110 protein-coding genes and 1 riboswitch (1 of these 111 cut by a window edge) are annotated in these 113,181 nt (G+C 59.9%); of the genes, 60 read left to right on the plus strand and 50 right to left on the minus strand.

Translation table 11 applies throughout. The features are described from left to right. Positions 1–31 precede the first annotated feature (31 nt). Positions 32–1,279, minus strand: coding sequence for a ribonucleotide-diphosphate reductase subunit beta (locus ACP7B0_RS08195; RefSeq protein ID WP_426140679.1), 1,248 nt, complete (start codon positions 1,277–1,279; stop codon positions 32–34). Positions 1,280–2,063: 784 nt separating this feature from the next. Beyond that, the gene (locus tag ACP7B0_RS08200; RefSeq protein ID WP_426140680.1) at positions 2,064–2,669 is read right to left on the minus strand and encodes an NAD(P)H-dependent oxidoreductase; all 606 of its coding nucleotides are present in this window, start codon (positions 2,667–2,669) and stop codon (positions 2,064–2,066) included. A 91-nt stretch (positions 2,670–2,760) separates the two neighbouring features. On the opposite strand from ACP7B0_RS08200, the gene ACP7B0_RS08205 reads away from it, so the two are divergent. Next, positions 2,761–3,411, plus strand: coding sequence for a TetR/AcrR family transcriptional regulator (locus ACP7B0_RS08205; RefSeq protein WP_426140681.1), 651 nt, complete (start codon positions 2,761–2,763; stop codon positions 3,409–3,411). Positions 3,412–3,834: 423 nt separating this feature from the next. Here the strand turns inward: ACP7B0_RS08205 and ACP7B0_RS08210 are convergent, their stop codons facing one another. Continuing rightward, complete coding sequence (locus ACP7B0_RS08210) at positions 3,835–6,747, minus strand: ribonucleoside-diphosphate reductase subunit alpha (protein ID WP_426140682.1); 2,913 nt, start codon at positions 6,745–6,747, stop codon at positions 3,835–3,837. A 723-nt stretch (positions 6,748–7,470) separates the two neighbouring features. Here ACP7B0_RS08210 and ACP7B0_RS08215 point away from each other — a divergent pair. The 3 genes from ACP7B0_RS08215 (at position 7,471) to fhuF (ending at position 10,635) form a co-directional block, all read left to right on the plus strand. Next, positions 7,471–8,196 (plus strand): response regulator, encoded by a 726-nt coding sequence (locus ACP7B0_RS08215; RefSeq protein WP_426140683.1) that lies wholly within the window; start codon positions 7,471–7,473, stop codon positions 8,194–8,196. A gap of 160 nt (positions 8,197–8,356) precedes the next feature. Then, positions 8,357–9,967 (plus strand): ATP-binding protein, encoded by a 1,611-nt coding sequence (locus ACP7B0_RS08220; RefSeq protein ID WP_426140684.1) that lies wholly within the window; start codon positions 8,357–8,359, stop codon positions 9,965–9,967. Next, positions 9,925–10,635 carry a siderophore-iron reductase FhuF gene (gene fhuF, locus ACP7B0_RS08225; protein ID WP_426140685.1) on the plus strand — a complete coding sequence of 237 codons (711 nt, stop codon included), beginning with the start codon at positions 9,925–9,927 and terminating at the stop codon, positions 10,633–10,635. The genes ACP7B0_RS08220 and fhuF overlap by 43 nt, the downstream gene beginning before the upstream one ends. 60 nt (positions 10,636–10,695) lie before the next feature. Here the strand turns inward: fhuF and ACP7B0_RS08230 are convergent, their stop codons facing one another. Next, entirely contained in the window at positions 10,696–11,421 is a 726-nt protein-coding gene (locus tag ACP7B0_RS08230) for a 4'-phosphopantetheinyl transferase family protein (RefSeq protein WP_426140686.1), read from the minus strand. A gap of 144 nt (positions 11,422–11,565) precedes the next feature. Beyond that, positions 11,566–12,360, minus strand: a complete 795-nt coding sequence (locus tag ACP7B0_RS08235) for a dienelactone hydrolase family protein (RefSeq protein ID WP_426140688.1) — start codon at positions 12,358–12,360, stop codon at positions 11,566–11,568. Between the two features lie 194 nt (positions 12,361–12,554). Between ACP7B0_RS08235 and ACP7B0_RS08240 the strand changes: the two genes are divergently transcribed. The 5 genes from ACP7B0_RS08240 to ACP7B0_RS08260 all read left to right on the plus strand — a co-directional run bounded on the left by ACP7B0_RS08240 (position 12,555) and on the right by ACP7B0_RS08260 (position 18,388). Beyond that, positions 12,555–12,989, plus strand: a complete 435-nt coding sequence (locus ACP7B0_RS08240; protein ID WP_426140878.1) for a hypothetical protein — start codon at positions 12,555–12,557, stop codon at positions 12,987–12,989. Positions 12,990–13,158: 169 nt separating this feature from the next. Beyond that, complete coding sequence (locus tag ACP7B0_RS08245) at positions 13,159–13,836, plus strand: response regulator (protein ID WP_426140689.1); 678 nt, start codon at positions 13,159–13,161, stop codon at positions 13,834–13,836. Further along, positions 13,833–15,176 (plus strand): ATP-binding protein, encoded by a 1,344-nt coding sequence (locus ACP7B0_RS08250; protein ID WP_426140690.1) that lies wholly within the window; start codon positions 13,833–13,835, stop codon positions 15,174–15,176. The genes ACP7B0_RS08245 and ACP7B0_RS08250 overlap by 4 nt, the downstream gene beginning before the upstream one ends. Before the next feature lie 529 nt (positions 15,177–15,705). Further along, positions 15,706–17,064, plus strand: coding sequence for a dicarboxylate/amino acid:cation symporter (locus tag ACP7B0_RS08255; protein ID WP_426140691.1), 1,359 nt, complete (start codon positions 15,706–15,708; stop codon positions 17,062–17,064). Positions 17,065–17,209: 145 nt separating this feature from the next. Then, on the plus strand, positions 17,210–18,388 hold the full coding sequence (locus ACP7B0_RS08260; protein ID WP_426140692.1) for a CaiB/BaiF CoA transferase family protein: 1,179 nt from the start codon (positions 17,210–17,212) through the stop codon (positions 18,386–18,388). Positions 18,389–18,403: 15 nt separating this feature from the next. On the opposite strand, the gene ACP7B0_RS08265 is transcribed toward ACP7B0_RS08260, so the two are convergent. Next, entirely contained in the window at positions 18,404–18,898 is a 495-nt protein-coding gene (locus tag ACP7B0_RS08265) for a SprT family zinc-dependent metalloprotease (RefSeq protein ID WP_426140693.1), read from the minus strand. Positions 18,899–19,382: 484 nt separating this feature from the next. Beyond that, positions 19,383–19,982 (minus strand): Yip1 family protein, encoded by a 600-nt coding sequence (locus tag ACP7B0_RS08270; protein ID WP_426140694.1) that lies wholly within the window; start codon positions 19,980–19,982, stop codon positions 19,383–19,385. A gap of 309 nt (positions 19,983–20,291) precedes the next feature. Here ACP7B0_RS08270 and ttcA point away from each other — a divergent pair, with 309 nt between their 5' ends. Continuing rightward, positions 20,292–21,116, plus strand: coding sequence for a tRNA 2-thiocytidine(32) synthetase TtcA (ttcA, locus tag ACP7B0_RS08275; protein ID WP_426140696.1), 825 nt, complete (start codon positions 20,292–20,294; stop codon positions 21,114–21,116). 249 nt (positions 21,117–21,365) lie between these two features. Here ttcA and ACP7B0_RS08280 read toward each other — a convergent pair whose 3' ends face one another. From ACP7B0_RS08280 to arsC, 17 genes are all read right to left on the minus strand, one after another. Continuing rightward, the gene (locus ACP7B0_RS08280; protein ID WP_426140698.1) at positions 21,366–22,283 is read right to left on the minus strand and encodes a dihydrodipicolinate synthase family protein; all 918 of its coding nucleotides are present in this window, start codon (positions 22,281–22,283) and stop codon (positions 21,366–21,368) included. A 146-nt stretch (positions 22,284–22,429) separates the two neighbouring features. Beyond that, positions 22,430–23,467 carry a trans-3-hydroxy-L-proline dehydratase gene (locus tag ACP7B0_RS08285; RefSeq protein ID WP_426140700.1) on the minus strand — a complete coding sequence of 346 codons (1,038 nt, stop codon included), beginning with the start codon at positions 23,465–23,467 and terminating at the stop codon, positions 22,430–22,432. A gap of 12 nt (positions 23,468–23,479) precedes the next feature. After that, complete coding sequence (locus tag ACP7B0_RS08290) at positions 23,480–24,202, minus strand: amino acid ABC transporter ATP-binding protein (RefSeq protein WP_426140702.1); 723 nt, start codon at positions 24,200–24,202, stop codon at positions 23,480–23,482. Then, entirely contained in the window at positions 24,195–24,845 is a 651-nt protein-coding gene (locus ACP7B0_RS08295) for an amino acid ABC transporter permease (RefSeq protein WP_426140704.1), read from the minus strand. The genes ACP7B0_RS08290 and ACP7B0_RS08295 overlap by 8 nt, the downstream gene beginning before the upstream one ends. Before the next feature lie 11 nt (positions 24,846–24,856). Next, the gene (locus tag ACP7B0_RS08300; protein ID WP_426140705.1) at positions 24,857–25,522 is read right to left on the minus strand and encodes an amino acid ABC transporter permease; all 666 of its coding nucleotides are present in this window, start codon (positions 25,520–25,522) and stop codon (positions 24,857–24,859) included. Then, a complete protein-coding gene (locus ACP7B0_RS08305; RefSeq protein ID WP_426140707.1) occupies positions 25,515–27,287 on the minus strand; it encodes an aconitase X in 1,773 nt (590 codons plus the stop codon). Before ACP7B0_RS08305 ends, ACP7B0_RS08300 begins: the two co-directional genes overlap by 8 nt. A 159-nt stretch (positions 27,288–27,446) precedes the next feature. Then, positions 27,447–28,259 carry a transporter substrate-binding domain-containing protein gene (locus ACP7B0_RS08310; protein ID WP_426140708.1) on the minus strand — a complete coding sequence of 271 codons (813 nt, stop codon included), beginning with the start codon at positions 28,257–28,259 and terminating at the stop codon, positions 27,447–27,449. A 200-nt stretch (positions 28,260–28,459) separates the two neighbouring features. Next, positions 28,460–29,212 carry a helix-turn-helix domain-containing protein gene (locus ACP7B0_RS08315; protein ID WP_426140868.1) on the minus strand — a complete coding sequence of 251 codons (753 nt, stop codon included), beginning with the start codon at positions 29,210–29,212 and terminating at the stop codon, positions 28,460–28,462. A 218-nt stretch (positions 29,213–29,430) separates the two neighbouring features. Next, positions 29,431–30,684, minus strand: a complete 1,254-nt coding sequence (locus tag ACP7B0_RS08320; RefSeq protein WP_426140710.1) for an FAD-dependent oxidoreductase — start codon at positions 30,682–30,684, stop codon at positions 29,431–29,433. Next, the gene (locus tag ACP7B0_RS08325) at positions 30,681–30,917 is read right to left on the minus strand and encodes a (2Fe-2S)-binding protein (RefSeq protein ID WP_426140711.1); all 237 of its coding nucleotides are present in this window, start codon (positions 30,915–30,917) and stop codon (positions 30,681–30,683) included. The genes ACP7B0_RS08320 and ACP7B0_RS08325 overlap by 4 nt, the downstream gene beginning before the upstream one ends. After that, positions 30,910–32,031 carry an NAD(P)/FAD-dependent oxidoreductase gene (locus ACP7B0_RS08330; RefSeq protein WP_426140712.1) on the minus strand — a complete coding sequence of 374 codons (1,122 nt, stop codon included), beginning with the start codon at positions 32,029–32,031 and terminating at the stop codon, positions 30,910–30,912. The genes ACP7B0_RS08325 and ACP7B0_RS08330 overlap by 8 nt, the downstream gene beginning before the upstream one ends. After that, complete coding sequence (locus ACP7B0_RS08335; protein WP_426140714.1) at positions 32,028–32,960, minus strand: 4-hydroxyproline epimerase; 933 nt, start codon at positions 32,958–32,960, stop codon at positions 32,028–32,030. Before ACP7B0_RS08335 ends, ACP7B0_RS08330 begins: the two co-directional genes overlap by 4 nt. A gap of 98 nt (positions 32,961–33,058) precedes the next feature. Continuing rightward, a complete protein-coding gene (locus tag ACP7B0_RS08340) occupies positions 33,059–33,730 on the minus strand; it encodes a GntR family transcriptional regulator (RefSeq protein ID WP_426140869.1) in 672 nt (223 codons plus the stop codon). 100 nt (positions 33,731–33,830) lie between these two features. Beyond that, positions 33,831–34,502, minus strand: coding sequence for a DNA-3-methyladenine glycosylase I (locus tag ACP7B0_RS08345; protein WP_426140716.1), 672 nt, complete (start codon positions 34,500–34,502; stop codon positions 33,831–33,833). Positions 34,503–34,533: 31 nt separating this feature from the next. Continuing rightward, positions 34,534–34,950 carry a DUF2069 domain-containing protein gene (locus ACP7B0_RS08350; protein ID WP_426140717.1) on the minus strand — a complete coding sequence of 139 codons (417 nt, stop codon included), beginning with the start codon at positions 34,948–34,950 and terminating at the stop codon, positions 34,534–34,536. Then, positions 34,943–35,548 (minus strand): NAD(P)H:quinone oxidoreductase, encoded by a 606-nt coding sequence (gene wrbA, locus ACP7B0_RS08355; protein WP_426140719.1) that lies wholly within the window; start codon positions 35,546–35,548, stop codon positions 34,943–34,945. The genes ACP7B0_RS08350 and wrbA overlap by 8 nt, the downstream gene beginning before the upstream one ends. Continuing rightward, positions 35,545–35,898, minus strand: a complete 354-nt coding sequence (gene arsC, locus ACP7B0_RS08360; RefSeq protein ID WP_426140721.1) for an arsenate reductase (glutaredoxin) — start codon at positions 35,896–35,898, stop codon at positions 35,545–35,547. The genes wrbA and arsC overlap by 4 nt, the downstream gene beginning before the upstream one ends. Before the next feature lie 119 nt (positions 35,899–36,017). Here arsC and ACP7B0_RS08365 point away from each other — a divergent pair, with 119 nt between their 5' ends. After that, positions 36,018–36,485, plus strand: a complete 468-nt coding sequence (locus tag ACP7B0_RS08365) for a TlpA disulfide reductase family protein (RefSeq protein ID WP_426140723.1) — start codon at positions 36,018–36,020, stop codon at positions 36,483–36,485. Positions 36,486–36,839: 354 nt separating this feature from the next. On the opposite strand, the gene ACP7B0_RS08370 is transcribed toward ACP7B0_RS08365, so the two are convergent. From ACP7B0_RS08370 to ACP7B0_RS08385, 4 genes are all read right to left on the minus strand, one after another. Then, a complete protein-coding gene (locus ACP7B0_RS08370; RefSeq protein ID WP_426140725.1) occupies positions 36,840–37,244 on the minus strand; it encodes an META domain-containing protein in 405 nt (134 codons plus the stop codon). Continuing rightward, a complete protein-coding gene (locus tag ACP7B0_RS08375; protein WP_426140726.1) occupies positions 37,241–37,678 on the minus strand; it encodes a hypothetical protein in 438 nt (145 codons plus the stop codon). The genes ACP7B0_RS08370 and ACP7B0_RS08375 overlap by 4 nt, the downstream gene beginning before the upstream one ends. Before the next feature lie 54 nt (positions 37,679–37,732). After that, the gene (locus ACP7B0_RS08380; RefSeq protein WP_426140727.1) at positions 37,733–38,722 is read right to left on the minus strand and encodes a 2-hydroxyacid dehydrogenase; all 990 of its coding nucleotides are present in this window, start codon (positions 38,720–38,722) and stop codon (positions 37,733–37,735) included. A 160-nt stretch (positions 38,723–38,882) separates the two neighbouring features. After that, positions 38,883–41,636 carry a response regulator gene (locus ACP7B0_RS08385; protein ID WP_426140728.1) on the minus strand — a complete coding sequence of 918 codons (2,754 nt, stop codon included), beginning with the start codon at positions 41,634–41,636 and terminating at the stop codon, positions 38,883–38,885. A 220-nt stretch (positions 41,637–41,856) separates the two neighbouring features. On the opposite strand from ACP7B0_RS08385, the gene ACP7B0_RS08390 reads away from it, so the two are divergent. The 7 genes from ACP7B0_RS08390 to ACP7B0_RS08420 all read left to right on the plus strand — a co-directional run bounded on the left by ACP7B0_RS08390 (position 41,857) and on the right by ACP7B0_RS08420 (position 50,455). Beyond that, entirely contained in the window at positions 41,857–42,588 is a 732-nt protein-coding gene (locus tag ACP7B0_RS08390; protein ID WP_426140729.1) for a response regulator transcription factor, read from the plus strand. Beyond that, positions 42,581–43,945 (plus strand): histidine kinase sensor domain-containing protein, encoded by a 1,365-nt coding sequence (locus ACP7B0_RS08395; RefSeq protein ID WP_426140730.1) that lies wholly within the window; start codon positions 42,581–42,583, stop codon positions 43,943–43,945. Before ACP7B0_RS08390 ends, ACP7B0_RS08395 begins: the two co-directional genes overlap by 8 nt. A gap of 320 nt (positions 43,946–44,265) precedes the next feature. Continuing rightward, entirely contained in the window at positions 44,266–45,168 is a 903-nt protein-coding gene (gene cysM / locus ACP7B0_RS08400) for a cysteine synthase CysM (protein WP_426140731.1), read from the plus strand. After that, the gene (rlmD, locus tag ACP7B0_RS08405; protein ID WP_426140732.1) at positions 45,168–46,523 is read left to right on the plus strand and encodes a 23S rRNA (uracil(1939)-C(5))-methyltransferase RlmD; all 1,356 of its coding nucleotides are present in this window, start codon (positions 45,168–45,170) and stop codon (positions 46,521–46,523) included. Before cysM ends, rlmD begins: the two co-directional genes overlap by 1 nt. Before the next feature lie 158 nt (positions 46,524–46,681). Beyond that, entirely contained in the window at positions 46,682–48,925 is a 2,244-nt protein-coding gene (gene relA, locus ACP7B0_RS08410; protein WP_426140733.1) for a GTP diphosphokinase, read from the plus strand. Between the two features lie 126 nt (positions 48,926–49,051). Then, positions 49,052–49,885 (plus strand): nucleoside triphosphate pyrophosphohydrolase, encoded by an 834-nt coding sequence (gene mazG / locus ACP7B0_RS08415; RefSeq protein WP_426140734.1) that lies wholly within the window; start codon positions 49,052–49,054, stop codon positions 49,883–49,885. Between the two features lie 30 nt (positions 49,886–49,915). Next, a complete protein-coding gene (locus ACP7B0_RS08420; protein WP_426140735.1) occupies positions 49,916–50,455 on the plus strand; it encodes a DUF2058 domain-containing protein in 540 nt (179 codons plus the stop codon). A 65-nt stretch (positions 50,456–50,520) separates the two neighbouring features. Here ACP7B0_RS08420 and ACP7B0_RS08425 read toward each other — a convergent pair whose 3' ends face one another. From ACP7B0_RS08425 to purM, 4 genes are all read right to left on the minus strand, one after another. Next, positions 50,521–50,700: a hypothetical protein gene (locus ACP7B0_RS08425; protein WP_426140736.1), complete on the minus strand. Its 180-nt coding sequence runs from the start codon at positions 50,698–50,700 to the stop codon at positions 50,521–50,523. 368 nt (positions 50,701–51,068) lie between these two features. Beyond that, complete coding sequence (locus ACP7B0_RS08430; RefSeq protein WP_426140737.1) at positions 51,069–51,782, minus strand: DUF3108 domain-containing protein; 714 nt, start codon at positions 51,780–51,782, stop codon at positions 51,069–51,071. 8 nt (positions 51,783–51,790) lie between these two features. Beyond that, positions 51,791–52,441 (minus strand): phosphoribosylglycinamide formyltransferase, encoded by a 651-nt coding sequence (gene purN, locus ACP7B0_RS08435; protein WP_426140738.1) that lies wholly within the window; start codon positions 52,439–52,441, stop codon positions 51,791–51,793. After that, entirely contained in the window at positions 52,441–53,499 is a 1,059-nt protein-coding gene (gene purM / locus ACP7B0_RS08440; RefSeq protein WP_426140739.1) for a phosphoribosylformylglycinamidine cyclo-ligase, read from the minus strand. Before purM ends, purN begins: the two co-directional genes overlap by 1 nt. A gap of 346 nt (positions 53,500–53,845) precedes the next feature. Here purM and ACP7B0_RS08445 point away from each other — a divergent pair, with 346 nt between their 5' ends. The 6 genes from ACP7B0_RS08445 (at position 53,846) to ACP7B0_RS08470 (ending at position 59,122) form a co-directional block, all read left to right on the plus strand. Further along, on the plus strand, positions 53,846–54,913 hold the full coding sequence (locus ACP7B0_RS08445; protein ID WP_426140740.1) for a DUF2066 domain-containing protein: 1,068 nt from the start codon (positions 53,846–53,848) through the stop codon (positions 54,911–54,913). Positions 54,914–54,965: 52 nt separating this feature from the next. Beyond that, positions 54,966–56,039 carry an AI-2E family transporter gene (locus ACP7B0_RS08450; RefSeq protein ID WP_426140741.1) on the plus strand — a complete coding sequence of 358 codons (1,074 nt, stop codon included), beginning with the start codon at positions 54,966–54,968 and terminating at the stop codon, positions 56,037–56,039. Positions 56,040–56,266: 227 nt separating this feature from the next. Then, the gene (gene hda, locus ACP7B0_RS08455; protein ID WP_426140742.1) at positions 56,267–56,971 is read left to right on the plus strand and encodes a DnaA regulatory inactivator Hda; all 705 of its coding nucleotides are present in this window, start codon (positions 56,267–56,269) and stop codon (positions 56,969–56,971) included. Continuing rightward, positions 56,965–57,729 carry an NAD-dependent deacylase gene (locus tag ACP7B0_RS08460; RefSeq protein WP_426140743.1) on the plus strand — a complete coding sequence of 255 codons (765 nt, stop codon included), beginning with the start codon at positions 56,965–56,967 and terminating at the stop codon, positions 57,727–57,729. The genes hda and ACP7B0_RS08460 overlap by 7 nt, the downstream gene beginning before the upstream one ends. Positions 57,730–57,805: 76 nt before the next feature. After that, complete coding sequence (locus ACP7B0_RS08465) at positions 57,806–58,486, plus strand: C40 family peptidase (RefSeq protein ID WP_426140744.1); 681 nt, start codon at positions 57,806–57,808, stop codon at positions 58,484–58,486. Between the two features lie 96 nt (positions 58,487–58,582). Then, positions 58,583–59,122 (plus strand): NlpC/P60 family protein, encoded by a 540-nt coding sequence (locus ACP7B0_RS08470; protein ID WP_426140745.1) that lies wholly within the window; start codon positions 58,583–58,585, stop codon positions 59,120–59,122. 81 nt (positions 59,123–59,203) lie between these two features. Here the strand turns inward: ACP7B0_RS08470 and ACP7B0_RS08475 are convergent, their stop codons facing one another. Beyond that, a complete protein-coding gene (locus ACP7B0_RS08475; RefSeq protein WP_426140746.1) occupies positions 59,204–60,523 on the minus strand; it encodes a PQQ-dependent sugar dehydrogenase in 1,320 nt (439 codons plus the stop codon). A gap of 107 nt (positions 60,524–60,630) precedes the next feature. Further along, positions 60,631–60,850: riboswitch (cobalamin riboswitch) on the plus strand. 105 nt (positions 60,851–60,955) lie between these two features. On the opposite strand from ACP7B0_RS08475, the gene cobO reads away from it, so the two are divergent. The 10 genes from cobO to ACP7B0_RS08525 are packed head-to-tail and all read left to right on the plus strand — an operon-like array spanning position 60,956 to position 69,754. Then, a complete protein-coding gene (cobO, locus tag ACP7B0_RS08480; protein ID WP_426140747.1) occupies positions 60,956–61,567 on the plus strand; it encodes a cob(I)yrinic acid a,c-diamide adenosyltransferase in 612 nt (203 codons plus the stop codon). Then, the gene (locus ACP7B0_RS08485) at positions 61,564–62,859 is read left to right on the plus strand and encodes a cobyrinate a,c-diamide synthase (RefSeq protein WP_426140748.1); all 1,296 of its coding nucleotides are present in this window, start codon (positions 61,564–61,566) and stop codon (positions 62,857–62,859) included. Before cobO ends, ACP7B0_RS08485 begins: the two co-directional genes overlap by 4 nt. Beyond that, complete coding sequence (gene bluB, locus ACP7B0_RS08490; protein WP_426140750.1) at positions 62,856–63,506, plus strand: 5,6-dimethylbenzimidazole synthase; 651 nt, start codon at positions 62,856–62,858, stop codon at positions 63,504–63,506. Before ACP7B0_RS08485 ends, bluB begins: the two co-directional genes overlap by 4 nt. After that, a complete protein-coding gene (gene cbiB / locus ACP7B0_RS08495) occupies positions 63,503–64,411 on the plus strand; it encodes an adenosylcobinamide-phosphate synthase CbiB (RefSeq protein ID WP_426140752.1) in 909 nt (302 codons plus the stop codon). Before bluB ends, cbiB begins: the two co-directional genes overlap by 4 nt. Next, on the plus strand, positions 64,404–65,408 hold the full coding sequence (gene cobD, locus ACP7B0_RS08500) for a threonine-phosphate decarboxylase CobD (RefSeq protein ID WP_426140754.1): 1,005 nt from the start codon (positions 64,404–64,406) through the stop codon (positions 65,406–65,408). The genes cbiB and cobD overlap by 8 nt, the downstream gene beginning before the upstream one ends. Then, positions 65,405–66,880 (plus strand): cobyric acid synthase, encoded by a 1,476-nt coding sequence (locus tag ACP7B0_RS08505; protein WP_426140755.1) that lies wholly within the window; start codon positions 65,405–65,407, stop codon positions 66,878–66,880. The genes cobD and ACP7B0_RS08505 overlap by 4 nt, the downstream gene beginning before the upstream one ends. A gap of 1 nt (position 66,881) precedes the next feature. Then, complete coding sequence (gene cobU / locus ACP7B0_RS08510; RefSeq protein ID WP_426140756.1) at positions 66,882–67,403, plus strand: bifunctional adenosylcobinamide kinase/adenosylcobinamide-phosphate guanylyltransferase; 522 nt, start codon at positions 66,882–66,884, stop codon at positions 67,401–67,403. Continuing rightward, positions 67,400–68,452, plus strand: coding sequence for a nicotinate-nucleotide--dimethylbenzimidazole phosphoribosyltransferase (gene cobT, locus ACP7B0_RS08515; RefSeq protein WP_426140757.1), 1,053 nt, complete (start codon positions 67,400–67,402; stop codon positions 68,450–68,452). The genes cobU and cobT overlap by 4 nt, the downstream gene beginning before the upstream one ends. Continuing rightward, a complete protein-coding gene (gene cobC, locus ACP7B0_RS08520; RefSeq protein WP_426140758.1) occupies positions 68,449–69,021 on the plus strand; it encodes an alpha-ribazole phosphatase family protein in 573 nt (190 codons plus the stop codon). The genes cobT and cobC overlap by 4 nt, the downstream gene beginning before the upstream one ends. A gap of 1 nt (position 69,022) precedes the next feature. Continuing rightward, positions 69,023–69,754, plus strand: a complete 732-nt coding sequence (locus tag ACP7B0_RS08525; protein WP_426140760.1) for an adenosylcobinamide-GDP ribazoletransferase — start codon at positions 69,023–69,025, stop codon at positions 69,752–69,754. A 261-nt stretch (positions 69,755–70,015) separates the two neighbouring features. Here the strand turns inward: ACP7B0_RS08525 and ACP7B0_RS08530 are convergent, their stop codons facing one another. Then, positions 70,016–70,273, minus strand: a complete 258-nt coding sequence (locus tag ACP7B0_RS08530) for a metallothionein (RefSeq protein ID WP_426140761.1) — start codon at positions 70,271–70,273, stop codon at positions 70,016–70,018. Positions 70,274–70,618: 345 nt separating this feature from the next. On the opposite strand from ACP7B0_RS08530, the gene ACP7B0_RS08535 reads away from it, so the two are divergent. Then, positions 70,619–70,867: a DUF2934 domain-containing protein gene (locus ACP7B0_RS08535; protein ID WP_426140763.1), complete on the plus strand. Its 249-nt coding sequence runs from the start codon at positions 70,619–70,621 to the stop codon at positions 70,865–70,867. Between the two features lie 77 nt (positions 70,868–70,944). Here ACP7B0_RS08535 and galE read toward each other — a convergent pair whose 3' ends face one another. After that, complete coding sequence (galE, locus tag ACP7B0_RS08540; RefSeq protein ID WP_426140764.1) at positions 70,945–71,967, minus strand: UDP-glucose 4-epimerase GalE; 1,023 nt, start codon at positions 71,965–71,967, stop codon at positions 70,945–70,947. Positions 71,968–72,302: 335 nt separating this feature from the next. Between galE and ACP7B0_RS08545 the strand changes: the two genes are divergently transcribed. The 4 genes from ACP7B0_RS08545 to ACP7B0_RS08560 all read left to right on the plus strand — a co-directional run bounded on the left by ACP7B0_RS08545 (position 72,303) and on the right by ACP7B0_RS08560 (position 76,515). Further along, on the plus strand, positions 72,303–73,472 hold the full coding sequence (locus ACP7B0_RS08545) for a glycosyltransferase family 1 protein (protein ID WP_426140765.1): 1,170 nt from the start codon (positions 72,303–72,305) through the stop codon (positions 73,470–73,472). Beyond that, positions 73,460–74,653 (plus strand): UDP-galactopyranose mutase, encoded by a 1,194-nt coding sequence (gene glf / locus ACP7B0_RS08550; protein ID WP_426140766.1) that lies wholly within the window; start codon positions 73,460–73,462, stop codon positions 74,651–74,653. Before ACP7B0_RS08545 ends, glf begins: the two co-directional genes overlap by 13 nt. Positions 74,654–74,723: 70 nt before the next feature. Further along, positions 74,724–75,818, plus strand: a complete 1,095-nt coding sequence (locus ACP7B0_RS08555) for a beta-glucosidase (protein ID WP_426140870.1) — start codon at positions 74,724–74,726, stop codon at positions 75,816–75,818. Between the two features lie 145 nt (positions 75,819–75,963). Beyond that, positions 75,964–76,515: a glutathione peroxidase gene (locus tag ACP7B0_RS08560; protein WP_426140767.1), complete on the plus strand. Its 552-nt coding sequence runs from the start codon at positions 75,964–75,966 to the stop codon at positions 76,513–76,515. A gap of 87 nt (positions 76,516–76,602) precedes the next feature. Here the strand turns inward: ACP7B0_RS08560 and ACP7B0_RS08565 are convergent, their stop codons facing one another. From ACP7B0_RS08565 to ACP7B0_RS08580, 4 genes are all read right to left on the minus strand, one after another. Continuing rightward, on the minus strand, positions 76,603–77,877 hold the full coding sequence (locus tag ACP7B0_RS08565) for an OmpP1/FadL family transporter (RefSeq protein ID WP_426140768.1): 1,275 nt from the start codon (positions 77,875–77,877) through the stop codon (positions 76,603–76,605). Positions 77,878–78,028: 151 nt separating this feature from the next. Next, positions 78,029–78,508 (minus strand): hypothetical protein, encoded by a 480-nt coding sequence (locus ACP7B0_RS08570; RefSeq protein WP_426140769.1) that lies wholly within the window; start codon positions 78,506–78,508, stop codon positions 78,029–78,031. Between the two features lie 293 nt (positions 78,509–78,801). After that, positions 78,802–79,026 (minus strand): hypothetical protein, encoded by a 225-nt coding sequence (locus tag ACP7B0_RS08575; protein WP_426140770.1) that lies wholly within the window; start codon positions 79,024–79,026, stop codon positions 78,802–78,804. A gap of 479 nt (positions 79,027–79,505) precedes the next feature. Next, the gene (locus tag ACP7B0_RS08580; protein WP_426140771.1) at positions 79,506–79,814 is read right to left on the minus strand and encodes a hypothetical protein; all 309 of its coding nucleotides are present in this window, start codon (positions 79,812–79,814) and stop codon (positions 79,506–79,508) included. Positions 79,815–80,341: 527 nt separating this feature from the next. Here ACP7B0_RS08580 and ACP7B0_RS08585 point away from each other — a divergent pair. From ACP7B0_RS08585 to ACP7B0_RS08600, 4 genes are all read left to right on the plus strand, one after another. After that, positions 80,342–80,764, plus strand: a complete 423-nt coding sequence (locus ACP7B0_RS08585) for a tetratricopeptide repeat protein (RefSeq protein ID WP_426140772.1) — start codon at positions 80,342–80,344, stop codon at positions 80,762–80,764. A gap of 221 nt (positions 80,765–80,985) precedes the next feature. Next, positions 80,986–82,350 carry a DNA recombination protein RmuC gene (gene rmuC, locus ACP7B0_RS08590; RefSeq protein WP_426140871.1) on the plus strand — a complete coding sequence of 455 codons (1,365 nt, stop codon included), beginning with the start codon at positions 80,986–80,988 and terminating at the stop codon, positions 82,348–82,350. 50 nt (positions 82,351–82,400) lie between these two features. Then, a complete protein-coding gene (locus ACP7B0_RS08595; protein ID WP_426140773.1) occupies positions 82,401–83,327 on the plus strand; it encodes a DMT family transporter in 927 nt (308 codons plus the stop codon). Positions 83,328–83,530: 203 nt separating this feature from the next. Then, complete coding sequence (locus ACP7B0_RS08600) at positions 83,531–83,653, plus strand: PA1414 family protein (RefSeq protein WP_426140774.1); 123 nt, start codon at positions 83,531–83,533, stop codon at positions 83,651–83,653. Between the two features lie 84 nt (positions 83,654–83,737). Here ACP7B0_RS08600 and ACP7B0_RS08605 read toward each other — a convergent pair whose 3' ends face one another. The 3 genes from ACP7B0_RS08605 to ACP7B0_RS08615 form a co-directional block, all read right to left on the minus strand. Then, on the minus strand, positions 83,738–84,040 hold the full coding sequence (locus ACP7B0_RS08605; RefSeq protein WP_426140775.1) for a hypothetical protein: 303 nt from the start codon (positions 84,038–84,040) through the stop codon (positions 83,738–83,740). Positions 84,041–84,307: 267 nt separating this feature from the next. Further along, positions 84,308–85,258, minus strand: a complete 951-nt coding sequence (gene speB, locus ACP7B0_RS08610) for an agmatinase (protein WP_426140776.1) — start codon at positions 85,256–85,258, stop codon at positions 84,308–84,310. 12 nt (positions 85,259–85,270) lie between these two features. Continuing rightward, positions 85,271–85,447 (minus strand): hypothetical protein, encoded by a 177-nt coding sequence (locus tag ACP7B0_RS08615; RefSeq protein ID WP_426140777.1) that lies wholly within the window; start codon positions 85,445–85,447, stop codon positions 85,271–85,273. On the opposite strand from ACP7B0_RS08615, the gene ACP7B0_RS08620 reads away from it, so the two are divergent. Together ACP7B0_RS08620 and ACP7B0_RS08625 are read left to right on the plus strand one after the other, a co-directional pair. Further along, the gene (locus tag ACP7B0_RS08620) at positions 85,446–86,339 is read left to right on the plus strand and encodes a LysR family transcriptional regulator (RefSeq protein ID WP_426140778.1); all 894 of its coding nucleotides are present in this window, start codon (positions 85,446–85,448) and stop codon (positions 86,337–86,339) included. The two genes, ACP7B0_RS08615 and ACP7B0_RS08620, sit on opposite strands and share 2 nt — an antisense overlap. 10 nt (positions 86,340–86,349) lie before the next feature. Next, entirely contained in the window at positions 86,350–86,940 is a 591-nt protein-coding gene (locus ACP7B0_RS08625) for a tRNA-uridine aminocarboxypropyltransferase (RefSeq protein ID WP_426140780.1), read from the plus strand. Positions 86,941–86,943: 3 nt separating this feature from the next. On the opposite strand, the gene ACP7B0_RS08630 is transcribed toward ACP7B0_RS08625, so the two are convergent. Further along, on the minus strand, positions 86,944–87,156 hold the full coding sequence (locus ACP7B0_RS08630; RefSeq protein WP_426140781.1) for a DUF6316 family protein: 213 nt from the start codon (positions 87,154–87,156) through the stop codon (positions 86,944–86,946). Between the two features lie 179 nt (positions 87,157–87,335). Here ACP7B0_RS08630 and ACP7B0_RS08635 point away from each other — a divergent pair, with 179 nt between their 5' ends. Then, positions 87,336–88,298, plus strand: coding sequence for a DMT family transporter (locus ACP7B0_RS08635; RefSeq protein ID WP_426140782.1), 963 nt, complete (start codon positions 87,336–87,338; stop codon positions 88,296–88,298). A 12-nt stretch (positions 88,299–88,310) separates the two neighbouring features. Here the strand turns inward: ACP7B0_RS08635 and ACP7B0_RS08640 are convergent, their stop codons facing one another. Both ACP7B0_RS08640 and ACP7B0_RS08645 read right to left on the minus strand, forming a co-directional pair. Next, positions 88,311–88,925, minus strand: a complete 615-nt coding sequence (locus ACP7B0_RS08640; protein WP_426140784.1) for an NAD(P)H-dependent oxidoreductase — start codon at positions 88,923–88,925, stop codon at positions 88,311–88,313. Next, positions 88,918–90,312 (minus strand): class II fumarate hydratase, encoded by a 1,395-nt coding sequence (locus tag ACP7B0_RS08645; protein ID WP_426140785.1) that lies wholly within the window; start codon positions 90,310–90,312, stop codon positions 88,918–88,920. Before ACP7B0_RS08645 ends, ACP7B0_RS08640 begins: the two co-directional genes overlap by 8 nt. Before the next feature lie 186 nt (positions 90,313–90,498). Between ACP7B0_RS08645 and ACP7B0_RS08650 the strand changes: the two genes are divergently transcribed. The 7 genes from ACP7B0_RS08650 to ACP7B0_RS08680 all read left to right on the plus strand — a co-directional run bounded on the left by ACP7B0_RS08650 (position 90,499) and on the right by ACP7B0_RS08680 (position 98,428). Then, a complete protein-coding gene (locus ACP7B0_RS08650; protein WP_426140786.1) occupies positions 90,499–91,023 on the plus strand; it encodes a DUF2059 domain-containing protein in 525 nt (174 codons plus the stop codon). Positions 91,024–91,047: 24 nt separating this feature from the next. Beyond that, positions 91,048–91,341 (plus strand): BolA family protein, encoded by a 294-nt coding sequence (locus ACP7B0_RS08655; RefSeq protein WP_426140787.1) that lies wholly within the window; start codon positions 91,048–91,050, stop codon positions 91,339–91,341. A gap of 166 nt (positions 91,342–91,507) precedes the next feature. Next, positions 91,508–92,461, plus strand: coding sequence for a rhodanese-related sulfurtransferase (locus tag ACP7B0_RS08660; RefSeq protein WP_426140789.1), 954 nt, complete (start codon positions 91,508–91,510; stop codon positions 92,459–92,461). Between the two features lie 36 nt (positions 92,462–92,497). Then, positions 92,498–93,100 (plus strand): DsbA family protein, encoded by a 603-nt coding sequence (locus tag ACP7B0_RS08665; RefSeq protein WP_426140872.1) that lies wholly within the window; start codon positions 92,498–92,500, stop codon positions 93,098–93,100. A gap of 13 nt (positions 93,101–93,113) precedes the next feature. Further along, entirely contained in the window at positions 93,114–94,913 is a 1,800-nt protein-coding gene (locus ACP7B0_RS08670) for an ABC transporter ATP-binding protein (protein ID WP_426140873.1), read from the plus strand. Positions 94,914–95,139: 226 nt separating this feature from the next. Next, positions 95,140–97,602, plus strand: coding sequence for an EAL domain-containing protein (locus tag ACP7B0_RS08675; RefSeq protein ID WP_426140790.1), 2,463 nt, complete (start codon positions 95,140–95,142; stop codon positions 97,600–97,602). A 70-nt stretch (positions 97,603–97,672) separates the two neighbouring features. Beyond that, positions 97,673–98,428 carry a TenA family transcriptional regulator gene (locus tag ACP7B0_RS08680; RefSeq protein WP_426140874.1) on the plus strand — a complete coding sequence of 252 codons (756 nt, stop codon included), beginning with the start codon at positions 97,673–97,675 and terminating at the stop codon, positions 98,426–98,428. 3 nt (positions 98,429–98,431) lie between these two features. Here the strand turns inward: ACP7B0_RS08680 and ACP7B0_RS08685 are convergent, their stop codons facing one another. The 5 genes from ACP7B0_RS08685 to ACP7B0_RS08705 form a co-directional block, all read right to left on the minus strand. Beyond that, positions 98,432–99,373, minus strand: a complete 942-nt coding sequence (locus ACP7B0_RS08685) for a GGDEF domain-containing protein (protein WP_426140791.1) — start codon at positions 99,371–99,373, stop codon at positions 98,432–98,434. Positions 99,374–99,603: 230 nt separating this feature from the next. After that, positions 99,604–100,344 (minus strand): YciK family oxidoreductase, encoded by a 741-nt coding sequence (locus tag ACP7B0_RS08690; RefSeq protein WP_426140793.1) that lies wholly within the window; start codon positions 100,342–100,344, stop codon positions 99,604–99,606. 46 nt (positions 100,345–100,390) lie between these two features. Beyond that, positions 100,391–101,062 carry an N-acetylmuramic acid 6-phosphate phosphatase MupP gene (mupP, locus tag ACP7B0_RS08695; RefSeq protein ID WP_426140794.1) on the minus strand — a complete coding sequence of 224 codons (672 nt, stop codon included), beginning with the start codon at positions 101,060–101,062 and terminating at the stop codon, positions 100,391–100,393. A gap of 3 nt (positions 101,063–101,065) precedes the next feature. Continuing rightward, on the minus strand, positions 101,066–101,764 hold the full coding sequence (gene ubiG, locus ACP7B0_RS08700; RefSeq protein ID WP_426140795.1) for a bifunctional 2-polyprenyl-6-hydroxyphenol methylase/3-demethylubiquinol 3-O-methyltransferase UbiG: 699 nt from the start codon (positions 101,762–101,764) through the stop codon (positions 101,066–101,068). A gap of 65 nt (positions 101,765–101,829) precedes the next feature. Further along, complete coding sequence (locus tag ACP7B0_RS08705; protein ID WP_426140796.1) at positions 101,830–103,161, minus strand: TRZ/ATZ family hydrolase; 1,332 nt, start codon at positions 103,159–103,161, stop codon at positions 101,830–101,832. A gap of 119 nt (positions 103,162–103,280) precedes the next feature. Here ACP7B0_RS08705 and mtnA point away from each other — a divergent pair, with 119 nt between their 5' ends. The 7 genes from mtnA to cmk all read left to right on the plus strand — a co-directional run. After that, positions 103,281–104,357, plus strand: coding sequence for an S-methyl-5-thioribose-1-phosphate isomerase (gene mtnA / locus ACP7B0_RS08710; RefSeq protein WP_426140797.1), 1,077 nt, complete (start codon positions 103,281–103,283; stop codon positions 104,355–104,357). 305 nt (positions 104,358–104,662) lie between these two features. Then, positions 104,663–107,467: a DNA gyrase subunit A gene (gene gyrA, locus ACP7B0_RS08715; protein WP_426140798.1), complete on the plus strand. Its 2,805-nt coding sequence runs from the start codon at positions 104,663–104,665 to the stop codon at positions 107,465–107,467. Positions 107,468–107,611: 144 nt separating this feature from the next. Further along, positions 107,612–108,697: a 3-phosphoserine/phosphohydroxythreonine transaminase gene (serC, locus tag ACP7B0_RS08720; protein WP_426140800.1), complete on the plus strand. Its 1,086-nt coding sequence runs from the start codon at positions 107,612–107,614 to the stop codon at positions 108,695–108,697. After that, positions 108,697–109,791 carry a prephenate dehydratase gene (gene pheA / locus ACP7B0_RS08725; RefSeq protein WP_047572351.1) on the plus strand — a complete coding sequence of 365 codons (1,095 nt, stop codon included), beginning with the start codon at positions 108,697–108,699 and terminating at the stop codon, positions 109,789–109,791. Before serC ends, pheA begins: the two co-directional genes overlap by 1 nt. Before the next feature lie 13 nt (positions 109,792–109,804). Then, a complete protein-coding gene (gene hisC / locus ACP7B0_RS08730) occupies positions 109,805–110,914 on the plus strand; it encodes a histidinol-phosphate transaminase (RefSeq protein WP_426140875.1) in 1,110 nt (369 codons plus the stop codon). A 28-nt stretch (positions 110,915–110,942) separates the two neighbouring features. Beyond that, the gene (locus ACP7B0_RS08735; RefSeq protein WP_426140876.1) at positions 110,943–113,150 is read left to right on the plus strand and encodes a bifunctional prephenate dehydrogenase/3-phosphoshikimate 1-carboxyvinyltransferase; all 2,208 of its coding nucleotides are present in this window, start codon (positions 110,943–110,945) and stop codon (positions 113,148–113,150) included. Continuing rightward, positions 113,147–113,181: the 5' portion of a (d)CMP kinase gene (gene cmk / locus ACP7B0_RS08740; protein ID WP_426140802.1), read on the plus strand. 655 nt of this gene lie beyond the right edge of the window; the window shows 35 of its 690 coding nt (coding positions 1–35); its start codon is at positions 113,147–113,149; its stop codon lies beyond the right edge, outside the window. Before ACP7B0_RS08735 ends, cmk begins: the two co-directional genes overlap by 4 nt.

The raw sequence follows: 113,181 nt of genomic DNA on the forward strand, positions 1-113,181 counted from the left end.
ATTTGGGCTCAGGGCTGAGCAGCCCTGATGATCAATCCCAGCTCAACGCCCCACCCGTTTGATACTCAATCACCCGAGTCTCAAAGAAGTTCTTCTCTTTCTTCAAGTCCATGATTTCGCTCATCCATGGGAATGGATTCGTGGTACCCGGGTATTCTTCTTTCAAACCGATTTGCGAAAGGCGACGGTTGGCGATGAATTTGAGGTAGTCCTCCATCATCGCGGCGTTCATGCCCAGTACGCCGCGGGGCATGGTGTCGCGGGCGTATTCGATTTCTAGCTGGGTGCCTTGCAGAATCATCTGGCTGGCTTCTTCCTTCATCTCGGCGTCCCACAGGTGCGGGTTTTCGATTTTGATCTGGTTGATCACGTCGATGCCGAAGTTCAGGTGCATGGATTCGTCGCGCAGGATGTATTGGAACTGCTCGGCGACGCCGGTCATTTTGTTGCGGCGGCCCATGGAGAGGATCTGGGTGAAGCCGCAATAGAAGAAGATGCCTTCCAGTACGCAGTAGTAAGCGATCAGGTTGCGCAGCAGTTCCTTGTCGGTGTCGACGGTGCCGGTTTCGAACTTCGGATCGGAGATCGAACGGGTGTATTTCAGGCCCCAGGCGGCTTTTTTCGCGACTGACGGGATCTCGTGGTACATGTTGAAGATCTCGCCTTCATCCATGGCCAGCGATTCGATGCAGTACTGGTAAGCGTGGGTGTGGATCGCTTCTTCGAAGGCCTGGCGCAGGATGTACTGGCGGCACTCCGGGTTGGTGATCAGGCGGTACACGGCCAGCACGAGGTTGTTGGCAACCAGGGAGTCGGCGGTGGAGAAGAAGCCCAGGTTGCGCATGACAATGCGGCGCTCGTCGTCGGTCAGGCCTTGCGGGTCTTTCCAGAGGGCGATGTCGGCGGTCATGTTGACTTCTTGCGGCATCCAGTGGTTTGCGCAACCGTCCAGGTACTTCTGCCACGCCCAGTCGTACTTGAAAGGCACGAGCTGGTTCAGGTCGGCGCGGCAGTTGATCATCATTTTTTCGTCAACGGCCACGCGGGCGCTGGCGCCTTCGAGTTCGGCCAGACCTTCAGCGACGTCCAGGGCGTCCAGGGCTTTTTTGGCGCGGATCAGGGCGGCGGAGTCTTTGTCAGTGATGTTGCGTGCTTCAAGGGCCGCGGCGCCACCGGCGCTGTCGAGGCGGTCCATGTTGGCTTCGTTGGCGTGACCGGCGTTGGTCGCTTTGGCGACTACTTCGCCGTCTTCTTTATCGAATTCGTCCCAGCTCAGCATGGTGCAGGCTCCTGAAATTTAAAGGATGCAGTGCCTGCGTCGTGTTGATGACGCGGGCAACGGAATTTTTCGAGTGCTACTCGGGATTGATCATCTGAAGACTCAGATCGATCAGTGGAATTGCGGCCGCGGCGATGAGCCATTCAGGCGAACAAAACGGATCGTTGAGGTTGCTTTCAGGTAAGACTGCATTGCCATTGCAAATGGTCATTTTGAGTACCCTTGAGCGAGCGCGGGATTATACAGATTTTGCCCGCGCCTTGTTCATTCGACTGATTTTGGTGGGGGATTTTTCGCTTTTTATTCCACGTTCTGTGCTGCCATTCTCAACCGGGTGAACGTCAGTGCAAAACGGAGCGAAATCCCTTATATGGTGCTTTTTTACATTTCGAAACGCAGCATATAGTGTGAAGCATGCCACGGCAATCGCTGATGTGTACGTTTTCGGATATGAATTACTGGCTTGATCGGGGTCAATATTTTTCGGCGCCGTGGATAAAGGGCGTGGCAAGGAAGCCTGGATTTCAATGGGCAAATCCAGGCCGAAAATTCAACGTGTCAATCGACGGACGGTTTTCGCTGGAGGTGGAAATACGCGCAGGTGTCAGCGGCTTGACGGCTTGACGGCTTGACGGCTTGACGGCTTGACGGCTTGCCAATGCAGGGCTGTCCATTGCCGATTTGGCCGGACGCTTTAGTGGTGCATCGCGCTTTGGCGAGTGGCCACCTGGCTAGAGGGGCGGCGGCGAGCGGACAGCATGAGGCCCGCGCGCCAAGCGCCGCGTTACGCTGTGGTGGCCGAGGTCTCAAACAGTTTTCGTCCCACGTTTTCTCCCGCCTGCAGGGTAATGGCCGGTTCCGCTGTTTCGGAGTCGAGCAGAAGATGCGAGCTCACGACTTCAGCGCCGCAGTAGTCGAAAATGCCATGGTCAATCTGAGTCTTCATGGCCGCAGAGTAGCCATGGCGGGTATAGGTGTCCGCATCGGCACCGCCAATTCCAACGAGGTGAACGCGTAGGTGCCTTAGCTTTTTTACCAGCGGTGCTTCCGGGCGAAAGTCGAATGCCCAACCATTGGAGAATACCCGGTCGATCCAACCCTTCAGCAATGCCGGCATGGACCACCAGTAAACCGGGAAGACCAGCACCAGAGCATCGGCCCGGTCGATTCTGGCCTGCTCGGCGGCGACATCAGCGGGTGGCACTGATAGACGGTGATGCACCGCCAGGTCTGCTTTGGAAAAACATGGATCGAAGCGCTGCGCGGTGAGGTCGGCAAGCTCAAAGGTGTTTGCAGGATTGGCCGAAACCAGGCCTTCGCCGATGCGTGCGGCGACGGCATGGGTAAGCGAGAGCGGTTCGGGGTGGGCGATAACAATGAGTGCGTGCATGGCAGAGCCTCCCAGGGCGGTTGAGGGTGAGCAGTGACGGCTATATACTTTCAGTAAGTTACCTTTGGTAAGTTACTTTTGGTACATAGCGATGTCAACCCATGAAAACACGCCCCCCACACCTCGCCGTCGACTGACCCGCGGGAACAGGCTGCGCCAACTGTTGGACGCCGCCTGGCAACTGGTGCGCGACGAAGGCACCGAGGCGCTGACCCTTGGCCGGTTGGCCGAACAGTCCGGCGTGACCAAACCGGTGGTTTACGACCATTTCGGTACCCGCTCGGGCCTGCTGGTGGCCCTCTATCAGGATTTCGATGCGCGGCAAACGCAACTCATGGACGCGGCGTTGGAAGCCGGCGAACCGACTTTGCCGGGCAAGGCGCAAGTTATTGCCACCGCTTATGTCGACTGCGTTCTGCTGCAAGGCCGGGAAATACCGGGCGTCATCGCCGCGCTGGCCAGCACCCCTGAACTGGAGCGCACCAAGCGCGAGTACGAAAGCGTATTCCTGAACAAATGCCGACAAGCCTTTGAGCCCTTTGCAGGCACTGCAGGACTGACCTCTGCCGGCTTGCGGGCCATGCTGGGTGCGGCTGAGGCGCTATCGCAGGCGGCCGTCAGTGGAGAGATCAACGCTGATCAGGCCAAGGATGAGCTGGTGAACGTGATAGTCGCCATGGTCGATAGAAGCGCCGGAAAGCCCCCTTTGATTGGCAGAGAATGTTCGCCCTCTGACCTCTGACCTCTGACTGACGCAAGCATTGGCTTTTATCGCGGGGAGACCGCTTTTGGCGATTCACTGCCGGCCATGGGTGTTCAGCCGTTCTTCGCGGGGCGCAGTGTGCGTTTGGCATCGTGTGGCGTTGTATCGAAGCCTTCGAGGCGCAAACGTGCTGCGTGTTTTAGCGCTATAGGTTTTTTTTGCAGCGAGGGAGAGGCGTAAACGACCTCAAGATGGGAAGGCGCTCAGTTTGGCGCGCAGGGGTGGAGTGGTGACAGGCCGGGAGGGTTTGATGCTCCCGGGTTTGCATATTCCTACCGTTAGACCGTGCGGGCCTTATTCGCGGGCAAGCCTCGCTCCAACAAGAGCGAGACAGCCTTGGGCTTTGCCTGTCTTACTGGCAAGCCTCGCTCCAACAGGAGCGAGGCAGCCTTGGGCTTTGCCTTACTGGCAAGCCTCGCAATCCGGCTCGTCGATGGCGCAGGCTTTAGGCACTGGCGCTGGACCGGCCGGGGCGGCTTCGGTTGGGCGGGGGGCGGTGAGTGCCGATTCGTCCGGGCCGAGGCCACCGCTCGATACGGCGTTGAGCTTGCCGGTGTTGACGGTGGATTTTTCGGTGCTGGTCGCGGCCAGGGCACGGAGGTAGTAAGTGGTTTTCAGGCCACGGTACCAGGCCATGCGGTAGGTCACGTCCAGCTTCTTGCCCGAGGCGCCGGCGATGTACAGGTTCAGGGACTGAGCCTGGTCGATCCACTTCTGGCGACGGCTTGCCGCGTCAACGATCCACTTGGTGTCCACTTCGAAGGCGGTCGCGTAAAGCTCTTTGAGCTCCTGCGGGATGCGTTCGATTTGCTGCACGGAACCGTCGTAGTACTTCAGGTCGTTGATCATGACCGAGTCCCACAGGTCGCGGGCCTTGAGGTCGCGAACCAGGTACGGGTTGATCACGGTGAACTCGCCGGAGAGGTTCGATTTCACGTACAGGTTCTGGTAGGTCGGTTCGATCGACTGCGAGACGCCGGTGATGTTGGCGATGGTCGCGGTCGGTGCGATGGCCATGATGTTGGAGTTACGAATGCCTTTCTGCACACGGGCACGTACCGGCGCCCAGTCCAGGGTTTCGTTCAGGTCAACGTCGATGTACTTCTGGCCACGCTGTTCGATCAGGATCTGTTGCGAATCCAGCGGCAGGATGCCTTTGGACCACAGGGAACCCTGGAACGTCTCGTACGCGCCGCGCTCATCGGCCAGGTCGCAGGATGCCTGAATCGCGTAGTAGCTGACGGCTTCCATGGAACGGTCGGCAAATTCCACGGCGGCATCGGAGCCGTAAGGAATGTGCTGCAGGTACAGGGCGTCCTGGAAGCCCATGATGCCCAGGCCAACCGGACGGTGACGGAAGTTGGAGTTCTTGGCCTGAGGCACCGAGTAGTAGTTGATGTCGATCACGTTATCGAGCATGCGTACGGCCACGTCGATGGTGCGCTTGAGCTTCTCGGTGTTCAGTTTGCCGTCGACGATGTGGTTCGGCAGGTTGATCGAGCCCAGGTTGCAGACCGCGATCTCGTCTTTGTTGGTGTTCAGGGTGATCTCGGTGCACAGGTTCGAGCTGTGAACCACGCCCACGTGCTGCTGCGGGCTGCGCAGGTTGCACGGGTCCTTGAAGGTCAACCATGGGTGGCCGGTTTCGAACAGCATCGAGAGCATCTTGCGCCACAGATCCTTGGCCTGGATGGTCTTGAACAGTTTGACCTTGCCTGGGTATTCGGTCAGCGCTTCGTAGTACTCGTAACGCTCCTGGAACGCCTTGCCGGTCAGGTCGTGCAGGTCCGGCACTTCGGATGGCGAGAACAGGGTCCACGGGCCGTCATCGAAGACGCGCTTCATGAACAGGTCAGGGATCCAGTTGGCGGTGTTCATGTCGTGGGTACGACGGCGATCATCACCGGTGTTCTTGCGCAGCTCGATGAACTCTTCAATGTCCATGTGCCAGGTTTCAAGGTACGCACACACGGCACCTTTGCGCTTGCCGCCCTGGTTGACGGCCACGGCGGTGTCGTTGACGACTTTCAGGAACGGTACGACGCCCTGAGACTTGCCGTTGGTGCCCTTGATGTAGGAACCCAGTGCGCGAACCGGCGTCCAGTCGTTGCCCAGGCCGCCTGCGAATTTGGACAGCATGGCGTTGTCGTGGATCGCGTGGTAGATGCCCGACAGGTCATCCGGCACGGTGGTCAGGTAGCAGCTGGACAATTGCGGGCGCAGGGTGCCGGCGTTGAACAGGGTAGGCGTCGAGGCCATGTAGTCGAAGGACGACAACAGGTTGTAGAACTCGATGGCGCGGTCTTCCCTGGCTTTTTCTTCGATTGCCAGGCCCATGGCCACGCGCATGAAGAAGATCTGCGGCAGTTCGAAACGCACGCCATCCTTGTGGATGAAGTAACGGTCGTACAGGGTTTGCAGGCCCAGGTAAGTGAATTGCTGGTCGCGCTCGTGGTTGATCGCCTTGCCCAGTTTTTCCAGGTCAAAGGTGGCCAGGACCGGGTTCAGCAGTTCGTACTGAATGCCTTTGGCGATGTAGGACGGCAGGGCCTTGGCGTACAGGTCGGCCATTTCGTGGTGGGTGGCGCTCTCGGCCACTTCCAGGAAGCTCAGACCTTCGGCACGCAGGGTGTCCATCAGCAGGCGGGCGGTGACGAACGAGTAGTTCGGCTCACGCTCCACCAGGGTACGGGCGGTCATCACCAGTGCGGTGTTGACGTCTTTCATCGCCACGCCGTCGTACAGGTTTTTCAGGGTTTCGCTCTGGATCAGGTTCGCATCGACTTCAGCCAGACCTTCGCAAGCCTCGGTGACGATGGTGTTCAAGCGACCCATGTCCAATGGCGCAACGCTGCCGTCGGCGCGGGTGATGCGGATCGAGGGGTGAGCCTGGACCGGCGCGTCATTGCCACGCACGGCACGCTCCTTGGAGCGCTCGTTGCGATAGATGACGTAGTCGCGCGCCACTTTTTGCTCGCCGGCACGCATCAGGGCCAGTTCGACCTGATCCTGGATTTCTTCGATGTGGATGGTGCCGCCCGAAGGCATGCGACGCTTGAAGGTGGCGCTGACCTGTTCGGTCAGACGGGCAACGGTGTCGTGGATACGCGAAGACGCAGCGGCGGTACCGCCCTCAACTGCGAGAAACGCTTTGGTGATGGCGACGGTGATTTTGTCATCGGTGTAAGGGACGACGGTGCCGTTACGCTTGATCACGCGCAGCTGGCCGGGAGCGGTCGCGGACAGGTCTTGTTGCGATTGGCCTGACTGCGGCGCCGAAGCCGGCGAGTTCTCGCGAGTTGTGTCTGTTTGCATGGGTGTCTCCACGTTCTTTAAGTTTTTTGAGCGCCGAACGGGTCAGCGCCCACTGAAGGCATTCAGTCGCCAAGGGCGGCTGTAATGACGCCAAAGCGGAGAGAGAACGACGGATGCCGCAGTCCCTGGCCTTGAAGTCAAAAAAGGTAACGAATCGTTGCTCGTTACCCTTGGGAAATCTCTGGAAGAGTGCTCGTTTTATATTGCAACAAATGTACTGATCTGCCAGGCCAACGGGACGTGCGGCTCAGGGGTCGACAAGAGGAACTTGGGCCGCCAATCGGGCCTTTGGTTCACCCTTCATCTCCTGAGAAAAAGGCTTGAAATTCCCGTTCGACTTGTGTTGGGTTTTTGTTGCAAAACCCTACATGTAGGGTTGTTGGTGACGCCGGGCTACAAGATAAAGCGTTTTGGACATCAATTGCAACGCACCGGTTGTGGATAAGGCTGTGTGTAAATCCTGTATGAATTGCCCAAACTGCGTGTAGGCCGCGTAACTACGGCGCCTGACCGTTTGTCCTGCGCATTTAGGAATTTTTACAGGTGCCGACGGTTTTTTGCGGGCGCGCACCCTACCATAAAAAATGCATCTCGCAAGCCCGGTCTGGCATGTCGTGTGCTTGGCGCGGGCGGTTGCTACACTCGCTGCCGATGGCGCCCGAAACAGGCTCGATTCGATGGGCAAACGCTCGTTAATAAGAACAACACCCCAAGAGGCCCCCCGTGGAGCGAGAAGCCTGGCAAATACTGATCGTGGAGGATGACCGGCGCCTGGCCGAGCTGACCCGCGATTACCTGGAAAACAACGGTTTGCGGGTGGGTATCGAAGGCGATGGCGCTTTGGCGGCTGCGCGCATCATGGATGAACAGCCTGATCTGGTGATTCTGGACCTCATGCTGCCGGGCGAAGACGGCCTGAGTATCTGCCGCAAGGTGCGCGACCGTTACGACGGCCCGATCCTGATGCTCACGGCGCGGACCGACGACACCGATCAAGTCCAGGGGCTGGACACCGGCGCGGATGATTTTGTGTGCAAGCCGGTGCACCCCCGGGTGTTGCTGGCACGCATTCACGCGTTGCTGCGTCGCACCGAAGCGCCTCAAGCCCAGGCCACCGAACTGCGGCGATTGGTGTTTGGGCCGCTGGTGGTCGATAACGCGCTACGCGAGGCCTGGTTGAGCGACAGCAGCATCGAGCTGACCAGCGCGGAGTTCGATCTGTTGTGGCTGTTGGTGGCCAACGCCGGACGGATTCTGTCCCGGGAAGAGATCTTCACGGCCTTGCGGGGTTTCGGTTACGACGGGCAAGACCGCTCCATAGACGTGCGAATCTCCCGCATTCGCCCCAAAATCGGCGACGATCCCGACCATCCGCGCTTGATCAAGACCGTGCGCAGCAAAGGCTACCTGTTCGTGCCGGAAGCGGCGCAAGCGATGCCACTTTCATGATGCTCGATGCAGGGTTGGAGCGAGGCTTGCCCGCGAAGGGGCCGGTACAGTCGCCGAAATTCTCTGATCAGAAACACCGTCTTCGCGGGCAAGCCTCGCTCCAACAGGTTCTCGGTTTGCCGCCCGGCAGCTCAATGTCAGTGAGACGGCGGACTCCCCTATGAACTCCATCTTTCTGCGCATCTATGGCGGCATGCTGGGCGTACTGGTCTCGGTCGCGCTGTTGGGCGTCTTGAGCCTGCACCTGCTCAATCAGGTTCGCACCGAGCAATACCGGGATCAGTTGGCCCATGGCACGTTTGCGCTGATGGCCGACAACCTGCAATTGATGAACGCCATCGAGCGTCATCGCGCTCTGGCGGTGTGGGAGCGGTTACTCGGCATACCGCTGAGCCTGCAAACCGTGGAGCAGGCGCAATTGGGCAGCGGCACGCGCAATCGCCTGCTGCGTGGTCAAGTGGTGGTGGAGCAGACCGGCCCCCACGCCGCCAAGGTCTATCGGCAAATCAGCACCCGCGAGCCGTTGCTGTTGACGGGCGAAGTGCAGCAGATCACCGAGCAGTTGGCGCGGGCGACCATTTATTTGCTGATTGATGAGTTGGTGCGTTTTCCCGTTGCCGAGCAGCCGGCGCGCCTGGAAGCCCTGCGTCAGAACAAGGGCTTTGGCTTTGATCTGCAACTGATCCCGCTGGACAAGGCCGATGTGGATGACGATCAGCGGCGTCGGGTGTACGAGGGCGATACGGTGATGGCCCTGGGCAAGGGCGGCGATTCGATCCGGGTATTCGCCGGGATTGTGGATACGCCATGGGTGCTGGAGATCGGCCCGTTGTATCAGATGAACCCCTATCCGCCGCAGTTGCTGGTGCTGATCGCTTTCCTGGGGCTGTGTCTGATCGGGGTGGTGGTGTACCAGTTGGTGCGTCGGCTTGAGCGACGCGTACTGGAGCTGGAAGCCGCCGCGACGCTCATCGCCCAGGGCAGCCTTGATACTCGGGTGCCTGACTCCGGTGCCGATTCGGTGGGGCGGCTCGCGGCGGCGTTCAATGGCATGGCCGAGCATTTGCAGCGCTCCCTGACCATCCAGCGCGAATTGGTGCGCGCCGTGTCCCATGAACTGCGCACCCCCGTGGCCCGACTGCGGTTCGGGCTGGAGATGATCGGCGACGCCACCACCCCTGAAGCCCGGCAAAAATACATGATCGGCATGGACAGCGATATTCAGGACCTCGACAAGCTGGTGGACGAAATGCTCACCTACGCGCGCCTGGAGCAGGGCGCGCCGACCCTGAGTTTTCAGAGCATTGACCTGCAGAACCTGATTGATCAGGTCATCGCTGAACTGGCGCCCCTGCGCGCCGATGTGCGGGTCACGCGTGGCGCGACGCCTGCGTTGGTTCATGGCGAACCCGCGTGGGTCGAAGCCGAACCGCGTTATTTGCATCGGGCGCTACAGAATCTGGTGAGCAATGCCATACGCCACGCTGAATCCGAGGTGCGGATCAGCTTCGCGCTGTTACCGGATCGTTGCCGCATCGATATCGAGGATGACGGGCCGGGCATTCCCGAAAGTGCCTGGGAGCGCATTTTTACCCCCTTCATGCGTCTGGATGACAGCCGAACCCGCGCCTCCGGCGGCCATGGTCTGGGGTTGTCGATTGTGCGGCGCATCATCCATTGGCATGGCGGCCGGGCGTTGATCGGGCGCAGCTCCAGCCTGGGCGGCGCGTGTTTCAGTCTGGCCTGGCCGCGCACGCAGGAGCCTCAATGACGTTCAGCGGTGCCCTGGAACCCTTTGGCCGTACGCTGTTGGCTGCCGATGACCCTCGGCCGTTGCATGACATGCAGGCCTTGCTCAGGCCTGAGGTGCTGGATGCGCTGCTGTTAAAGGTCTACGGCCCGACCTTGATGGCCAGCCATTTGCCGGTGCTGGTTTCTCAATGGTCCAAGTATTACTTCATGCAGCTGATTCCCCCGGTCGTCGCTGCGGACTTGCTGGGGGATGGGCAGTGGCCGCTGGCCCTTGATCAAGTGAGTCTGGCACTGGATGAACGCGGCTTACCCGCCGGGATAAGGTTCGGTTCGGGCGTTCGCGCACCCTCCGAGTCGCCTGAGCCATTCGCCGGGTTGCTGGATGACAATTTGCAGCCGTTCATTGATGCGTTGGCCGCTTACGGCGGGGTGGCCCGTCGCGTTTTATGGAGTAATGCCGGGGATTATCTGGAGACCTGCCTGGGCCAGTTGCGCTTGTTGACCGAGGTGCCACTGGATGCCGGGTATGGGCTGCTTGAAGCGGAGCATCGCCCTGACGGACGAGGTAACCCGTTGTTCAAGGCCGTGAGCTATGTCGGCGAACCGCCACGGCGTCAGCGCCGGAATTGTTGCCTGAGTTATCAGGTGGAGTGGGTAGGGCGGTGTGAGCATTGTCCGCTTGCCTAGGCGCTGTACGAAAAGTGGCTGCGCTCGCCGACTTTTCGTACAGCGCCCAGGGCTGTGACGTCAGGCCGGAACACTCACCAGGCTCAACACATGAGCATCCTGCACGCTGAACTGCCCATCCAGCTCCCTGCCGCTGTGCCATTCGCTGGACAGGTCAGTCAGCAGGCGCAGGCGGGCGTGGCCGTCAGCGGACCATTCCAGCAATTGCGCGTGTTCGAAATAAAAACGCTGTTTCACGATGGGGTACAGCGCCTTGAACAGCGCTTCCTTGATGGAAAACGTCAGGGTTACTCGCAACGCCACTTGATCGGCAGGGCCTGCGGCCATTTGGGCCATTTCCTCGGACGTGAGAATTTCCCCGGCCAGTCGGGTGGCGCGCTCGACGCTGAGCATGTTTTCCGTGTCCAGCCCCAGTCCGCGCCATTGCTGCTTGTGCGCCACGATGGCTGCGGCCCAGCCGGTGCTGTGGGTAATCGACCCGCACACGTCGTCAGGCCAGATCGGCGCACGATCCTCGCCGATGTCGAGGGCCAGTCGTCGGCCGTCCAGCCGTTCCATGGCTTGCATCGCACACAGTCGACCCGCAAGGAACTCGGTCTGGCGCTTGGCGACCGAGCGTTGAATGCTGGGAGGTTGGGGGATCAGGCAGCGCTGAAAATCGCCGTCCGCCAGTTTTGCAGGATCGAAACGGCCGCTCACCAATACGACGCCGCTCAAGGCTTGCGGCAGTGGCCAGTGATGGGTCAGTGACGGGCAACAGGCGGGGAGTGTCGAGATCGGATTCATGGGCGGCATTTTGCCGGGGGAACGTGGAAGTGGGAAGGGTGAGATCGGTCGCGCATTGCCCAATGTCGGGCAATGCGCGATTGGGTGCCGAAAACAGCTTTGAATCATGTGTTTATGCAGGTTCTTGTCGAGATGACGGGCCGTTCAAGCCCCGAACACCTGCTTCAAAAACGCCTGCATGTCTGCCCACGAACGTTGATCGGCTTCCTTGTTGTAGCCGATGTCCGGGCCGCCGTGGCCGTCATGGCCCAGGCGGTCGGCGTCGGGGTTGGTGAAGCCGTGTTTCGCGCCTTCAAGGCTGACGAATCTGTAGTGGGCACCGGCCTTGTCCATTTCGGTCTTGAACGCGGTGACGTTTTCCGGGGTGACCATGCTGTCCAAGGCGCCATGCTCCACCAGGATCGGCGCTTTCACACTGCCGGGCGTGGCAGGTGTATCGGTGACCAGCGCACCGTGGAAGCTGACCACGCCGGCCAGGGCTTCGCCTCGACGAGCGGCGTCGAGCACGATCTTGCCGCCAAAGCAGTAGCCAATGGCCGCGACTTTGTTCGGGTCGGTTTGAGGCTGTTTCTTCAGCTGTTCCAGACCGGCGTCGAAGCGCTGGGCGGCAGCCGAGCTGTCCTTGAGCGCCGCTTGCATGAAGGCCATGGCGTCCTTGGGGTGCTCGGTGTTCTTGCCTTCGCCATACATGTCGATGGCCATGGCGCTGTAACCCAGTTCGGCGAGCTGGCGGGCGCGTTGTTTGGCGTAGTCGTTCAGGCCCCACCATTCGTGCACGACGATAACGCCGGGAAGCGGGCCCTTGATGGCATCGTCCCAGGCGTAATACCCCACCAGTTTCGTGCCATCGGCGCTGGCGTAGTCCACTTGCCGGGTTTTAACCTCGGCCTGGCTAAGCCCCGCCAGGCCCATCATCATCAATGCAATCCAGAAACGCATGGTCAGCTCCTTCTTGAAATAAGTGCAATGTCGGTCAGCGAGGGGCAAGCCTAGCCGATTGTAAACGCGCGAGCGGTATCGGATGCGCTACAGAGGTGTTCAGCCACAGTTGAAAGGTGTTCAGGGACGGTTCAGGGCACCGGGACTAGTCTGAAATCGTACTCAGACAGCGCTATGCGCGAGAGGAGGTGACTATGCTGACGATCAACAAGTTTTTCCTGGCCTTGGCTTTTCTGGGCGGCAGTGCCGCTGCGCAGGCTGCTGACGGCGAACGCGAGTTGGCGCGTGTGCTACCGGGCAAGACCAGTGAACGCATGGACCGCACCGAGAGCGAAATCCGCCATGAAGCGAGCGGTGTGTGGAGCCAGGGCTTGAGTCAACAGAATGTCGATCCTCTCCCTGGGAGCCGGCCGTATTACACGCTCAGCTATCAAGACATTACTGGCACGCACAACGGCGTGCCGGTCGCCCGGCAAAATTTGTCGGGGCATTACGATGTTGGCCTGACGCACATCAGCAGTACTCATGTGTTCGACGCTGGCACAATCACCCCAGACGTTTCGCCTCAGGCATCGCTGAGCCTGTCGGGGCATTCGGAAACCTGGTTGCCGGTGCATCACCTGTTGTGACTGGCGCTTTTACCAGCACCGAACCTTGTGGAAACACGCTTGCCTGCGATAGCGTCTTGTCCGTTGATGTATACCTGACCGGACAAGACGATTGGCGGGCAAGCGCCGCTGCACAGACATTGCGGACACGCCGGATGATCAGAAACAAAACCTTGCCCAGGAGAGTGTCATGAAGTTGTTGGTGGTTGAGGATGAGGCTTTGTTACGGCATCACTTGCTGACTCGTCTGACCGAGTCAGGTCACGTGGTCGAAGCGGTGGCCAATGCACAAGAGGCGCTTTACCAGACCGGTCAGTTCCATCACGACCTGGCAGTGATCGACCTTGGCCTGCCGGGCATGGGCGGTCTGGACTTGATTCGTCAGTTGCGAGCCCTGGGCAAGGCATTTCCGATTCTGATCCTGACGGCCCGAGGCAATTGGCAGGACAAGGTCGAGGGTCTGGCGGCGGGCGCGGACGATTACGTGGTCAAGCCGTTTCAGTTTGAAGAGCTGGAAGCACGACTCAACGCGCTGCTGCGTCGTTCCAGCGGTTTTATCCAGTCCACGATCGTGGCCGGGCCGTTGTTGCTCGATCTCAACCGTAAACAGGCGTCCATGGACGAGCAACCGTTGGCGCTCACGGCTTATGAATACCGGATTCTTGAATACCTGATGCGTCATCACCAACAAGTGGTGCCCAAGGAACGCCTGATGGAGCAGTTGTACCCGGACGACGACGAGCGCGATCCCAACGTGATCGAGGTGCTGGTTGGCCGTCTGCGCCGCAAAATCGAAGGCGGCCACGCCTTCAAACCTATCGAGACGGTGCGCGGCCTGGGTTATCTGTTTTCCGAGCGCTGTAATTGATTCGTTCGCTGCACCTGCGACTCCTGATCGGTGCTGCGATCCTTGCAGTGACCTTCATGTTGTTGATGCTGCCTGCGTTGCAAAGCGCCTTCAGCCTCGCCTTGCGCAGTTCCATCGAGCAGCGGCTGGCCTCCGACGTGACCACGCTCATCTCCGCGGCGCGGGTGGAAGACGGGCGCCTGCTGATGCCTTCCGTGTTGCCGGGCGAGCAGTTCAACCTGCCCGCCAGCCGCTTGCTGGGCTACATCTACAACCGTAAAGGCGAACTGGTCTGGCGTTCGCTGGCCACTGAAGACGAGTTCATTGACTATCAGCCGCGTTATGACGGCAAAGGCAGTGAGTTCGCCAAGATCAAAGAGCCCAACGGTGAAGAGTTCTTCGTCTATGACGTGGAGATCAAATTGCTCGGCGGGCGCAGTGCCGCATTCAGCATCGTTGCCTTGCAACCGGTACGCGAGTATCAGGAAACCGTGGCGGGGTTACGCCAGAAACTCTATCTGGGCTTCGGCGCCGCGCTGCTGGTGTTGCTGGCTCTGTTGTGGGGCGGGCTGACCTGGGGGTTGCGGGCGCTGCGCGGGTTGAGTCAGGAACTCGATCAGGTGGAGGCCGGCGTGCGGGACAGCCTGAGCGAAAACCATCCCAGTGAACTGCTGCGCCTTACCGGTTCGTTGAATCGTCTGTTGCTCAGCGAGCGCCAGCAGCGTATTCGCTATCGTGACTCTCTGGATGACCTGGCCCACAGTCTGAAAACGCCGTTGGCGGTGTTGCAGGGCGTCAGCGAAACCATGGCCAAGCGTCCGCAAGACGTCGAGCAGGCGCGCATCCTGCAATCGCAGATCGAGCGCATGAGCCAGCAGATCAGTTATCAGTTGCAACGGGCCAGCCTGCGCAAAAGCGGTCTGGTGCGGCACAACGTAGCGTTGCGGCCGGTGGTCGAAAGCCTGTGTAACACCCTGGAAAAGGTGTATCGCGACAAGAGGGTGAAGGCCACTCTGGACCTGCCCGAGGAATGCGTCGTGCCCATGGAGCAGGCCGCGTTGCTGGAGATGCTCGGTAATCTGCTGGAGAACGCCTATCGGTTGTGCCTGGGCGAAGTGCGGGTCAGCCTGCGCTCCGGCGAAGCGGGCGATGAGCTGTGTGTGGAAGACGACGGCCCGGGCGTACCCGCCAGCCTGCGCGAGCGCATCCTGGAGCGGGGCGAGCGCCTGGACCGCCAGAATCCGGGGCAGGGCATTGGCCTGGCGGTGGTCAAAGACATTATCGAAAGCTACAGCGCCCGCTTGACCCTGGAAGATTCGCCCTTGGGCGGCGCGGCATTCAGGATTCATTTCTCCGGCTGACACACAATCGCAGGAGCGAGCTGGTACATGAGAGGGCCTGCCTGAATGCCCACTGTCCACAGCGGCAATGTCCGCCCTTCACTCCGTGGGACCGGATTTATCCGGAAAGAGGCCAGTACATTCGGTGCATTTTCGTCGTCAGCCTTACCGTCTTCCCGGCTAAAGCCGGTTCCACACAGTGAACTGCCCCCAAAAGTTGGACCTCTATCCAGGCTTTGGCGGTCAGTTCATAGCGACGGCTGCTGGCTGACAGGGCGGATACCCGCCATCTATCGCGGCCATTTCCGGCAAAGCGGCGGAAAACCGCCATCTCGCAACTGTCTTTATCGCCACCTTGCCCCCGCAAATCCTCGCGTCTAATGGTTTCTCTCGATTTTCAACAAACTGGCACGCGCCTTGCGATATGAGCGGTAGAGCTCTGCCTCGGGCAGCTCGCCAAAACAAATCCCTCCAGTTGCAGGAGGGTTAGCTCGTTAGGTGCCGCGTGCGTCAGCTGGATGATGCCGACGTCACTCTTGAGGACTTCAACATGACGACTCGTCAGCCTTTTTATAAATCCCTGTACTTCCAGGTGATCGTAGCCATTGTGATCGGCGTTCTGATCGGTCACTTCTACCCTGATACCGGCAAGGCCCTCAAGCCACTGGGCGACGGGTTCATCAAGCTGATCAAAATGGTCATTGCCCCCATCATCTTCTGTACGGTAGTCAGCGGTATCGCTGGTATGCAGAACATGAAATCGGTCGGCAAGACTGGCGGTTATGCGCTGTTGTACTTCGAGATTGTTTCGACCATCGCTCTGCTGATCGGTCTGGTCGTGGTCAACGTCGTTCAGCCGGGTGCCGGCATGAACATCGACGTCACCACGCTTGATGCGTCCAAAATCGCCGCTTATGTAACCGCGGGCGCTGATCAGAGCATTGTTGGCTTCCTGCTGAACGTGATCCCGAACACCATCGTGGGTGCCTTCGCCAACGGCGACATCCTGCAAGTCCTGATGTTCTCGGTGATCTTCGGCTTTGCACTGCATCGCCTGGGTGCCTATGGCAAGCCGGTCCTGGACTTCATCGATCGCTTTGCACACGTGATGTTCAACATCATCAACATGATCATGAAGCTCGCGCCACTGGGTGCTTTCGGTGCCATGGCGTTCACCATCGGTGCTTACGGTGTGAGTTCGCTGGTGCAACTGGGCCAGTTGATGATCTGCTTCTACATCACGTGCGTGTTGTTCGTGCTGGTGGTGCTGGGCGGTATTGCCCGGGCCCACGGCTTCAGCATCCTCAAGCTGATCCGCTATATCCGTGAAGAGCTGATGATCGTGCTGGGTACTTCTTCTTCGGAATCAGCACTGCCACGCATGCTGATCAAGATGGAGCGTCTGGGTGCACAGAAGTCGGTCGTGGGTCTGGTTATCCCGACCGGTTACTCCTTCAACCTGGACGGTACGTCGATCTACCTGACCATGGCTGCCGTGTTCATTGCCCAGGCAACCAACACGCACATGGACATCACGCATCAGATCACCCTGCTGCTGGTGCTGCTGCTGTCGTCCAAGGGTGCTGCTGGCGTCACCGGTAGCGGCTTCATCGTGCTGGCCGCCACCCTGTCGGCCGTTGGCCACTTGCCGGTTGCCGGTCTGGCGCTGATCCTGGGCATTGACCGCTTCATGTCCGAAGCCCGCGCTCTGACCAACCTGGTGGGTAACGCCGTTGCCACCCTGGTGGTTGCCAAGTGGGTGGGCGAGCTGGACAACACCACACTGCAAAGTGAACTGGCCTCCGGTGGTCGCGGTATCGACAACACCGGTCCGGTAGACGACCTGGGCGTTGCTGAGCTGGCTCCTGAGCCGCTGACTCGCCCGATCCCGACGCGTAAACCGATCTAACCCTCGGCGCTGCAAGAAAACCCATCTCCGGATGGGTTTTTTTATACCTGCGTTTTGGTCATGGCAACGGAGTGATCCGGTCACTGGATGGGCACCTTGCGGGTGTCTACGCTCAAGGCAAATCAAGCTCACCTCAGGAATGCTCATGTACGGTCCGCTGTCATCGCTCAAAGTGCTGGATTTCTCAACCCTGTTGCCGGGCCCGTTCGCGTCGTTGCTGCTGGCGGATATGGGGGCCGAGGTGTTACGCATCGAATCGCCGACCCGGCCGGATCTGCTGCGTCTCCTGCCGCCTCATGATCAGGGCACGTCTGCCAGCCACGCCTACCTGAACCGCAACAAGCGCAGCCTGGCGCTGGACCTGAAACAACCGGCCGCGCAGGAGGTGATCAAGCGTCTGGTGATGGACTACGACATCGTGCTGGAGCAGTTCCGCCCCGGCGTGATGGATCGGTTGGGGATCGGCTACGAAGCACTGAAGGCACTCAACCCTCGGCTGATCTATGTCGCAATCACGGGGTACGGCCAGACCGGCCCTTATCGCCACCGGGCAGGGCATGACATCAATTACCTGGCAGTGGCCGGAGTCGCCAGCTACACCGGGCGGCGTGAAAGTGGGCCGCTGCCGCTGGGCATTCAAGCCGCAGACGTGGCGGGCGGATCCCTGCACGGCGTGATCGGGCTGCTGGCTGCGGTGGTTGCGCGCACACAAACCGGCCAGGGGCAATACGTGGATGTGAGCATGACCGATTGCGCCTTCAGCCTGAACGCCATGGCGGGGGCAGGCTACCTGGCCTGTGGCGTTGAGCCAGAGCGGGAAAATCAGTTGCTCAATGGCGGCAGCTTCTACGATTACTACTGCAGTCGCGATGGGCGCTGGTTTTCCGTGGGCAGCCTGGAACCTGCATTCATGCAGGCGTTGTGCGCCGCCTTGAATCGCCCGGAGCTGGCGTCCCAGGGCTTGTCGTCTTCGCCACATGTACAGGCCACGTTGAAAAACGAGCTGAGAATAGAATTCGAAAAGCGCAGCTTCGCAGACTTACAGGCCTGTTTCGCGCAGATCGATGCGTGTGTCGAGCCTGTGCTGAGCCTGTCCGAAGCGGTGCGGCATCCCCAATTGCAGGCGCGGGAGCTGATTACCCAAGTGCCAAGAGGGGATGGCAGCAGTCAGGCGCAAATCGCCTGTCCCTTGAAGTTCTCGGATGGCCTGGCGGGACCCCGCCATATTGGCGCGCCGTTAGGGGCGCACAGCGAAGAGGTGCTGTTGGCACTGGGGTATTCCCAGGCGCAGATCACGGCCATGCGTGAGGACGGCACGCTGTAGGACGGGATGGCGCCATCACTCCACCCGCGTCTCACCACTGAACACCAGGGTTTCCCGACAACGGCGACACAAATAACGTCGACCCTTGCGCACCAGTTGATGACGCTGGGCGGAGAAGGGGAAGTCGCTGCCCGCGCACGGGCAACGGTAGATATAGCGGGTCGCGCTGCGGCGCTTGATGGCGTAGGTATGGCAGCGGTTGGGCGGCAGTTCGTACACGCCGCGCATGATCAGTTGCCACTCTTCGCCATGGGGTTGAATGCGGTCGCCAAACAGTTGGTGGGCGATCAGGTGCGCAACTTCATGAGGGACGGTCTGGCGCAGAAAGTCTTCGCTGTTCTCGCCGTACAGCTGAGGGTTGAAACGCAGCAGATTTTCGTGCAAATGCGCGACGCCCGCCTTCTGGCCGCGCAGCTTCAGGCTGACTACCGGACGTTTGAAGGGGCGTTTGAAAAAGGCTTCGGCTTGCTGATAACAGACTTCGACACGGGCATTGAGTGGCTCAGACATGCTTTCTCGATCTCCAGAGAAGCGCATTATGCCGCAAAGCCCGGGCGAGCCGAAAACTCGAGCTGCCGAATGGTCAGGGTAGCGGGAAGGTTATTCTGGAAGAGCGGACCCGTTCGCGGCGCGCTCGTCCGGAATCCCTGCCGGTCGCCCCACCCCACGACACCTGCGCTCAGCCTCCCGACGCGCGTTTGGCGGTGTCTGTCAGGAAAAGCCAGGAAGCCGACGCGATTTCCCAGATGGGCCTCGGCTCGTTGGAGCGTGGCTTGCCCGCGAAGAGGCCGGTACGAGCTCCGAAGCATCCAAACCCGAAACGACGCCTTCGCGGGCAAGTCGGAACCCCGCCCGCTCGCTCCAACGAATTGAGCGCTGATCCTAAGCAAATGAACGTACGCAACTCGTCCAGACGACACGATTGCGACCTTTGGCCTGCCGAACGCAGGCACTGTACGTCAGCGTATGTACAGCGCCTGGATCAGCTCAATGGTCAATTGGTATACATCGGCCCCACACCAATGCCCCACAGCACCACGGTGAACGCCATGATCGCCACCAGGACCACCAGCCCCACCGCCAGTACCGAACTTGAAAACATGAAGCCTTCTTCGGACGGGATGCCCATAAAGGTCGGCAGCCCGACGTACAGCAGGTAGACGGTGTAGCAGATGGCCGCTGTGCCCACCAACATGCCCAGCCACATATGAGGGTAGATTGCCGCCAGCCCGCCGATGAACAGCGGCGTTGCGGTGTAGGTTGCAAACGCGATGCAGCGCGCCAGGCTTGGGGTGGCGTCATAGGTGCGGGCCATCCAGTGGATGAAACCGCCCATGACCGCGACACCGGCGAGCATGGCGAGGTACGACATGATCGTCATCCACAGCGCGCTCTCGTGGGTGAGCATTACCGGTGCTCGCTCGCCAATCACCCAGCCTACCTGGGTCGTGCCGATATAAGCCGACACCGCAGGGATCGCGGCAAGGATCAGGGTGTGGGTGAGGTACATGTGGCCGATGCTTTCTTCTTCGCCACGTATCTGTTTCCACTCTTGGTCGGGATGTGTGAACAGCCCCCAGACGTGATTGATCATGCGTGTCACTCCTTCCGCTCGTGTATGCCTTGCCCGAAGAGGGCGCCTGCCCAGGGCGACGCCCCGCAGGTAAAGGCCACAGCCTGAATGGAGGAATGGATGCGACCTCATGACGCAGTATAGAAAGGCCCACACCCTGAAAACCCTGCTGCTTAGAGTGATTGGCAATGTCAGGAGCGCTGCTAATAGCGGATGGTTTCCAAACGCTGCAATCGACGGCCATCGGACGTTAACGCCAGGCAGTCTTTATGCGTAAAATAGCCGCCTTTTCCAGCCATCTCCCCCGTAAAGCAACCGGATATCAGCGCCATGGGCACCCTTTCAGTCAATCAGAACAAACTGCAGAAACGCCTGCGACGCCAGGCCGGTGAAGCCGTGGCCGACTACAACATGATTGAAGAGGGTGACAAGGTGATGGTCTGCCTGTCCGGGGGCAAGGACAGTTACACCCTGCTGGATGTACTGATGCATTTTCAGAAAGTCGCGCCCATCCGGTTCGAGATCGTCGCCGTGAACATGGACCAGAAGCAGCCTGGCTTTCCCGAGGATGTGCTGCCGGCCTATCTGGAATCACTGGGCGTTGAGTACCACATTGTCGAAAAAGACACCTACTCCGTAGTCAAGGAACTGATTCCCGAGGGCAAGACCACCTGTTCGCTATGCTCGCGCCTGCGTCGAGGTACGCTGTACACCTTCGCTGACGAAATCGGCGCGACCAAGATGGCGCTCGGTCATCACCGTGATGACATCGTGGAAACCTTTTTTCTCAACATGTTCTTCAACGGCTCGCTGAAAGCCATGCCTCCCAAACTGCGCGCCGATGACGGCCGCAATGTTGTGATCCGGCCGCTGGCGTACTGCCACGAGAAGGACATCCAGGCCTACTCTGACCTCAAGAACTTTCCCATCATCCCGTGCAACCTCTGCGGCTCCCAGGAAAACCTCCAGCGTCAGGTGGTCAAGGACATGCTTCAGGACTGGGAACGCAAGACCCCCGGCCGCGTCGACAGCATTTTCCGCAGCCTGCAGAACGTCCAGCCCTCCCAACTCGCGGACCGCAACCTGTTCGACTTCGCAAACCTGCGCATCGACGAAACCGCGGCGTCGCGGTTTGTGAATGTGGTGAATGTTTAAGCCTGGCGTACCTACATCACGGCACCGGAACGAAGGAACCCCTGCGAAGCAGGGGCCGGACGTCAGCGCAAACGGTTTTCGTCTATTTTGCCACGACAAAATGGACCTGGCCGTCAGGACGGAACCTCGAGGCGCAGCGCCGCCAATGCCGTTGGCGCCACCCGATCCGAAACGCACCACCAACATCTCGCGGACATACGCGGAGCGCCCCCTATTCCTGACTAACCAGGAACGATGCCTCGTCAGAAATTACAACCCCACCTCCGGCAGCACTGGCATGTTGGACATGGCCGTGGCCATCAAACCCTCGACGTATTGACGGTCGGCGTCCGGCAAGGCCAGGCGAGGCGGGCGGGTCAGGGCGCTACCGCGCTCCATGATAGCTTCGCAAAGCTTGATGCACTGAACCAGATCCGGGCGAGCATCCAGGTGCAGCAGCGGCATGAACCATTCATACAGCGCCATGGCCTCGGCAAAACGGCCCGCCTTGGCCAGGCGAAACAGGGTTTCACCTTCTTTCGGGAAGGCGTTGGACATCCCCGACACCCAGCCCACCGCGCCCACCGCGACGCTTTCCACCAGCACGTCATCCAGCCCTGCGAACAAAATGAAGCGTTCGCCCACTTCGTTGCGCACGTCGATGAAACGGTTTGTGTTGCCGGACGAGTCCTTGAAGCACACGATGGTGTCGCAGTCCGCCAGGGAAATCAGGATGTCGGGCGTAACATCGTTCTTATAGATCGGTGGATTGTTGTACACCATCATCGGCAAATCAGTGGCCGCCGCCACGGTGCGAAAATGCGCGGCGGTTTCGAACGGCTTGGATGAGTACACCAAGGCCGGCATCAGCATGATCCCATCGGCACCGGCGTGTGCCACTTGTTTAGCGACGGCGCTTGCGTTGTAGCTGGTGAATTCGGCGATCCCGGAAATCACTGGCACGCGTCCGGCGGAGGCGTCTTTGGCGACTTCCACCAGACTGATTTTCTCGGCCACGCTCAGCGACGTGTTCTCACCCACCGTGCCGCAGATCACCAGGCCGGATACGCCGTCGCGTACCAGATTGGAGATGACCTTGTGAGTGGCTTGCAGATTGACGGAAAAGTCATCGTTGAATTGAGTGGTGACGGCAGGGAAAACGCCGTTCCAGGCTACGTGTTTGCTCATGAGTGTCTCCGTTTTGATTAATGGTATTTCGTATACGTTTAATGCGGCGCGTAGTAGTGCTTGTAGGGACCCCACTGGTTGGCGAGAGCCCCGACGCGTTATGCCAGGTCAGACGCCTCGCGAATAAATCCGCGCCTACGAGCGCTTCACAGCTTCAACCCCACCGGCCAGGTGTCCGACAACTGATAGCCTTCCGGCCACGGATCGGTAGGGTCCAGCAGGTGTTGATGGGTGCCGGTGATCCACGCCTGGCCGGACAAGGCGGGAACAATGGCCGTGCGACCGGCTACGTCGGTGAGGCTGTCGACGCGGCAGTTGAATTGCGAGCCGATGATCGACCGCCCGATAAAGCGCTCGCCGACCGCCAGTTCACCTTTGGCGTGCAGCACCGCCATGCGTGCCGAACAGCCCGTGCCGCATGGCGAGCGGTCGATCTTGCCGGGGCGGATCACCACGGCATTGGCGGCGGTGGCGACACCCTGCTCGTAATGCAGCGGCGCGGCGATCTGGCAGAAGGAGATGTGGTTCCATTCCGCATTCAGTGGGTGTTCAAACCCCAATTGTTCGTTGGCGGCAAGGGTGATTTTCAGGCCGGTGTCCACCAGATCTTTCGCCTCGTCGGCAGTCAGCGAGAAACCCAGTTTCGTTGAGTCGACAATCGCGAAACTGTCGCCGCCGTAAGCGGTATCCACCTGAATCGAACCGAGGCCGGGTACTTCAATCCAGGCGCCCAGCCGGTCAGCAAACGAGGGCAGGTTGCGCACTTCAACGCTCAGCACCTTGCCGTCCTTACAGTGGGCCACGGCCTCGATCAAGCCACCCGGCGCCTCCAGCACCAATCGGGTTTCGGGCTCGGTCATGGGCAAGATGCCGGTTTCCAGCAGAACAGTCGCGACGCAAAGGGAGTTGGAGCCGGACATGGGCGGCACGTCGGCGGGCTCCATGATGATCCAGCCCATCTGCGCTTGCGGGTTCTTCGGTGGCACCAGCAGGTTCACATGGCGGAATACGCCGCCCCGGGGTTCGTTAAGCATGAAGTTGCGCAGCACGTTGTCCCGCTCGATCCAGCGCGACTGCTCCCAGAGTGTTTCGCCGGGGGGTGGCGCTACGCCGCCGACGATCACATCGCCCACTTCGCCCTCGGCATGGCAACTGACCACATGGATGACTTTCGATGAACGCATCAGGCGGGCCTCTTAGTTGATGGACTTGAGGAAGTCAGCCGTTTCCGGCCGCTGCGGGTTGCCGATGACCTGCTCTGGCGTGCCGATCTCATGCACCAGGCCGTTGCGGAAAAACGCCACGCGGTCTGACACGTCCCGGGCAAAGCGGATTTCGTGGGTCACCAGGATCATGGTCATGCCGTCCTCGGCGAGCATGCGCATGGTGTCCAGCACTTCGCCTACCAACTGTGGATCCAGGGCCGAAGTGGCTTCGTCAAACAGCATGTAATCCGGCGACATCGCCAGGGCGCGGGCAATGGCCATGCGTTGTTGCTGGCCACCGGATAGCTTGCCGGGGAACACCTTGAGCTTGTCCGCTAGGCCCACGTGGGTCAGTTGCTGGACGGCCAACGCCTCGGCTTCGGCCTTGCTTTTGCCCAGCACCGTGCGCGGCGCGAGCATGACGTTTTCCAGCACGGTGAGGTGCGGGAACGCGTTCCACTGCTGAAAAACGATGCCGATTTTCTGCCGCAGCTTGTTGATGTCGGTGCCCTTGGCGTGTACCTCGGTACCATCCACGCGAATGCTGCCGCTCTTGATGGATTCCAGACCGTTGATGCACATCAGCAGCGTGGATTTACCCGAGCCCGAGCCGCCGATGATCGACACCACTTCGCCTTTGTTGACGGTCAGGCTCACGCCCTTGATGACTTCCAGCTCACCGAACGATTTGTGTACGTTGTCGATCTCAATCATTTTCCTGCCACCTTGTTTCCAGTCGGGCACCGAGGCGGGCAGCCACCAGGCTCATGACGTAATAAATCGCGCCGGCGATGCACAGCACCAGCAACGGTTCCTGAATCCGGGTAACGATGGTTTGCGAAGCGCGCAGCAACTCGACGATGCCGATCCACATCACCAGCGACGTGTCTTTCATCACGCCGAGCAGCAGGTTGACCCAGCCGGGAAACGCCACACGGGTCGCCATGGGCAGGACGATCCGGCGCAGGTCCTGCCAGTAGGTCAGCCCCAACGACCGGCTCGCGCGGCGCACGCTCATCGGCACCGACAGCACGCCGCTGCGCACGATCTCCGTGCAATACGCCGTGACGTACAAACCAAGCACCACGCAGGCGACGGCGAAGGCCGTCCAGTTCAGGCCGACGATACTTTTCAAAGCATTGAACAACACGAACTGGATCAGCAGCGGCACGCTGCGAAACACATCCAGCACCCAGGCCAACGGAATCGTCGAGCGGGGCAGCAGGGCGCGCAGGAAGCCGCAAATCACCCCGGCGACGGTGCCAATCGCCATGGAAGCGAGGGTCAACAGGATCGTCACTTTGGCGCCGTCCAGCAGGAACAGCATGTCGTTCCAGGTAAAGCTGCTGTTGAACATTTGATTTCCCCTCAATACCGGAACAGACGCCAGGACAGCAGCCGTGCGAGAAATACGATGGCCTTGGCGATCAGGTAATAAAGCACCGCTGCAAGGGCGAAGAATTCGAAGGTGCGGAAGGTCTTGACGTTGTAGTCCTGGGTCACGCCCGTCAGGTCATCGTTGAGCCCGACGATCACGCCCATGGAGGTCATCAGCACCGCCCAGACCATCTGGTTGGTCAGGGGATAAAAGACAATGCGCAGCAATTGCGGGATCACGATCAGGCGATACGCCTGGGGGGCGCTCATGCCGAGGGAGCGGGCGGCGCGCAATTGTGTGTCAGGCACCGCCTTGAGCCCGCCGCGAAAATTCTCGGCCAGATAACCGGCGTTATTGAGGGTGATCCCCGCCAGCAGCGCCACCCAGGAACTGATGTGCAGCCCGAAGGAACCCAGCCCGAAATACAGGATGTACACCTGAAACAGCGACGGCGTGTTGCGGGCAATGGATATCCAGGTGGCGGAAAAACCCCGCAACAGCCGATTCTTGCCTTGGCGCATGAACGTCAGGCACAGGGCGATCAACACCCCGAGGATCATCGACAGGGCGGCGGTTTCGAAGGTCACCCAGGCACCGCCGAGCATGTCCGGCAGGGCTTTGAAGGCGGCGCGCCAGTGGAAGTTGTAATCAAACATGGGTCGCCTCCACGGGCGTTTCAGGCGCACAGAGCCAAGCGGGCAGTTGGCCGCTGGCCACGCCGCTGCACGCTGTCGCCACGCACTCGGCAAGGCTGGCGAAATGCACGTAACGCCCCACCAGCCCCGGCGCGTAATGGGCGTACTTGCCCGAGTTGGTCATCAAGGTCCGCGCCGTCACCGGCACCACGGGCTCCCCAAGCATGCACCAGCAGGTGTCGGTGACGAACTGCGCGCCGAAGGCTTCCAGCACGGCGATATCCCCTGCCTGCCGTGCTTTCTCCAATACGTCGCGGCCGCAGGTGATCACCAGCGGCACGTCAGGGTGCCGGTGTTTGCCCTCGCAGAGCCTGGCCAGCGCGGCGAACTCGCTGACTGAAAAATGCGGATTGCCCAGTGAAATCAGATCCACTTGCGCGTCCGGCGCGCTGTCGAGTTCGCGCCAGCTGTTCAGCAGGTGCGCGTGGGTGATGCGCAGGGTGCGCGTGGGCGCTTGCCCGCCCAGAGCGTTTTCGGCCGGGGTCGCCTCCGGCGTTACGCCAGCGATGTGGAACATCGGCGCAGCAGACGTGGTGGCGAACGCCGCGCCAAAGGCTTTCAAATCGTCCAGCGTGGGCTGCGCCTGTTCCAGGCCGTACACCAGCGGTATTTCGCTGCAGCACAACAGCCCGACGTGATAGCCCAGCAGCGGATAGAAACTGTCATCCGGATCGGTCAGCGGCGGTAACTCGATGCACACTTGAGCGTGACGTCCCTGCGCCAGATGGCAGCCGGTCAGCGGCGCGCGGCCGGTGAGGGCGATGCAGATGTCGAGGTAATCCGGGTACTTCAAGGTGCAGGCGCCGATCACGCTGTTGGCGTAGACCACCGCGTTGGATTCGGCCCAGACGATTTGTTCGCCCGCCTTGGGCGCGGTGTCCAGCAGGTAGGGCGCACAGGTAAAACTCAAGGTCGCGCCCATGTTCAGGTACGCATCACCCAACTGGCTGGCCGGTTCCCCCAGTGCGCTGTCGATGCCCAGCTCCCGCCAGAGGCGCTTGTCGACGGAAATGGAATTCAACGTAGTGGGCACCCGCACGCTGGCACCCCATTGCACCAGTTGTTGCGCAAAGCGCAGGCTTGCCGGGCCGGTATAAATGCAGCCGTCAATGTGCGCCTGGGTGATGTCCAGCAGTTCGGTGGCACCTTGCAGTTCAGCCATGCGCAGGATGATGCCCATGGCTACCTCGGGCGCCTTGCCATGCCTGCCATCGAGAAAATGCTGATCGTTTTCGCTCAGTCTGAGGCTGGGTTGCCAGGCGAGTCGGGTGATCGTTTCGGTGGTTTTCAGCGGGCTGGCGGGTGGATGGCGAAACCCACTGAGCCGGTCCGCTTCGACGTGCAGCCATGACATTTCCCGCAGCGCTGAAAACCCGTCCCGGCCCACGCTGATGACGGGGATGGAGTGCGCGAACATCTGCTCGGCGATGATCACACCCAGGGTCAGGATGTCGTCCACCTGTTCAAAGACCAGCGCTGCCGGAGCGTGGCCGTTGAGGATCAATTCCAGTAACACGCTGCTGCCCGTGCAGGAGCCTCGACCACTGGGGATCGCCAGCACCTGGCCGCTGATGATCTGCCCGCTCAGCGGGTGATGCCGGTCAATGACCTCACCGCTCAACGGATCAACACCGCCCCAGAAACTCAAGCCGACATCGGCCCAGAGCAGCGGGCCCTGGGCCGAACCGCTGACCAGACAACGACCCTGGAGTAAAACATCCGGCATGGGTGGGCTCCTGAAAAATACACAATTCTGTTGGCGCGAGCTGGCGGCGTTCCGACTTGCCCGCGAAGAGGCCAGTACATCCGAAACCATTTCGGAGTCAGTAATACCGCCTTCGCGGGCAAGCCTCGCTCCAACAGGGGCGTTTAAAGGCTGGGCAAATCAGCGATAAACCCCCGGCACGGTCAGGTCAACCGGTTTGCCGCCGACCCATTTTTCATACAGCTCAGCATAGCGACCGGTGCGCACTTGTTGGTTGACGAACAGGTTCAGGTAGTTGATCAGCCCGTACTCATTGCGCTTGGCGGCCAGCGCCACGTAGTCGATGACATACGGCGCGTTGCCCGCGACTTTCAGGCCTTTGTATTTGCCGGACTTGAGGGTGGCGGCGGCGACGGTGTTGGTCACCACGGAAGCGTCGATGTGACCTTGGGCGACGGCGAGGATCGTGTCGTTCTGGGTCTGGTAGGCGCGGAAACTGCCGCTGCCCCATTTCTTCTGGTCTTTCTCCAGGGCAATGGCTTCAAACGTGCCGCTGGTGTTGCCGACCGGTTTGCCCTTGAGGTCTTCGTAACTGTTGATCGAGGTGTTTTCCCGCGTCAGCACCACCATGGAAAACGCGAAGTAGGGCACGCTCATTGCCACGGTCTTGGCGCGTTCCAGTGTGTCGGAAGTCGAGGCCACGATGATGTCGGCACGGCCCGAAACCAGTGCAGGAATCCGGTCCGGGAAGGGCGTCTCGACAATCTCGGCGGTCACACCCAGCGTTTTCGCCAGATCGTTGCAGTAATCGACGTCGAAGCCGACCGGGACATTTTTCTCGTCACGCATGCCCATGGGCGGGAAGTCCAGCGTCACCGCACAGCGCAGCTTGCCGGAGTCGATGATGTCATCGAGCTTGTCGGCCTGGGCGGTACTGATCAGGGAAACACTCATTGCGGCAAAAAGGGCAGCAGCGACAGCTGGATTTTTCATAGACGCCTCGCGAATGCAGGTGAGCAATATTGGGATAAGGAATTTCGTATACGATATTTTATATGCACAGGTTGTGCCTGTTTTGTCGGGATGGCTCTAAGCAAAGGCTTCAGAGGTTTTGTTGGAGAAATGGGTCGGATGGGCTGTTACATAAGGGAGCAAATGGTGGGCGGGGTGCTTCATTGGTGCACAGGCGATCGTCACGCGTCGCCTTGCGACTGTCGATACTGACTCGGCGAAAATCCGGTAAGCGCGCGAAACTGGCGGCTGAACGCGCTGTGATCGGTATACCCGCAGCGCTGGGCAATTTCGGTGATGGAAATGTCCTGCAGCAACAACCGCGATGCCTCGCCCAGGCGCGCTTTGTGGATCATCTGCCGAGGCGTGAGTTGAAAAATCCGTTTGCACTGCCGCTCCAACTGCGCAATGGACAGGCCGGCGATGGCGGTGAGCTCCGCGAGGCTGACAGGACGAGCGAAGTGCTCGCTAATGTAAGCGTCCACAGCCGCCAGCTTGGGGTAGGCCGGGTGCGTCGATTGTGGCATCTGCAAATCCCGTGACGTACCCGCCAGGCCGATGATTGCTCCGGCATGATTTCGCACCGCCAGTTTATGGGTCAGGCACCAGACGGGTTGATTGCCGTCATAAAGATGCAATTCCAGCTGATCGGTGAGCTGCCTGCCATCCGCCAGCACCCTGCGGTCCTGCTCGGTGTATTGAGGACCAAATCGCGCCGGGAACACCTCTTCAGCGGTGCGCCCGACAAGTTCGCTCTTGTGCTTGAAGCCCAGACGAAACGCCAGGGTTTGATTGACCAACACGTAGCGCGCATGGGTGTCCTTGATGAAAAACACCACGCCCGGAATCGCGTCGAACAGCGGCGCCACCCGTTCCAGGCTGGCGAGCAGTTGTTCAAGATCGCGCGGGGCGGAGGGTTGGGTCAGGTCGAGCATCGCGAGTGTCTGGGAAATGGAGTTGGCTGGATCATGCTGCAAGTGACTTGGGATGCACAGAACTTGTTCTATGTCTGGGGGCAACCGCCAGGCATTCCAGTAGACGCAAATGCATCGGCTGTACGTCCAGATCCGTTGGAGCGAGGCTTGCCCGCGAATTGGACGCCTCGGTGATCCAGATACACCGCGTTATCGTTCTTCGCGAGCAAGCTCGGCTCCTACAAATCCAGTGAATCCAATTCCATCAACGTCCCCACCCGCGCCGGGCTGAAAGGCGGGCGGGCCGCTGGCGGTTCCCAGCCAAACAGGGTGTGTGTGGCCGTCGAACAGGTGCGCCCCTGACAGGCACCCATGCCACAACGGGTCGTCAGCTTGGCGTGCTTCCAGTCGGGATGATGGGCGAGGGCGGCGTAGGACACGTCTTCGCAACGGCACACCAGTGTGTCCGGTTCGGCCAGTTTCTTGACCGCAGGGCCTAGCGCGAAACTGCGCTGCAAGGCATCGGCAAAACCTTGCCAACGCTTCCGCTGAGGCCACAGCGCCTTTGCCTGCGGCTGCAAACCCATGGCCGCATAGCCAGCGATGCGGCCTTCGACCAGTGCCAACTCGCTGCCACCAAACCCGGTGCATTCCCCCGCCGCGTAATGATGCTCAAGGCGGGTCGCCTGCCATTCGTCGACGGTGATGGCGCGATCAAGCACCTGGCAACCCAAGGCCTGGCCCAGTTCGACGTTGGGCACCAGGCCGAACCCGCACGCCAGACGCTCGCAGGGTATTTCTTCGATCTGTTTTCCGGTCTGGATCCGCACGCCTTCCAGACGGTCCGTACCCAGCGCTGCAATGACATGGCTGGCCGTGCGATAGTGCGTATTCAACAAACCCACCGCTTGCCGGGCCTTGTTGGGCCACCGCCACAGTTGCGCGGCGAAACCGCCGACTGCCCGCAGGGAAGCCTGCTCGGCAATGCGCAACACCTGCGCGCCCTTGGCTTTGGCGGTCGCGGCGCTCGCAAGCAACAAGGGGCCGCTGCCCGCGATGACGAGACGCTGGTTCCTGACCGGGAGGCCGCCCTTGATCAAGGCCTGAAGACCGCCCGCTCCGGTGACCCCCGGCAAGGTCCAGCCGGGGAAGGGCAGGAGCACTTCACGAGCGCCGGTACACAGGATCAGTTTCCGGTAGCTGATGAGCCAGCCACGTTCGGCGTCTTCCAGCAGCAATTGCCTTGGGCCGTTGCGGGCGATGACTTTGGTTGCGCTGTACAGGCTGATGTTGGGAAAGCCCTGAAGGTCATCGCGCATGGAGCGAGCCTGTGCCGGAACATCTGCCTGCGGGCCGTCGCGCCAGATTTGCCCGCCGGGTAGCGGGTTGTCATCAACCAAGACAATGCGCGCCCCGCTTGGTGCTGCCGCCAGTGCTGCGGCCATGCCTGCCGGGCCTGCGCCGATGATCAATAAATCGACCGATTCATTCACGGCAGCGTCTCCACGTGCATGCCGTCTTGGCATAGTGTCTGACAGGCCAGTCGACGTTTTCCGTCGATATCCACCCGGCATTCCTGACAAATCCCCATGCCGCACACCGGCGCACGCCGCTGGCCGCTTACCGAGGTGCGGGTGCATCCGTCGCCGATCAGTGCCAGCGCCGCAGCAACCGTGGTGCCGGGAACGACCTCAAGCGCGCGGCCATTGATACTCAATTCAGGCATGGGCAATGGCTCCGATAAAACGTTGCGGCAGATAGGGTTCAACCGGCAGCGGCGAAGGTTGACGCAGCAATTGCGCGGCCAACAGACGCGCCGTGCCGGGCGCCGTGGTAACGCCCAGGCCTTCATGGCCGACGGCCAGCCATAAGCCGGGCTGTCGCGGGTGTTCACCAATCAGCGGCAAGCCGTCCGGGCTGGCGGCGCGAAAGCCGGTCCAGCTGCGAATCGCCGTCATCTGGCTCAACCCCGGCAGGAATTCGCTGGCGCGGCGCAGCATGCGGCCCAGCATCCAGCCTTCCACCTCGGCGTCCTGATTATCGAACTGCCGGGAAGAGCCCACGAAGAGCTGGCCCGTGGGCCGTTGTTGCACGTTGAACGCCACGGACGGGCCTGTCGCGTTGTGAGCGCTGGTGACGTAGCCCAGCTCCACCAGCGTGTGCTGAATCTGGATCGGATAGCGATCAGTGATCAGCAAGTGACCTTTCTTGGCTTGCAGCGGCAGTTCGGGGCACAACTGGCTGGCGTAAATGCCGTTGGCGAGTATCACCGCCGTGGCGCTCAGCCATTGGCCGTCGGCAAGGCGCAGCCGATTGCCTTGAACTTCTGTCACCTGCGCCGTGCGTTGGCGGATACGCGCGCCATGGCGTTGCAACAGCCAGCGGGCGGCGTTGGGGGCGTAGAGAATGCCGTCGCCGCTGACCTTCAGGGCGCCCTGCAAGCCGCTGCGCAAGGCAGGTTCTGCATCGGCCACGGCTTGGGCGTCCAACAGGGCGCACGCCATGCCGTAATCCAGCAAGGTTTTCTGTTTGGCCCGTGCGGCGTCCATCTCTTCGGCATTGCACGCCAGCCACAACGTGCCGTTGGTGCGCATGGCGCAGTCTTGGGGCAGTTGAGGGGCCAGTTCTCGCCACGCCCGGACGGAGTATTCACTGAGGGCCAGTTCATCGGGATTGTCGTCGAGCACCACCAGGTGGCCCATGCCCGCCGCCGTCGCGGCGGGGCGATTGCAGTCGAGTACCAGCACGTCAAGGCCATGACCGGCCAGTTCATCGGCGCAAGCCGCACCGATGATGCCGCCGCCAATGATGATCACATCGGCGGCCTGCTTGGACGTCACGGGCGGATGCCCCAGGCGAACGGGTCATCGCTGGCCAGCAGCAGGGTCGCTTCGGCGCTGATGTGCGCACGGCCGCGAATGGTGGGCACCACGCGCTCGCCTTGCCACTGATAAGAACCTTCGAACTGGCTGCCGATCACACTGGCCTGGCGCCAGATCTGCCCCGGCGCGAGTTTGCCGTCTGCCGCCAGACACGCCAGTTTGGCGCTGGTGCCGGTGCCGCAGGGTGAGCGGTCATACGCCTTGCCGGGGCACAGCACGAAATTGCGACTGTCGGCTTGAGCGTCGTCGGCAAACAACTCGATGTGATCGATTTCCCCGCCGTCTTCGCCCAGGATGCGTTGCGACTCCAGCGCTTGGCGCACCGCCCAGGCGTAGGCAGTGAGCGCTTCAAGGTTGTCGCTGTCGATGCTCAGGCCGTGTTCGGCAATCAGGAAAAACCAGTTGCCGCCCCAGGCGATGTCCCCCGTGACGCGGCCAACCCCGGGCACCTCAACACTCACGGCTTTGCGATACCGCCAGGACGGCACGTTCTGCACGCTGACGGAGCCATCGTCGTGCAGCGTGGCTTCCACCGTACCCACCGGGGTTTCGATGCGGTGCACGCCAGCGCCGATGCGACCCAGATGCGCGAGCGACACTACGAGGCCAATGGTGCCGTGACCGCACATGCCCAGATAGCCGCTGTTATTGAAGAAAATCACCCCCGCACAGGCGCTGGAATCAACCGGTTCGCAGAGCAGCGCGCCCACCAGCACATCGCTGCCACGGGGTTCCAGCACGGTTGCGGCGCGCCAGTCATCGTGCAGGTCAGCGAGGATCTGCCGGCGTTCGGCCATGGTGCCGGTGCCCAGATCGGGGAAACCTTCCAGCACCAGCCGCGTGGGTTCGCCGCCGGTGTGGGAGTCAAGGATGCGGATGCGTTTCATCAGGTCACCTGCCGTTGAAAGACAACTACAGGATGACGCCGGCAAAACGGAAGGTCTTGAAGGATTTCGCCTGTGGCCGTGACGAAATCGGCACAGCCTCAGACTTCGCGGATGGACTCGTTGGGCAAGTGGGCGTACAGCTCGCGACAGACGCCGATGATGTGGTGATCAATCAGCTCGGCGGCTTTTTCCACGTCGCGTTCAGCACAGGCCTTGAGGATTTCCCGGTGCTCCTGATCGGCGCGCAGCTTGCCTTGCTCGAAGCTCATTTGCAGGCGCAGGTAGCGTTCGACCTTGTCGTGGATGGAGCGAATCAGGTTCAGCAGGAACGGCCGCTCGGCGGCTTCGTACAGGCAAGTGTGAAACGCCCAGTTCAGTTCTGCCCAACGGCCTACGTTGTCGTCCGTCATGAACTCATCGCAGATGGCCAGCGCGCGTTTGATGTGATCCTGGGTCATCTTCGGCACCGCCAGACGAATCGCCTGGACCTCCAGCAGCACCCGGACTTCGAAGATCTGCGCCAGCTCCGGCTCGGAAATCCGCGTCACCACGGCACCCTTGTTGCGCTGGAACTGCACCAGCCCTTCGGCTTCCAGGCGTTTCAGGGCTTCGCGCACCGGAATCTTGCTGACGTTGAAGACCTTGGCGATGTCATCCTGACGGATAGGTTCGTCTTCGGCGAAATGCCCGGAAATAATGGCTTCGCGCAAATGTTTGGCAATCACCTCGGACGCGGAAGGGGCGACACCGAGGTTGGGAGCGTCAGGCAGGAGAAGAGGCACGCAGATGACTCATGTAGAGGTGACAGGTGGATAGGGTATACGAAGCGCGTAGCGGTGGGCGCGTCTGGCGATCTCCGTCAGAAAAAAATCAATGGTTGACGGTAAACGCCAGCATGGCCGACAGCTGGCACAACGGCCGGCCGCTTTCGCTTTGCCACTGGTTGAACACCTGCTGGACGATGGCCTGATCGCGCTTGCTGGTCGGCACTTTGTCGACGATTTTCTGCGCATTCAAGGCGGCCACCACGTCCCAGGTCGGGATAAAGGTGTCTTTGCCCACCATCCGCAGGAAGCGCGGCGAGGACAAACCGCCCATCTGGTTGCCGTGTTTGGCCAGGTATTGCCACAGCCCGGTGATGTCATCCACGGGCCATTGGGCGATGAACTGGCCGAAACTGCCGTACTCCTGCTCGATGTCCAGAATCATCTGGGCATTGCGCGGCACGCTCTTGAGCTTGCCCAAGTGGCGAATGATCCGGGCGTCCTGCATCAGGCGCTCCAGATGATCGGCGCCCATCAGCACGACTTTTTCCGGATCAAACCGAAAGAAGACCTCTTCGAACGCTGGCCATTTCGAGTCCACCAGACTGTGCTTCAAACCGGCCCGAAAGACCCGCAGCGCCAGGGTCGACAAGTAGCGATCGGCGCTGATGGCTTGCAGTTGTTTAGCGGTCTTGGGCGTGGGCAGGTGTGCTTCCAGGGCTTTCGCTGAGCCAAAACGGTTCAGGCAATACTCATTCAGCCATTTGTAATCTTGCATTCATGCTCCGTCGCACGGGTCTGGGTACACCTCAGACCGAACCTTCACCCGCAAGTTTGCGGTTGTATTGAAAACGCCAGCGCACGTACAGCAACGCACTGGTGAACACGGCCACGCTGGCGAGCATTTCCAGCACGCCGAATAGCGAGCGATTCGGGTCGTAAGCCGCCAGCGCACCCTTGATGAAGTACAGATTGACCACGAAGCAGGTCCACGAATGGCCCCGCGCACTGCCGGTGAACATGCCCGGCGCGAGCAGGAGCAACGGCACCAGCTCGATGGTCAGAATCACCCAGGGCCTGGCGCCGTGCAGGTCTGCGACGAACAGGTAATAACCGGTCAGCAAGGCGATCAAGCCCAGAAAACAGATCAGGCTGACCACCCGGCTGATGCGCACCCGGGGTGCAAGCCATTCAAGCGGCGGCAGGACTTTGGGCTGTTTAGCCACGGGGCGTCTCCAGCAACCGGGCGGTTTTCGCCAGACGCTGGCCCAGTGCGCGGCACAGCTCGGTTTCATGTTTGTCCAGCGGGCGTTTGCCATCGGCACCGGCGTGATGGCTGGCGCCGTAAGGGGTGCCGCCGCCGCTGGTTTCCACCAGGGCCGATTCGCTGTAGGGCAGGCCGGTGATCAGCATGCCGTGGTGCAACAGAGGCAGCAGCATCGACATCAACGTGGTTTCCTGGCCGCCGTGCAGACTGGCGGTGGAGGTAAAGACACTGGCGGGTTTGCCCACCAGGGCGCCGGTCAGCCAGAGGTTACTGGTGCCGTCCAGGAAATGCTTGAGGGGCGCGGCCATGTTGCCAAAGCGCGTCGGGCTGCCCAGGGCCAGGCCGGAGCAGTTTTTCAGGTCATCCAGGCTGGCATACAACGCGCCGCTTTCCGGGATGCTTGGTGCCACGGCTTCACACTCGGTGGAAATGGCCGGCACCGTGCGCAGACGTGCCTCCATCCCGCCGGCTTCGATGCCTCGCCCGATCTGCCGGGCCATTTCGCTGGTGGAGCCGTTGCGGCTGTAGAACAGGACCAGGATGTAAGGCGTAGTCACGGCAGGATCTCCAGTACGTTTTCCGGTGGACGGCCAATCACGGCCTTGTCGCCCGCCACGAGGATGGGGCGCTCGATCAGTTTGGGGTGGGCGATCATGGCGGCGATCAAGTCGTCATCGCTCAGGCTCTTGTCGGCGAGGTTGAGGGCTTTGTAGTCGTCTTCGCCGGTGCGCAGCAACTGCCGGGCGGTGATGCCCAGCTTGGCCAGCAGCGCACGTAACTGCACGGCATCGGGCGGTGTTTCGAGGTACAGCAGGATGGTCGGGCTCAGGCCGCGGGCTTGCAGCAGTTCCAGCGCGCCGCGGGACTTGGAGCAGCGCGGGTTGTGATAAAGCGTCAGATCGGTCATTTGCAGGTCGCATCTTGCGTAAGGTGGCGGCTATTCTACCCGTGTGATGGCACCGGCTGAACATGGGGTGGTGATCGGTCGCAGGTTTGACATTCCATTTGATGCACTGGGGGAAGTACATGGCAAGGCGATTGGCAGCAATGGTGATGATTGTCGGCAGCGTATTGCTTGGAGGCTGTGGCGCGGATCTGGGCATGGATCAGAACGGCCAGAAAGTCGCGAGCGACCGAATCGACAACCACTGGCTGGTCATCAATTACTGGGCCGAGTGGTGTGGCCCCTGCCGCACGGAAATCCCGGAGTTCAACGCCTTGTCCGATCAGCTCAAGGACCAGCAGGTCAGCGTGCTGGGCGTCAATTTCGACAACCTGCAGGGCGAAGATCTGAAAGCCGCTTCCAACGCGTTGGGCATCAAGTTTACGGTGCTGGCCCAGGACCCCGCCGAGCGTTACGAACTACCGCCCAGCGAGGGATTGCCGGTGACGTACATCATCGATGACAAGGGCAAGATGCGTGAGCAATTGATTGGCGAGCAGACGGCGGCGGGCGTCGTGCAAAAGCTGAAGGCGTTGCGTGGGGAGGGGTAGAGGGTTCGCTTTGGGACGGTGGCAGCCACGGTATTGACGGCGTGACTGCCCCCCCCAAAAAAAGCTGGATGGTGTTTTCAGGCCACTCGCGGCGGGGTTCTGTAGGCGCTCGCACGCTCCTGACACCGTGGGACCGGCTTTAGCCGGGAAGGGGTATTTCAAGCGATGCAGATGCAGCGAACGCCCCGGCCTCTTCCCGACTGAAGCCGGTCCCACGAGGTGAACAACAATTCCCGGCTGAAGCCGACCCCATGGAGGATAGGCTTGCGTTTGAACTGTGCTGAATAGTTGTCCATGAAAAACACCCCAAAGTCTGGATAAGTGTCCAACCTTTGGCGGCAGTTCAGTTTGGACTCAACTTTCTTCCCAAAACCGCAGCGGCTTGCCTTGTGCAGGCCAGAGGCGCAGTTGGTCGATGGGGGAGATGTCCCAGCGCTGGACCTTGTCCAGTGCCTGCAGGAAACGCTGTTCCTGCTCCATCAATGCCGGGGCGCAAAGTTTGCGAGTGCTGCCCACTGGCCCGAATTCGATGCTGTGTGCGTCCAGGGTGTAGGGCGCGAACCAGTGGTTGCAGCCCGCGTTGCCATAGGCGCGACCGTCGGACCCCAGGGTCATGGTCAAATGGCTGCTGTCGATCAGCGGACGCTCACCGATCCATTCCAGCACGTAGCTTTGATCCTGTTTGACAGGCAGCGGTTGGGTCGCGCAGCCGACCAGCAACGCACCGCCCATCAGCCCCAGGAAAGCGAGCTGTTTCATGCGGCTTTCTCCTGACACTTTTTGCACAAATGCTTCTCGCCGACGGTTTTCCAGCCCAGTTCGGCAATGCGGGCGGCGGCGGCAGGTTTTTGCGCCGAGACGCCCAGTTTGGCGTCAACCATGAATTCGAAATCCAACACCGTGGCGCACCCGTCGCAGTTGACTTTCCATTGATGGATGGCCAACTCGTCGAATACCGGCCCGCTGGCCACGGCGATCCACTGCCCCGGCGGATTGATCAAGTGTCGAACCTTCTCGACGATCAACCGCATGTGCAGGGTCTTGCTGCCTTTGAGGGTGACCAGCAAGTGGTCGTTGTCATGAATCGAGCCGCCGTTGCCGGTGACCTGATAACGACCGGGCACCAGAGTGCGGCACTCGGTGAGCGTGTGCTGGGGGTTGAGCATGCTGTAGCGAAAATCGTGTTCGGCCATGGGGTCCTCCAAATGGCGCGCATCCTATCATGGGCTTGAGGCGCGCTGTCCCTGTTAACCGACCACCTGATTCTGTGCCGCGCCACTGGCCCAGGCGGCGATGTTGTCCAGGGTGGTCTGTGCAATTGCGCCCAGTGCTTCCTGCGTCAGGAACGCCTGATGGGCGGTGATGATCACGTTGGGAAAGGTCAGCAGCCGCGCCAGAACGTCGTCTTGCAGGGGCAGGTCCGAGCGATCCTCGAAGAACAGCAGCGCTTCTTCCTCATAGACATCCAGCCCCAGGTAGCCCAGTTGCCCGCTTTTGAGGGAATCGAGCAGCGCCGGTGTATCAACCAGGCCACCGCGCCCGGTATTGATCAGCATGGCACCGCGCTGCATGCTCGCCAGCGACGCCTCATTGATGAGGTGGCGGGTCTGCTCGGTCAGCGGGCAGTGCAGGCTGATGATCTGCGCCTGGGCCAGCAGTTCCGGCAGGCTGAGGTATTGCGCGCCCAGCGCCTGGACCTGTGGGTTCGGGTAAGGATCGTAAGCCAGCAGCTTGCAACCGAAGCCCGACATGATTCTGGCGAAGGTGGCACCGATCTGCCCGGTACCGACAACACCCACGGTCTTGCCCACCAGATCGAAGCCGGTCAGGCCGTGCAGGCTGAAATCCCCTTCACGGGTGCGGTTGTAAGCCCGATGCAGATGGCGATTCAACGCCAGAATCAGCGCGACGGCGTGCTCAGCCACGGCATGAGGCGAGTAGGCCGGGACGCGGACCACGCTGAGGCCCAGTCTTTGCGCAGCGGGCAAATCCACATGGTTGTAGCCCGCCGAGCGCAGGGCGATCAGGCGAGTGCCGCCCGCAGCGAGAATTTCCAGCACCGGGGCACTCAAGTCGTCGTTGATGAACGCACACACCACCGGATGTTTGTCAGCCAGCGGGGCAGTTTCCGTGGTCAGGCGCGCAGGCTGAAAGTGCAGCTTCAGGTCGGCGGGTAGCTGCGCGGCGAGGAAACTTTCGCGGTCGTAAGTCTGGCTGCTGAAGATCAGGGTGTGCATAAAGGAGCGTTCCTTAAGGGCTGTTGGAGCGAGCGGGTTACGTTCCGATTTGCCAGCGAATCAGGCACCGCGGTTGACCCGGTCAGCCGCGTTAACGTTCTTCGCGGGCAAGCCTCGCTCCAACGGGACCCGTGTTTGCCGCGCGACGGGCGATACGTCCTCAAACACTCACCCGGGACTCGATGGTCAGGCGGTTGATCGCTTTTTCCAGGTTGTCGAGGGCTTCATGGACTTGCGGGGCATTTTGTTTGAGCAAGGTTTCGCTGCGTTGGCAGGCGGCGCGCAGTTGCGGAACACCGCAGTATCGGGTTGCCCCGTGCAGGCGGTGCACCCGTTCAATCAGGCCCGTGTGATCACCGGTTTCCCGCGCGGTGCGGATCGCTTCGCGGTCGCTTTCCAGGGAGGCCAGCAGCATGGCAAGCATGTCAGCCGCCAGATCGGGCTTGCCGGCCGCCAGACGCAGGCCTTCCTCATGATCAAGTACATCCAGGTCGGCGCTGGCACGGGCTTTCTCGATGCGCGGCTCCGGCACCTGGCTGCGCAGGGCAAGACCGGTCCATTTGAGCACGACCTGGGCCAGTTGCCGCTCGCTGATGGGCTTGGTCAGGTAATCGTCCATGCCGCTTTGCAACAGCGCGCGTTTTTCGTTGGCCATGGCGTGGGCCGTGAGGGCGACAATCGGCAGCGACGAGCGCTGACGTTCGACTTCCCAGGCACGAATGGCTTCAGTGGCCTGACGGCCGTCCATTCCCGGCATCTGCACGTCCATGAGAACCAGATCAAAAGCGTCGTTCTGTACCGCATGCAGCGCGGCATAACCACTGTCGACGGCCACCACTTCGGCGCCCATGTCTTCGAGCAGCGTCTGGACCAGCAACAGGTTCGCCGGGTTGTCGTCAACGCACAGCAGGCGCGGTGGCCGGCTGGACAGCGGCTCCACGGCATCGTTGCGAACGACCTTGGGCATGATCAGTTCAGACAGGGTGCGCCGCAGTTTGCGCGTGCAGACCGGCTTGGCTTGCAGTTGCGTGTAGATGTCCGGCACGGAGAGCTGAAACAGCGCCTGCTCGGTGGTGGGGCAGAGCACCAGGACTTTGCAGTCGAGGTTTTCCAGGTCCCAGATGTGCTGGCGCAACCGTTCCGGCGGCAGTTCGTGGGCGGTGATGCCCAGCACGGCCAGGCTGATCGCCGCAGGCGTCTGGTGCGCGGCGGTCACGCCATTGAGCAGGTTTTCCAGATTATTGAACACCAGGGTTTCCAGACCGCAGTCTTCAAGTTGGTGCTCCAGGGCCTGACGCGCCAGATCATGGTGTTCGAGGACGGCGACGCGCAAGCCCAGCAGGGGCAGCGCCGGCAGGTCTTCGATGTCGTCCCGCGCCTTGGGCAGGTTCAGGCTGATCCAGAACTCCGAGCCTTCGCCGGGCGTGCTGTCCACGCCGATTTCGCCGCCCATCTGTTCGATCAGACGCTTGGAAATCACCAGCCCCAGACCGGTGCCCCCCGGCTGTCGGGACAGCGAATTGTCCGCCTGGCTGAACGCCTGAAAGAGCGCCCGGACATCCTGGCTGGAGAGGCCGATGCCGGTGTCCTGCACGCTGATGCGCAACTGTGCGCTGTCGTCGTTTTCGTCCTCGACCATGGCCCGCGCAACGATGGTGCCCTCGCGGGTGAACTTGATGGCGTTGCTGATCAGATTGGTCATGATCTGCTTGAGTCGCAGCGGGTCGCCCAGCAACGACAAGGGGGTGTCGCGATACACCAGACTGACCAGCTCAAGCTGCTTGGCGTGGGCGGCAGGGGCGAGGATGGTCAGGGTGTCTTGCAGCAGGTCACGCAGATTGAACGGGACATTGTCCAGCACCAGCTTGCCGGCCTCGATCTTCGAGAAGTCGAGAATCTCGTTGATGATGCTCAACAGGTTGTCGGCGGACTTTTCGATGGTGCTCAGGTAATCGAACTGGCGCGGGGTCAACTCGCTTTTTTGCAGCAGGTGGGTGAAACCCAGGATGCCATTGAGCGGTGTGCGGATTTCATGGCTCATGTTGGCCAGAAACTCGGACTTGATTCGGCTGGCCTCAAGGGCCTCTTTGCGCGCCAGGTCCAGTTCGATGTTCTGGATTTCAATGGTTTCCAGGTTTTGCCGCACATCCTCGGTCGCCTGATCGACGCTGTGTTGCAGTTCTTCCTGGGCGTTCTGCAGGGTGGCGGCCATGCGATTGATGCCCGACGCCAGTTCGTCCAGCTCATGACTGCCCAAGGGCGGCAACCGGGTTTCCAGATTGCCGTCCTTGAGCTGAGCCACCGCCTGCTTGATGCGGCTGATGGGTACGTTGATCGTGCGGCTGATGCGCAGCGCGAGGATGGCGGTCAGGGCCAGGCCCACGGCAATCAGCAGCAGGCTGGCAAACATGCTGCGGTAGCCGCGCAACAGCGTGCCGGTGTGCGACAGCTCCAGCTCCACCCAGCCCAACAGACGATCGGCTTCTTCGGGCATTGGCTCGCCGGTCAGATGACGCTGGCGGCCGAATACCGGCAACAGATAACGCGTGGCGTCGTTGCCGGAACGTTGCAGCAGGTGAGTGCCGCTGCCCAAGGGCGGTTCGTTGATCATGCTTGGCCCGGCGTGAGCCAGCGATTCGCGTTCCGGGCTCAGGAATGTCACCGAGCGCACATCGGCCTGTTCCAGTGCCTGCACTGCCATGCGCTGCAGCAGCACCTTGTCGGCACGTCCCAGTGCAGGCGCGGCCAGGGGCGCCAGATCCTGAGCGATCATCTCGCCGCGTTGCAGCAACTGGTTTTGCAAGTCGTGCAACTGCATCCAGGTGAAATACCCGCCCAGCACCGCCGCCATCAGGCTGGCGGGCAAAATGGTCAGCAGCAGTACGCGGCCTTTGATACCCAACTTGTTCAGCACGCTCTATCTCCAGCAGGCCAGGATCATCCTGATCGTTCGATCGGGTGTTGGTGCACGCCAACACCGGAGCAGTGTAGCGACTTTGCCCGGGGGCTATGGCGGCATCTTAACGTGCCCGGCCGCTGGCATGGCGTTGCCATACGTCAACGAATGTCGCGTGGCTTGCTCATCCCCCTTCGTTCTTGAATAATCGGCGACTGAGAATTAATCGCGAAAGATAATGAATCCCGAATCCATTCAGCGCCCCAACGTTCTGTTCATAGAAGACGACCCCGTGCTCGGTGCTTATGTGCACGAGCAGCTCGGTCGTTGCGGCTTCCAGGTGACCTGGCAGCAAAACGGCAATCAGGGGCTGGTCCTGGCGCAAAGCCAGCCCTTCGATGTGGTGCTCATGGACATCCTGCTGCCCGGCATGAACGGGCTGGAAATACTGACCCATTTGCGTCGCAGCCACAGCCTGCCCGTGATCCTGATGTCCGCGCTGGGGGCGGAAGCCGACCGCATCACCGGGTTTCGCAACGGTGCCGACGATTACCTGCCCAAACCCTTCAGCATGGCGGAGTTGCGGGTGCGCATCGAAGCGATTCTCCGCCGGGTGGCGCTGGAACGCCGTCACGCCGCTGCGCCCATCAAGCTTGAGAGGCATGAGAGTCAGGATCTGCTGTTCGACGAGACACTGTGCGATGTGAGTTTTCAGCAGCGTCGTGGCGACCTGACGCGCAGCGAATACCGCTTGCTGGAAACCCTCTGGCGCAATCCCGAAGAAGTCCTGAGCAAACCCTTCCTTTATCAGCACGTGCTGCAACGCGGCTACGCTCAGCACGACCGCAGCCTGGATATGCACATCAGCCAGATTCGCCGCAAACTCAAAGGCATCGGATATCTGGATCGACAGGTGCAAACGGTGTGGGGCAAAGGTTATGTGCTCACGGCTGCGCCAGCCGATGAGTAAGCTGTTGCGCCGCCTGCCGGGCAGGCACTCGGTGTTCTGGAAACTGGCATTGCTGTTGGTGGGTTTCTGCCTGTTGATGATCTGGCTGAGCTGGACGTGGAGCCGCTATGCCGAGAAGCGAAATGCTTACCTGTCTGACGAAGCACGCTTCACATTGAGCGAGTACGCCGCGCAAGCCGAGCGCGCCTGGGTCGCCGGACAGCAGGCGGGCGTCGATACCTGGCTGCAACAGATCGGTCGCAGCGAAAGCGGCTGGGTCGGGGTGATTGGCGGGGATCTGCAATCGTTAAGCAGTTACCCGTTGAGCGACGTCGAACGCCAGCACATGACGTTTCTACGCGGTCTCGACTGGCCCGTCAGCCGCCGCTCCGTCACCACGCCCTGGCTGAAAGTTCCGTTTCCCACGGACCCCTCTGCGGGCAGCCTGGTGATCGAACTGCCCAAGCGATTCGTCCCCGGTCGTTATCTGCTGGTATGGCGGGTGTTGATCAATGGGGTGATCCCGGGTGCATTTACTCTGCTGCTGTGCGTGGGGCTCTACCGTCTGCTGATCCAGCCGCTCAATCACTTGCGCGCCCAGGCCAATGCCTGGCGTGCCGATCAATTGGGCCATCGCCTGTCCAGCCAGATGATCAATCGTCAGGATGAGTTAGGCGAGCTGGGGCGGGCATTCGATCAAATGGCCGAGCGCCTGCACAGCACGGTCATCGTCCAGCAACAATTGCTGCGCGACATGTCTCATGAGCTGCGCACCCCGTTGAGCCGCTTGCGTGTGGCGTGCGAGATCGAGCAAAGCCTGCCGGCCTTGCGTGGGCGGCTGGGCCGTGAAGTGGACGGTATGCAGCGCCTTGTGGATGACACCTTGCAACTGGCCTGGCTCGACACCGAGCGCCAACAGCTGCCCATGGAAGAGATTCAAGTGCTGACGCTCTGGGAGATGCTTGCCGAGAACGCCTGTTTCGAAAGCGGCTGGCCCGCAGCCCAGTTGCAGTGTGATCTGGACGCTGACTGCTGGGTTCGAGGGCATCTCAATACCTTGGCTCAAGCGCTGGAGAACATTCTGCGCAATGCCATTCGTCACTCCCCGCCACAAGGCATCGTGAGTCTGCACGGCAGGCGGGACGGGGCGTTCTGGCTTATCTGGCTGGATGACCAGGGCGGCGGGGTAGACCCACGTGAACTGGAGCGGATTTTTGCGCCGTTCACCCGACTGGATGGGTCGCGGCCCGGTAACGGCGGTTTTGGCCTTGGCCTGAGCATCGCGCGCAACTCCCTGGCGTTGCAGGGCGGGACGTTATGGGCTGAAAACATCATGGGTGGGTTGCGGTTGAATATGCGGTTATTGGCGAAGCATTGAGGCTGTTGATTCTCCACCACGACACCCCGGCGAAGTTACCGCAGCGAGGCATTGGTCCTACATACGCGGAAATATCGTCTCGCAAATTAGTTGACGCCTTCCTGCGATTCCTGTGGCAGCGGACTCATCCGCGAAATCGTTCAACAACCGAGCTGTAGGGGCTGACCGGGCCCTTTCCCGGATGAATCCGGTTCCGCCGTTTCGATGACACATGAGCGCCGTTATTCCATCCAGCGATAAGCCCCGCACTTTGCGTGATATGGGGTTTTGACGTTTGCCGTTATGATAGGCGCCCCCGCAGTCTGGATTGCGAATACGCCATGACCCTGCAGTACCCAACCATTGCCGATTGCGTCGGCAACACCCCGCTCGTGCGTCTGCAACGTATGGCGGGCGATACCCGTAATACTCTTCTGCTCAAGCTGGAGGGTAATAACCCGGCCGGGTCCGTGAAGGATCGTCCGGCGCTGTCGATGATTACCCGCGCCGAGTTGCGCGGCCAGATTCATCCTGGCGACACCCTGATCGAAGCCACGTCCGGCAACACCGGGATTGCGTTGGCCATGGCCGCAGCGATCAAGGGTTACCGGATGATCCTGATCATGCCCGACAACTCCAGTGCCGAGCGCAAGGCGGCGATGACGGCTTACGGTGCCGAGCTGATCCTGGTCAGCAAGGAAGAGGGCATGGAAGGCGCCCGGGACCTGGCTGAACGCATGCAAAACGAAGGCCGCGGCAAGGTGCTGGACCAGTTCGCCAATGGTGACAATCCTGAGGCGCACTACACCAGCACCGGCCCGGAAATCTGGCAGCAGACCGGTGGCACCATTACCCACTTTGTCAGTTCCATGGGCACCACTGGCACCATCATGGGCGTGTCGCGCTACTTGAAAGAGCAGAATCCAGACGTGCAGATCGTCGGTCTGCAACCCATGGAAGGCGCGGCAATTCCGGGCATCCGGCGGTGGCCTGAAGCCTACCTGCCGAGTATCTATCAGGCTGATCGCGTCGATCGCATCGTCGATATGGCTCAGGATGAAGCCGAAGACACCATGCGCCGTCTGGCCCGGGAAGAAGGCATCTTCTGCGGCGTGTCTTCCGGCGGTGCTGTGGCGGCCATGTTGCGTTTGTCTCGTGAAGTCGAAAATGCGGTCATCGTCGCGATCATCTGTGACCGTGGCGACCGTTACTTGTCGACCGGCGTCTACGACGCGCCCAACTGATGGCCAAACATGAAAGAGGCCTGCGCTTTCAACCAGCAGGCGGTGTCCGGGCGACGCAGATCCCCACCGGCAAAAAACAGCGCCTGACGATTGAGCGTCTGTCCAATGACGGGCGCGGCATCGCGTTTCTCGACGGTCGGACCTGGTTCGTCACCGGCAGTCTGGCGGGTGAAGAAGTCGAAGCACGGGTGCTCAATGCCCACGGCAAAGTCGTCGAAGCGCGCACCGAGCGGGTCTTCCAGGCCAGTTCAATGCGCCGTCCGGCGGCGTGCGTGCATTTTGGTCGTTGCGGCGGCTGTAGCGTGCAGCATGTGCCCCATGACGAACAACTTGCCCTGAAACAGCGCATGCTCGCCGAGCAGTTGCAGCGTGTTGCCGGTGTCGAGCCGCAAGAGTGGGCAGCGCCTTTGACCGGTGCCGAATTTGCCTACCGCAGGCGCGCCCGGATCGCCGTGCGCTGGGATGCCAAGGCCAAACGGCTGGACGTAGGCTTTCGGGCGATGGCCAGTCAGGACATCGTTTCCATCGAACAATGCCCGGTGCTGGTACAGGCCTTGCAACCGATCATGGTGCAGTTGCCGGCAATGCTCCGACGCTTCAGCAAACCGCAAGTGTTGGGGCATGTGGAGCTGTTCAGCGGCTCTTCGACGGCTGTGTTGCTGCGCCATACTGCGCCGCTGGCCGAGGCTGATCTGGCAACCCTTCAGGCGTTTTGCGGGGACCATGATGCGCAACTCTGGTTGCAGGGCGAAGGCGACCCGCAACCGCTCAATGTGTCACAGACTTTGGGCTATCGTCTGGAGCCTTGGGATCTGAACCTGGCTTATCGGCCGGGGGATTTTATTCAGGTCAACGCGGCGATCAACACCGCGATGATCGAGCAGGCCCTGGACTGGCTGGCACCCCGACCCGACGAGCGGGTGCTGGACCTGTTCTGTGGTCTGGGGAATTTTGCGTTGCCCCTGGCGCGTCTTGCCAGGGAAGTGGTTGCCGTTGAAGGCGTGGCGACCATGGTCCAGCGTGCCGCCGACAATGCGGCCCATAACGAGCTGCGCAACGTGCAGTTTTTTCAGGCGGATTTGTCCCAGCCGCTGATACAAGCGGATTGGGCCACGGAGGGCTTTTCTGCGGTACTCTTGGACCCGCCGCGTGACGGTGCTTTCGAGGTGGTACGCACGCTCAAGGGGCTGGGTGCCGAACGGTTGCTTTATGTGTCTTGCAACCCGGCAACTTTGGCGCGCGACACTGTCGAATTGGTCAGTCAGGGCTATCGATTAAAACGTGCCGGAATCCTCGATATGTTTCCACAGACAGCTCATGTCGAGGCGATGGCTTTATTTGAAGCGAGTAGGTGAGCAGCGGCTCAGGGAAATGAGTCAGCGGCTTACAGGGAGTCTCGTTTAATCCGACTGGCCCGCGAATGCCAGTCCTTGCTTGCCCGGCAAGGAGTGTTCGCTCAAGAAGGCCAGGGACTTTAGGCGCTATTCATCGCGCCGTAGGGAAGGTAAGCGACATGGTACAGGTGAGAGCACACCAGCCGATAAACACAGACGGCAGTATCAATCTCGACGCATGGCTGGATCATGTAGTCAGCGTCGACCTGATTCTGGATCGACAGGCCTTGAAAGAGGCCTGTGAATTTGCCCGCAATGCCGAGCAACAGGACAACGCTTCAAAGAATCGCTGGGCGGAAGGAACGTCGAGTTTCCAGACCGGACTGGAAATCGCCGAAATCCTGGCCGACCTCAAACTTGATCAGGACTCGCTGGTTGCGGCGGTGCTTTATCGAGCCGTGCGCGAAGGCAAGATTCCATTGCCCGATGTTGAGCAGCGTTTCGGTGCAACCGTGGCCAAGCTGATCGACGGCGTGCTGCGCATGGCGGCCATCAGTGCCAGCCTCAGTCCGCGCCAGTCGTTGGTGCTGGGCAGTCAGGCCCAGGTGGAAAACCTGCGCAAGATGCTGGTGGCCATGGTGGATGATGTCCGCGTGGCCCTCATCAAACTGGCCGAGCGCACGTGTGCCATCCGTGCCGTGAAAAACACGGATGACGAAAAGCGCAACCGCGTCGCCCGGGAAGTCTTCGATATTTATGCGCCCCTGGCCCATCGGCTGGGCATCGGCCATATCAAATGGGAACTGGAGGATTTGTCCTTCCGTTACCTTGAGCCTGAACAATACAAACAGATCGCCAAGCTGCTTCATGAGCGTCGCCTTGATCGCGAACGCTTTATCAGCGACGTGATGAGCCAGCTGGAAAACGAACTGCTGGCCACCGGCGTCAAGGCCGATATCAGTGGTCGGGCGAAACACATCTATTCCATCTGGCGAAAAATGCAGCGCAAGGGTCTGGAATTCAGCCAGATCTATGACGTGCGGGCTGTGCGCGTACTGGTCCCGGAAATGCGCGACTGCTACACCGCGCTGGGGATCGTGCACACCTTGTGGCGGCACATTCCGAAAGAGTTCGACGACTACATCGCCAACCCCAAGGAAAACGGCTACCGCTCGCTGCACACCGCCGTGATCGGACCTGAAGGCAAGGTGTTGGAGGTGCAGATTCGCACCCACGCCATGCACGAAGAGGCCGAGCTGGGGGTCTGCGCGCACTGGCGTTACAAAGGCACCGACGTCAAATCCGGTTCCAATCATTACGAAGAGAAAATCTCCTGGCTGCGTCAGGTGCTGGAATGGCACGAAGAGCTGGGTGATATCGGCGGCCTGGCTGAACAGCTGCGCGTCGATATTGAACCGGACCGGGTCTACGTGTTTACCCCGGATGGTCATGCCATCGACCTGCCCAAGGGCGCAACGCCGCTGGACTTCGCGTATCGGGTACACACCGAGATCGGCCACAACTGCCGTGGCGCGAAGATCAATGGGCGCATCGTGCCGCTCAACTACAGCCTGCAGACCGGTGAACAGGTCGAGATCATCACCAGCAAGCACGGCACGCCGAGCCGTGACTGGCTGAACTCGAACCTGGGCTACATCACCACGTCCCGGGCTCGGGCCAAGATTGTTCACTGGTTCAAGTTGCAGGCCCGTGATCAGAACGTCGCGGCCGGTAAAACCCTGCTTGAGCGGGAGCTGGCGCGTCTGGCCTTTCCTGCGGTGGACTACGACAGGCTGGCGGAAAAAGCCAACCTCAAGACCGCTGAAGACATGTACGCGGCCTTGGGCGCCGGGGACCTGCGCCTGACGCAACTGGTCAATCTGGCCCAGCAACTGGTCGAGCCTGAACGCGGCAGCGAGCAGGTGGAACTGGTACCGCGCAAGGCCACGGGGTACAAGCCGGGCAAGCGTGGCGATATCCAGATCCAGGGCGTGGGCAACCTGATGACGCAAATGGCCGGCTGCTGCCAGCCGCTGCCCGGGGATCCCATTGTCGGCTATATCACCCAGGGCCGTGGCGTGAGCATCCACCGCCAGGATTGCGCCTCGGTTCTGCAATTGGGCGGACGTGAACCGGAACGGATCATTCAGGTCAGTTGGGGACCGATACCGGTGCTCACGTATCCGGTGGACATCATCATCCGCGCCTACGATCGCTCGGGGTTGCTGCGTGACGTTTCCCAGGTCTTGCTCAATGAGCGGATCAACGTCCTGGCGGTCAATACCCGTTCGAACAAGGAAGACAACACCGCGTTGATGTCCCTGACCATCGAGATTCCGGGGCTGGACGCGTTGGGGCGCTTGTTGGGGCGGATATCGCAGCTACCGAACATCATTGAGACGCGGCGCAACAGAACGCCTTGATGGTCAGCCGGGCTGACGCCTTCGCGGATGAATCCGCTCCCACAGGATTTACGCTAACCCCTGTGGGCGCGAATTTATTCGCGAAGATGTCGGTAAAAACACCGTAATTTCCGAATTGGACCGCTCATGTATTCTCTCCCAGACCTGCTCCACCTCATGGCCCGCCTGCGCGACCCGCAGTTCGGTTGCCCGTGGGATGTGAAGCAGAACTACGCCAGCATTGTGCCGCACACCCTTGAAGAGGCTTATGAGGTGGCCGACGCCATCGAGCGTGGCGACTTTGATGACCTCAAGGGCGAGCTGGGTGATTTGCTGTTCCAGGTGGTGTATTACAGCCAGCTGGCTCGGGAAGAAGGGCGATTCGAGTTCGCGGGCGTGATCGACGGTATCACCCGCAAACTGATCCGCCGCCATCCCCATGTATTCCCCACCGGCGACTTGTACGCGCCACTGGAAACCCCGCGTTTGACGGACGATCAAGTCAAGCAGCGCTGGGAAGAGATCAAGGCCCAGGAGCGCGCTGAAAAGGCTGCGGCCCCGGAGCAACTGTCCCTGCTCGATGACGTGCCTGCGGTTTTACCGGCCTTGTCTCGTGCGGCCAAGCTGCAAAAGCGCGCCGCTCAGGTAGGATTCGACTGGCCCGCAGCCCTGCCGGTGGTCGATAACGTGCGCGAAGAGCTGGATGAAGTGCTCGAAGCCATGGCCAGCAACGACGCCGAAGCCATCACCGAAGAAGTCGGTGACCTGCTGTTTGCCGCGGTCAATCTGGCGCGACATTTGAAAGTCGACCCCGAAAACGCCCTGCGCTCGGCCAATACTAAATTCGAGCGACGCTTCCGATTTATCGAACAGGCATTGCGCCAGACCCATCGTCCCATCGAAGATTGCACCCTCGAAGAAATGGACGCTCTCTGGGGCGAAGCCAAACGTCAGGAAAAGAACGCGCCCAGCTGCGGCTGAGTCCGTTGTATCTGCATAAGTGAGTAGACAATGAGCCTTTCCCTTCGCGACCAGTTGCTCAAGGCAGGTCTGGTGAATCAAAAGCAGGCCAAACAGGTCGGCAAAGACAAGCAGAAAGAACAGCGTCTGGCCCATAAAGGCCAGATCGAGATCGACGATTCGCAAAAGCGTGCCGCCCAGGAAGCCATGGCGGAAAAAGCCAGGCGCGATCAGGAGCTCAATCGCCAGCAACAGGAAAAAGTCGAACAAAAGGCCCGTGCCGCGCAAATCAAGCAGTTGATTGAGGTGTCACGGCTGCCCAAGTTGACCACTGAAGACTATTACAACTTCGTCGATGACAAGAAGGTCAAACGCCTCTCGGTCAACAGCCTGATGCGCAGCAAACTCAGTAATGGTTCGCTGGCCATCGTGCATCACGCCGGCGGTTACGAAGTCATCCCCCGTGAGGCGGCGCTGAAGATTCAGGAGCGCGACCCACGACGCATCGTGTTGCTCAGCGAACCCACGGAAGAAGCCGATGGCGATGATCCCTATGCAGCCTACAAAATCCCTGACGACTTGATGTGGTGAAACCCGCACAAAACAAAACCCGCACTTGGCGGGTTTTGTTTTAAAGCGATTCTGAAATTGCGTGTTTACTGGTTACGTCTGTTTTCCAGTTCTTCGAGCTCAGCCTTGTAGCGCTGGGCGTCGGACTCGACGTGGAACATCCCTACCAGTTGGTCTTGCTGGTGCACGTCCCAGATCTGAATGCCATCAGCGATGTTTTCATGTGAGATATGGGTGTCGTCGCGTTCAGTAACTCGTACGGTCATGATTCAGACTCCTGACTTGATACTGCGGCGATGTGTCGCAGGACTCTTTTATAGGATTTGTTAGGTGGCTAAGTAAATAGTCAGAATGAGCGCGGGGTTGTTGCGGAAACAGCGAAAGTGCCGCAGGCCTTGAATTACCTGGGTTGCAGAGGTATTTCGGCTAAGTGAAGGTTTTTTCATGTGTGATAGCAAAGAGCCAAAATCCGTTGGAGCGAGCGGGCGGCGTTCCGACTTGCCCGCGAATCGGTATTTCATTCGACACGTTCATCGCCCGAGATGACGCCTTCGCGGGCAAGCCTCGCTCCAACGGCGCCCACAAAAAACCCCGCTAAAAAGCGGGGTTTCGACCTTGCGTGGGAGCTGATGGATCAGCTGCCTTTAACCGCTTTGCCATTCACCGTGCCGTCTTGCAGCATGATGTTGTATTCCTTGCCGTCGGTTTCGACCTGTTGCAGGCGAACCAGCAGGTAATCCCAATCCTTGGCGAACCAAAGGACGGTGATGCGTTTGCTTTGTGTGGGGTCGCGCACGCGCTCGACCTTGATGGCGTCGACCTGACCTGCTTTGGTGTCGACTTTTTCCGAACCCAGGACGCGGAAGTCATAGGTGTCGATTTCGTCGCCATCGACCACCTGATAACTCATGCTTTTCTTGCCTTCAGCAACATCATGCTGCAAGGCGAGCTGGTAGGTGGACTTGTCGAGAATGCCGCGGTTGAGTGGCAGCTTGATGGCGTCGCCGCGGTCGGTACCGGTGATGAACTTGGTGGCCCAGTCAAACACCAGATCGACTTTCTTGGACTTGCCAAGACCGCCGCGCTCGAAGTTGTAGGTCTGCGGCAGCAAAACGTCTTTGTCGACCTTCAGGGTGCTGACTTCAGACAGGCTGGCAATCATCATGGAAGCCTTGAAGTTCAAGGTCCAGGTCCCGTTCGGGCCGGCTGCGAGGCTGCGTTCGGCAGTACCGCTCATGGGCAGTTGCTTCCAGTCGGCGGTATAGCTGGCGGAGAACGGTTGCAGGTCTGCAGCGTGAGCGGCAGGCAGTGCGAGCAGAGCGAAAGCGAACAGCAAAGCGCGACGCATAATATCTCCTAGGTTCGTATCAAGTGGCCGTGGGCCGCGAGTAACTGACCGTCCAATAATGCACCTTCTTCACCAAGGCTCAAGCGGCCTTCGGCAAACCAGCGGACGGCCAGCGGATAAATCCTGTGTTCCTGGGCATGAACGCGTTGCGCCAGGCTGTGCGGCGAGTCATCGGACTCTACCGGAATCACAGCCTGTACGACTAGCGGTCCTCCATCGAGTTCCTCGGTGACGAAGTGCACGCTGCAGCCATGCTCGGCGTCGCCAGCCTCCAACACCCGTTGATGGGTGTGCAAGCCTTTATAGAGAGGAAGCAGGGAGGGGTGGATGTTCAGCAAACGACCATGATAGTGGCGGACGAACCCGGCGCTGAGGATGCGCATGAAGCCCGCCAGCACGACCAGTTGAGGCTCAAAGGTGTCGATCAGCTTGATCAGCGCCGCGTCGAAGGCTTCGCGACCGTCATACGCCTTGTGGTCCAGAACGCAGGCTTCGATGCCTGCATCGCGGGCGCGTTGCAGGCCGAACGCATCGGCGCGGTTGGAAATAACCGCGCGAATGCGGACGGGGTGTTCCCCGTCCTTGAAGCTGTCGATCATGGCTTGCAGATTGCCGCCGCTGCCGGAAAGCAGCAGCACTACATCACAGGTTGCAGGCATCAGTGCGCCTTGAGGTTTTTCAGCTCGACTTGTGCAGCGCCTTCGGCCGCGGTAGCGATCTGACCGATGACCCAGGGTTGTTCGCCGGCTTCACGCAGAACGTTCAGTGCGGTCTCGACGTGCTCTTGAGCCACGCAGATGACCATGCCCACGCCGCAGTTCAGTACGCGGTGCATTTCGTTTTCTGCGACGTTGCCTTGTTGCTGCAACCAGTCAAATACCGCCGGACGCTGCCAGCTGGCCACGTCAACCACGGCCTGTGCGCCTTCTGGCAGTACGCGGGGGATGTTGTCCAGCAGGCCGCCGCCGGTGATGTGGGCCATGGCTTTGACAGCGCCAGTGTCCTTGATCAGTTTCAGCAAGGGTTTGACGTAGATACGGGTAGGCGCCATCAGCAGTTCGGTCAGCGGCTTGCCGTCGAGCTGGATGGTTTCGATGTCGGCACCGGCCACTTCGATGATCTTGCGGATCAGCGAGTAACCATTGGAGTGCGGGCCGGAAGACGGCAGGGCGAGCAGGGCATCGCCGGCGGCGACTTTGGAGCCGTCGATGATGTCGGCTTTTTCGACAACGCCGACGCAGAAACCGGCCAGGTCGTAGTCTTCGCCTTCATACATGCCGGGCATTTCAGCGGTTTCGCCACCGACCAGCGAGCAACCCGCCAGTTCACAGCCTGCGCCGATGCCGGTGACGACCTGGGCTGCGGTGTCGACATTGAGCTTGCCGGTGGCGTAGTAGTCGAGGAAGAACAACGGCTCTGCGCCGCAGACCACCAGGTCGTTGACGCACATGGCAACCAGATCGATGCCGATGGTGTCATGTTTGTTCAGGTTCAGCGCCAGGCGCAGCTTGGTACCAACGCCATCGGTGCCGGAAACCAGCACAGGCTGCTTGTAGCCAGCCGGGATTTCGCAGAGGGCGCCGAAGCCACCCAGACCGCCCATGACTTCCGGCCGCTTGGTGCGCTTGGCAACGCTCTTGATGCGTTCGACCAATGCTTCACCGGCGTCGATGTCTACACCGGCGTCTTTGTAGCTCAGGGAGGGTTGCTTGCTCATAATCCAGGCCTTTAGGGGGGATTCGGGTGGGATCGACGGAAAGAGTGGGGCCTCTTGAAACGGCACGTGTTGCGATGCTGTTTTTTCGGGCCGCCATCCTCACCAGTCTGCGAAGGCGCGCGATTTTATCAGGCTTGGGCGGCAGCGGCCATCCTTAGGCCGACGGGCTGGCTTGATCGATACAAAATAAACCGCGGCATGACCGCGCTGACCCGTTTGGCAGGACCTCTATTAGGTGTAGCCTGCATGGCGCGTTTGAATGAATGGCTTTAGTCTGCGGTCTCAGGCTAGTCAGCTCACTTGCTGCGGTTATTTTCTGCCGCTTTTTTCTGTTCGGGAACTGCCCATGGGTCTCTCAAAATTATTCTTTGCAGGCTGCTTGTCCTTTATCTGCCTGCCAGTCTTCGCCGAAACCGTGAATAACCTTTATCAGGTACGTGAACCGGTCAGCGGCCAGACGCCGGATGAACGCGCCCGTGCCACCCAGGCCGCTCTGGATACGCTGGTTCTTCGTTTGACGGGGGATGCCAAGTCGGTGCAGGGGCCGGCATTGGCCGATCTGCGCAAGAATCCGCAACAAATCATCAGTCAGTTTGGCTTTGAGGCCGGGCCACCGGAGTCGCTGCTGGTGGACTTCGATCCTGCCAGCACTGACCGCACATTGCGTCAGGCGGGCTTGCCGATCTGGGGGAGTAATCGTCCGACCATCCTCGGTTGGTGGCTCAATGACGCAACCGAAGGCTCGAATCTGATGGGGGACGGCCAAAGCGCCGCCGAACCGTTGCGGCGTGCGGCGCAGCATCGTGGGTTGCCGCTGCGTCTGCCGCTGGCCGATCTGGGTGAGCAAAGCGTAGGCACGGCTAAAAACCTGGAGAGCACCGATTCTACGCCCCTCAAGGAAGCCTCCGAACGTTATGGCGCCGATGCTTTATTGGCCGTTCATGCTACGGAGGGGGCCGGCCAATGGCAGGCTAAATGGCGTTTGTGGCTGGGTGATCAGCGGGATCAGGGCACCGCCACCGGTGCAACGTCCGAGGCGCTGGCCGATGCTGTGCTGCTGGCCGTGAGCCAGCGCCTTGCTCCGCGTTACGTGGTCAAACCCGGTGTCTCCAGCGGTTTGTCGCTGCAAGTGCAGGGTATGAATCTTGAGCGTTATGCCCAGTTGATGCGATTGCTCGAACCGTTTGGCGCACGACTCAAATCGGTCGATGGCGATCGGATTACCTATGAAGTCAGCGGCAGTGCCGATCAGGTGCGTTCACAATTGGCGCTGGCCAACCTGCAGGAAGTCCCGGCCGATGAAGCGGTGCCTTCCACTGCACCTGGGACGCCGGTCGAGGGTTCAGCGGCAGCGCCGGGCGCCATGCCGATGATCGTGCCTGCCGCAGACCCTCAATTGCGCTTTCGCTGGTAGGTGCCAGTGAAGTTTCGAATGATGCTGGATCTTATGAAGTTGAGGGGTTTTGATGACTGATACACGGCGTTGGTTCTGGATCGGCGGGATTGTTCTGCTGGTCCTGTTCGTTTTCCTGCTACATGCAATCCTGACGCCGTTTCTGGTTGCGCTGCTGCTGGCGTACATGGGCGACCCCCTCGCGGATCGGCTGGAGAAGCTCGGGCTGTCACGCACGTTGAGTGTGGTGGCGGTGTTCACCCTGTTTACCTTGATATTGCTTGCGCTGTTACTGGTGCTGGTGCCCATGCTGGCCAAGCAACTGTTTCGCCTCTATGAGCTTACGCCGCAGATACTCGACTGGTTGCAGCATACGGCGCTGCCGTGGGGGCAGGCCAAGTTTGGACTGGCCGATGGTTTCTGGAAGTTCGACAAGGTCAAGGAAGCGATCTCCGGGCATATGGGGCAGACCGGCGACATCGTCGGCGTGGTCTTGTCCAAGGCCACGGCATCGGGCCTGGCGCTGATAGGCTGGATCACCAATCTGGTCCTGATCCCGGTGGTGTGCTTCTATCTGTTGCGCGACTGGGACCTGATGATGGGCAAGGTGCGCAGCCTGCTGCCGCGTCATCGCGAAGGGCAGATCGTCAAACTGGCGAGTGAATGCCATGAAGTGCTGGGCGCGTTCATACGTGGCCAGTTGCTGGTGATGGTGGCGCTGGGTGTGATCTACGCGGCGGGGCTGATGCTGCTCGGGCTGGAGCTGGGGCTGTTGATCGGTGTTATCGCGGGTCTCGCTGCCATCGTTCCTTATATGGGCTTTGTGATCGGTATCGGCGCTGCCCTGATTGCAGGCTTGTTCCAGTTTGGCGGCGATTTGTACCCCATGATGGGCATCGTGGCGGTGTTTATGGTCGGTCAGGCGCTGGAAGGCATGGTGCTCACGCCGCTGTTGGTGGGGGATCGCATCGGCCTGCATCCGGTCGCGGTGATTTTCGCGATTCTGGCCGGCGGCGAGCTGTTCGGCTTCACCGGTATCCTGCTGGCGCTGCCGGTGGCGGCGGTCATCATGGTCCTGGTGCGTCATGTTCATGACCTTTACAAGGACTCGGGCATTTATAGCGGCATGGAAGACCCCGACTTGTAGAGTTGATTGCCGCTTATTCAACGGGTCGGTAAGGACGTGGCGCACGCAGGTGGCCACGTCTTTTTTAATACCGTATTTGTCCGGGCATTCGCCCGGCAACGCTTCGTGGCGCGCAAACCTTTGATTTTCCTTATGGTCTCGCGCATTGTGTGCCCAGCGTCACGGGTATAAACTTTGCACACTTTACACAGAGGCCCCTAACGGCTCCCATGAGCTGTTCAGCCAGCATGAAACCGATTCAGCTGCCCCTGGGTGTGCGTCTGCGTGATGACGCCACCTTCATCAATTACTATCCCGGCGCCAACGCCGCCGCACTCGGCTACGTGGAGCGGCTGTGCGAAGCCGACGCAGGCTGGACCGAGAGTCTGATTTACCTCTGGGGCAAGGATGGCGTGGGGCGCACGCATCTGTTACAGGCTGCTTGCCTGCGTTTCGAGCAGTTGGGCGAGCGGGCGGTTTACCTGCCATTGGCTGAAGTCATCGATGAAGGTGTCGAACTCTTCGACAGGCTTGAACAGTACGAGCTGGTGTGCCTGGACGATCTGCAAGCGGTGGTGGGCAAGACCGAGTGGGAAGAAGCCTTGTTCCACTTGTTCAATCGTCTGCGCGACAGCGGACGCCGCTTGTTGATCGCCGCGTCTCAGTCGCCCCGTGAATTGCCGGTCAAACTCCCCGATCTCAAGTCTCGCCTGACCATGGCCCTGGTGTTCCAGATGCGTGGCCTGTCAGACGAAGACAAATTGCGCGCCTTGCAGCTTCGCGCTTCACGGCGCGGCCTGCACCTGACCGATGAGGTCGGGCACTTCATCCTCACTCGCGGTACGCGCAGCATGAGCGCGCTGTTCGAACTGCTGGAGCGGCTCGATCAAGCGTCATTGCAGGCGCAGCGCAAGCTGACCATTCCATTCCTCAAAGAGACGCTTGGGTGGTAGACCCCGCTTTGGTATTGCAGGTCGCAGCCGCGTTGCGACATGCCCGGCGGATTCTGATCATCACTGGCGCGGGGCTTTCCGCCGACTCGGGTTTGCCGACGTATCGTGGCGTAGGGGGGCTCTATAACGGCCAGACGCCTGACGGATTACCCATTGAAGTGGCACTGTCGGGCCCGATGCTGCGGCGTGATCCAGGGTTGTGCTGGAAGTACATCGCGCAGTTGGGCAAGGCATGCCTTGGCGCGCAGCCCAACGCTGCCCATTACGCCATCGCGCAATTGCAGCGGCAGAAACCCGAGTGCTGGGTGTTGACGCAGAATATCGATGGCTATCATCGCGCAGCGGGCAGTCCGCCTGAGCGCCTGATCGAGATACACGGTCAACTGGCACCGTTGTATTGCCAGTCATGCGCTGCGCAAGATCCTGAATTGATCGAGCACTTAGACAGACCTTTGCCACCGCTGTGCCGTGAGTGTGGTGGCGTTTTGCGACCGTCCGTCGTTTTGTTTGAGGAGATGCTGCCGGAGCAGGCCCTCGAAACCCTCCATCAGGAGATGGCCAAAGGCTTCGATGCGGTGCTCAGTATTGGTACTACCGCAAGCTTCCCCTACATCCTTGAACCCCTACTCAGAGCAAGGGTTTGCGGCGGTTTTACGGCGGAAATTAATTTGACGCCTACGGACCAGAGCGCTCGCATGGACGTCTTTTTGGCCGGCCGGGCAGCACATGTCATGCAGGAACTGGTAAGTCACATTTAGTTCGATTGAATTTGCAAATGAGGATGATAGCGGGCATAGTCTCGCCACCTTAACAAGTTCAGCCACGGTCGTGCCCATGCTAGCTCGCTTCGCACCCCTCGTGCCTCTCGCACTCGTCTCACTGTTGTTCGGTTGCTCGGCGAATATGCCGGTGTCTCAACAAGACATGCAGCAGCGACAGCAGTACAAGAACCAGATCACGGCTCAGTCCAGCACCCGTTCCGATAGATCGGTGTTGCAGGAAGAGATGGCCACTGAAGCCGAACTGGCCCGGTTCGCCGACAACAAGCCTTATGAATTGCCCGCACTGGCGGACAGCATCCTTGAGCGTGGTAAATCCCTGATCGGTACTCGCTACCGTTTCGGCGGCACATCGACGAAGACAGGTTTCGACTGCAGCGGCTTCATTGGTTATCTGTTTCGTGAAGAAGCGGGCATGAACCTGCCGCGTTCGTCCCGTGAAATGATCAACATCGACGCGCCGCTGGTTAAGCGCAATGATCTTGAGCCGGGCGATCTGCTGTTTTTCAGCACGGCCGGTCGTGGTCGCGTCAGCCATGCAGCGATTTATCTGGGCGACAATCAGTTCATTCACTCCAGCAGCAGTCGCAGTGGCGGCGTTCGCGTAGACAGTCTGGATGACGTGTACTGGAGCCGGACGTTTATCGAAGCCAAACGTGCCCTGGCCATGGAATCGTCTGTAATCGCGCCGCAGACCACTGCCATGACCACGACGACGCTCAAGCGCCACAAGTAATCACTACCGTATCGTGCAAAAACAGGCTATAAGCCTGTTTTGCGCTTTTCGGGCTTCCGGCAAAGCAAGCCGCATCCAGATCAGGTTGTAGTGTCTATGTCGATTACGTCACGCCTAGCGATCATCACATTGGCTGCCTTGCTCGGCGCTTGCGCCAGCGCGCCGCCACCGCCCCAGCCCCGGATTGTTCAGCGTCCGGTGCTTGCTGCTCCCCCTGGCAATTTCTCCCCGGCTATCGAAGACGTCATGTTTCGCGCCCTCGGTCTGGTGGGCACGCCTTATCACTGGGGTGGAAACACGCCAGACTCCGGTTTTGATTGCAGTGGCTTGATCGGTTACGTGTACCGCGACGCCGCAGGCATATTGCTGCCTCGGTCGACCCGGGAAATGATCACCATGCGCGCACCGAATGTGGGCCGCCAGCAATTGCAGACCGGGGACCTGATATTCTTCGCCACTTCCGGTGGGTCACAGGTCAGTCATGCGGGCATTTACGTTGGGGAAGGGCGTTTCGTGCATGCGCCTGCCACGGGCGGCACCGTCAAGCTGGACAGCCTGGACAAACCCTATTGGCAGAAAGCGTACCTGAACGCCAAGCGCGTGATCCTGCCGTCCAGTCTGGCGCGTAATCCGTAGCTGTCATCAGCAAAATCCGATTCGTTGGAGCGAGCGGGCGGCGTTCCGACTTGCCCGCTCCAACGAAACCACTGTCTGCGCCTACTTCGCCGCAGTCACTCGCCAGATCTTGTTCCCCACATCATCGGCCACCAACAACCCACCCTGACGATCATTGACCACGCCTACCGGGCGTCCCTGTGCCTTTTCGTCTGCGTTCAAAAAGCCGGTCAACAGATCAATCGGTGCGCCACTGGGCTTGCCGCCACTGAACGGTACGAACAGTACTTTGTAGCCGCTGTGGGGTTTACGGTTCCAGGAGCCGTGCTGGCCGATAAATGCGCCTTCATTGAACGGCGCCGGCAAGGTCTTGCCATCGGCGAACACCAGTCCAAGAGAGGCCGTGTGCGGGCCGACGGCATAGTCCGGGGCGATAGCCTTGGCGACCAGTTCGGGGTTTTGCGGGGTCACGCGCACATCCACATTCTGGCCGTAGTAGCTATAGGGCCAACCGTAGAAGCCGCCATCCTGCACCGACGTGATGTAGTCCGGCACCAGATCGCTGCCGATTTCGTCACGCTCGTTAACGGCTGTCCACAACTTGCCGGTGGTGGGTTCCCAGTCCATGCCGTTGGGGTTGCGCAAGCCTGAGGCAAAGATGCGATGGGAGCCGGTGGCTGCATCGACTTCCCAAATGGCGGCGCGACCTTCTTCAGCCGCCATACCGTTCTCCGCGACGTTGCTGTTGGAGCCGACCGTCACATACAGCTTGCTGCCGTCCTTGCTGGCTATGACATTCTTGGTCCAGTGGTGATTCAACGTGCCGCCGGGAAGGTCCACGACCTTGGTAGGTTGCGCACTGATGGAAGTCTGGCCGTCCTGATACGGGAAGCTGATCAGTCGATCGGTATCAGCCACATACAGTTTGTCGCCCACCAGCGTCATGCCGAACGGTGAGTTAAGGTTTGCCAGGAACACCGTGCGGGTTTCAGCAACGCCGTCGTGATCCTTGTCGCGCAACAAAGTAATGCGGTTGGGGCTGGGAACTCCGGCACCGGCGCGACCCATGACCTTGCCCATGACCCAACCACGAATGCCTTTGTTGTCGTCAGGCTTGGGCGGTGAGTTGGTTTCAGCCACCAGCACATCGCCATTGGGCAGCACGTAAAGCCAACGCGGGTGGTCCAGATGCTCAGCGAACGCGGCAACCTGAGTGCCTTTGGCGGCGACCGGTTTCGCGTCCTTTTCCCAGCCCACGGCGGGCGCTATGTTGACCGTCGGGATCAGCGTCTTGTTCGGCTCCGGCAGCCTGGGCGACGGTCCGGTGCCGTCGCTGACCTGCAGGGTCGATGACTCACCACAGGCCGCCAGGCCTCCCGCAACCAGTAGCAATAGCGCTAACTGAGGTTTGAGCTTGAACATATTCGATCTCCATAACGGGCAATGGTCCAGTAAGTGATAGAGAGGCCTGAGCTTTGAGGGTTCAACCGGTTGCTGAGTTGATTGACGCTCCCGCCTCAAGCCACTACCCTGCGCCCTTTGTTTCAGGTGCTCAAAATCCCCGGATTGATTGAGTGAAACAGGGAAACCGGTACGGACGCTCAAGGCGACCCATCCCGGTGCTGCCCCCGCAACGGTAGATGAGTGAAGCTGTGCCTGATGCCACTGTGTTCGACAGACATGGGAAGGCGCACAGTCGGGAATTTCCCGCTCATGAGCCCGGAGACCGGCCTGATCCATTCAACAGCATCACGGCGGGCGATGCTCTGGCTCTGGGCATGACGAAAGTCGTGCTGTCAGCCACTGGCTGTTGCCTGCCGTCTGCTTTCGCGTGCCCTCAAGCGGAGAGCTGAGATGAACGAATCCCCCGAACGCGACGAACGCCATCTGGCGCGCATGCTGCGCAAAAAAGCCGTGATGGACGAGCGCATCGCCAGCGCACCCAACGAATGCGGGCTGCTGCTGGTCCTGACCGGTAACGGCAAAGGCAAGAGCAGCTCCGCGTTCGGCATGCTGGCCCGGGCCATGGGGCACGGCATGCAGTGCGGCGTCGTGCAGTTCATCAAGGGCAGCAACAGCACCGGGGAGGAGTTCTTTTTCCGACGCTTTCCCGAGCAGGTTCGCTATCACGTGATGGGCGAGGGCTACACCTGGGAAACCCAGGATCGTCAGCGCGACATCGCCGCGGCCGAGGCCGCCTGGGAAGTTTCCCTGGAAATGCTCCGTGACCCGGCCATCGGCATGGTGGTCCTGGACGAATTGAACATCGCCCTCAAGCATGGCTATCTGGACATTGAGAGAGTGCTCGGCGACCTGCAAGCCCGCCCGCCCATGCAGCATGTGATCGTCACCGGGCGCGGTGCGAAGCCGGAAATGATCGACATGGCGGACACGGTTTCCGAAATCAGCGTCGTTAAACACGCGTTCCAGGCTGGCATTCGTGCGCAGAAAGGCATTGAGCTGTGAGCGAGCCGCGTCACTGTCCGGCCGTCTTGATTGCCGCTCCGGCTTCCGGCCAGGGCAAAACAACGGTCACCGCTGCGCTGGCCAGGTTGCACCGTAATCAAGGCCGCAAGGTTCGTGTGTTCAAGTGCGGGCCTGATTTTCTCGACCCGATGATCCTGGAGCGCGCCAGCGGTGCGCCGGTGTATCAGCTGGATTTGTGGATGGTCGGTGCCGAGGAAAGCCGTCGCCTGTTGTGGCAGGCGGCGGGCGAAGCCGATCTGATCCTGATCGAAGGCGTGATGGGCCTGTTTGACGGCACCCCCTCCAGCGCCGACCTGGCTCGTCATTTTGGCGTGCCGGTGCTGGGCGTCATCGACGGCACGGCCATGGCACAGACCTTCGGCGCGCTGGCGTTGGGGCTGGCGCGTTATCAGCCGGATTTGCCCTTCGCCGGCGTGTTGGCCAACCGGGTCGGCACCGTGCGCCATGCGCAACTGCTCGAAGGCAGCCTGACGGAAGGGCTGCGCTGGTACGGCGCGCTGTCCCGGGAAACCGGTATCGAGTTGCCGAGTCGTCACCTGGGGCTTGTGCAGGCCAGCGAACTCAACGATCTGGACGTGCGTCTGGATGCCGCCGCCGAGGCGCTGGCCAGCACGTGCGAAGTTGCACTGCCGCCTGCGGTGACCTTTGCCGCGCCGGATAGAGTGCCCGCCGAGCCCTTGCTGGAAGGCGTGACCATTGCCGTCGCCCACGACGAAGCCTTTGCGTTCACTTACGGGGCCAGTCTGGATCTGCTGCGGGCCATGGGCGCTGAATTGGTGTTTTTCTCACCGATCCGCGATGCAGCGCTGCCGGATGCCGATAGCCTGTACCTGCCCGGCGGCTACCCTGAGTTGCATCACCTGGCCCTGAGCCAGAACACGACCATGCTGAACGCGATACGCCAGCACCATCAGGCGGGCAAACCCTTGCTGGCCGAGTGCGGCGGCATGTTGTACCTGCTTGATGCCCTGACCGATGTGGACGGCCAGCGTGCCGAACTGGTGGGGTTGTTGGCCGGTGAGGCCGTCATGCAGAAGCGTCTGGCGGCATTGGCGTTGCAAACCGTCGCATTGCCGGAAGGCGAGCTGCGCGGCCATACGTATCACCATTCGTTGACCAGCACCGAATTGCAGCCCATTGCCCGGGGCACCAGCCCCAACGGCGGGCGTGGCGCGGAAGCGGTTTATCGCGACGGGCGCATGACCGCCTCCTACGTACACTTCTATTTCCCTTCCAATCCTCAAGCGGTGGCGGCGCTTTTCAAGCCATGAATGATCAAGCGTTCAGCGCCGACGAGCGTGCGGCGGTGTACCGGGCTATCGCCGAACGGCGCGACATGCGCCATTTCAGCGGCGGCACGGTGGCCCCTGAATTACTGGCCAGACTGCTCGGTGCTGCGCATCAGGCACCCAGTGTGGGGTTGATGCAGCCGTGGCGCTTTATTCGCGTCACCGACCGAGGGTTGCGCGCGCGGATCAAGGCTTTGGTGGAGCAGGAGCGGATTCGCACCGCCCAGGCGTTGGGCGAGCGTGCCGATGACTTTATGAAGCTCAAGGTCGACGGTATCGATGACTGCGCGGAAGTGCTCGTCGCCGCGCTGGCGGATGACCGGGAAAAACACATTTTCGGCCGCCGCACCCTGCCGGAAATGGACTTGGCTTCGTTGTCCTGCGCCATCCAGAACCTGTGGCTGGCGGCGCGGGCTGAAGGGCTGGGGATGGGCTGGGTGTCGTTGTTCGAGCCTCAGGCCCTGGCGGATCTGCTGAACATGCCCGCCGGTGCGAAACCGTTGGCCGTGCTGTGTCTGGGGCCGGTGACGGAGTTTTACCCGGCGCCGATGCTGGTCATGGAAGGCTGGACGCAAGCGCGTGGGCTCAGTGAAATGCTGTACGAGAATCAATGGGGAGTGAGTCAATGAGTGTGGCGCTGATGAGCGTCGCCGGGGTGGCGCTGGATGCGTTGCTGGGCGAGCCGAAGCGGTCGCATCCGCTGGTGGCCTTCGGGCGCTTTGCCGATCGCATCGAACGGCGCTTCAATGCTGGCGGCCGCGGTTGGCGCAGTCATGGCGTCACGGCGTGGTTTCTGGCGGTGATCCCGCTGACATTGCTGGCCACTGTGTTGAGTTGGCTGCCGTATATCGGCTGGCTGGTGGAAATCCTCGCGCTGTATTGCGCCCTCGGCTTGCGCAGTCTTGGCGAGCATGTGGAGCCTGTGGCCCAGGCATTGCGTGCCGACAACCTGGAAGAGGCGCGTCGTCGAGTGGGCTATCTGGTCAGCCGCCAGACCTCGGAACTGGACGCCACGGAAGTGGCCCGGGCGGCAACCGAATCGGTGCTGGAGAACGGCAGTGACGCCGTGTTCGCCGCCTTGTTCTGGTTTGCCATCGCGGGTGCACCGGGCGTTGTGTTGTACCGATTGAGCAATACGCTGGATGCCATGTGGGGTTATCGCAACGAGCGCTTTGAGCGCTTCGGTTGGGCGGCGGCAAAGATCGATGATTTGCTTAACTACATTCCTGCACGTCTGGTGGCGCTGACTTACGCGTTACTGGGCAAGACCCGACTTGCGCTACGCTGCTGGCGCACGCAGGGCCCCACCTGGGACAGCCCCAATGCAGGGCCGGTCATGGCGGCGGGTGCCGGCGCGCTGGGTGTTGAACTGGGCGGCGCGGCGATTTATCACGGCAAGGTTCATCAACGCCCGCAACTGGGCGAGGGCGTGCCCGCCGACGCGCAATCCATTGATCGAGGCTGGCAACTGGTGCAGCGCGGGGTCTGGTTGTGGTTGCTCATTCTGTGTGCGGGAGCGCAATTCTATGCTTGAACACGGTGGGCGCCTGCGTGCTGCGGCGCTGCGTTACGCCATAGCCGAGAACGAATGGCTGGATCTTTCCACGGGCATTGCGCCCCTGGCCTGGCCGATTCCGCCGATCCCGCCGCACGCCTGGGCGCGTCTGCCTGAAACCAATGACGGTCTGGAACAGGCGGCGTGCGCTTTTTACGGCGCCCCCGAGGTCTTGCCGGTGCCGGGTTCCCAGGCGGCGATTCAGGCGTTACCGCGCCTGCGCAGTGCGGGCAAGGTCGGCGTGTTGTCCCCTTGTTACGCCGAACATGCCCAGGCCTGGCGCACTGCCGGTTTTCTGGTTCGGGAAATACTGGAACACGAGGTGGATTATTTTCTGGACAGCCTCGACGTTCTGGTCGTGGTCAACCCGAACAATCCTACCGGCCTGAATCTGCCTCCCGAGCAGTTGCTCACTTGGCATGGGCGGCTGGCAGAGCGGGGCGGCTGGCTGGTGGTGGATGAAGCTTTTATGGACAACACGCCGGGCTTGAGTCTGGCGGCCGAAACCTGGCGCACCGGTTTGATCGTCTTGCGCTCGTTCGGCAAGTTTTTCGGTTTGGCCGGGGTTCGTCTGGGGTTTGTGCTGGCAGAACCGCGCCTGCTCAAATTGCTTGCCCGCGATATCGGCCCCTGGGCTGTCAGTGGGCCAACAAGGGTGTTGGGTCAGGTTTGTCTGAGGGACATTCGGGGCCATCACGAGCAACGACTGCGCACCGAAGAGGCCAGCCAACGTCTGTTGGACTTGCTCACGCGTCACGGTCTGCCCCCGCAAGGTGGCTGTGCGCTGTTTCAGTGGCTCGTCACGCCGTGTGCGGCGGCACTTTACGAGTTCTGCGCTCAGCGCGGCATACTACTGCGCCTGTTCCTCAATGATGGCCCGCACCACAGCAGCCTGCGATTCGGCTTGCCCGGCGACGAGGCGCAATGGCAACGCCTGGACAGCGCCTTGAGCGAATTCAATCGAGAAAATACATGACCACGTTGATGGTGCAAGGCACGACATCCGATGCCGGAAAAAGCACATTGGTGACGGCGTTGTGCCGCTGGCTGACTCGGCAGGGCGTCAGTGTCGTGCCGTTCAAACCGCAGAACATGGCGCTCAACAGTGCAGTGACCGCCGATGGCGGCGAGATCGGTCGCGCCCAGGCGGTGCAGGCCCAGGCGTGCGGTCTGCAACCCCATACCGACATGAATCCCGTGCTGCTCAAGCCCAACAGCGACACGGGCGCGCAGGTCATCATTCATGGCCGCGCCGTCACCACCATGAATGCGGTGGCCTATCACGGTTACAAAGAAATCGCCATGCAGGCGGTCTTGCAATCCCATCAACGCCTGAGCGAAACCTATCCGGTGATCGTCGTCGAAGGCGCGGGTTCACCCGCCGAAATCAACCTGCGGGCCAACGATATCGCCAACATGGGCTTTGCCGAGGCGGTGGATTGCCCGGTGCTGCTGATCGCTGACATCAATCGCGGCGGGGTTTTCGCTCATCTGGTGGGGACGCTGGAGCTGCTGTCGCCCAGCGAGCAGGCACGGATCAAAGGCTTCATCATCAACCGGTTTCGGGGCGACATTGCCTTGCTGCAACCGGGGCTGGACTGGCTCGAAGCACGCACGGGCAAGCCTGTCGTTGGCGTTCTGCCTTACGTGACGGACCTGCATCTGGAGGCTGAAGACGGCCTTGATCAGCGTCAGACCGACAAAGTCGAACAGGTCCTGAACGTGGTCGTGCCGATCCTGCCGCGCATCAGTAATCACACCGACTTCGACCCGCTACGCCTGCATCCCCAAGTCAATTTGCAGTTTATTGGTCCCGGTCAGGCCATTCCTGCGGCCGACCTGATTATTTTGCCCGGCTCAAAAAGCGTGCGCAGTGACCTGACCTATTTGCGTGCCAACGGCTGGGACACCGCCATTGACCGGCATCTGCGTTATGGCGGCAAGCTGCTGGGGATCTGCGGCGGCCTGCAAATGTTGGGCGAGCAGCTGCACGACCCGCTGGGCCTGGAAGGGGCCGCCGGATCCAGCCCCGGCCTGGGTTTGCTGAACATCAGTACCGTGCTGGAAGAGCACAAGCAGCTGCGCAATGTGCGCGGGCGTCTGTTGCTGGAAAATGTCGAAGTCAGCGGTTACGAGATTCATGCGGGGGTGACCACGGGCGCGGCGCTGGACAATCCGGCGGTGCAGCTGGACGACCATCGCTGCGACGGTGCGCAAAGCGCTGACGGGCAAATATTCGGCACCTACTTGCATGGTTTGTTCGAGACCCCGGCGGCGTGCAGCGCGTTATTACGTTGGGCCGGTCTTGAGCACGTGCAGCCAGTGGATTATCACGCCTTGCGCGAGCGGGACATCGAGCGTCTGGCGGATCTGGTGGAGCTTCATCTGGACGGCACCTTGCTGCGTGATCTATGCGGATTGCGTAACACCGCGTCGGAGGATCGCTGACATGTTGCAGTTGATCCTTGGCGGGGCGCGGTCGGGCAAGAGCCGTCTGGCGGAGCGCCTGGCCACTGAATCGGGCCTGGACGTCATTTATATCGCCACCAGCCAGCCAGTGGACGGAGAGCTGAATCAGCGCGTTGCGCTGCATCGCCAGCGTCGCCCGGACAGTTGGGGGCTGATTGAAGAACCTCTGGAACTGGCCCGCGTCCTGCGGGAAAACGCCGCGGTAGATCGTTGCCTGCTGGTGGATTGCCTGACGCTGTGGCTCACCAATCTTTTACTGCTGGATGACCCTGAACGCCTGACCGGCGAGGCCGAGGCCTTGCTCGATTGCCTGAGCCTGTTGCCGGGTGAAATCATTTTTGTCAGCAACGAAACCGGGTTGGGCGTCGTGCCGCTCGGTGAGCTGACCCGCCGTTATGTCGACGAAGCGGGTCTGTTGCATCAAGCCTTGGCCGAACGTTGCCAGCGTGTGGTGTTGACGGTTGCCGGCCTGCCACTGACTTTGAAAGGATCCGCATTATGAGTAATTCCTGGTGGCTCAAGCCTGCTCGGGCGATCAACGTGGCGGCGCGCGAAGACGCGCTGGCGCGTCAGCAGCAATTGACCAAGCCCGCCGGTTCCCTGGGCCAGCTTGAACGTGTCGCGGTGCAACTGGCCGGTTTGCAGGGGCGGGCCAAGCCCAGGACGGACGCTGTCTGGATCGCGATTTTCGCCGGTGATCATGGCGTGGTGGCCGAAGGTGTTTCGGCGTACCCGCAGGAAGTGACCGGGCAGATGCTGCATAACTTCGTCACCGGCGGTGCTGCAATCAGCGTGCTCGCGCAGCACCTTTCTGCGCAACTGGATGTGGTGGATCTGGGCACCGTTGCGCCGCTGGACCTTGAGGGAGTACGCCATTTGCGTATTGGCGCGGGCACCGCCAACTTCGCCAAAGGCCCGGCGATGACGCAAGAGCAGGGTTTGCTAGCCTTGCAGGCCGGGCGCGACAGCGTGCTGCGTGCCAGGGCGGTGGGCACTGAACTGTTCGTCGGCGGCGAAATGGGCATCGGCAATACGGCTTCGGCCAGCGCGGTGGCCTGCTCGGTGCTGGAGTGTGCGGCCCAGTTGCTGGTCGGTCCCGGCACCGGACTGAATGCGGCGGGCATCGCCCATAAAACCCAAGTGATCGAATCGGCGCTGCGGGTGCATGCCGAGCATGCGGGCGATCCCTTGCAAAGCCTGTTCAGCTTGGGCGGATTTGAAGTCGCGGCGTTGGTGGGGGCGTATCTGGCGTGCGCCCAGGAAGGCATTGCGGTCCTGGTGGATGGCTTTATCTGCAGCGTCGCCGCCCTGGTGGCGATACGGTTGAACCCGTCGTGCCGGGAGTGGCTGCTGTTCGGCCACCGTGGCGCGGAGCCGGGGCATCGTCATTTGCTGGAAACCCTGCAAGCCGAACCTTTGCTGGATCTGGGCTTGCGCCTGGGTGAAGGCAGCGGCGCGGCGTTGGCGGTGCCGCTGGTGCGCCTGGCCTGTCAGTTGCACAACGGCATGGCGACCTTCGCCGAAGCGGCCGTGGCGGATCGTCCGGCATGACCTTGCACCTTGACCTGCTGCGCCACGGCGAAACCGAACTGGGCGGCGGTCTGCGCGGCAGCCTCGACGATGCCTTGACCGATACCGGCTGGGCACAGATGCGGTCGGCGGTGGAGCAAGGCGGTCCGTGGGACCGCATCGTGAGTTCCCCCTTGCAGCGCTGCGCTCGCTTTGCTGAAGCGCTGGCCGAGCAATTGGCGCTGCCGTTGAGTTTCGAATCACGCTTACAGGAATTGCACTTCGGTGACTGGGAAGGGCACAGCGCCGCACAGTTGATGCAAACCGATGCCGAAGGACTGGGGTTGTTCTGGGCTGATCCGTACACCTTCACGCCACCCAATGGCGAGCCGGTGATTGAGTTTTCGGCACGTGTCCTGGCCGCCGTGCACGGTTTGCAACAGGCTTATGCCGGGGAGCGGGTTCTGTTGATCAGCCATGGCGGCGTCATGCGTTTACTGCTTGCCCAGGCTCGGGGTTTACCGCGTGAACAGTTGCTGCAGGTTCAGGTCGGCCATGGTGCATTGCTGGCGGTAAACGTCACGGCGGGCGGCCAGTTGGCGGAGGTCTGAGATGTTGCCGTTCTGGATAGCCCTGCAATTTCTCAGCAGCCTGCCTGTACGCCTGCCCGGCATGCCGCAGCCTCAGGAGTTGGGGCGCTCGTTGCTGTTCTACCCCTTGGTGGGCCTGCTCTTCGGCGTTCTGCTGCTGGGCCTGAACGCGCTCCTCGAAGGCACGCCGCTGATGCTGCACGCCGCATTGCTGCTGGCCTTCTGGGTATTGCTCAGTGGCGGCCTGCATCTGGACGGCCTGGCGGATAGCGCCGACGCCTGGCTGGGTGGCTTTGGTGATCGCGAACGCACGTTGAGCATCATGAAGGATCCTCGCAGCGGCCCCATTGCGGTGGTGACGCTGGTGCTGGTGTTGTTGCTCAAGTTCACCGCGCTGCTGGCGTTGATCGAAAGCCACCATCCTCTGGGCTTGTTGCTTGCGCCGTTGATCGGGCGCAGCGCCATGCTCGGGTTGTTTCTCTCAACGCCTTATGTGCGCGCCGGTGGGCTGGGCCAGGCCATGGCCGATCACTTGCCACGCCAGGCCGGGCGTCAGGTTCTGCTGCTGAGCGCCGTGGCATGCCTGGTACTTGCCGGGCTTTTCGGTTTTATCATCCTGCTGGCGTCGGCGGTGGCGTTTTTGTGGCTGCGCCACCTGATGATCCGCCGACTTGGCGGCACCACGGGCGATACCGCCGGCGCGTTGCTGGAATTGTTGGAGATGTTGGTGCTTGTCGTACTGGCGATCGGCTGACCGACGCCGTGTCATTCGGCGCAGTGGTTCCGGCGAGAGCAGCTGATGCACCCCTGGCAAGACCGCGCTACAAGCCGTTATGGCGACTGCACGCGAATAACGATGGCCTCATGTAGGCGCTCACGAGCAGCGCGAGGCAGCGATAGCGGTTTAGCAGACCACCGCTTCGCGGGCTTCGTGACCTCCGTGCGCTACTGCGCAAGCGCCCTTCAGATGACACCGTGGTGCAGCCATCTGCGTGTGACCCTCGGTCACGGTTTATCACGGCGAAATGGGGTCGCTGGCCGGAAATGTCTCATCCAGGGCCTCGTCAAGGTTCGACTCGGTGACATGGCTTTCACCGACACGCACTCCGGATTCGCACTGGCATGACTCCGATGGGCAAGGTGTTCCGTGCGGGTGCAGGTCTGCGCACGCGTCGCTGCAGAAAATCTCACCGTTGCGGTCGATGCCCTGATGCTCGTCTATTACGCAGGTGCAATCTGGACATGCGCATTGCACGGATGGATGGCTAGACATGAAGTTCTGCTCCCCTCAAGCGTGAGCCCGCCGCGAACACGCGTCCGGGTAACATCTTTTTGGAAGCGCCTGGTCAGGGTTGGTTTTATAGGAAAACCCGACGGCCGACCAACGGCTCACCCCATTGCAGTCGGAGTTGAAGGCGACCACCTATCGGGCTGTACGACTTCGAAGGTGTCTATGGGCTTTATTAAGAACTCGGTCGCCCACGCTTGTCCGTCACCGAAGCAGCACGGGGTCAAGGTCTGGATCAGAACAGGCAAGCACTGAGAGGTGAAGCCGGGCGGCTGCCAATCGTCGTCGCGTTGCGGCGCGAACTTACATCCACCTCAAAGGAGTCTCGAAATGATCGATGAAGAAACCATTCGTCAGCGTGCCTATGAACTGTGGCAGAAGAGCGGTGAGGCTGAAGGCTCGCCTGAAGATCACTGGCGTCAGGCTCGCGAGGAACTGGAAGCAGAGCAGGGCGAACACAGCGAGATGAACGGATCGCAGAGCAGCCCCACAAGCGCCTCGGCGATTGGGGCTCAGACCGGCCCCGACCCCGATGCAGAACCCGCAGACTCGGACATTCCCGGCCAGCAAGGCTCGTAACGGACGAAAGGAAGCGTCGAGTGACTTCGACGCTTCCACCGTTCACGGAGCCCATCGGACTTTCCCCGTCGACGCTATCAACCCACCTGGGTGTCAAAGGCGTGGGTCTGGCTGCATTGCCAACGCCAGGCGTCGGCCAGCATTCGCTCCAGCGAGCGATGGGCGCACCAGCCCAGTTCCAGAGATGCCTTGCCGGGGTCCGCCCAGCACCGGGCAATGTCGCCCGGGCGGCGAGGTTCGTAGCTCAGCGGAACGGTAATTCCACACACCCGCTCGAAGGCCTTGACCACGTCAATTACCGAATAACCCTGGCCTGTTCCGAAGTTCCAGATGTGCACCCCGCGCTGGGCACGCAGAGCCTGCAGGGCCTTGAGATGGCCTTCTGCCAGGTCAACTACGTGCACGTAATCGCGGATTCCGGTGCCATCGTGGGTTTCGTAGTCGGTGCCAAATACGTGCAAAGCAGGGCGTTGACCGCTGGCAACCTGAAGCAGATACGGCAGCAGGTTGTTGGGCGTAAGTGTTGGCGCCTCACCCAGCTTGCCTGACTCGTGGGCACCGATCGGATTGAAGTAACGAAGTAAACCTACCGACCAGCGCGGGTCAGACGCCACCATGCTCTTCATCACGTTTTCCGCCATCAGCTTGGACTGGCCATAGGGGTTCGAGGGATTACCGGTCGCGCAGGTCTCGTTGATGGGCATGCGCGCGCAATCGCCATACACCGTGGCCGAGGAGCTGAACACCAGGGTGAAAACCCCTGCATCTTTCATCGCCTGACACAGCGTCACGCTGCCGCCGACGTTGGTGTCGTAATACCGCAGCGGCTCGCGCACGCTTTCGCCTACAGCCTTGAGGCCCGCACAATGAATCACGGCATTGATGCTGTATTCGTGGAACAACGTATCCAGAACGCCACGATTGCGGACGTCGCCCTGCACGAACACGGGTCGTCGGCCGCTGATACTGGCCATCCGCTCCAGCGATGACCGCGAACTGTTACAGAGGTTATCCAGAATCAGCGCATCCTCTCCGTGACTCATCAATTCAAGCACTACATGCGCACCGATATAGCCTGCACCGCCAGTTACCAAGATCATATGTCGTCCTCATTCATCACCTGTGGCGGCGACTACAAACTGCCGGACATCCTTTGATACGTTTCACTGTCAGCGAAGCGCCATCGAAACGTCATGAAGTTATGGGCGTGTGGCCGTGCAGGAGTTCACCGGGTTTTGCTGACCGGTCAGTGCAGTTCATCGGCTTTCCCCTTAGGTGCGTTGAACGGCTCCGAAAAGCGGCAGCTCCTATCTATAGGAGCGCGCAGACCGTGATGCCCTGTCACCAGGCCGCACTTCCTTAAAGCAGACGAGTGCGGTCGAAGCCGGGCGGTATTGCTTCAGTCTCGATTCCGGAATTTAAAAGGGAATTCGATATGAATCTTATTGAGCAACCCGACTATCTCTTGCCGATCCAGATCAGTGCCCAGCCCGCCTCAACCGCGGCGGCCAGGCCAACCTTGCTTTGCCTCTCCCACCTGCGCTGGGGCTTTGTGTATCAGCGTCCCCAGCACGTTATGTCGCGTCTGTCGAAGGACTACGACGTGTTGTTTTTCGAAGAACCGATTTTTACCGACACGCCGCGGCCAACGCTGGAGTCCTCCGTGCCCGTCAGCGGGATCACGGTGCTGCTGCCATGCCTGCCATCGGGCATGGATCCCCAACGGGCGGTAGCCGCTCAGCGCCAGCTGCTCGACGAATACCTGGCCGATCAGGCCGTCGACGAACTGCTGCTCTGGTACCTAACGCCCATGAGCCTGGCGTTTACCGAACATCTGAATCCACGGGTGACCATTTTTGACTGCATGGACGAATTGTCCGCATTCAAAGGTGCGCCACCGGATCTGCTGGATCGCGAGCGCCAACTCATGGCCAGGGCTGACGTTGTTTTCACGGGCGGGCGCAGTCTGTGGGAGGCAAAGCGCAGCCAGCACGGGAATGCCCATGCGGTGCCCAGCAGCGTCGATATCGCTCACTTCGCGATGGCCCGGGACGCCTTGCCTGACCCCGCAGATCAGGCGTCTATCGGCAAACCCCGGCTGGGGTTCTTTGGTGTTATCGACGAACGCTTCGACATCGGACTGGTGGGCGAACTGGCAACGCAACGCCCGGAGTGGCAGATCGTGTTGATCGGGCCGGTCGTGAAGATCGACCCGGCGACCTTGCCGCGCCACGACAACATTCATTACCTGGGACCCAAGGAATACGCACAGCTGCCGGCTTACCTTGCGGGTTGGGACGTAGCGTTGATGCCTTTTGCCATTAATGAATCGACGCGGTTCATCAGCCCCACCAAAACCCCCGAATACCTGGCGGGCGGTTGCCCCGTGGTTTCCACGCCCATTCAGGACGTTATCAGCGGTTACGGCGACAGCGGCGTGGTCACCATTGCATCGACGGCACCTGAGTTCATCGCTGCCGTTAAAGCCGCGTTGGGCACCAAAGCGGGCGGGGCTGTCGCTCATCGGGCGGACCAGGTGTTGGACGGCATGTCATGGGACAAGACCTGCGCGGTGATGAAGGAGCAAATCGAATGCCTGAGGTGAGCCTGGAACGTGCGATCAATGGGCCGTCGCAGCTGACGGAAAAACGCCCCTACGACTATTTGATCGTGGGGGCGGGATTCGCCGGCAGTGTGATTGCCGAACGTCTGGCAGCGGGGTTGGGAAACCATGTCCTGCTGGTCGATCGCCGCGAGCACATTGCCGGCAATGCGTTTGATCATCTGGATGCGGCCGGGGTCATGGTCCATCGCTATGGCCCGCATATCTTTCACACCAACGCCCAGCGCATCGTTGACTACCTCTCGCGCTTCACCGAATGGAGGCCGTATGAGCATCGGGTGCTGGCCCGGGTGGATGAACATCTCGTGCCGATCCCCATCAATCTCACCACGTTGAACACCTTGTACGGGTTGTCCATGACACGTGCTGATGCAGAGATTTTCCTGGCTGAGCGTGCCGAGCCGGTGGCGGCCATCCGGACTTCCGAAGACGTGGTCATCAACCAGATTGGCCGTGAGCTTTACGAGAAGTTCTTCAGGGGGTACACCCGCAAGCAGTGGGGCCTTGATCCGTCGGACCTGGACAAGTCTGTGACTTCTCGGGTTCCGACCCGCACCAACGAAGACGACCGCTATTTCACGGACAGCTTTCAGATGATGCCGCTCAATGGCTATACGCACATGTTCGAGCGAATGCTGGATCACCCCCGCATTGATGTGCTGCTAGGCACTGATTTCGCTGACGTCCGGAATCGGATGGACTATAAGCAGCTGATTTATTGCGGGCCGATCGATGAGTATTTCGATTTCTGTTTTGGCCGATTGCCTTACCGTTCATTGCGATTCCAGCATGAGACCTTGCAGGAGGCGCAGTTCCAGCCGGTGGCGGTGGTCAATTATCCCGTTCAGAGCGTGCCCTATACGCGGATCACCGAATACAAACACCTGACCGGGCAGGAGCACCCGTTGACCAGCATCAGCTACGAATTCCCCTGTGCAGACGGCGATCCCTACTACCCGATCCCGCGTCCCGAAAACGCCGAGTTGTACAAACGCTACAAGGCATTGGCGGATGAAACCCCGGGCGTAATGTTTCTCGGGCGCCTCGGCACTTACAAGTACTACAACATGGATCAAGTGGTAGGGCAGGCGCTCGCGCTTTATCAGCGCATCGCGCAGGAGGCGGGCGTCGAGGTCATGGATCGCGCAGTGGAAACAGAATGACACGCGGGGTGCCAGCGTGGCTGGCCGGAGTTGCGGGGTGAGCTCGTCCTCTTTATTCAGCAGCTTTTTGATGGCGGGCTATGAATGCGCGGCGCACCGCCGACAGGATGGGCAGCGTCTGGACTTGTTGGCCACCACCGGGCATGCCAAATGGGTCGACCCGGATTACCGCGCCCTGGGCGCGATTGGCGTGCGGTGCGCCCGAGATGGTCTGCGCTGGCACCTTATCGAATCGCGCCCGGGACACTATGACTGGAGCAGCGTTTTACCGATGCTGCGCGCGGCACGGGATCACAACATCCAGGTGGTATGGGACCTCTGCCACTACGGTTATCCCGACGGGCTGGATGTCTGGCGCCCCGAGTTCGTCGAACGCTTTGCCCGTTTTGCCGGGGCCGTGGCGCGGCTGATGAAAGATGAAGGCGTGGGCACTCCGTTTTACTCGCCCATCAACGAGATGTCGTTCTGGAGCTGGGCGGGTGGGCAGGTCGGTTATTTCAACCCGTGCGGGCACGGGCGGGGTCAGGAACTCAAACATCAGTTGGTGCGCGCCAGCATCGCCGCGATCGAGGCGGTGCGTGCTCAGGCGCCGGCCGCCCGATTCGTGCAATGCGACCCGTTGATCCATGTCATCGCCGGCTCCCGCCGTGCGGATGAGATCAGTGGCGCCGAGCATTACCGCAATGCGCAGTTCGAAGCCTGGGACATGTTGGCCGGGCGTCAATGGCCAGGGCTGGGGGGGCGCGAGGAATACCTGGATATCATTGGCGTTAATTTCTATCCCCATAACCAGTGGATTTTCAACGGGCCGAAGATTCTACAAGGCGAACGAGGTTATCGCCCGCTGGCCGGTATGTTGATGGAGGTGTATCAGCGCTACCGAAGGCCGTTGCTGATTTCGGAAACCGGTGCCGAAAACGACGAGCGCGTACCCTGGCTCGACTACGTCAGTGAACAGGCGGCACACGCGTTGGCCCGAGGGGTGCCCGTTGAAGCGCTCTGTTGGTATCCCTTTCTGGATTACCCGGGCTGGGACGACGGTCGTTATTGCCCGGCTGGCCTGTTTGGCTTTGCCGACGGGGAAGGGCATCGGGCACCATTTCACCCTTTGCAGGCGCAGATGCAAGCGCTCGAGGCTCGTTTCATGTCCACTACAGCGGGTTAACGTCGTACGGCGAGTGCGTCAGCGACGCCCCGGCAACCGGCGGGTATCCAGAGCGTGCGACGACGCTCGGCTAGGCATTTGCCCCTGCGCGGGGTAATTTGTCACCTACAACAACTTCTGCGCTGCCGCGCGCTCGGGATGCCGTATGACCATTCGCTGGATTGCTCTTCCTGTTCTTTTGATTGCCATGACAGGGCCGGCGCTGGCTGCCGAGTGCCCGTCGTTGTTACAGGGCGAGCTGCCTGAACTGCGCGCCAAGGAAAACATCGATCTCTGCCAGCGATTCGCAGGCAAGCCGATGGTCGTGGTCAATACCGCCAGTTTCTGTGGCTTTGCGCCGCAGTTCAAAGGCCTGGAGGCGTTGAATCAGCGCTTCAAGGGGCAAGGGCTTGAAGTCCTCGGCGTACCGTCCAATGACTTCAAGCAGGAGTCCAAAGATGGGGAGGAGACCGCCAAGGTGTGCTATGTGAATTACGGCGTGACCTTCACCATGACCGAGCCTCAGATTGTCAAAGGCCCCGATGCCACGCACCTGTTCAAGGTGCTGGCCGAGCAAAGCAGTGCGCCGCGCTGGAACTTCTATAAATACGTCGTTGATCGTCAGGGCAAGGTGATCGCCCATTTCTCGAGCCTGACCAAGCCGGATGATCCGGAGTTGATAGCGGCTGTCGAAAAGGCGATTGCTTCCAGGCCCTGATCGCCCGTTCATCCAGCAAAAAGCCCTGCAATGCAGGGCTTTTTGTTAATCGGACAGCAGCTGCGTCAGCCTGCTGCCTTCGCAGCATCAGAAGCGATAGGTGACCGAAGTACCGAGGCCATGAGCGCTGTTCTGGTAGTCAGCGCTGTACACGCCCTTGGTGGAACTGGAATCACGAATCTTGGTTTCTTCTTCGCGCAGGTACGAATACGCCACGTCGATGGTCATGTTGTCGGTCGGGCTCCAGCCGGCGCCGAAGCTGATCACTTTACGATCGCCGGTCGGGATGCGTGGCGAACGGTTAACGTTGTTGGTAGGCGACTGATCCACAGAGAAACCCGTGCGCAAGGTCCACTCTTTATTGACCTTGTAGGAGGCACCGATGGCGTGTGCCCAGGTGTCATGCCAATTCTGCTCTTCGGTGATCGTGCCGATAGCGCCGTTGGAGCCGCCCAGTTGGGCCGGTACGCCGCTGTTGTTCACGGTGATGTCTTTCAGACGGCTCCAGCGTGTCCAGGTGCTGCCTGCATAGACGGTCCAGTTTTCGTCGATCTGTTGGGTGACCGAGAAGTCAACCGACTCTGGCGTGGTCAGGTCCAGCGATGCGTCGTATTTCTGGCCGCTGAACGGCCCGAAGCCCGAGCCTTGAATCTTGGTTTTGCCGTCAAGCTTGAAATCAACTTTGGAGTGGTAGGTCAGGCCCAGACGAGTGGTATCGGTGGCCTGCACCAGGATGCCAGCGTTGAAGCCGAGCGCGGTGTCGTCGCCTTCGATCTTGACCTTGCCGTCATTGCGGCCTGGAGTAGCAGAGTTCAGCGTCGACGATGTCAATTCACCGTCGATGCGGTTGATGGTCGGGCCGAAACCGATGGAAACCTTGTCGTTGAAGGCGTAGCTGACGGTCGGCTGGAACGTGACCACCTGAACGTAACTCTTGTCGCCCCAGTAACGGCCGGCGGAGCCGCTTTCATAGTCGGTGACCAGTCCGAAAGGAACGTAAACACCCACGCCAAATGCCCAATGATCATCGATTGGCTTGACGTAATAACCCATCGGTACGCCGACGACCGGTACCATATCGCCATCATTACTGCCGCCAAAAGTACTCTTGGCGTTGCTGATATCGGTCTTGGCAATGATGGCTGCGGCGCCAACACTGACCTGTTCGCTCTTCAGGCGGGACATACCTGCGGGGTTGCCAAACACCGTGCTGGCGTCATCGGCAGAAGAAGAACGGCCTGCGAAACCAGTACCCATGCCGCTGATGCTCTGCTCGTTGATAGCAAAGCCGGCGGCGAACAGTTGAGTGGATACCAGGCTGACTGCGAGGCTAAGTGTGGTCTTGAGCATTACTTTTTTCATTATTAGAACTCCGTGTTGATCACGGCGCGGAAATTACCAACATTTTTCGTAATGCGCTATAGCCTGTATTACCCGAGTTAGAGCGTTTTTTGTAGGACAATCCTTATAATGTGTCGGGAATGTTCGCTATCGTGATTGAGCGAAAACCCGGTTACGCAGGGTGGGAAAGTGGTGCTACGCAGTTCTGCCAGGCGCTGATGAAGTCCCTTAGCCGTCCTTGCGGGTCGAATATTTCCCGCCAGATTTTTGCCATCAGCAGCGGGTTCTCGTCAGTGGGCAGGTACACGCCGTTGGCCTCGACCATCAACCATGCGATGGCCGTCGAATAGCGCAGGTTCACGGTCAGCTCCAGATGGGGGCCTGTGAGAAAGGCATGCTGACTGGCAAGGCCACGAACCAGGCTGGCCAATTCAGGATCAAGGGCAAGGTAGTTGTCCCAGAGCTGTCGGTGTCGCAGTGCAGGGATGCCATACAGACCGTGGCCGCGACGGCTGTCCAGGGCGGCACCCAGGGCTGACTGGCTGGCCGCGACACCCAGCAGGAAGGATTCGGCGCACGCGCTATGACGATCGAGATAAATCAATGTCGGCCGAATAACGTGTCGAGATAGATCACCGGCTGCAATTCCCATGACACCCTCGGGAGGTAGTGGCCGACGAGCCCTTGCGCATGGCAGCGATAAATCGGGTCAGGCTTGCCGGAAGCGACTTGGGCCGCTCAAGTTGAAGTGTAGTGTCATCTATTGCTTCTAATATGCTGTTTTTAAAATATTTCCTGTCAAACAACTCTTTCTATATATCCCTTTGCGATAGGCCGTTGCGATCGTTAGAGAAAGTACAACAGCAAAAAAAAGGCGAAAAAAAGCCCCGCTTGTTGAGGGCGGGGCTTGTGACTGGCCGAGTTGATCTCGGCATTCAGCCTCTATCAGGCAATCAGCGCCTGACGTGTACGCTCGATCACTGCCTGCAGCGGCTCGGCGCTGGAGTATTGATCGGGGTACAGACGTTCGCTGTGACGAGCGATGCCATGTTCGTTGACGATGGTGAAGCTGAAGCAGCCTTTGCGAGCAGCCATGATCAGGCAGTTCATTGGAGCGAAAGCGTGGGTGAGGGTGCGGATAGCATCCTGAGTCTGGTTATAAGTTGTCATGTTTCTGGTGTTCCTGAACAACACGGAATAGCCGTGCAAAAATTAAACGTCCCAGTAAACGCGGGCCAAAACCTGTATTTTCAGATAGGGCAGGGCGAAGAACCTGACTGGAACAAAGCAGACAATCGAAGCGCGCTGGATAGTATGGCGTTCGGCTGACCGGTAGGTACTTAGGAGGGCAGGCAACACAACAAGAGCAAAGGTTCGACGCTCTGGGTGGAGATCCTGATCAATTTGCAGGCTGGTTCTATCAGGCCATGAAATTTTCTACGCTACAGCTCCCGTTCGGGGTAGTCAGCGCGTAGGGTTCATGTCTGGAAACCATCGAGGTGGTCGATCCCTTGTGGGTGACAACACCTTCGAATGGAAAAGGATGCTTGTCAGGGGACTTGTTCGACCAGAATTGACTTTCAGCTTGGTACTAACGGCGGCAATGCTAACTCAACAATTGCCTCTTGGGAAGGGGCAATTGAAAAAAATCACGGGTGACGGGGAAAGGCGTCGTACAGCAAGACCAGAGTCGAGGCGACCAGGGCGCAGCCCAGCAGATACGCGGACACGGTCAGTCGCACGGATCGTCTTGTTTGGATGGCGTGCATGATCTCGCCGACACCGTTGATTCGGCCTTCGCTCAACTCGATGCAGATGACCAGCGCCAAGGCTATGGCCGGTAACAGTATTGCCAGGGCGAACCACGTGCTATCGGGGGCGGGCAGCGCAAAGGTGACCGCAACGGTCATGGTGCAGACAAACGACAGCAGGGCGAAAAACCTGAAAACTTCACGCAAGGGAAAGGCCGCAGCTTGAAAAATGGCCGCCTATAGTCGCTCGGCGCGCCGGAATTGGAAAGTTGAATGCCGGATTAACCCGTTTTCAGCGCCTGGAAAACGATCATCGATGCGATAAAAAATGGCTTGCAGACGCTGTTCTGACTGAGATTGCCTCTCGATTCATGACCATTTGCGATGATCGGCAGCGGGTCTGATAGCCATCGGAAATGGAGTTGTGCACATTGCGCAAGCTTGCTGCCACATCACTGTCACAACCGCTCGTAAGAGCTTGATTTAGCGTGGTGAATTATTAAGTCAATGAAAAACATCGTTTTTTTTAACTGGTGAAAAAATCGTCAGTTTGAGCGCAGGCCCCATTCTGTCTGCCTTTGCGAGAGTTAAAGTACGGTTGTCCACTGAGTTATCCACAGGTTCTGTGGATTGTCCCAAGCGCTCGCTCTATTCCGGGCATTAGGGTTCCGGCTCTTTACCTCTCCGAAAAAAAGTGTAGAGTTGCGCGCCTCCTGATTTGCCCCACAGTGTTTATGAAGCCTCGCCCTGATCTGTCCCTGGAACCTCGAACGTCTTCAAGCGAACCCGCGCGGTTTTCGTTACGCGTAGCCTTGTGGCTGCTCGACAGTCCGCACTTGGGCAGCAAGCCCAGTGTCAAGCGTTTGGCCGGACGTCTGCTCAAGCAGCCCGCTCGCCAAGGGGTCGTTATCGCACAAAGTCGGTTGGGCACAATGCTTTGTCACGAGTGTGGCAATGCCCGTGACCGTCGCATGGGTCATGAGTTGTTGCGTCAGGCCGCCAAGGCCGGCGATTGCAACGCGCAATATGAGTACGGACGTCTGTGCGCTCAGGCGCCCATTAGCGAACCCCGAAAGGCACGCCATTGGCTGGAGCTTGCATCGGCCAAGGGCTCCCTCAAGGCACAACGCCTGCTCGGCCAGTTGAACCGTTACTGAGTCGCAGCGCCCCTGCCTGAATTGAAGTCTGACGTGCGCCGCTGTTCTGCGCATAATGCCGGGCTGATGAGTTCGCATCTTTTCGAGACAGGACACCAGGAGTCTCTATGGTTATGGACTTGACCAGTCTCCTACTGGGGCTGGGTGGGGCGGCGATACCGTTGCTGGCGTTAGCCTGGCACCTACAGCGTAAAGGGGCTGGTCAGCAGGCTGAAATCGCTTTGCTGGACGAGCGTTTGAGCACTGCGCAAATGGCTCAGGACGGCCTCAGCGCACAATTGGACGCCAGTCGTGACGAAATCAGCGACCTGAGCCAGGCCAACGCGCTGAAACAGGCTGACCTTGCAGCACTGCGCCGCGAAGTGGAGCTGCTGCGCCAGGAGCGCGATGCCGCTCAGGACGCCGCCCAGGCCTGGAGTGTCGAGCGCTCCGCCAAGGAGGCTGAGTTGCGTCAGCTGGACGCGAGATGCGCGTCCCTGGCCGCCGAGTTACGCGAGCAACAGGACAGCCATCAACAGCGCTTGAACGACCTCCAGGGATCCCGTGACGAGCTGCGTGCCCAGTTTGCGGAGCTGGCCGGCAAGATTTTCGACGAGCGCGAGCAGCGCTTCGCTGAAACCAGTCAGCAGCAGCTTGGCCAGTTGCTCAATCCTCTGAAGGAACGCATCCAGTCATTCGAAAAACGCGTCGAAGAGAGCTACCAGCAAGAAGCTCGGGAGCGATTCTCCCTCAGCAAGGAACTGGAGCGTTTGCAGCAGCTCAATCAGCGCCTCAGCGATGAAGCGACCAACCTGACCCGTGCCCTCAAAGGCCAGAAGACCCAGGGCAATTGGGGGGAGTTGATTCTTGAGCGAGTGCTGGAACACGCCGGGCTGGAGAAGGGCCGCGAGTACCAGACCCAGGTTAGCCTCAAGGGGCCGGATGGCGAGCGCTTCCAGCCCGATGTCTTGATCATGCTGCCGGGCGACAAACAAGTGGTGGTGGACGCCAAGGTCAGCCTCACGGCCTATCAGCAATATGTCAGCGCCGACGATGACGTGATCGGCCAAGGCGCTTTGAAACAGCACGTGCTGTCGTTGCGCAATCACGTCAAAGGCTTGTCCGGCAAGGACTACAAACGCCTGGAAGGTCTGCACAGCCTGGATTTCGTGTTGTTGTTCGTCCCGATCGAGGCGGCCTTTTCGGCGGCGTTGCAAGCCGACCCCAATCTGTTTCAGGAAGCCTTTGATCGCAGCATTGTCATTGTCAGCCCGACAACGTTGCTGGCAACCTTGCGGGTCATCGACAGCCTCTGGAAGCAAGAACGCCAGAGCCAGAACGCCCGGGAAATTGCCGAGCGTGCCGGCTGGCTTTACGACAAGTTCGTGCTGTTCATTCAGGACCTGGACGAAGTCGGCAATCGCTTGCAGCAACTGGACAAAGCCTACGGCGCGGCGCGCAACAAGCTGACAGAGGGGCGCGGCAACCTCGTCAGTCGCAGTGAACAGCTCAAATTGCTCGGCGCACGTGCCAGTAAAAACCTGCCGCCCGATCTGTTGGAGCGGGCGATGACGGATGATGAAGGCTTGGCGCAATTGCCGGAATAAAGGTGTGAGATGATCGGCCGCGTTTCTCTATCTGAACGGACTCTTCGACCATGAGTGTGACGCGCAAAAGCGCTGACGGTTTTGCCCTGCAAGTGATGTTGGTGTTGTGCGTGATCTGGGGCCTGCAACAGGTGCTGATCAAATGGGCGGCACCCGATATCGCGCCGATCATGCAGGCGGCCGGGCGTTCCGGTATCGCCGCGCTGATTGTGGGCATCGCCCTGTGCTGGCAAGGCGGCCTTGATAAGGTCAGGAGCACCTGGCGAGCCGGGCTGCTTGCGGGCGCGCTGTTCGGTCTGGAGTTCCTGTTTATTGCCCAAGGGCTTGCGTTGACCAGCGCTGCGCACATGTCTGTTTTTCTCTATACCGCGCCGATCTTTACCGCTTTGGGGCTGCATTGGACCTTGCCGAGCGAGCGCTTGCGGCCTTTGCAGTGGCTGGGGATTCTGCTCGCTTTCCTGGGGATCGCCACGGCTTTTGTGGGCGGCATGTCCCTGACCAGCATTGATCGCACTGTGCTGATCGGCGACGGCCTCGGCGTACTGGCGGGCATGGCCTGGGGCGCAACCACGGTGGTGGTGCGTGGCTCTCGCCTGTCCGAAGCGCCTGTGACCCTGACGTTGTTCTATCAATTGATGGTTTGCCTGGTCGGCCTGTTGCTGATTGCGGCGGCCAGCGGCCAGATCACTGAGGTCAAGCTGACCCCGGTTGGCGTTGGCAGCGTGCTGTTCCAGGGGCTGGTGGTGTCTTGCGCCAGCTATCTGGTCTGGTTCTGGCTATTGCGTCGTTATCTGGCGTCGAATCTGGCGGTGTTTTCGTTCATGACGCCGTTGTTCGGTGTGACCTTTGGCGTGCTGTTGCTGGATGAGCCGCTGAGCATGAATTTTGTCATCGGGGCGGTTCTGGTTTTGCTGGGCATCACGCTGGTCAGCGGCGAACAATGGATTCGCCGCAGGTTGAGCGCTCTGGTTCGGTAATAACTGTGTCTTTGCGTTTCCTGGGGCACCGTTGGTCGTAAAGCCAAGTGGAAAACCCTTGAGAACTGTCACATTGGGCGCATCGGGAAAAATGTTTTATCCGCGACACTCGGTAGCAGGCGTAAAGTGCGATATAGCACTATCATTTGTTGAAGCGGCTTGAAGATGTCGGTCGTCGAGTATTTCCCTGAAGGGGGCTTTATATGAATACCAAACTGCAAGAATGGCTTCACGATCTGGGTGTTGCACTGGGGTTGATCGAACGTCCCAAACTGCAACCGATCCCTGTTCGCACCAACGACAAGCAACGTCGTCCACGTCGATAGTCCCGACGCTTCACTCTGCCGGGGCGCGCCCGCGTCCCGTTGCTGACAGGTGCTGCGCTGACGCGTTGCACCCTGCTTTCAGACTCATTTCTTGTCTCTGTGCCGGGCCTTTTTTTGTGGGCGCTGCGGTTGATCCTTTCTTAGCATCAGGATCAAGTCCACGACCATGGCCAATATCAATTCCTCCGGTTTTTTGACCGCCCGCGTTTTAACCGCGTCCGGAAACTCGAACCTGTAATGGGCTTCCAGCTGGTCGAACAGGCTGTGCACATCCGCGTCATCAAGCTTCAAATCCTCAAAGCTCGAATTTTCATGGATCTCGGACTTGTCGACCAGGATCATGCCTATCGCGTTGAAAACGTGTTGCTGGATGTCTTCGCGGTTCATGACAGGCCCTGTCTTGTGTCGTTTAGAGGATCAGCCCTAACTTCCATAAAAACAGGGTGCTTCCACATCGTTTCCGTGTTCATGTGATCGGGTTGATGCACAGCAATGGGGTCTAGAGCGCTACCTGCTGCCGCTTTATCAAGGCTAGCTCATATCCGCCAATACTCTGATGCATATGTAAAAAAGGATGTCCGTGGACATCCTTTTTTGTTCTTCGCGTGGGCCGTTGCGCAAGACATCCACCTTCCGTGGGTGAAAAGCATGCGCCTATCGGTGAGCGACGCCCGGCAATACGCACAGCATTTCGTAGAGCAGGTTTGCGCCCAGCAGAGAGGTGTTGCCCGTGGTGTCGTAAGGTGGCGAAACTTCCACCAGATCGCAGCCCACCAGGTCCAGGCCCTGGCAACCGCGGATGATTTCGATGGCCTGGATGGTGGTCAGACCGCCAATTTCCGGGGTCCCGGTGCCCGGTGCCCAGGCCGGGTCGATGCCATCGATATCAAAACTCAGATACACCGGACCACCGCCGACTTTTTCCCGAACCTGCTCCATCAGCGGACTGAGGGATTTATGCCAGCACTCTTCGGCCTGAACCACGCGGAAGCCCTGTTTGCGACTCCAGTTGAAGTCTTCGGCGGTATAGCCCTGGGCGCGCAGGCCGATCTGGACCACGCGATCGCAATCGAGCAGGCCTTCTTCAACGGCGCGACGGAACGTGGTGCCGTGGGCGATTTTCTCGCCGAACATGTGATCGTTGACGTCGGCATGGGCGTCGATGTGCACCAGACCGACCTTGCCGTACTTCTTGTGGATGGCGCGCAGGATCGGCAGGGTAATGGTGTGGTCGCCGCCCAGGGTCATCGGCACGACGTCGTGGGTGAGGATCTCGTCGTAGGCTTGTTCGATGATGCGCACAGCGTCCAGCAGGTTGAAGGTGTTGATGGCCACGTCGCCGATATCAGCCACCGACAGCGAATCGAACGGTGCCGCACCGGTTGCCATGTTATAGGGGCGGATCATGACGGATTCAGCGCGGATCTCACGCGGGCCGAAACGCGTGCCGGCCCGCAGGGAAGTCCCGATATCCAGGGGCACGCCGATAAAAGCAGCGTCCAGGCCTGCCGCAGATTGCAGGTGCGGCAGGCGCATCATGGTGGCAATGCCGGCGAAGCGCGGCATTTCGTTGCCGCCCAGTGGTTGGTGAAAAATCTTTTCCACGGGATTGCCTCATCATTGGTTGAATGCCTCGATTTTGGGAAGTGCGGCAGCACAGAACAATCGCTGGGGCGAAATACTTAGTTTAGAAATTTCAGAACTAAAGGCGTTTTGAGCTAAGCTGCGGGCCTTTATGAGACCTTCTGTAGGCGCCAGCTTGCTGGCGTTTACAGTCACGTTTGGGGCTTCCATGGCCAGCGCCTTACCCGATCTGAAACTGCTGCGTATTTTCGCCAGTGTCGTGCGCCACCAGGGCTTTGCCAGCGCGCAGCAGGAGCTCAACCTCTCCACGTCAGCCATCAGCACTTACATGAGCCAACTGGAAGCTACGCTGGGCATTGTCTTGTGTCATCGAGGGCGGGGCGGTTTCAGCCTGACCAGCAAGGGCGAGCTGTTTCATCAGGAAACCCTGCGCCTGCTGGGTGAGCTGGAAGGATTCGAGCTGTATGCAGCGGCCCTTAAAGGCGAACTGCGCGGCACCTTGAATCTTGGCGTGCTGGACTCCACGGTCAGTGATCGGGCGTTGCCCTTTGCAGAAGTCATCGGTGCCTACAGCGAAGAGCATCCCGCCGTGCATTTGCATCTGTCGGTGATGAGCCCTTACGAACTGCAGCTCGGCGTGCTGGACAATCGTCTGGATCTGGCCATCGGCTCGTTCTCCACGCGAATGAACGGGTTGCTCTACCAGCCGTTGTATCGCGAGCAGCACTGGCTGTATTGCAGCAATCGTCATCCGCTGTATGCCGAACGGCGTATCCCCGAGCCAGTGATCGCGCAGCAGCGCATGGTGGGGCGTGGTTACTGGAGCCAGGCGGAGCTGGCCCGCCATGGCTTCAAGCACAGTGCCGCCACGGTAGAGAGTATGGAAGCGCAGCTGATTCTGGTGTTGTCGGGTGCTTACATCGGCTATCTGCCGGAGCACTATGCGCAGTCCTGGGTGGATTCGGGGCAACTGCGTGTCCTGTTGCCCGCGACCTTTGGTTATCAGGCGCCGTTTTCAATGATCTTGCGTCGGGGCCGCAGCCGCGAACCGCTGATTCAAACCTTTCGCGACCTGCTCAAAGCGCAGCTCAATCCAGTCTGAGGAATGCCTGATGTCTCGCCCGCGCTGTGAACGCTGTCTGCGTCCTGAAAGCCATTGCCTGTGCGCGTTGATCCCGCAACTGGACAGCCGGACCCGCGTGCTGGTGCTGCAGCATCCCGGTGAAGTTCATCATGCGTTGAATACCGGTCGGCTGGCGGCGCTGGGCCTGAATAATGCGCAACTGGTCGTTGGCGAGGTCTTTGAGAACCTGCACGAGCTGCTTTATCCACCCGGCTATCAGGCGCGGCTGTTATTCCCCGGTGACCATGCGCAGCCATTGGTCATGCAGGGTCCGGATGCGTTGCCCATGCTGTTGGTCGTGCCGGACGGGACATGGCGCAAAGCCCGCAAACTGCTGCACCTCAATCCACTGCTGGCGGCGTTGCCCCGCGTGACACTGGCCCACGTGCCCAAGTCTCGTTACCGTTTGCGCAAGGCGCCGGGTCCGGATGCCTTGTCCACCCTGGAAGCCATCACCCACGCGTTGCAAACCCTGGAGGCACCGACCTCGTTCGCGCCGCTTATGGCGCCTTTCGAGGCTTTAATCGAGGGGCAGATCAAGGCGATGGGGGCTGACACGTTCCAGCGCAATCACGGTTGAAGACTAACCATTGAGTGACGCTGACGTGAGCATACCCAGTGCCTGCATGCGCTGGACATACGCCTCGGTTTCGCGTTCAGCCTCGGTGCGGCTGAGGTAGGGGCCCTCAAGGGTGTTTTCCCGGGTGCTGAAAAAGTATTCACCATTGACCCGCGTCACCCGATCACTGCGGTAGTGAACGGTAGGGGCCGGGTCCTGCTCACGCTTGCCGAACATAGTCTTCTCCTGCTGCTGGAAATGAACACCGGAAGCTGCGCGACACGATGGCCGACTGAAACAGTTCTGGCTGTATTACGTCTTCAACTGCAACTGTGTTGCACCGCCATCCGCGCCTACACTGTTCGCCTGCACGCTTTTGATAATTGAAAGCTGCGTCACTCGCCTGGGAATTTTTCATGCACATCTCGTCTGGCCGATGGATCTATGGCCTGTGTCTGGCGCTGCTGACGGCGCTGCTCTGGGGCATCCTGCCCGTCAAGCTCAAACAAGTGCTGCAAGTGATGGACCCTGTCACTGTGACGTGGTTCCGATTATCGGTCTCCGGAGCGCTGCTGTTTATCTGGCTGGTTTCAGTCGGACGCTTGCCGAGCTTCAAGGTACTGGGCCGCAAGGGCGTCCTTCTAGTGGCCATGGCGGTATTGGGCTTGCTGGGCAACTACATTCTGTATCTGATCGGCCTCAATCTTCTCAGCCCGGGCACCGCCCAACTGATGATTCAGGTGGGCCCGATTCTGCTGTTGATCGGCAGCATTTTTCTGTTCAAGGAGCGCTTCAGCATCGCCCAGGGCGTCGGCCTGGCGGTTTTGCTGGTTGGTTTTGCCTTGTTCTTCAACCAGCGCCTGGGTGAGTTGCTGACGTCCATGAGCGAATACACGGCGGGTGTGCTGACCGTTTTCATGGCCGCGGTGGTGTGGACGTTCTATGGCTTGAGCCAGAAGCAGCTGCTGACAATGTGGAATTCCGTGCAGGTGATGATGGTGATCTATCTGTTCTGCGCGCTGCTGATCACGCCGTGGGCGCATCCGGCTGAGGCCTTGCAACTGAGTCCTCTGCAAGGCTGGCTGTTGCTGGCATGCTGTTTGAACACCCTGGTTGCCTATGGCGCATTTGCCGAAGCGCTGGCCCATTGGGAAGCGTCACGCGTCAGCGCGACCTTGGCGCTGACGCCCTTGGTCACCTTTGCCTGCGTCGCGATGGCGGCCTGGCTGTGGCCGGATTACGTGCAGGCCGAGGCCATCAACCTGCTGGGTTATGGCGGGGCTGTTCTGGTGGTGGCCGGTTCGGCCCTGGTCGCACTCGGTCCTTCAATGCTGGCGGGATGGCGCGCACGGAAGGCGAGGCTGGCAGTGGAGGTATGACGCCTGCCGGGCTTATTTGCGTCCCAGCATTTCGGCGTTGCGCAGCCATTGCTGGCGTTGTTCCTCGGTGGAAGTGCGCACCGGGGCAAACTCCGTCAGGCGTTTGGTCTTGATGCCGCAGAATGCCAGCACGGTACGCATCATTTGCCGATGTGCCGGTGCGCCGTATACCCAGCGAAAATAACGCGGCGGGGTGTCCATGGTCACCAGCAGTTCAGCCGTGCGGCCCCTGAGCAACTCATTGGAAATATGTTTGCGGCCATGGGTTTTGAAGGCGAAACCGGGCATCAATACCCGGTCCAGAAAACCACTGAGCACGCTGGGCAAACCGCCCCACCAGACCGGGTAGACGAACACCAGATGCTCGGCCCAATGGATCTCCCTTTGGGCTTCGAGCAGGTCATGCTCCAGGTTCTGGCTCTGGTCGTATCCGTTATGCAGCACGGGATCGAAGTCCAGTTCTCCCAGTTTGAGCATGCGCACCACATGGCCTTCGCTGCGCGCGCCCAAGGCATATGCTTCGCCCAGCGCATGCCCAAGGCTTGAGGATTTCGGCGTACCGAAAATCATCAGGATACGTTTGCCATCCCCTTCCAGTGGGGTCGCGCCGCTTTTCGGATCAACCATTGCTGCCCGCCTCCAGCATTTTTTCCGGGCGTACCCAAGCGTCGAACTCGGCGTCGGTCAGAAAACCCAGGGCCAGTGCGGCTTCGCGCAGCGTCAGCCCTTCGCTGTAGGCTTTCTTCGCGATCTGGGCGGATTTGTCATAGCCAATGTGGGGGTTGAGTGCGGTGACCAGCATCAGCCCGCGTTCCAGATGTTCAGCCATTTTTTCGGCGTCGGGTTCCATGCCGGCGATGCAGTGTTCGTTGAAGTTGCTGCAACCGTCACCCAACAGGCGAATGGACTGCAGCAGGTTATGAATGATCACCGGCTTGAACACATTCAACTGCAAATGGCCCTGGCTGGCGGCAAAACCGATGGTCACGTCGTTACCCATGACCTGGCACGCCAGCATCGACAGCGCCTCGCACTGGGTCGGATTGACCTTGCCGGGCATGATCGAGCTGCCGGGTTCGTTGGCGGGCAGTTTGACTTCGGCCAGACCGGCGCGAGGCCCTGAACCCAGCAAGCGCAAGTCATTGGCGATTTTCATCAGGGTGACGGCAAGGGTTTTCAGTGCGCCAGACAGCGCAGTGAGTGGCTCATGGCCGGCCAGTGCTGCAAATTTGTTGGGGGCGGTAACGAAGGGCAAGCCAGACAATGCGGCCAGTTCTGCGGCCACCGCTTCGGCGAAACCCTGGGGTGAATTCAGGCCGGTGCCCACCGCCGTACCGCCCTGGGCCAGCTCGCACACGGCGGGCAAGGTGGCGCGAATGGCTTTTTCAGCGTAATCGAGCTGTGCCACATAAGCCGAAAGCTCCTGGCCAAATGTGATCGGTGTTGCGTCCATCATGTGGGTGCGACCGGTCTTGACCAGCTTCATGTGGCGCGCCGACTGCTCGGCAATGCCGGAGGACAGCTCCGCAATGGCGGGCAACAGATGCTCTTTCACCGCCTGTGCGGCGGCAATGTGCATGGCAGTCGGGAAGCAATCATTGGAGCTTTGCGAGCGGTTCACGTGATCGTTGGGGTGCACGGGCGTCTTGCCGCCACGCCCTTGTCCGGCCAGTTCGTTGGCACGGCCGGCAATCACTTCATTGACGTTCATGTTGCTCTGGGTGCCGCTGCCGGTCTGCCAGACCACCAGCGGGAACTGGCTGTCATGCTCCCCGGCCAGCACTTCGTTGGCGGACTGCTCGATCAGTCGGGCAATATCGGCAGGCAAATCACCATTGCGGTCGTTGACCCGGGCCGCAGCCTTTTTGATGAGGGCCAGAGCGTGCAGCACCGGCAACGGCATACGTTCGTCGCCAATGGCGAAATTGATCAGCGAACGTTGAGTCTGTGCGCCCCAGTAAGCGTCATCCGGGACTTCGATCGGGCCAAGGCTGTCGGTTTCAGTACGGCTCACGGGAATCACTCCTTAAAGTTCAGTGCGGCATCAGTGCGCAGTTTAGGCGTCGGGATGCCTGTTGGGTTCCCTAATTGGCGTTTTTAACCGCTCGGCGCGTCAGGGGTTGAGCCAAAAGCAGACATAGGCGCAGAATGGTCGGCCTTGAGGTACTGCCTCGCCTGCTAGACATAGAAAGGAAACTCGATGACCCGTCTTCGTGCCATCTGTACAGCGGTTGTTCTGGTTTGTGCCAGCGGTCAGGTTCTTGCCGATACCGCCAGCCATAACGCCAGCGCCGAAACGTTCCTCAAGCTGGCTCATGCTGACAAGCTAGGCACGCCGGTTTACATGCAAGTGCAACAGATGTTCGCTCAGCGCTTTGCCGAAACCAAAGCCCCTGAATCAAAAAAAGCGTTGCTTGAAACCTACCAGGCCAAAGCCAATGCGGCACTGGATCAGGCCATTGGCTGGAACAAGCTCAAGCCTGACATGATCAAGCTTTACACCGCCAACTTCACCGAAAGCGAGTTGAAGGACCTGGTCGCGTTCTACCAGTCGCCACTGGGCAAGAAAGTGCTGACCAAGATGCCGGAGATGACTCAGCAATCGGCCCAGTTGACCCAGGGCAAACTGGAAAGCGCAGTGCCTGTCGTCAACAAACTGCTGGCTGACATGACGGCTGAACTGGAACCTGCCAAGGCAGCTCCGGCGCCGGCCAAAAAGCCTTAACTGACTGATCAGGCCAAACCTGTCATGACCATGCAAAATCGAATCGAATCGGCGCTGGCTGTGTTTCAGCCGCTGCACCTGCAAGTGCTCGACGAGAGCCACATGCACAGTCGCGGTGAGCAGACGCACTACAAGGCCGTTATCGTCAGCGAGCAATTCGCAGGGCTTAACGCCGTCAAGCGTCATCAGAAGGTCTACGGCATTCTGGGTGGTTTGATGGGGGAGTTCCACGCGTTGGCGTTGCACACCTTTACCCCGCAGGAATGGGCAAAAACGGGTGCTGCACCGGCCTCACCGACCTGTGCGGGTGGTCATTGACCGTTTCCTGAATAACGGTTGGAGCCTGGCGAGCCTTGCTCCAACGGGTTATCGGATTAACCCTGACTTTTGCTAGAATCCACACCGCGCCGCTCAGTCGGCGCGTTTTTCATTCCGTTTTTTGATCCGGTAGGCCCTTTGCGAGGGTCACCACCTGGAGAAACACATGACTCAAAAGCCGATGACCCAACCGATCGTCGTGGCTGCGCTGTACAAGTTCGTCACCCTCAGCGACTACGTCGCCCTGCGCGAGCCGTTGTTGCAGGCCATGATCGACAACGGCATCAAAGGCACGCTGCTGATCGCCGAAGAAGGTATCAATGGCACCGTTTCCGGCACACGTGAAGGCATCGACGGGCTGATGGCCTGGCTCAAGAATGACCCGCGCATGGACGACATCGACCATAAAGAGTCGTACTGCGACGAACAGCCGTTCTACCGCACCAAGGTCAAACTCAAGAAAGAGATCGTGACACTGGGTGTCGAAGGCGTTGACCCGAACAAGGCCGTGGGCACTTATGTCAACCCGCAGGACTGGAACGCCATCATCAGCGATCCGGAAGTGCTGGTGATCGACACGCGCAACGATTACGAAGTCTCCATCGGTACCTTCGAAGGCGCCATCGACCCGAAGACCACAAGCTTTCGTGAGTTCCCGGAGTACATCAAGGAGCACTTCGACCCGGCCGTGCACAAGAAAGTCGCGATGTTCTGCACCGGCGGTATTCGCTGCGAAAAAGCTTCCAGCTATATGTTGGGCGAGGGCTACGGCGAAGTCTTCCATCTCAAGGGCGGGATCCTCAAGTACCTTGAAGAAGTGCCTCAGGAAGAAAGCCTGTGGCGTGGCGAGTGTTTTGTTTTCGATAATCGCGTCACCGTGCGCCATGACCTTACCGAAGGCGACTACGACCAATGTCACGCCTGCCGCACGCCCATCAGCGCTGAAGACCGCGCCAGTGAGCACTACACGCCGGGCATCAGTTGCCCGTACTGCTGGGATACGCTGAGCGAAAAAACCCGCCGCAGCGCGATAGATCGGCAGAAACAGATCGAACTGGCCAAGGCGCGCAATCAGCCGCACCCTATCGGTCGTAACTATCGTCTGCCAACCGAGGCCTGATTCATGTCCGCTCGCCTGCTCTATGTGATGGACCCGATGTGCTCCTGGTGCTGGGGCTTTGCCGAAGTGGCCCAAGCGCTGGTGGAACAGGCGCAAGCGGGCGGCATGACCTTACAGTTGGTTGTGGGTGGGCTGCGCACCGGCAGCGGCTCGGCGCTGGAACCTTCTACCCGGCGTTATATCCTGGAGCACTGGGAGGCCGTGGCGCAGACCACCGGTCAGTCGTTCCGTTTTCAGGACGCCTTGCCCGGTGGCTTTGTCTACGACACCGAGCCTGCCTGCCGTGCCGTGGTCGCCGCCCGCAGCCTTGATCCAGAGAGCGCGTGGCGTCTGGTCAAGCTTATCCAGCAAGCGTTTTACCTGGAGGGTCGGGATGTCACGCGGCCTGCCGTCCTGACCGAGTTGGCCGAGCAAGCGGGCCTGCCGCGCATTGAATTCGCCGAAGCGTTCGACAGTGTTGAACAACGCGCTGCCACAGCGGCTGATTTCGTGTGGGTACAGGACCTCGGTATCGCTGGGTTTCCGACCTTGCTGGCCGAGCGCAATGGTCAACTGGCATTGCTGACCAACGGCTATCAACCCCTGGAACAACTCTCGCCGTTGCTGGGTCGATGGCTGGAGCGTGCCGCCAGTGCTTGAACCTGAACAGGGCGTGTGCGAGCAGGCCGGTCGCGTTGACCGGCTGAGTTGGGCAGAAATCCGGCGTCTGGCCGTGCGGCATAAAAAAGCCTTGTGGATTGCCAACGGCGTTGCGGTGCTGGCAACGCTGTGCAGCGTGCCGATTCCGCTATTGCTGCCGTTGCTGGTGGACGAAGTGTTGCTCGGGCATGGCGATGCGGCGCTCACGTTCATGAACCGGTTCCTGCCTGCCAGCCTTCAAACCTCCGTCGGTTACATCGGCCTGATGTTGCTGGCCACGGTTTTCCTGCGCATTGGCGCGTTGGTGTTCAACGTTATTCAGGCCCGGCTGTTCGCGCGACTGTCCAAGGACATCGTCTATCGGGTACGCATCCGGCTGATCGAGCGCCTCAAGCGTATATCCCTGGGCGAGTACGAGAGTCTCGGCAGCGGCACCGTCACCACGCATCTGGTCACCGACCTGGATACGGTGGACAAATTCATCGGTGACACCCTCAGCCGGTTTCTGGTTGCCATGCTGACACTGGCCGGGACCGCAGGAATCCTGTTCTGGATGCACTGGAAGCTTGCGCTGTTGATCATGCTGTTCAACCCGCTGGTGATCTACGCCACGGTCAAGCTGGGCAAGCGGGTCAAACACCTGAAGAAACAGGAGAACGACAGCACCTCGCGGTTCACCCAGGCCCTGACCGAAACCCTTGACGCCATCCAGGAAGTTCGTGCGGGCAACCGTCAGGGTTACTTCCTCGGGCGTCTTGGGCTGCGGGCCCAACAGGTGCGCGATTATGCCGTCGCCTCACAATGGAAGAGCGATGCGTCGAGCCGCGCCAGCGGGCTGTTATTTCAGTTCGGTATCGATATTTTTCGTGCGGCGGCAATGCTCACCGTGCTGTTCTCCGACTTGTCCATCGGGCAAATGCTCGCGGTGTTCAGCTACCTGTGGTTCATGATCGGCCCGGTGGAGCAATTGTTGAATCTGCAATACGCCTACTACGCAGCAGGCGGTGCCCTGACGCGGATCAATGAGCTGCTGGCCCGTGCCGATGAACCGCACTATCCCGGTGGCACCGATCCATTCAAGGGGCAGGAGACCGTCGGGATCGACATTCGCGGATTGAGCTTCAGTTATGGCGAAGAAAACATTCTGGATGAGTTGAACCTGACCATCGCTCCCGGCGAAAAAGTTGCCATCGTGGGTGCCAGCGGCGGCGGTAAAAGCACGCTGGTTCAGCTGTTGCTGGGGTTGTACACCGCGCAATCCGGGGTGATCCGTTTCGGTGGGGCGAGCCAGCAAGAGATCGGCCTGGAGACCGTGCGGGAAAACGTTGCGGTGGTGCTGCAACATCCTGCGCTGTTCAATGACACCGTGCGTGCCAATCTGAGCATGGGGCGCGAGCGAAGCGACGAAGCGTGTTGGCAGGCCCTGGAAATCGCTCAACTGGCGCCGACGATTCGGGCTTTTCCCGAAGGACTGGACAGTATTGTGGGGCGCTCCGGGGTTCGCCTGTCAGGGGGGCAGCGCCAGCGGCTGGCCATCGCCAGAATGGTGTTGTCCGACCCCAAAGTGGTGATCCTCGACGAAGCCACTTCGGCGCTGGACACAGCCACGGAATACAGTTTGCATCAAGCGCTGGCCCGGTTTCTCAAGGGGCGCACGACGCTCATCATTGCGCACCGTCTTTCGGCGGTTAAGCAGGCCGACAGGGTGCTGGTATTCGACGGCGGGAGAATTGCCGAAGATGGCGATCATTCGCAGTTGATTGCTGACGGCGGGCTTTATGCAAAACTCTACGGTCATTTGCAACACGTCTAAACGTTAATGCTGTTTAACTGGCTTCGCTTCAAAAAAGTACGAACTATTTTCTTTCGCATCCGTCTGCTAATAGCGCCGTAGCCATTGCTGCGGTAAAACGATGGCGTGTTACATCTCCGAGAATAATCCCGACCATTTTCACCGAAATGGCCTAGGCTTTTGCTTGGCTGGAAAAACAGATCCGGCAGCTTGTTGAGCATCTAGCATCGCTTATGAAAGGGAACCCATGAAGCAAAAGCGGATCCTCGAAAAGCCCCGTCTGCTGGGCATTGTCTGGCCATTTATTGCTGTTGCGTTATTCCAGGCGTTGCTTGGATGCTTCAGCTTGTACACGTTATCTGCCGTGCGCAGTTACGTGGCTGGCGAAAGCCTCTGGTCCAAGGGGCAGAAAGACGCGATTTACTACCTCACTCTTTATGCCGATAGCCGCAATGAACGTGATTACATCAAGTACCAGCAAGCTATCGCCGTACCCACGGGTGGTCACATGGCGCGGTTGGCGCTGGACCAGGCCGAACCGGCGCTGGCGTTGGCTCGCGAGGGTATCCTGCAGGCAGGTATTCATCCTGACGATGTTTCCGGCGTGATCTGGCTGTACCTGAATTTTCGCAACTACAGCTACATGCAAAAGGCTATCGATCACTGGGCCCAAGGCGATGCATACCTGCTGCATCTGAACCAGATTGCGCAGCAGATGCATTCGCGGATTGCTACAGGTGAGGCTACGGACAGCGATGCCCATGCGTGGCGCGTCCAGATCAATCTGATCAACGAAAGCGTGACGCCTGCGACCCGGGCATTCACCGCAGCGCTCGGGGAGGGTTCCAGAAATATCCTCCGGCTGTTGCTGATCGTCAATCTGGCAACTGCCGTGGTGCTTATTCTTCTGGCCCTGTTGCGAACCCACAAAATACTTGCTCAGCGCCACGCCTTTGCCGACGCTCTGCAGGTTGAGAAGGAAAGGGCGCAAATCACCCTGGAATCCATTGGCGAAGGGGTTATCACGACGGATGTTGAAGGTTCGATCGTTTATATGAACCCGGCCGCTGAAAGCCTGACTCACTGGAAAAGCGCACAGGCCAACGGGCTCCCCCTCGCGGCCTTGTTCAACCTGCTCGATGAAAATGATGAGAAGGAGAGCTACAGCCTGATCGATCGGATCTTGAGCGGCAAGTTGAGTGGCGGCAGTGAACATTCAAAGTCGATTCAACGGCTGGACGGCAGCACCGTATCGGTTGCCCTGGTGGGCTCACCTATCCAGACGGATGGCAAAATCAGCGGGGCCGTGCTGGTGTTGCACGACATGACGCAAGAGCACCAGTACATTGCCAATCTTTCCTGGCAGGCCACTCACGATGCGCTGACCGGGCTCGCCAATCGACGGGAGTTTGAGCATCGTCTGGACCAGGCATTGAGTGGTCTGGTGCGTCAGCCGAGTCGTCACTCCGTCATGTATCTGGATCTGGATCAATTCAAGCTTGTGAACGACACCAGCGGTCATGCGGCGGGTGACGAACTGTTGCGACATATATGCACCCTGTTGCAGCAAGGGTTGCGGGCAGACGACACCCTGGCCCGCCTGGGTGGCGACGAGTTCGGCATATTATTGGAAAACTGCCCGCCACAAACGGCGGAACACATCGCCGAGGCTTTGCGCCAGACGGTTCAGAGCCTGCACTTTGTTTGGAAGGGCAGGCCGTTCGTCACCACGGTCAGCATCGGGCTGGTTCATATTTCCCATGTTCCCACCACGCTTGAGGCATCGCTTCGCACGGCTGACATGGCCTGTTACATGGCCAAGGAAAAGGGGCGAAACCGCGTGCAGGTTTACCATGCGGACGATTCAGAGGTTTCAGTGCGCTTCGGCGAAATGGCGTGGATTCAGCGATTGCATCTGGCGCTGGAAGAAAATCGCTTCTGCCTGTATGCCCAGGAAATTGCTGACATCAGCTATGACGGCGGGCACGCGGGCCATATCGAGATATTGCTGCGCTTGCGCGACGAGTCCGGGCGCATGATCCTGCCGGACAGCTTTATTCCGGCAGCGGAGCGTTATGGCTTGATGCCTACGCTGGATCGGTGGGTCGTGCAGAATGTTTTCAAAATCATCGCGCAGTGTGATGACGATGAAAGCTACAGGGGACAGATGGCGGTGTGTGCAATCAATCTGTCAGGTTCGAGTATTGGCGACGACGCGTTTCTTGAATACCTGAAACTGCAGTTCAGAACGTATCGAATTGCCCCTTCGTCGGTTTGTTTCGAAATTACCGAAACCAGTGCAATTGCCAACCTGGGAAGTGCCATACGATTCATCAACGAATTAAAGGCGCTCGGTTGCCAGTTTTCCCTCGATGATTTTTGCGCGGGTATGTCGTCATTTGCTTATTTGAAACACTTGCCTGTGGACTTTTTGAAAATTGACGGAAGTTTTGTCAAGGACATGCTCGACAATCCCATTAATAGAGCTATGGTCGAAGTGATCAATCACATTGGTCACGTCATGGGCAAGCGTACTATTGCCGAATTTGTAGAAACGGCGGAAATCGAAGAAGCACTGCGGGAAATAGGTGTGGATTTTGCTCAAGGGTTTCTGATTGAGCGTCCAATGTTGTTTACCTGTGAAAGTCTGAGGCCCCGGCCTGTGAGGACTGCCCCTTTGTTACTCGGCACACCTGGCCTGTTTCGCTGAACCATTAACTGACACCTACGAAAAAAGGAGCCACACAGTGATCGAAGCTTACAGCAGAACCGGTCCGCTTATGGAAGCCAGTAGTTATCCAGTTTGGGCACAGCAGTTAATCAAGGATTGCAGCGGTGCCAAATCCCGGGTCGTGGAGCATGAGCTCTATCAGCACATGCGTGATGCACGGCTCAGTCCAAAGATCATGCGCCAGTACCTGATCGGCGGTTGGCCGGTGGTTGAACAGTTCGCTGTTTACATGGCCAACAACCTCGCCAAGACGCGCTTTGCCCGGCACCCTGGCGAAGATATGGCCAGGCGCTGGCTGATGCGGAATATCCGGGTGGAACTCAACCATGCCGATTACTGGATCAACTGGAGCGAAGCCCACGGCGTGTCTCTCGATGATCTGAAAGCGCAGCGTGTGCCGCCGGAGCTGCATGCGTTGAGTCATTGGTGTTGGCACACCAGCACGTCCGATTCGCTGATTGTGGCTATCGCAGCCACTAATTACGCCATCGAGGGTGCGACCGGAGAATGGTCGGCGGTGGTGTGTTCCAGCGATGAGTACGCTGAATCCTTCCCGGATGAGTCGCGAAAGCGCGCCATGAAGTGGTTGAAAATGCACGCTCAATATGACGATTCGCATCCTTGGGAAGCGCTTGAAATCATCTGTACCCTGGCGGGCAATAACCCGAGTGTGCAGTTGCAGGCTGAGTTGCGGCAGGCAGTCACCAAAAGCTATGACTATATGTACCTGTTTCTGGAGCGCTGCATGCAACTGGATAAAGCGGTGGCGACGCCGCGCGTGCGGGAGGCCGAGCTTGAAAGCTGAGGGCTAACTCGCCATTGCCAGGCGATTGCGGCCTTCGCGCTTGGCGACATAAAGCGCGGCATCGGCACGACGCAACAGGCTGTCGGCGGACTCCGCCGGCAGCAGTGTCGAACACCCAAGGCTGACGGTCAGTTCCAGAGGATGGTCCAGGATCGGATAGATCAGATCATGGGCCGCTCGACGCAGGCGCTCGCCAATCATCCCGGCAGCCTCGCGGCCGGTGTTGGACAGCACGATCAGAAACTCTTCCCCGCCGTACCGGAAAACCCGGTCGATATTGCGCAACTGGCCCTTGATCGCCTGGGATATGGCCTTGAGCACTTCGTCGCCCGATGAATGGCCATAGGTGTCGTTGACTCGCTTGAAATGGTCGATATCCAGCATCAGCAATGACAACGGCTGCTGATGACGGCGTGCAACCTCTATTTCCCTTGAAAGGGTCTGGTCCATGGCAATCCGGTTGCCGGCTCCAGTCAACGGGTCGCGCAGGGCACTCTGGGTGGCAGCGCGATAAAGCAGTGCATTGCGCATCGGAAACAGCAGGCAGGCCAGCAGCGATTCAAGGTCCTGGATTTCCTGGTCACTGAATCGTTGGTTGCGCTGGAACATCAGGGTGCCAAGGTGTTCGCCATCGTTGCTGAGGCTGTAGTTGATGCTATGGCGCGTGCGATCCCCAAGCTGGATGTGCAGATCGCTGTCCCGGTGATCGTAGGTCAACGCACTGAGCGTAATCCAGCGTTGTACACACTGGAAAAAAATCGAGAGAACGCGCTCGACTTCCAGGCTGGTCTGTAAATGCAGGCCGAGTTGATGAACCAACTGGGGCAAGTCGACAGGCGGTGGTGCGATGGGTTGACTTTGCCTGTTGCCGAAACCCAGTCGTTGCAATTTGGCAGCATCAAAATCAATAGCGTTGGTCTTATTGGTCTGGGTAGGAGAAATCATGGTCTCACTCCTCAGCACATATTGCTGACTTGGCTCGGTTAGAGCGAAATTCGTGCCATCTAGTTCATTTATATATATAACTTTAAGTTCGGATACCGAGTGAACCGAACTCCGAAAGTCGGGTCGTTTGGCGACATTTAAATGACGCGAAGTTCGAGCCAACTATTTGACTGTTCGTTGCCGACGGCTGTTTCGCTCGTCGGCAGGGCACAGTGTTTAATAAGTCGGACTTATTGCGCGTTGAAGGCCTGACCATTGACGCCGGTGCTGTCGGGGCCCATCAAATAAAGATAGGCCGGCATTATTTCATCCGGTGTCGGATTGTCCAGCGGGTTTTCGCCAGGGTAGGCGTGGGCGCGCATGCTGGTGCGGGTAGCGCCAGGGTTGATGCTGTTGGCGCGCACCGGCACCACGGTGTCGAGTTCATCGGCCAGCGTTTGCATCAGGCCTTCTGTGGCGAACTTGGACACGCCATAAGCGCCCCAGTACGCACGCCCCTTGCGTCCGACGCTGCTGGAGGTGAAGACCACGGACGCATCCTGGGACAGCTTCAGCAGCGGCAGGAGCGTGCTGGTCAGCATAAACATCGCATTGACGTTGATCTGCATGACGCGCATGAAATTTTCGCCCGACAGCTGCTCCAGTGGCGTGCGTGGGCCAATGATCGATGCGTTGTGCAACAAGCCGTCCAGATGGCCGAACTCGGTTTCGATCATGGCGGCCAGTTCATCGTATTGATGAGGCAGCGCGGTTTCCAGGTTGAACGGGATAACGACGGGCTGAGGATGGCCTGCCGCTTCGATCTCGTCATAGACCCGGGTCAGATTCGCCTCGGTCTTGCCTAGCAGCAGCACGGTTGCGCCGTGGGCGGCGTAGGTTTTCGCGGCAGCAGCACCAATGCCCCGGCCCGCGCCGGTAACCAGGATGATCCGACCGGTCAACAGGTCAGGACGAGGGGAGTAGTCGAACATGAAAGCCTCGGTGAATATCAATGTGGGAAATTGACGCGCTCGGTGCTCAGCAGCTGCACAGCGCGTTATCCAGCACCTTGCGCAAGTCCAGTGGATGATCGACCACCACGTCTGCGCCCCAATGATCGGGATTGTCCTGGGGGTGGATATAGCCGTAACGGACCGCAGCGGTTTTGGTGCCCGCGTCGCGGCCGGACTCGATATCGCGCAGATCGTCGCCGACGAACAGCACGCTGGCCGGGTCGAGTTTCAGCATGCGGCAGGCTAGAATCAGGGGTTCCGGGTCGGGCTTGCTGCGGGTGACGTGGTCCGGGCAAATCAGCAAGGCCGAGCGCTGGGCCAGGCCCAGTTGTTCCATGATCGGCTGAGCAAAACGTACGGGTTTGTTGGTGACAACGCCCCAGAGCAGGTGAGCTTTTTCGATGTCCGCCAGCAGTTCGGCCATGCCGTCGAACAGTTTGCTGTGTACGGCGCAGTCGCGCTGATAGCGCTCTAGAAACTCCAGGCGCAGGGGTTCGAAGGCTTCTGCCTCGGGAGACAAGCCGAACGTTGCCGCGACCATTGCCTTGGCCCCGCCGGAAATTTCGTCACGGATGAGTTTGTCGTCGATCGCAGGCAAGCCGCGCTCGGCCCGCATTGCCTGACAAATCGCGATGAAGTCCGGCGCGGTGTCGAGCAAGGTGCCGTCCATGTCGAATAGAACCGCTTTGAGAGGCATGAATTATGCCTCCCGCAGGGTCTGGATCATGTAATTGACGTCGACGTCCGCCGCCAGCTTGTAGTGTTTGGTCAGCGGGTTGTAGGTCAAGCCGATGATGTCCTTGACTTGCAGGCCCGCAGCACGGCTCCAGGCGCCCAGTTCGGAAGGGCGGATAAACTTCTTGAAGTCGTGGGTGCCACGGGGCAGCAGGCCCATGATGTACTCGGCGCCGACAATGGCGAACAGAAACGCCTTGGGGTTGCGGTTGATGGTGGAGAAAAACACCTGGCCGCCGGGTTTGACCATGCGGAAGCAGGCGCGGATCACCGAAGAGGGGTCCGGCACGTGCTCCAGCATTTCCAGGCATGTCACGACGTCGAACTGCTCGGGCATTTCTTCTGCGAGGTCCTCGGCAGTGATCTGCCGGTATTCGACGCTGACCCCGGACTCCAGCTGGTGCAACTGGGCCACGGCCAGAGGCGCTTCGCCCATGTCGATACCGGTCACCGTTGCGCCGCGCAGGGCCATGGCTTCGCTCAGAATGCCGCCGCCACAGCCAACGTCCAGAACCTTCTTGCCCGCCAGATTGACGCGCTCGTCGATCCAGTTCACGCGCAATGGATTGATGTCGTGCAGGGGCTTGAATTCGCTGTTGCGATCCCACCAGCGGTGAGCCAGGGCTTCGAATTTGGCGATTTCAGCGTGGTCGACGTTGCTCATGGGATGTCCTCTCAAAACTTGATAAGTCGTGTCGCCAGGCTGGCTATTGTGGTGCCAGCGCGGCTCTATTCGGTTTGGCCTGAAATGCGCTGACCCCAGGCTTTGGCGGTTTCGCACAGCGCCTGTTCATCCATGCGCGTCAGACGACGGTTCTCCAGCAGTTGCTTGCCTGCCACCCAGACATGGCTCGCGCATTCGCGGCCGGTGGCATAGATAAGCTGCGATACCGGGTCGTAGATCGGTTGCTGAGCCAGGCCGTTCAGATCGAAGGCGACAATATCTGCCGCCTTGCCGATTTCCAGCGACCCGGTTTCATGCTGGATGCCCAGAGCGCGCGCGCCATTCAAGGTGGCCATGCGCAACGCCCGATGGGCATCCAGTGCCGTGGCTGAACCGGCGACGGCCTTGGCCAGCAGCGCCGCAGTACGTGTTTCGCCCAGTAGATCCAGATCGTTGTTGCTGGCTGCGCCGTCGGTGCCTATGGCTACATTGACGCCAGCCTGCCACAGACGTTCGACCGGACAGAAGCCGCTGGCCAGTTTCAGGTTCGATTCAGGGCAGTGGACGACGCTGGAGTTGCTTTCTACCAGTAAAGCCAGGTCCTCATCGCTGATTTGGGTCATGTGCACGGCCTGAAAGCGCGGTCCGAGCATGCCCATGCGGTTCAGGCGCGCCAACGGTCGCTCGCCGGTCAGTTCGACGGCCTGAGCGACTTCAAACGCTGTTTCGTGGACATGCATCTGAATCATGGCGTCCAGTTCGTCGGCGATTACCCGAATTTTTTCCAGATTATCGTCGCCCACCGTATAAGGTGCATGGGGGCCGAACGCGACGCTGATGCGCGGGTGATGCACCAGGTCGTTGAACAATTCGACGCCCGTGTGCAGGGCTTCGTCGGTAGTGCGTGCGCCGGGGATCGGAAAGTCCAGCACGGGCACTGTGATCTGCGCGCGCATGCCGCTGGCATGAACACGCTCGGCGGCAACCTTCGGGAAGAAATACATGTCAGAGAAGCACGTGATGCCGCCTTTGAGTTGCTCGGCAATCGCCAGGTCAGTGCCGTCGCGCACGAAGTCTTCATCGACCCATTTGCCTTCGGCGGGCCAGATGTGTTGTTCCAGCCAGGTCATCAAGGGCAGGTCATCGGCCAGGCCGCGAAACAAGGTCATTGCCGCGTGGCCATGGGCGTTGATCAGGCCAGGGCTGAGCAGCATGCCCGGCATTTCAAGGGTCTCCAGCGTCGATTGCCGGATGGCTTCGGCCCTTGGGCCTATATAAACGATACGGCCCTCGCGGATACCCAGACCGTGCTCCTTGAGCACCACGCCAGCGGGTTCGACCGGCACCAGCCAGGTGGGCAGGAGCAGCAGATCGAGGGGGGCTGAGGTGTTCGGCATGGCAGGGTTTCCAAGGCTTATTGCAGGAGCGGCGAAGTATACCCGAGCGTCTTCGTGGGCGGCTCGCTATAATCGGCGGCTTTTAACGTCAGGCATTGGTTTTTAGTATGGAGTGTGCAATGCGCGATCGACTTATGGCTGCGGAGAAGGTGAAGGCCATCGATTGGCGGGATGACGCTCTGCATCTGCTGGATCAGCGTGTCCTGCCTTTCCAGGAAATCTGGCTGACCTACACCAGTGCGGGGCAAGTCGCGGAGGCGATTCGCTCCATGGTAGTGCGGGGTGCGCCGGCAATCGGTATCAGTGCCGCGTACGGCGTGGTGCTGGGGGCGCGTGAGCGGATGGCCGCAGGGGGCGACTGGGTGGCCGCCCTGGAAGCAGATTTCCAGAAACTGGCGGATTCACGTCCGACCGCCGTGAACCTGTTCTGGGCGCTGAACCGGATGCGTGATCGATTGCAGCGCGTAAAAAACGGCGATGATCCTCTCGGGGCGCTGGAAGCCGAGGCGGTCGCGATCCACTTGAGTGACAGGGAAGCCAACCTGACCATGGCTCAACTGGGTGCGGATCTGATCCGCAAGCATCAAGGCAACCTGCAAACGGTCCTGACCCACTGCAACACCGGCGCGCTGGCGACCGGCGGCTTCGGCACGGCCCTCGGCGTGATTCGCGCCGCGCACCTGGAAGGCATGATCGAGCGCGTCTACGCCGATGAAACCCGTCCGTGGCTGCAGGGTTCGCGACTGACTGCCTGGGAGTTGGCCAACGAGGGCATTCCCGTGACACTCAATGCCGATTCCGCCGCCGCGCACCTGATGCGCACCAAAGGCATCACCTGGGTCATCGTGGGCGCTGACCGCATCACCGCCAATGGCGACGTGGCCAACAAGATCGGTACGTATCAGCTGGCCGTGGCCGCCATGCACCACGGTGTGCGCTTCATGGTGGTGGCGCCGAGTTCGACCATCGACATGGAAACCGCCAGCGGCGAAGACATCGTCATCGAAGAGCGCGATGGCCGCGAATTGCTGGAAATCGGCGGGCAGCGTGTCGGTGCGGACGTCGATGCATTCAATCCGGTCTTCGATGTCACGCCGGCTGACCTGATCGACGCCATCGTCACCGAAAAGGGTGTCGTCGAGCGTCCGGATACCGCAAAAATGACACAATTGATGTGTCGCAAACGGCTGCATTGATCACGTTGCAGTGCTGTCAGCCGTTGGTCCGGAGGGTGCTATGCGGTCCTGTAAGCGTTTCTCAGGCGTCTTACAGGTCGCTGGCTCATTTTCAGGGCTTTCAAAGGATAGGTGCGTAGCGGCGTTTGTGGTAACATCCGGCGGTTTCCAAGGGGGCTATTGATAGTCGTCCTTACTGCGCAGATCCAGAGCTTAACTCGTTGATTTGTCGTAAGTCGTTGCCAGGCAAATGCCAGCAGCGGCGAGCTTCGTTCGTCCCGTATGGATGAGACGGAGTTTCACCAGAAAAAGGAATCACGCTTCTCATGAGCGAACTGGCCAAAGAAATCCTCCCGGTCAATATCGAAGACGAGCTGAAGCAGTCCTACCTCGACTACGCAATGAGCGTGATCGTTGGTCGAGCACTGCCCGATGCACGCGATGGCTTGAAGCCCGTGCACCGGCGCGTGCTGTTCGCGATGAGCGAGCTGGGTAACGACTGGAACAAGCCGTACAAGAAATCCGCCCGTGTGGTCGGTGACGTTATCGGTAAGTATCACCCCCACGGCGACACCGCTGTCTACGACACCATCGTTCGTATGGCGCAGCCGTTCTCGCTGCGCTATCTGCTGGTAGACGGTCAGGGCAACTTCGGTTCGGTGGACGGCGACAACGCCGCTGCCATGCGATACACCGAAGTGCGCATGACCAAGCTGGCGCATGAGTTGCTGGCTGACCTGCACAAGGAAACCGTGGACTGGGTGCCGAACTACGACGGCACCGAAATGATCCCCGCGGTCATGCCGACCCGTATTCCCAACCTGCTGGTCAACGGCTCCAGCGGTATCGCCGTGGGCATGGCGACCAACATTCCGCCGCACAACCTCGGTGAAGTCATCGACGGTTGCCTGGCGCTCATCGACAACCCCGAGCTGACTGTCGACGAGTTGATGCAGTACATCCCCGGGCCCGACTTCCCGACAGCCGCGATCATCAACGGTCGTGCCGGTATCGTCGAAGCCTACCGCACCGGTCGTGGCCGCATTTATATGCGTGCCCGCTCGATGGTCGAAGACATCGACAAGGTCGGTGGTCGCCAGCAAATCGTGATCACCGAGCTGCCGTACCAGTTGAACAAGGCTCGGCTGATCGAGAAGATCGCCGAACTGGTTAAAGAGAAGAAGCTCGACGGCATCACCGAGCTGCGCGACGAGTCCGACAAGGACGGTATGCGCGTTGTGATCGAGCTGCGTCGTGGGGAAGTGCCGGAGGTTATTCTCAATAACCTGTATGCCCAGACTCAGCTGCAAGCGGTGTTCGGTATCAACATCGTCGCGCTGATCGATGGACGTCCGCGCATCCTGAACCTCAAGGATCTGCTCGAAGCCTTCGTTCGTCACCGCCGCGAAGTCGTCACCCGTCGTACCGTTTTCGAACTGCGCAAAGCTCGTGAACGTGGGCATTTGCTTGAAGGTCAGGCAGTCGCGCTGTCGAACATCGACCCGGTCATTGCCCTGATCAAGGCCTCGCCGACCCCGGCTGAAGCCAAGATCGGCCTGATTTCCACCGCCTGGGAATCCAGCGCCGTAGTGGACATGGTCGAGCGTGCCGGCGCGGACTCTTGCCGCCCCGACAACCTCGATCCGCAATATGGCTTGCGCGACGGCAAGTACTTCCTGTCGCCGGAACAGGCTCAGGCGATTCTTGAATTGCGTCTGCACCGCCTGACCGGTCTTGAACACGAAAAACTGCTGACCGAGTACCAGGAAATCCTGGCTCAGATCGGCGAACTGCTGCGCATCCTCAACAGCGCCACGCGCCTGATGGAAGTCATCCGCGAAGAGCTGGAACTGATCCGCGCCGAATACGGCGATGTGCGCCGCACTGAAATTCTCGATGCGCGTCTGGATCTGACCCTGGGTGACCTGATCACCGAAGAAGAGCGCGTGGTGACCATTTCCCACGGCGGTTACGCCAAGACCCAGCCACTGGCGGTCTATCAGGCGCAGCGTCGCGGCGGTAAAGGCAAATCGGCTACCGGCGTCAAGGATGAGGACTACATCGCTCACCTGCTGGTTGCCAACAGTCACACCACGTTGCTGATGTTCTCCAGCAAGGGCAAGGTGTACTGGCTCAAGACGTACGAAATTCCTGAAGCGTCCCGCGCTGCTCGCGGACGTCCTCTGGTCAACCTGTTGCCGCTCAGCGAAGGTGAGTACATCACCACCATGCTGCCGGTGGACCTGGAAGCCATGCGCAAGCGTGCTGACGAGGAAGAAGGCGACGTCATCGACGGCGAAATCGACGACGCCGACACCAATGAAGCCAGCACCGAGACCGAAGAAGAGCGCAAGGCGCGTATCAAGGCCGCCGACAAGAAGAAGGCACCATTCATCTTCATGTCCACTGCCAACGGTACCGTCAAGAAGACCCCGTTGGTGGCCTTCAGCCGTCAGCGCAGCAGTGGCCTTATCGCACTGGAACTGGACGAAGGCGACATCCTGATCTCCGCTGCCATTACCGATGGCGAGCAGGAAATCATGCTGTTCTCGGACGGCGGCAAGGTGACACGCTTCAAGGAATCCGACGTTCGCGCCATGGGCCGTACCGCTCGCGGTGTGCGCGGCATGCGTCTGCCTGAAGGGCAAAAGCTGATTTCCATGCTGATTCCCGAAGAAGGCAGCCAGATCCTGACCGCTTCCGAGCGTGGATTCGGCAAGCGCACGGCAATTTCCGAGTTCCCTGAATACAAACGGGGCGGTCAGGGCGTTATCGCCATGGTCAGCAACGAACGTAACGGCCGACTGGTCGGCGCGGTTCAGGTCCTCGACGGCGAAGAAATCATGCTGATTTCCGATCAGGGCACACTGGTGCGTACTCGTGTCGGAGAAGTGTCCAGCCTGGGTCGTAATACTCAGGGCGTCACGCTGATCAAGCTGGCCAGCGACGAAAAACTGGTGGGTCTGGAGCGCGTTCAGGAACCTTCGGAAGTTGAAGGCGAGGAACTTGAAGGTGTAGAACTGGACGGGGAAGCGCTGGAAGGTGACGTTCTGAACGTCACCGATGACAGCGAAGCAGGCGACGAGCTTCAAGCTGATGCCGCATCGGATGAAGAAGAGCCACAGGACTGATCTGATACGTAAATAACAGGGGGTCCCGGGATCACCTGCAGGAGTTGCCGAAGGCTGCGAACGGTTTAAACCCCGTCGCAGCCTTCGGCACTTCCACCTTCAAATGACCCAAGCCTGAGAGATCAGCGCGTAGTGAGAGTGGATATGAGCAAGCGAGCCTTTAACTTCTGCGCAGGTCCTGCTGCGTTACCTGAAGCTGTTCTGCTGCGTGCCCAGGCGGAATTGCTGGACTGGCATGGCAAAGGCCTTTCCGTCATGGAAATGAGCCATCGCAGTGATGAATTCGTCTCCATCGCCAACAAGGCCGAGCAGGATCTGCGCGATCTCCTGACGATTCCCTCAAACTACAAAGTACTGTTCCTGCAAGGTGGCGCGAGTCAGCAGTTCGCCCAGATTGCACTGAACCTGCTGCCTGAAGAAGGCACTGCTGACTATATCGACACCGGTATCTGGTCGCAGAAAGCCATCGAAGAGGCGTCGCGCTACGGCCACGCCAATGTTGCCGCCAGCGCCAAACCGTATGACTATTTCGCTATTCCCGGCCAGAACGAGTGGACCCTGTCCAAAAACGCGGCCTACGTGCATTACGCGCCCAATGAAACCATTGGCGGGCTGGAATTCAACTGGGTTCCGGAAACCGGCGACGTTCCGCTGATTGCCGACATGTCGTCGGACATTCTTTCCCGCCCGATCGATGTTTCTCGTTTCGGCATGATTTACGCCGGCGCACAGAAAAACATCGGACCCAGCGGCGTTGTTGTCGTGATCATTCGCGAAGACCTGTTGGGGCGTGCGCGCTCGTTGTGCCCGACCATGCTTAATTACAAGGTCGCGGCCGATAACGGCTCGATGTACAACACGCCGCCGACCCTGGCCTGGTATCTCTCCGGTCTGGTGTTCGAATGGCTGAAAGAGCAGGGGGGGGTCGAGGCCATCGGCAAGCTCAATCAGATCAAACAGCGCACGCTTTATGATTTCATTGATGCCAGCGGTCTTTACAGCAACCCGATCAACAAGTCCGATCGTTCCTGGATGAACGTGCCGTTCCGCCTCGCCGATGACCGTCTGGACAAGCCGTTCCTGGCCGGTGCCGATGCTCGCGGCCTGCTCAATCTCAAGGGTCACCGCTCCGTCGGCGGCATGCGTGCCTCCATCTATAACGCCGTGGACATCAACGCCGTCAACGCGCTGGTTTCCTACATGGCAGAGTTCGAGAAGGAACACGGCTAATGTCCGAACAGGAACTCAAGGCGCTGCGGGTTCGCATCGACAGCCTGGACGAGAAAGTCCTGGAGTTGATCAGCGAGCGCGCGCGCTGCGCGCAAGAAGTGGCCCGGGTCAAGATGTCGACCCTGGCCGAGGGCGAAGTGCCGGTGTTCTATCGGCCTGAGCGAGAAGCTCAGGTGCTCAAACGTGTCATGGACCGCAATCGCGGTCCGCTGAGCAACGAAGAGATGGCGCGTCTGTTTCGCGAAATCATGTCGTCCTGTCTGGCGCTGGAGCAACCGCTGAAAGTGGCCTATCTGGGCCCTGAAGGCACGTTTACCCAGGCTGCGGCCATCAAGCATTTCGGCAATGCCGTAATCAGCCTGCCGATGGCCGCGATCGACGAAGTGTTTCGTGAGGTCGTTGCCGGTGCGGTGAACTTCGGTGTGGTTCCGGTGGAAAACTCCACGGAAGGTGCCGTCAATCACACGCTGGACAGCTTTCTTGAGCACGACATGGTCATCTGTGGCGAGGTCGAGTTGCGCATTCACCACCATCTGTTGGTGGGCGAAAGCACCAAGACCGAGAGCATCAGCCGCATCTATTCTCACGCCCAATCGCTGGCCCAGTGCCGCAAGTGGCTGGACGCGCACTACCCGAATGTCGAGCGCGTCGCTGTCGCCAGCAATGCCGAAGCGGCGAAGCGGGTCAAGGGCGAGTGGAACTCGGCGGCCATTGCCGGCGATATGGCTGCTGGCCTGTATGGCTTGACCCGTCTGGCAGAAAAGATCGAAGACCGTCCGGACAACTCCACCCGGTTCCTGATCATCGGCAACCAGGAAGTCCCGCCGACGGGCGACGACAAGACCTCCATCATCGTCTCCATGAGCAACAAGCCCGGGGCGCTGCATGAGCTGCTGGTGCCGTTCCATCAGAACGGAATCGACCTGACGCGCATCGAGACTCGGCCTTCACGCAGTGGTAAATGGACCTACGTGTTCTTTATCGACTTCGTCGGCCATCATCGCGATCCACTGGTCAAGGCCGTGCTGGAGCAGATCAGTCAGGAGGCCGTGGCGCTCAAGGTGCTAGGTTCCTACCCGAAAGCAGTTCTTTAAAGGGGCGAGCATGATTGCCGACTTCCTCGCTCTGGCGCAGCCGGGCGTGCAAAAACTGTCGCCTTACGTTCCGGGCAAGCCTGTGGATGAGCTGGCCCGCGAACTGGGCATCGATCCAGCGAACATCATCAAGCTGGCGAGTAACGAAAACCCTCTCGGACCCAGTCCGAAGGCGCTGGCGGCAATGGGCGATGAGCTGGCCGAGTTGACCCGCTACCCGGACGGCAATGGTTTTGAGCTGAAAAAGCGCCTCGCCAGTCGCTGTGGCGTGCACATCAGCCAGGTCACGCTGGGTAATGGCTCCAACGACATTCTGGAGCTGGTTGCCCGGGCTTATCTGGCGCCGGGCCTTAATGCCGTTTTCAGCGAGTTCGCCTTCGCCATCTATCCCATCGTGACCCAGGCTGTGGGTGCGGACGCTCGCGTGGCGCCTGCCAAGGACTGGGGGCATGACTTGCCTGCGATGCTGGCGGCCATTGACAGCAATACCCGTGTGGTTTTCATCGCCAATCCGAACAATCCGACCGGCACCTGGTTTGGGCCGGATGCGCTGAACGAGTTTCTTGCCGCGGTGCCCCGGCATGTTCTGGTGGTGCTGGACGAGGCCTACATCGAATACGCCCAGGGGGCCGAGTTGCCCGATGGCCTGAACTACTTGGCAGATTATCCAAACCTGCTGGTGTCTCGCACCTTCTCCAAGGCTTATGGTCTTGCTTCATTGCGGGTGGGTTACGGCTTGTCTTCGCCTGCGGTTGCAGATGTGCTCAATCGTGTCCGCCAGCCATTCAACGTGAACAGCTTTGCCTTGGTGGCGGCTTGCGCAGCGCTGGATGACGTGGACTACGTCACTCAGAGCCGTCAGTTGAACGAAGTGGGTATGGAGCAGCTGGAAGGCGGTCTGCGTCTGCTTGGGCTCGACTGGATTCCTTCCAAAGGCAACTTTATTGCCGTGGATCTGGGGCGTGAAAGCGCCTCTGTTTATCAAGGCCTGTTGCGCGAAGGGGTCATTGTCCGGCCAGTAGGTGGCTACGGTATGCCCAACCACTTGCGTGTCAGCGTCGGCCTGCCGAAGGAAAACACACGTTTCCTGGAAGCGTTGGCGAAGGTGCTTGCGCGTGGTTGATGTCATCGCAATGCAATCTGCCCGGCCTATGATCGGCCGCCTGGTGGTCGTGGGCCTGGGCCTGATTGGCGGTTCATTCGCCAAAGGCATGCGCGAGAGCGGGCTGTGCGGGGAAGTGGTGGGTGTCGATCTTGATCCTCAGTCACGCAAGCTGGCGGTAGCGCTGGGTGTGGTCGACCGCTGTGAAGATGACCTGGCCGCCGCGTGTCGCGGTGCTGATGTGATCCAGCTCGCGGTGCCCATTCTGGCGATGGAAAAGTTGCTTGCGCTGCTGGCCACCTTTGATCTTGGAGATGCCGTGTTGACGGATGTGGGCAGCGCCAAGGGTAATGTTGTCCGCGCTGCAACGCTGGCGTTCGGGGGGATGCCTTCGCGTTTTGTGCCGGGGCATCCCATTGCAGGGTCGGAGCAGAGCGGGGTTGAGGCGTCCAATGCCCTGTTGTTCAAGCGCCACAAGGTGATCCTGACCCCGTTGCCGGAAACCGATCCTGAGGCGCTGACGCTTGTGGACCGTTTATGGACCGAGCTGGGTGCCGATGTAGAGCATATGCAAGTCGAGCGTCATGACGAGGTCTTGGCTGCAACCAGCCATCTGCCCCATTTGCTGGCGTTTGGGCTGGTGGATTCATTGGCCAAGCGCAATGAAAACCTGGATATCTTCAGGTATGCCGCAGGCGGTTTTCGCGATTTCACGCGCATCGCCGGCAGCGACCCTGTGATGTGGCATGACATATTCCTCGCCAATCGCGAGGCGGTTTTAAGAACGCTGGACACGTTTCGGGCCGATCTGGACGCGTTGCGCGATGCGGTGGATGCCGGTGATGGGCACCAACTGCTGGGCGTGTTCACGCGTGCCCGAGTGGCACGTGAACATTTCGGCAAGATCCTCGCGCGTCGTGCCTATGTAGATGAAAAGCACCCCAGTGATCTGGTTTTTTTGGCCGGGCCGGGCGGAAGTGTATCCGGACACATCCGGGTGCCGGGTGACAAGTCGATTTCCCACCGCTCGATCATGCTGGGTTCGCTGGCTGACGGCGTTACGGAAGTCGAAGGTTTTCTCGAGAGCGAAGACGCGCTGGCGACGTTGCAGGCCTTTCGCGATATGGGCGTGGTGATTGAGGGTCCGCATCATGGTCGAGTGGTGATTCACGGAGTGGGGCTGCACGGACTCAAGGCTGCGCCGGGCCCTGTCTATGTGGGCAACTCCGGTACGACCATGCGCCTGCTCGCCGGCCTGCTGGCCGCTCAGGATTTCGACAGTACGCTGACCGGGGATGTTTCGTTGTCGCGGCGTTCCATGGAGCGGGTCTGCGATCCCCTGCGCTTGATGGGGGCTGTTATCGAGACCGGCCCCGAAGGTCATCCGCCGATTACGATCCGTGGCGGGCAGCGTTTGAAAGGGTTGACGTATGCCATGCCGACGGCCAGTGCGCAGGTTAAATCGGCTCTGCTGCTGGCGGGTTTGTATGCCGACGGGAAGACGACCGTGATCGAGCCCGCGACGACACGTGATCATACCGAGCGGATGTTGCGTGGTTTCGGCTATCCCGTAAGCGCTGAGGGCGTGGCCGTTTCGGTTGAATCAGGTGGCGCGTTGACCGCTACCCGTATTGAAGTACCTGCCGATATTTCTTCGGCGGCATTCTTTATGGTGGCAGCGTCGATTGCCGAAGGGGCCGACCTGCTGCTTGAGCATGTGGGCATGAATCCGACCCGTACCGGTGTGATTCAAATCCTGCGCCTGATGGGGGCAGACATTACCCTCCAGCATCCACGGGAAGTGAGTGGTGAACCTGTAGCTGATGTGCGCGTGCGTTCAGCCAGACTAAAGGGCATCGAGATACCTCAGGCGCTGGTCCCTTCGGCCATCGACGAGTTTCCGGTGTTATTCGTCGCGGCAGCCTGCGCAGAAGGGCGTACTATTCTGCGCGGTGCACAGGCGTTACGGGTAAAAGAGTCGGACCGTATTCAGGTCATGGCCGATGGTCTGCTGACGCTGGGTGTCAGCGTCGAACCTGTGCCGGACGGGATTATCATTGATGCAGGCCCGATTGGCGGCGGCGTGGTGAATGCTCATGGCGACCATCGTATCGCCATGGCTTTCAGCGTCGCATCACTGCGGGCTTCGGCCCCGATCCACATTCATGATTGTGCGAACGTCGCTACGTCGTTCCCAAATTTTCTCGCGCTTTGCGCTCAAGTCGGCATGCGCGTAGTGCAAGAGGGACAGCTGTGAAGATTAAAGCACCGGTTATCACCATCGACGG

The organism is Pseudomonas sp. DWP3-1-2, from assembly GCF_049896285.1.
Classification (GTDB): domain Bacteria; phylum Pseudomonadota; class Gammaproteobacteria; order Pseudomonadales; family Pseudomonadaceae; genus Aquipseudomonas.

Bases quoted from the DNA above. Each gene is read 5' to 3' on its own strand.
- ACP7B0_RS08310 (WP_426140708.1), bottom strand. From the start codon at position 28,259: ATGAAAAATCCAGCTGTCGCTGCTGCCCTTTTTGCCGCAATGAGTGTT.
- ACP7B0_RS08525 (WP_426140760.1), top strand. From the start codon at position 69,023: ATGTTGCCGTTCTGGATAGCCCTGCAATTTCTCAGCAGCCTGCCTGTA.
- cysM (WP_426140731.1), top strand. From the start codon at position 44,266: ATGACCCTGCAGTACCCAACCATTGCCGATTGCGTCGGCAACACCCCG.
- ACP7B0_RS08365 (WP_426140723.1), top strand. From the start codon at position 36,018: ATGGCAAGGCGATTGGCAGCAATGGTGATGATTGTCGGCAGCGTATTG.
- galE (WP_426140764.1), bottom strand. From the start codon at position 71,967: ATGATCTTGGTAACTGGCGGTGCAGGCTATATCGGTGCGCATGTAGTG.
- arsC (WP_426140721.1), bottom strand. From the start codon at position 35,898: ATGACCGATCTGACGCTTTATCACAACCCGCGCTGCTCCAAGTCCCGC.
- ACP7B0_RS08735 (WP_426140876.1), top strand. From the start codon at position 110,943: ATGATCGGCCGCCTGGTGGTCGTGGGCCTGGGCCTGATTGGCGGTTCA.
- cobU (WP_426140756.1), top strand. From the start codon at position 66,882: ATGTTGCAGTTGATCCTTGGCGGGGCGCGGTCGGGCAAGAGCCGTCTG.
- ACP7B0_RS08605 (WP_426140775.1), bottom strand. From the start codon at position 84,040: ATGAACCGCGAAGACATCCAGCAACACGTTTTCAACGCGATAGGCATG.
- cobO (WP_426140747.1), top strand. From the start codon at position 60,956: ATGAACGAATCCCCCGAACGCGACGAACGCCATCTGGCGCGCATGCTG.
- ACP7B0_RS08315 (WP_426140868.1), bottom strand. From the start codon at position 29,212: ATGCTCGACCTGACCCAACCCTCCGCCCCGCGCGATCTTGAACAACTG.
- ACP7B0_RS08380 (WP_426140727.1), bottom strand. From the start codon at position 38,722: ATGCACACCCTGATCTTCAGCAGCCAGACTTACGACCGCGAAAGTTTC.
- ACP7B0_RS08445 (WP_426140740.1), top strand. From the start codon at position 53,846: ATGGGTCTCTCAAAATTATTCTTTGCAGGCTGCTTGTCCTTTATCTGC.
- cobC (WP_426140758.1), top strand. From the start codon at position 68,449: ATGACCTTGCACCTTGACCTGCTGCGCCACGGCGAAACCGAACTGGGC.
- ACP7B0_RS08470 (WP_426140745.1), top strand. From the start codon at position 58,583: ATGTCGATTACGTCACGCCTAGCGATCATCACATTGGCTGCCTTGCTC.
- ACP7B0_RS08300 (WP_426140705.1), bottom strand. From the start codon at position 25,522: ATGTTTGATTACAACTTCCACTGGCGCGCCGCCTTCAAAGCCCTGCCG.
- ACP7B0_RS08260 (WP_426140692.1), top strand. From the start codon at position 17,210: ATGTACGGTCCGCTGTCATCGCTCAAAGTGCTGGATTTCTCAACCCTG.
- ACP7B0_RS08530 (WP_426140761.1), bottom strand. From the start codon at position 70,273: ATGTCTAGCCATCCATCCGTGCAATGCGCATGTCCAGATTGCACCTGC.
- ACP7B0_RS08640 (WP_426140784.1), bottom strand. From the start codon at position 88,925: ATGGTTGATCCGAAAAGCGGCGCGACCCCACTGGAAGGGGATGGCAAA.
- ACP7B0_RS08635 (WP_426140782.1), top strand. From the start codon at position 87,336: ATGCACATCTCGTCTGGCCGATGGATCTATGGCCTGTGTCTGGCGCTG.
- ACP7B0_RS08690 (WP_426140793.1), bottom strand. From the start codon at position 100,344: ATGTTCGACTACTCCCCTCGTCCTGACCTGTTGACCGGTCGGATCATC.
- gyrA (WP_426140798.1), top strand. From the start codon at position 104,663: ATGAGCGAACTGGCCAAAGAAATCCTCCCGGTCAATATCGAAGACGAG.
- ACP7B0_RS08660 (WP_426140789.1), top strand. From the start codon at position 91,508: ATGACTCAAAAGCCGATGACCCAACCGATCGTCGTGGCTGCGCTGTAC.
- ACP7B0_RS08555 (WP_426140870.1), top strand. From the start codon at position 74,724: ATGGCGGGCTATGAATGCGCGGCGCACCGCCGACAGGATGGGCAGCGT.
- hda (WP_426140742.1), top strand. From the start codon at position 56,267: ATGAAACCGATTCAGCTGCCCCTGGGTGTGCGTCTGCGTGATGACGCC.
- ACP7B0_RS08395 (WP_426140730.1), top strand. From the start codon at position 42,581: ATGAGTAAGCTGTTGCGCCGCCTGCCGGGCAGGCACTCGGTGTTCTGG.
- ACP7B0_RS08285 (WP_426140700.1), bottom strand. From the start codon at position 23,467: ATGCGTTCATCGAAAGTCATCCATGTGGTCAGTTGCCATGCCGAGGGC.
- ACP7B0_RS08420 (WP_426140735.1), top strand. From the start codon at position 49,916: ATGAGCCTTTCCCTTCGCGACCAGTTGCTCAAGGCAGGTCTGGTGAAT.
- ACP7B0_RS08615 (WP_426140777.1), bottom strand. From the start codon at position 85,447: ATGGAAGCCCCAAACGTGACTGTAAACGCCAGCAAGCTGGCGCCTACA.
- ACP7B0_RS08505 (WP_426140755.1), top strand. From the start codon at position 65,405: ATGACCACGTTGATGGTGCAAGGCACGACATCCGATGCCGGAAAAAGC.
- purM (WP_426140739.1), bottom strand. From the start codon at position 53,499: ATGAGCAAGCAACCCTCCCTGAGCTACAAAGACGCCGGTGTAGACATC.
- ACP7B0_RS08430 (WP_426140737.1), bottom strand. From the start codon at position 51,782: ATGCGTCGCGCTTTGCTGTTCGCTTTCGCTCTGCTCGCACTGCCTGCC.
- ACP7B0_RS08220 (WP_426140684.1), top strand. From the start codon at position 8,357: ATGAACTCCATCTTTCTGCGCATCTATGGCGGCATGCTGGGCGTACTG.
- ACP7B0_RS08600 (WP_426140774.1), top strand. From the start codon at position 83,531: ATGAATACCAAACTGCAAGAATGGCTTCACGATCTGGGTGTTGCACTG.
- ACP7B0_RS08675 (WP_426140790.1), top strand. From the start codon at position 95,140: ATGAAGCAAAAGCGGATCCTCGAAAAGCCCCGTCTGCTGGGCATTGTC.
- ACP7B0_RS08305 (WP_426140707.1), bottom strand. From the start codon at position 27,287: ATGCCGGATGTTTTACTCCAGGGTCGTTGTCTGGTCAGCGGTTCGGCC.
- ACP7B0_RS08560 (WP_426140767.1), top strand. From the start codon at position 75,964: ATGACCATTCGCTGGATTGCTCTTCCTGTTCTTTTGATTGCCATGACA.
- ACP7B0_RS08630 (WP_426140781.1), bottom strand. From the start codon at position 87,156: ATGTTCGGCAAGCGTGAGCAGGACCCGGCCCCTACCGTTCACTACCGC.
- ACP7B0_RS08585 (WP_426140772.1), top strand. From the start codon at position 80,342: ATGAAGCCTCGCCCTGATCTGTCCCTGGAACCTCGAACGTCTTCAAGC.
- ACP7B0_RS08325 (WP_426140711.1), bottom strand. From the start codon at position 30,917: ATGCCTGAATTGAGTATCAATGGCCGCGCGCTTGAGGTCGTTCCCGGC.
- ACP7B0_RS08475 (WP_426140746.1), bottom strand. From the start codon at position 60,523: ATGTTCAAGCTCAAACCTCAGTTAGCGCTATTGCTACTGGTTGCGGGA.
- serC (WP_426140800.1), top strand. From the start codon at position 107,612: ATGAGCAAGCGAGCCTTTAACTTCTGCGCAGGTCCTGCTGCGTTACCT.
- ACP7B0_RS08425 (WP_426140736.1), bottom strand. From the start codon at position 50,700: ATGACCGTACGAGTTACTGAACGCGACGACACCCATATCTCACATGAA.
- purN (WP_426140738.1), bottom strand. From the start codon at position 52,441: ATGCCTGCAACCTGTGATGTAGTGCTGCTGCTTTCCGGCAGCGGCGGC.
- relA (WP_426140733.1), top strand. From the start codon at position 46,682: ATGGTACAGGTGAGAGCACACCAGCCGATAAACACAGACGGCAGTATC.
- glf (WP_426140766.1), top strand. From the start codon at position 73,460: ATGCCTGAGGTGAGCCTGGAACGTGCGATCAATGGGCCGTCGCAGCTG.
- ACP7B0_RS08665 (WP_426140872.1), top strand. From the start codon at position 92,498: ATGTGCTCCTGGTGCTGGGGCTTTGCCGAAGTGGCCCAAGCGCTGGTG.
- ACP7B0_RS08265 (WP_426140693.1), bottom strand. From the start codon at position 18,898: ATGTCTGAGCCACTCAATGCCCGTGTCGAAGTCTGTTATCAGCAAGCC.
- ACP7B0_RS08295 (WP_426140704.1), bottom strand. From the start codon at position 24,845: ATGTTCAACAGCAGCTTTACCTGGAACGACATGCTGTTCCTGCTGGAC.
- ACP7B0_RS08345 (WP_426140716.1), bottom strand. From the start codon at position 34,502: ATGCAAGATTACAAATGGCTGAATGAGTATTGCCTGAACCGTTTTGGC.
- ubiG (WP_426140795.1), bottom strand. From the start codon at position 101,764: ATGAGCAACGTCGACCACGCTGAAATCGCCAAATTCGAAGCCCTGGCT.
- ACP7B0_RS08685 (WP_426140791.1), bottom strand. From the start codon at position 99,373: ATGATTTCTCCTACCCAGACCAATAAGACCAACGCTATTGATTTTGAT.
- cobD (WP_426140754.1), top strand. From the start codon at position 64,404: ATGCTTGAACACGGTGGGCGCCTGCGTGCTGCGGCGCTGCGTTACGCC.
- ACP7B0_RS08535 (WP_426140763.1), top strand. From the start codon at position 70,619: ATGATCGATGAAGAAACCATTCGTCAGCGTGCCTATGAACTGTGGCAG.
- ACP7B0_RS08210 (WP_426140682.1), bottom strand. From the start codon at position 6,747: ATGCAAACAGACACAACTCGCGAGAACTCGCCGGCTTCGGCGCCGCAG.
- ACP7B0_RS08465 (WP_426140744.1), top strand. From the start codon at position 57,806: ATGCTAGCTCGCTTCGCACCCCTCGTGCCTCTCGCACTCGTCTCACTG.
- ACP7B0_RS08200 (WP_426140680.1), bottom strand. From the start codon at position 2,669: ATGCACGCACTCATTGTTATCGCCCACCCCGAACCGCTCTCGCTTACC.
- ACP7B0_RS08335 (WP_426140714.1), bottom strand. From the start codon at position 32,960: ATGAAACGCATCCGCATCCTTGACTCCCACACCGGCGGCGAACCCACG.
- ACP7B0_RS08230 (WP_426140686.1), bottom strand. From the start codon at position 11,421: ATGAATCCGATCTCGACACTCCCCGCCTGTTGCCCGTCACTGACCCAT.
- ACP7B0_RS08620 (WP_426140778.1), top strand. From the start codon at position 85,446: ATGGCCAGCGCCTTACCCGATCTGAAACTGCTGCGTATTTTCGCCAGT.
- bluB (WP_426140750.1), top strand. From the start codon at position 62,856: ATGAATGATCAAGCGTTCAGCGCCGACGAGCGTGCGGCGGTGTACCGG.
- ACP7B0_RS08575 (WP_426140770.1), bottom strand. From the start codon at position 79,026: ATGACAACTTATAACCAGACTCAGGATGCTATCCGCACCCTCACCCAC.
- ACP7B0_RS08625 (WP_426140780.1), top strand. From the start codon at position 86,350: ATGTCTCGCCCGCGCTGTGAACGCTGTCTGCGTCCTGAAAGCCATTGC.
- mazG (WP_426140734.1), top strand. From the start codon at position 49,052: ATGTATTCTCTCCCAGACCTGCTCCACCTCATGGCCCGCCTGCGCGAC.
- ACP7B0_RS08245 (WP_426140689.1), top strand. From the start codon at position 13,159: ATGAAGTTGTTGGTGGTTGAGGATGAGGCTTTGTTACGGCATCACTTG.
- ttcA (WP_426140696.1), top strand. From the start codon at position 20,292: ATGGGCACCCTTTCAGTCAATCAGAACAAACTGCAGAAACGCCTGCGA.
- ACP7B0_RS08680 (WP_426140874.1), top strand. From the start codon at position 97,673: ATGGAAGCCAGTAGTTATCCAGTTTGGGCACAGCAGTTAATCAAGGAT.
- ACP7B0_RS08255 (WP_426140691.1), top strand. From the start codon at position 15,706: ATGACGACTCGTCAGCCTTTTTATAAATCCCTGTACTTCCAGGTGATC.
- cobT (WP_426140757.1), top strand. From the start codon at position 67,400: ATGAGTAATTCCTGGTGGCTCAAGCCTGCTCGGGCGATCAACGTGGCG.
- ACP7B0_RS08195 (WP_426140679.1), bottom strand. From the start codon at position 1,279: ATGCTGAGCTGGGACGAATTCGATAAAGAAGACGGCGAAGTAGTCGCC.
- ACP7B0_RS08270 (WP_426140694.1), bottom strand. From the start codon at position 19,982: ATGATCAATCACGTCTGGGGGCTGTTCACACATCCCGACCAAGAGTGG.
- pheA (WP_047572351.1), top strand. From the start codon at position 108,697: ATGTCCGAACAGGAACTCAAGGCGCTGCGGGTTCGCATCGACAGCCTG.
- ACP7B0_RS08545 (WP_426140765.1), top strand. From the start codon at position 72,303: ATGAATCTTATTGAGCAACCCGACTATCTCTTGCCGATCCAGATCAGT.
- ACP7B0_RS08595 (WP_426140773.1), top strand. From the start codon at position 82,401: ATGAGTGTGACGCGCAAAAGCGCTGACGGTTTTGCCCTGCAAGTGATG.
- ACP7B0_RS08235 (WP_426140688.1), bottom strand. From the start codon at position 12,360: ATGCGTTTCTGGATTGCATTGATGATGATGGGCCTGGCGGGGCTTAGC.
- cbiB (WP_426140752.1), top strand. From the start codon at position 63,503: ATGAGTGTGGCGCTGATGAGCGTCGCCGGGGTGGCGCTGGATGCGTTG.
- ACP7B0_RS08375 (WP_426140726.1), bottom strand. From the start codon at position 37,678: ATGGCCGAACACGATTTTCGCTACAGCATGCTCAACCCCCAGCACACG.
- ACP7B0_RS08280 (WP_426140698.1), bottom strand. From the start codon at position 22,283: ATGAGCAAACACGTAGCCTGGAACGGCGTTTTCCCTGCCGTCACCACT.
- ACP7B0_RS08650 (WP_426140786.1), top strand. From the start codon at position 90,499: ATGACCCGTCTTCGTGCCATCTGTACAGCGGTTGTTCTGGTTTGTGCC.
- ACP7B0_RS08655 (WP_426140787.1), top strand. From the start codon at position 91,048: ATGACCATGCAAAATCGAATCGAATCGGCGCTGGCTGTGTTTCAGCCG.
- ACP7B0_RS08370 (WP_426140725.1), bottom strand. From the start codon at position 37,244: ATGAAACAGCTCGCTTTCCTGGGGCTGATGGGCGGTGCGTTGCTGGTC.
- ACP7B0_RS08390 (WP_426140729.1), top strand. From the start codon at position 41,857: ATGAATCCCGAATCCATTCAGCGCCCCAACGTTCTGTTCATAGAAGAC.
- mtnA (WP_426140797.1), top strand. From the start codon at position 103,281: ATGCGCGATCGACTTATGGCTGCGGAGAAGGTGAAGGCCATCGATTGG.
- ACP7B0_RS08290 (WP_426140702.1), bottom strand. From the start codon at position 24,202: ATGATTGAGATCGACAACGTACACAAATCGTTCGGTGAGCTGGAAGTC.
- mupP (WP_426140794.1), bottom strand. From the start codon at position 101,062: ATGCCTCTCAAAGCGGTTCTATTCGACATGGACGGCACCTTGCTCGAC.
- ACP7B0_RS08240 (WP_426140878.1), top strand. From the start codon at position 12,555: ATGCTGACGATCAACAAGTTTTTCCTGGCCTTGGCTTTTCTGGGCGGC.
- ACP7B0_RS08705 (WP_426140796.1), bottom strand. From the start codon at position 103,161: ATGCCGAACACCTCAGCCCCCCTCGATCTGCTGCTCCTGCCCACCTGG.
- ACP7B0_RS08450 (WP_426140741.1), top strand. From the start codon at position 54,966: ATGACTGATACACGGCGTTGGTTCTGGATCGGCGGGATTGTTCTGCTG.
- ACP7B0_RS08205 (WP_426140681.1), top strand. From the start codon at position 2,761: ATGTCAACCCATGAAAACACGCCCCCCACACCTCGCCGTCGACTGACC.
- rlmD (WP_426140732.1), top strand. From the start codon at position 45,168: ATGGCCAAACATGAAAGAGGCCTGCGCTTTCAACCAGCAGGCGGTGTC.
- ACP7B0_RS08565 (WP_426140768.1), bottom strand. From the start codon at position 77,877: ATGAAAAAAGTAATGCTCAAGACCACACTTAGCCTCGCAGTCAGCCTG.
- ACP7B0_RS08570 (WP_426140769.1), bottom strand. From the start codon at position 78,508: ATGGGAATTGCAGCCGGTGATCTATCTCGACACGTTATTCGGCCGACA.